Here is a 115,343-nt window from a genome sequence, read left to right as displayed (position 1 = left end):
CTTCTCGTTTGAGTCCTCGACTCCGTCACCGTTAACGTCCCAGCTCCTTGAACTGGCATTCTGTGAAAGATCGGTAAAGAAAACTGCAAGAGGATAGTAACCGCTGGTGACATTCGTGCTGAAAGCTGCTACGGGAAGAATTGCAGCTTCTTCTTCCAGCACAGTTATCACAGCAGTTTCGGTATCCGTACCATTTCCATTGATTGCGGTCAGTTTAGCTTTGTAAGTCCCTTTAGAAGTGTATGTATAAGCAAAATTTGCTTTATTTGAGTCTTCGATCCCGTCATTGTTTACATCCCAGCTCCTCCCTGTTGCGTTTCGCGAAGTGTCAGTAAACAGGACTGTAAGAGGGTAATAACCGCTGGTCTTGTTCACTGTGAAGCCTGCTACGGGAAGGATAGGAATTATTTCTTCCAGCACTGTTATCACAGCAGTATTTGAAGCCGTACCGTTTGAATTACTTACTGTCAGATTAACGGTATAGGACCCTGGAACATCATACACATAAACAGGATTCTGGATGGCAGAGTCGGGCTGTCCGTTGTTGTCAAAGTCCCAGCTCCATGAAACCGCATTCTCCGAAAGGTCGGTAAAAAAAACCGAAAGAGGGGCATGCCCGCGGGTCGTATTTGCCCTGAAATTTGAGACAGGAAGAACCGGTTCGGGTTCGGTCCGGGGGGTTACCAGAGGCAGGTAGTCGATATTTACCTCATTCATATAATATGGTTCCTCGGCTATACCGTCTCCATTAGCGTCAGAATGAGTCTGGGAAAAACCATCTCCTGCAGGTGTTGCCCAATAATTTCCACCAATATAAGGGCCTCCAATAATGTTTTTTTCGAATGTTTTCGTGGCATTCCAGGTACTTGTATCCGTAAATTGTACATTTAGATTGTTGTTAAAATTATTGTTATAAATAAGAGTGCCGTAGGAATCTACCATGCTTAGTCCGCTTTCACAGTTTGAAATTCGGTTCCCACTTATCCCATTATCATTACTGGACCAGAGTAAAATGCCTTCACTACAATCAAAAATATCGTTATTAATTATTGAGCCGCCTCCCCCTTCATTACCATTGTAAACTCCAATGCCAGTATTAAAATTAGAAATTTTATTATTCTGAATAGTACAGAAGAACGAAGAGTCGACAATGCCTGAGTAGCCTGATGAGCTGCCTGAACCTATTATATCGAAGCCCTTAATTGTAATGTTATTCGCATTTAAATAAAAAGCATCTTTGGTAGCTCTGATTATAGCATTATATGGACTACTTGATACAAGAACCAGATCTGGCACTGTAATAGTAACGTTTCCAGGATAAGTTCCGGGATTCACTATTATAGTATCTCCCGAAACCGCGTCATTTAACGCAGCCTGAATTGTCGTGTAATTTCCGGATCCGTCATCATCAACATAAATCGTTGCAGCTGCTGCACTTCCGGCAATAACCTGAAGTACAAGGATCAGCATAAATAAAACAGATAATTCTCTTTTCATTTTCTGCATAAGAATAACCCCTGCAAACTACTTTAGCATCTCAATATCAATAGTTACCGCAAATCCCCATTTTAAGCCGTATAAGATGTATTCTATGGTTGCGACACTCGATTTAAAAGATAAAAGTATCTTGAACCAGACTTCTTGATTTTTAAGAGTGATTTATATTACGAAATTGGCAATTTGATATAAAATTAACTAAATTGTCCCGTATTTTATTGAGAAGTTGTAATTTTTTATGTTTTCAACAGAGAAGGAATTAAGATTTTCTAATAACATTCACATAAGTTATTCAGAAAAGTTTCGAACCTGTTGAGCCTCAGTTTTCAGTATACGGAAGAGATGAAAATAGAAATTCCCAGAGGTATTCAAAAAAAGATCTGGCTAGCTATGAGCATGATCCGGTTGTGACCTGCATATGGTACATAACACTATAAAATAAAGAAATAATTAAGGATTTATATAATATTTGATATATAATAGATAGTAAAGATTACCCTTCCTACTTGGGGGTAAGGAAGAGTAAGGAAACTTCGAGCTTACGTTCGGACAAAAATCTGGACCTAAGCCAGACAGAATTTCGGGTTTCAGTTATACAAAATTTCGGAATTAAGCCGGACAGGATTCCGTAATCAAGCTGGAAATATCTCACTAAGCTGGAGATATCTTTTCGATACCTGTAATTTTTTTATCGGGTAGCCGACAGCATCAGATTTGAGATTCAAAATGACTCTGGAGGTAAGTATAATGGAAGATGCAGCTACAGAATACAGTGTTGTGGAGTATGAGGTACTGTCGGTCCCCTGGTGGCTGGTTGTGCTGGAAGGAATTATTACCGTCGTCATCGGCTTATTTCTGTTGTTCTCACCTGTATCGACAACCATAACGCTGGTTCAGATACTCGGGATCTTCTGGTTTCTGGGAGGAGTAATTTCAATCATTTCATTGCTGGTAGACAGGGAGAACATGGGCTGGAAACTGCTCTCCGGTGTGATTGGTATTCTTATCGGGGTAATGGTATTTGTGTACCCATACAGCCCTTTCGTGATTCTGGCACTTTTCGTAATCATACTGGGGATCTGGAGTATTATATATGGGGCAGTCAGATTTGTCTGGGCACTCAAAGGAGGCGGACTGGGAACGGCGATTCTCGGGATCCTGACAATTTTCCTCGGGGTACTCCTGCTGGTAAACCCCCTGGCAGGTGCCGTTGTCCTGCCCTGGATATACGGGATTTTACTTGTTATAGGCGGGATTGCAGCACTTATTGGCGGGTTTAGAATGAAGTCAGGGAAAAAAACTTCGTATCCGGGATAAGATTTCCAGAAACAGAAAACTTGAAGGCTGGGAAGTATTCCCGGAAATGGCAGTACAGCGCAGGATACAATCCAGGATTAAATTCAGGATGAAATTCAGGATGAAATTCAGGATGAAATGCGAGGTGAAATGCCATATTCAGTGCCATATGCAGTGCCGGGCCCGCAACCAGTCCGTAAGAATTGGCGGGCCTTTAAATATCCCACATCAATAAATATCTTAAAAACGTAGAGAATTTACATGCGCAAAGCCATATTCGCAACAGCAGGACTTGTCCTTCTTTCCTTCATCCTTTCAATTTATTTTTACCCGCAGGTCCCGGAGCAGATGGCAACCCACTGGAACTCTCAGGGGGAAGTAGACGGTTATATGTCGAAGCTCTGGGGGCTCTTTTTCATGCCGGTAGTGATAACGGGGCTTGTAATTATGTTCCTGGTAATTCCGAGGATCGACCCCAGGAAAGAAAATATAGAAAAATTCAGGAAGTATTATGACGGGTTTATAGTGATACTGGTTTTGTTTCTGGTCGTGGTCCATCTCCAGATACTGCTCTGGAACACAGGAGTTCGGATCAGCCCCAATGCCGTGCTTCCTCTGGGGATAGGGCTCCTGTTTTATTATATAGGGATTCTTACGGAAAATGCGGAGCGAAACTGGTTTATTGGCATCAGGACTCCCTGGACTCTCAGCAGTGAAAGAGTCTGGAAAAGGACTAATCGGCTTGGAGGGAAACTCTTCAGGATAGCAGGGATAACTGCAGCCTTCGGGGCTTTTTTCCCGAAGCTTGCAATCTATTTTATCCTCGTACCCGTAATTTCGGTAGCCGGGTTTACTGTTGTTTACTCATATCTCGAATACCAGAAGGAACTTAAAGAAAATGAAAAGGAGCAAATTAGTGGGTGAAGAAAGGGAAAAAGCTGAAAAAGAGAGCTTGGAGAAATTGAAATTCGGAATCAAAACTTAAAAAATAAGGTCTGAAGATTCCCTTGTTTTCCATTGCCGGGAATCAACTTAACCGGTTTCTGACGCTCTTTTTATCAGTACGTTTATCTAACATGCTCTCATTTTGTCATATTGATCGTTATGACTGAAGAGACAATTAAAAACTCAGACAAAATAGTCGAAAACGGAGATACTATTTCCGTTGATTATGTTGGGAAACTGGAAGATGGTACAGTTTTCGACACATCGGAAAAAGAAGCAGCTATTGAGGCAGAAATATACAACGAAATGAGGGACTACAAACCCCTGACATTCACTGTGGGAGCGGGGCAGATGATTAAAGGCTTTGACGAGGGCGTAGTCGGGATGAAAGCAGGGGAAGAAAAAACCGTAACTATCCCCTCTGAAGAAGCATACGGAGAATACATGGAAGAGTATGTAAGGGAACTCCCTCTAAATGCTGTCAATTTTACTCCTGAAGTCGGGATGCAGCTTGCTACGGAAAACGGGCTCCGGGGCAAGGTCACTGAAGTAGGCGAGGAAAATTTCTTAGTGGACTTCAACCATGAACTTGCTGGCAAGACTCTGATATTCAAAATAAAAGTCGTATCATTGGAGGCATAAGAAATGAGGGCCGGGAGGGGGGAAACTTTAATAGTATGCATTCTGCTCTTTGGGATTATCCTTTTCGGAAGCGGGTGCACGGATAGTGGAGAAGGAAACGTTGTGAAAACCGGAAACATCGTTCAGGTGGACTACACAGGAAAGCTTGAAAACGGTACTGTTTTCGATACTTCTGAAGAAGAAATCGCAAAAGAGGCGGGCATATACACAGAACAGAAAAACTATGTCCCCATATCCTTTACAGTAGGTGCGGGTCAGATGATCGAGGGTTTTGATAATGCAGTAATCGGGATGAAAGTAGGGGAAGAAAAAACCGTAACTATCCCCCCTGAAGAAGCTTACGGAGAATATGATGAGGCAAAAATTCAGGCTGTACCCCTTGAGGATCTGAACCTCTCAGTGAAACCTGAAGTAGGACAGATATTCAGCAACGTATACGGGGGGCAGTTCAAAGTCATTGCTGTAAATGAAACCCATGTCACTTTTGACTCTAACCACCAACTGGCAGGCAAGACTCTTGTATTCGATATAAAAATTGTCTCAATACAGTGAAGTTTGAGGAAGTTAAACCGGCTTAAAACCCGGTTTATATTCCATTAAAAAGAAGCAGTCTTCCGGCAACCGGGAAAAGACTCGGGGCTGCCGGAAGATCTGTAAAGAAAAAAAATAACAGGAGAATGAACGATGGAGAACTCTCGTACCGTGAAAAAGGGAGATTATCTCCTTATTGATTACACCGGAAAGCTTGAGGATGGAACAATCTTTGATACCACCTTAAAAGAAAAAGCTCGCGAAGCCGGAATCTACAGCGAGGAAAAGGAATACAGGCCTTTATTTTTCAGGGCGGATGCCCGGCAGGTGGTAAAAGGCATTGATGCCGGGGTTCTTGGTATGCGCGAAGGAGAAGAAAAAACCCTTAAAATCGCGCCTGAAGATGCTTACGGAGAATATAAGGATTATATGGTTCAGAAAATTCCTCTTGCAAGGCTTGAGCTCGAGGAGCCTCCAGAGGCAGGAAAAAAAATAATAACTCCTGGGGGAAGGGAAGTCAAAGTGCTCGATTCCACAGAAACCTATGCGACCCTCGACTTCAACCATGAGCTTGCAGGCAAAACCCTGATCCTGGAAATAAAACTTGTCTCTATTATTGCCCAACCTTCAAACTTAACCTGATCCTTCAAACAACCTGATCCTTCAAATTTAACCTGATCCTTCAAATTTAACCTGATCCTTCAAATTTAACCTGAGATAAATTAATCTTAAAGTAAATTCATTAAAAGTTAAGTTTGGAAACCACAAATTGGAAGGAATTGGGGATGGAAAAGGAAGAGAAAGTCGTGGTAGTGCTGCTTGTCATGGCATTGTTCTCGCTTTCGACGGCATACCTGTTCTTCGGACAGGCACCTGCATGGGCTGGACAGACTTCAGGAGGAAAAGCCCCGCAGTACACCCACGGATCCGAAGTCGGGGAAAAAGTGTCTTTTGACGCCGAGGTCCTGAGTAAACGATTTACTTATACCGGAGATCACCTGCTTCTGGAAGTGGACTTTGACTCCGAAGTCCTGAGCGTGTTTATTCCGAATACAGCAGGGGCTGAAGCCCTTAACAGCCTGATCAATGAAGGGGACGTTATCAGTATAACAGGCACAGTCTCCGAATATAAGGGGGAGAAAGAGATAAGGGTGGAAAGAAAAGAAGATGTTACCCTGAAATAACAGTAGAAAGGCGAGAGGATATTAACCTGAAACAACTGTAGAAGACAGGAAGATATTATTCAGGAATAACCGTTATCAATAAGCTTTGAAAGCGGAAGAACAGATCGTTAACCATATATCTATAGAATAACATTTGAGAAAATATGAAAGCATGTATCATGTGCGGAGGCGCAGGGACAAGGCTCAGGCCGCTGACCTTCAAGCACCCGAAACCGAGCATACCGATTCTCAATAAACCATCAGTCCGGCACCTGATAGAGCACCTTTCAAGGGAAGGGTTCAATGAGATAGTCATGACCCTCGGATACATGGGAGAACGCATAGAGGAACAGCTCGGAGACGGGCATATGTTCGGGGTACACATAGACTACGTGTACGAAAAAGAGAAGCTGGGGACAGCAGGCGGGGTAAAAAATGCTGAAGAATACCTGAAAAATGAGCCTTTTATCGTGCTTGGGGGAGACCACGTCCTTAACCTCGACCTGAGGGAGATGTACCGCTTCCATGAAGTAAACGATGCCCTGATAACTATAGGACTCCTTTCCATTGACGACCCGAGGGAATTCGGGATTGCAGATATGGATATAAATAACCGGATCCACCGCTTCCTGGAAAAACCCAAATCCGGCCAGATTTTCAGCAACCTTGCAAGCACAGGTATTTACATCTGTGATCCTGAAATCTTTGACTGGATCCCTGAAAATAAAAAGTATGATTTTGCAAAAGACCTTTTCCCTGCCCTGCTTGCGGCAGATAAGAGAATTAATGGCATGCTTGTCCGGGGAAAATGGACTGATGTAGGGAGTTCGGCGGCTTACAGGCAGGCCCAGCGCTGGATGCTTGACGCCCTTCCCGGAACCACAATCGAAGGAAACTTCACAACGAGAAACGCAAGAATACGAGGCCCCCTATCCATAGGAAACAACGTATCGATAGGTTCGAATTCTTCACTCGTCGGACCCATTGTCATAGGGGAAAACACCGTCATTGGTGATAGCGTCCTTATCGGGCCTTACAGTGTGATAGGGGCAAACTGCACTATCGATAATAATGCAAAGATTCTTTCTTCTTACCTTTTTGATGGGGTATCCATAGGTAAAAACTCCAACATCTCCGGAGCTGTAGTTGCAGATGAAACAGCTGTAGGAGAAGAGTGCAACCTTGAGAATGGGACGGTAATCGGGCACGAAGTCCTGATAAAGAACAATTCGACCATACATTCGGGAGTAAAGATCTGGCCCGAAGTTGTGATCGAAAAAGGCTCAAACATAAAGGATACAGTAGTCAACCCTGCCTATGATACTGCATATGAAGGCTCCTGAAAGGGCTAAAAAAGATTGAACTGTATGAAAATAGCAAAGAGCTAAAAATCTGCAATGGAAAAACTGAATCGAAACCCTTATTCCAGGTCAAGAGCATAACTCCCGGTCAAAATTGATATTCCGGGTTTCTCCGGACTCGAATGAAAGAATTCACGGCCTGGAAATTACGGGTTTCCTACAAAAATTGAGTTTTCAACGCTGATCCAAATTTTCAATAAGGTCTGAATTTTTGTCAGTAAGGATCCGAATTTTTGTCAGTGAAAACCCGAATTTTTCTGTGCGGATCCGAATTTTTGTCCGGGTATTAGTATTAAAACCGTTTAATTGACACATATCTGTTACGAATAAGTAAAGATCCTGGAAGGACAGGACAACTCTTGAAAAAATTGACCCGAAATCCAAAAAAACAGTTTAATCCGGCCTATTAAACTTTTCTTGTGCCGTTCATTATATATTGGATAAAGGGGTTTCCTTAAATAGAGTAAGCATACTTAATAAATAAAAAAATTAAGAGATTTAAATGACCAGGTATAAAAAATGGCTCATCGGGTCACTGGCAATCAGCGCGGTATCAATTGCCTTGGTTACATGCCTGACTTTTGACTCGGAGACCATTGAAGCCCTGAGAAGGATCAGGCTGGAGTACATTCTGGCAGCCGCCCTCCTTCACATGTTTTCATACTTAATCTGGGGACTGCGGACCCGGACTCTCTGCAAAGCCCTGGGACACAATATAAGCGTCCTGAAGGTGACAGAGATAGTTATCTCAAGCAGTTTTGTGGCGGGAATTACGCCTTCTTCTGCAGGTGGAGAGTTTTTGAGAGTCCACAGCCTGAACCGGAACAAAATTCCTCTGGGCAGAGCTACTGCAATCGTTGTAGGAGAACGCCTGCTTGATGCCATATTCATCTTTTCCTGCCTGCCTTTTGCCTTTTACATTCTTGGAGACATCGTTTCGAATTATGAATTTGATGCAGCTTTTTTAGCAGCAAATTCCCTGGTCTTTGTACTTCTCTTCTGTTTTGTTTACGGGGTCTGGAAGCCCGAAAAAGTCAAACACGTAACTCGTAAGCTGACAGACAGGCTTGCCCCTTATATAGGTAAAAAGACCGATGCTGCAGTTTTACATCTCGTGGAACAGGTCGACATGGAAATAGACCATTTTCATGACAGTGTCCGGGTCTTCTTTTCGGAAGGGAAAAAAGGGCTGCTCTGGGGAATTGCCTATACCTTTATTTTCTGGATCGTAGACTTTTCACTACTCGTTCTGATCCTGATGGGCCTTTCGCGGACACCTTCGATCATCACTACCTTTGCATCCCAGGTACTCCTGGCTGTTATAATGATAATACCCGCAACTCCCGGAGCAAGCGGAGTTGCCGAACTGGGAGCGGCTTCCATCTTCTCTATTTTTGTAGACTCGTCCGTCCTGGGAATTACCGTGCTTGCCTGGAGAGCCCTGACCTACCACCTGAACCTTTTAATAGGCGGGCTCATGAGCCTGAAAGTGATCAAGGACGCAGAAATTGTAAAAAAATGGATCGGAGACACGGCCGAACCCCGGCACAGCGCCTGAAAAGCTTCTGAACAGGGCAAAATAACCGTATATCAGAGGAAACACCCGGTACAATAGAAGAAACACCTGGTACATAGAAGGAACACCTGGAGAAAACCCACAAACCAGTATAAATTTATATTTAATTCTCACAAAAACTTATACTATGCCCTCCAGAGACGTCATCTTTGAGGTCCTCAGAAAAAGTGTACATCTGGTTTCAGTCCTGATAGTACTCATTTACGAATTTTACGGGAAAGAGGCGGTCCTCTGGGTACTGATGCTTTTCCTGGTAACCGTCCTTATCCTTGAATATTTCCGGCTCGAGCAGGATATGAAGATTCCTTTTTTCTATATGATGTACAGGGAACATGAAGCCGATAGCTGCGGAGGGCACATCTACTTCGCCCTGGGTGCAATTGCAGCAATTTCCCTCTTCAGCAAAGAAATCGCTTATGCCGCAGTCCTTATGACCACCTTCGGAGATTTGGCTGCAGCTCTCATAGGTAAATTCTACGGAAAAAAAAGGATTTTCAAAAAAATCTTTAAAAATGATAAGTCGCTTGAAGGTTCAGCCTCCGAATTTATAATTGACCTGCTGATCGGACTCGTAATAGTCGGAGATCCCTTGGTGGCCCTTGTCATGGCTTTTTTTGCAACTCTTACGGAAACCGCAGTAAACCAGATAGACGATAACCTCGTGATCCCGATTTTTTCCGGCTTTTTCGGGCAGATGACCCTGTTTCTATTGGCGTATTTATAATGCAAATAGAAAAAGGTTCCCTATCAATCGGTTTATCCGTTCCGGGTATCAAAAAAGGATCTTTCAATATTTTCTTCTGCGCCACAAAATTTGTAGCCAGCTGCCAGTATGAGAAATACCCGCATCAACTCAGGAAGCCGTATTTGAGTTCACGGGTAAATATCGGACATAACCGCCAGCTTGTCCGGCGGCCGTTTCCAAAACGAAGATGAAAAGAAAGGCAAAAAAACAGAAGAAACTTGTGAAAGATGAGAGTTTGAAAGGTTATTTTTCAGGTAAAGCAATTCCATTTTGTTCATCATTATGGCAGTTCCAGCTAATTTCCCTACTTTTTTCTGGCGCTTTTATTCGGTGAGCTCATCCCAAAACTATTTTATCCCTGCACCGGTCAAAATTTCAGAATTATTTTCATTATCCGCGATTCGATTGACTATTTCAGATTCAAGATTCGGAGAGCCGATTTTGAATTTTGGGAGAAGTTCGGTATTTTTTCTTCATTTTCGTGGGCAAGGCCGCTCTCCCACATCGAGCGGAAAAAGAACGACTCAGTATAGCGAATAAAGTTGTATAGGTTACAAACCAGAGCTAGGAGCCGGCCCTAGATTTGAACTAAAAACATTAACAGACTGAAGATGGGCGATCAGAAAAGAGGCAATCAAGTAGAGGCAATCAAGAGAGACAATCAAGTAGAGACAATGAAGTTGAAAAAGCAGTAGCAAAAAAGAATAAAGGAATAAAAGGATAAGCAAAAACGCAGTAAAAGAAGCAAGTGAATAACTAAAGAGAAAAAAGGTGATAGCTTAATTAAGCTGCCTCTTCTGCTCCGGTTTCACCCTGGGCCTGCTTAAGCCTTCTCATCTCCCTTATGCGCCTGACCAGCACTTCTCCGAGGTAAAGGGCGAGGGCTGCAAGAAGCACATAAATTTTCAGGCTCACAGGCTCGGTTGCTTCCCTTTCGGAATTCTGCCTTGCATCCTTCAGGAGAAAGGCTCTTGCCTCCTTTTCAGTGTAAATTTCTCCTCCGGTTGAAAGGATAAGGGGTTTGATATCATTATTGAGCCCGACGTCACGGTATTCAAGCGGGTAGTTTACAGCCAGCGGGTAGCCGGAAATATCGTGAATCCCTATTTCATCCGGGTTTACACTTGCTTCATAAGTATTCCTGCCTGTAAGGGCAAGGTCGAGCTGGGCTCCGTCCAGTTTCAGCTGCGGAACTCCTTCGTCGTACATTATCAGGGTGAGGTCGGAAGGGGTGCCAAGCCACGTATCCAGCGCTTCAACGACAGCTCCCTCTTCAGCCTGAGGATTTCCTATTGCCCAGTTAGTCATACCTGAGATGAGTCTGCTGTTTGAGCCGTTGTAAAGAGCCGAAGCCCAGCGAGTCCCTTCGCCCTCCCCATTATCCGTGGTAAAGGTCACAACGCGCCCGAGTCCGAAGCGCCAGGTGGTGAGCACAGGCTGCCCCGTAACCGTAATGACCAGACGTTCAGCTCCGGCTTTTGGTGTGACCTGGTTATATCCTGTGATACTTCCAGTAAGGTTCACACTCTTCGTAATGAAGTGGTCCGGAGAGTACTCAAGAAGCTGATAGGAGCCCAGGTCCTCAGTTTCTTCTTCTTCCTCAGAAGGCTCAACCGTGTCTTCAAACTCGATGTTTGCCCTCTCTCCCATATTGATATGCAGATAGTTATTTTGAAGTCCCAGTTCCTGCATCAGCTCCTCAGCATAGAGAGTTCTGGTCTGATCGGCCTGAGAGGGAGCAGAAGAGCGGATATGGACAAAGTACAGGTTTACACCCAGATCCTGCAGTTCCTTTGCAGCTTCAAGACTTGCATCATAAGAGTCTTCAATTCCTCCGTCCGAGATAATAATAGCATCCAGCTCACCGTCCTCTCCTTCCAGCATCTCTTTTGCGACATCGAGCCCCTGGTCCAGAGAAGTTTCGGCCTCTTCGCTGGGGGTCAGCTGCGAGATTTTATCCTCCAGAAGGGCAAGGTTCTGCGGAAGCCCCATAAATAAAAACCCGCCGGATACGTCATATCCCACGCTTCCGAATGCGATTACTCCAACGTTTGCATCTTTCAGGTTATCATTCCTGAGGATAAAGATGGCATTTGACAGGATATCTCCCAGAGTACCGTGAGCAGCCGTGCTTGGAGAGATATCAAGGATCAGAACCAGGTTTCTTCCTCCCTTAAATTCTGAGGGTTTTGAAACTACAGGCAGAACTTCTTCCAGGGAAGAATTAAGGTATTTCCCATAATTAAAGGCCTTATCTCCTCCGACTACGATAAGCCCGCCCCCGTTGCTGACATAATTTTTGATTTCCTTAATCTCAGCCTCGGAAAAGCTGTCTATGATCCGGTTGTCAAGCACCAGAACCTTACTATCCGTAATATTCCCTGCTCCTGAATAGTCGTTTACAACAGAAACTTCGTAAAGGTTGCTCAGGATATTGGCAAGAGGAGAACCGGTCTCCCCGGTAACAAGCGTGATTTTTGGCTTGGGGATCACATAAAGAGACTTATAAAACTCATTATTCGAATTATTGAAGTCCTCGCCTGACGGAGTTATCTTTACACTAAGATTATGGGCACCGAGCGTGGTAAAGGCTTGATTGATCGGAATGGTATTATTCCGGGTATCCTGAGAAAACTGCCTGCTCTGGGAAATTTTCCCGTCCACGTAAACTTCAAGGAAATAGCTGACACTCTGCTCCGAAGCCTGGCGGACGACTATATCAAATTCGTTCTGGTTGTCCACGACCACCGTCTTGTCTCCGAGCATCTCAACGCTGAGGTCATTTGTCTCAAGCTCGGGCTGGACAAGGTAGACAGGAGTATCAGCATCCCTTGCAAACCTCAGGGCTTCCGTAAGGTCCTTTCCTGCATTACTGTTTCCATCGGTAACAAGCACAATCTGGTTGCCAAGTCCGGAGTACTGGACCACGGCGTCCCCGAGCGAGGTCTTCTCCCCGGTCAGCTGCACGAGGGTGGTAGGAGTATCCGCAGCAAGAGCTTCATACAGGCCGGTCCCCGTGTCTTCGGGGAAAAGGCCCATACTTGTAGTCCTATCCTGGATAAGTACAAGCGAAGGGTCTTCCTCATTGACTGTCTGGGTAACCGTTGTATAGGGGGCAGCCAGGGCAAGGACAAGGAGGAAAGCAACAAGCATTCTCCACTCCACAAGTTTTGTTTTTGTCTTCCGCAGGAGATAAAAACCCGCAATAATCACAGGAATAATGAGGAGGAGCATCTCAGGGCTCTCAAGGGCTACGTTCACAGTTCACCCCTCCCGCGGACAATCAGAATTTCAAGCAGCATAAGCAAAAACATGATTCCTATGAGGTAGTTGGTAATATCGTTTTTTGCGATATAGGTGTCAGCTCGGACAAGCCTTGACCCGTCTTTTTCAACTGCCCGGCTGATAAGTTCCGAGGCGTCTACCGTAGTGTTCGATTCCCGGTCATCATAGAGGTTGACTGCAATCTCCTTGTCCGAAATCTCGTATATCCCTACCTCATCAAAGAGCAAACGGTTTGTTGTCAGGGTCTTTGAAGGCGTGCGAACCTCTTCGGTCTTTGCCAGGGAAGTCAGGGCTCCGGTTTCAAGGTTGTATTCCGAAATATCCCCTATGCCTCCGAGCCATTCGACGAGTTTTATCCAGAACACCGGGTACTCAGGCAGATTGTGGAAATTGTTCCAGGCCTCGTCCCCTAGCTCGTCGTTAAGCCCCATATAGAAGATGGTGCCTTTCCCTACCTGCCAGTAACTCAGCATGGGAATGCCGTCTTCAGTGGCCACGAGGGTTGTGGAACCTGTCCTCTCAGTTGCGTTCAGGTATTTGCGGACCGAGATTTCATCGGTTTTCACGTCCTCCGTAATGCTACTCTGAAGGACTTCTTCAACCTCAAGCCCGTCTTCTGCCACCTCAACTCCGACAGGTTTTACGGGCAGGATTTTAACGAGGCCTACCTCGGTCTTATTGGGTTCAAGGGCTTCGCTTGCAATGAAAACCGCATTTCCTCCGTTCCGTACGTAATTTTCGATTCTTTCCACCGAGCCGTTGACAATCGGGGTCTCTTTCTGGGCAAGCACTACAAGAGTATAATTGTCAAGAGAAGCCGGTACGGAATCCCTGAGTTCCAGATCGCTATTGGGGAGCAGGGAGAGTGCTGTTTTTGAAGGCAGTTTTCCATTATCGGTGACGTAGAGGACCTGCTGTCCGGAGGTATCCGGGATGGAGATGTAAGCCTTATTGTCAACAGACAGGTCGTCTTTAACGTTGAGACTGATCGTGGTAATTCCCGGGTTCAGGTTTTCCAGTGTGAACTGGTTTGTACTCCCTGCTGGAACAGAAAGGGTAAAAGACTTTGAAGCATTTCCCGATATTCCCCTTCCGGTCCCTATTTCAACGTTTGCGCTTTCACCTTTGTAGTTTTTGACCACACCGGTGTAGCTGTATTCTCCGTCCGTGGCTTCAATCCAGCCATTAATGATTCCTATATTATCCGCAGGCTTTCCGACCTTTACGAAATTTACCTCAAGCCCGTAAGATTCAGCCAGGTTCTTGGAAGCTACGGGGTCATCGCCGTTCCAGTTTGTAAAGTCCGAAATAACAATTACCCTGCCCCCTTCATCCGAGAGTAGGCGCATACCCGTAGTAATAGCTGCGGAAAGGTCGGCAGTGCCGGCTCCGGGCTTAACTATGCCAAAGATTTCCTCGGCCTCCGAAGCGCTTCCGCCTTCAAGAGCAAGCAGGGGAGTGCTGGAAGCAAGGACTATGCTGTTCTTCTTGCTCACATAGCCGTCGGCAATTTCGACCGCGTCTTCAAAACGGGACTCTACCTGCATGCTTGCCGAAGTATCAAGGATGAGCACCGTATGCTCTCCGCTAAGGGGCTCATTTGAGGTGTAATAATAGCCCGCAGCCCCTATAGAGAGCAGGATCAGCATGAGGAGCTGGATCAGGAAAAGAGGGTCCTGCACGATTTTCGTAAGCGAAGCGTAAACCCTTTTTCGTTCCCTTTCAAGTTTGAGGACAAACATCAGGGAGGGAATCGAAAACACCGCTGGTTTCGGGCGGAGCATGTAAATGATTATAAGCGGGATGATACTCAGGAGGGCAGCAAGAGCGAGGGGGTTTTGAAAAGGCATTTATTAGCGTCTCCTTCTCCTGATCGTATGGTAAAAAGCATCAAAGATAGGGGTGTCGGTTGTGAAGGTGTAAAACTCGGCTCCGACCTTCATGCAGGTTTTTTTAATACTTGCAGTGTGGTCGTCCAGCTTCTGAGTATAGCGTTCCTTGAATTTTTCGCTGATATATGTCCTTATATCTTCCCCTGTTTCAAGGTCCACAAGCTTGCTGTTTCCCTGAAGGGGAAGTACTTTTTCCGTGGGGTCAAGCACCTGGATAACAATGAGGTCGTGGTCCGAGAGCCTGTACAGGGCTGTTTCTATTGCCTTTGGGTCCTGCATGAAGTCGGAAATAAGGATTACAAGGGACCTTGACTTGATCACTTGGCTGTACTTCATGACGGCTTCACTGATGGAAGTGCCCCCGGAGAGTTCAAGTGCGCTGAGCCTGTCGATTGTCCGCATAAGGTTCTTCCTGCCTCTGCGGGGTCTATTGATATCAATTTCTTCCGTAAAAGTGGATATGGCAAACCTGTCGTTATACTTGGTTACCATGTAAGCAAAACCTGCAGCAAGCATGGCAGAATACTCAAATTTCGAGGTTCCCTTTTCGGGGTAGTCCATGCTTTTGCTGGCGTCCAGAAGGATGTGGGTTGTAAGGGTCTTTTCTTCCTCAAACTGCCTCACATAGAGCTTTTCAGTCCTCGCATAAGCCTTCCAATCAATATCTTTCAAGGCGTCGCTTGAGTCATACTCCCTGAACCCGATGGTATCGATGCCGTGTCCGCTTCGGGTTGATGGACGGTTCCCGGCATAGACCGTCGATACCCTCTTCCGGACCGAAAAGGTAAAGCGGTCAAGCTGCCTGAAAAAATCCGTTTCGATTTTTTGTTTTGTGCGAGTCATTCCTGATCTTCAACTGAAAAGCCCGGTTCTGCCGGACCTGAAAATCCCGGGAGGGTTTTAACCTCGGGAGGATTTTAATCTCATATTACATTTCACACAACTCAGTCCTCAGGACCTGCCCAGTTACAGGCCTTTCGGATTCTATTTACCGAATCTATTTACCGAATCTATTTACCGAATCTATTTATCGAATCGATACCCGTTTTATTTGACCTTCTTTAGAATTTCCTCAATAGCTTCATCAGGGGTCATCCCGCTTCTTTCGGCTTCGAAGGTCAGGATCAGCCTGTGGCGGAGAACCGGGTAAGCCATGTAATCAATGTCCTCTTTGCTCACGAAGTTCCTGCCCTGGATCAGGGCTCTTGCCTTTGCTGCGAGGATAAGGCCGATAGATGCGCGGGGAGATGCCCCGTACTCGATGTGTTCCTTATCTTTGCGGGTCATTGACACAATAGAAAGGACACGCTGCTTGAGTTCTTCGGAGATAGGAACCTGTCGGGTGAGCTTCTGTAAATCGAGAAGTGTGGACTTGTCCAGGCCCCTGGTGATCTCAGGGGTTTCGGACTTCGTATACCGGTTTATAATTTCCATCTCCTCTTCAAAGGAGGGATAGTCTATAAGGATCTTTAAGAGGAAGCGGTCTAACTGGGCTTCGGGAAGGGGGTATGTGCCTTCCATTTCTATTGGATTCTGGGTAGCAAGAATGAAAAAGGGGCGGTCAAGAAGAAAAGTGTCGTTTCCGACTGTTACCTGTTTTTCCTGCATGGCTTCGAGCAGGGCGGACTGTGTTTTGGGGGATGCACGGTTGACCTCATCTGCAAGCACGATGTTTGCAAAGACAGGCCCGGGTTCAAACCTGAATTCTTTTTTGTCACCCTTCTCCTCAATCACGTTGGTCCCTGTGATGTCAGAGGGCATCAGGTCGGGAGTACACTGAATTCTGCTGAACTTCAGGTTCATCGCCTTTGAGATAGTGGAGATCATAAGGGTCTTTCCAAGCCCCGGATTGCTTTCCACGAGGGCATGCCCTTCACAGAGAATTGAGATTATGATCTGTTCCACTGCCCTGTTCTGGCCCACTATGACATTCCCTATCTCTTCAAAGAAACTTTTAAAAATCCGGCCTGCGTTCTGGTAGGTCGTGCCTGCCTGCCCTGAATCGATATTATCCTCACTCATATTTGCTACATCCTTTAAATTGCTGTTTTTCACGGGACCCGATGCCCATTCCTGCTGAACCTTATCCGCTTCTGCAACAGAATGCCATTCAAAAACAGCCTGTTGTTCCAAATATAGCCTGTTAGTCTATACGGTCGAATTAAAGCCTGTGATATTACGACCAGTAATTTCAAAAACTGCTTTCAATAATTTTCGATTAACGAATAGTTAAGTCCGACTTAATATAAATTTTTCATGATATTAATATAAAATATTCACATTATTCACATTATTCTTCTGCAAGTTGTTCAAAGTAAGTCTGGATAACACTCCTGTACCCTTCGGGAAGGTTTTCATAATAAGACTGAGAAGCAATGGCTTCAGGGTTGTAGATATCCGACTGAATGAATGATTCGTTGTTTCTCTCTTCTCCTTCTTCCTGGCTCGTAAAACCCTGCCCTGCGCCCGGCGGGATTTTTAAGTCCACTTCCGTGCCCTCAACTATGATAACGGCCGGCTCGCCAAAAAGTTCTTCATTGCTCTGCTGGTCTCCAGACGTTCCGCCGTTTTCCTCCAGGGAAACGAGATCCGAACCCGAACCCGGCAAAGTAATGGTTTCGATCACTTCATCCAGGTCGAGAGGAGTGACAGTTGTCTGATACCCGGTCAGGGCAATATATGCCAGAACCGCAACGGCAAACACGGTTATCAGGACATCCTTTGCAAGCTTTTTTCGGTTAAGGAAGACAGACGACTTCACAGGCTTGGAATCGATTACGACGCTGCCTATAAGGTCGCGGACAATAACGTTATCCATATCCCTATTGTCATAGGCTGTCCTCATCCTCTCCCTGAGTACAGGATACTTTTCTTCAATCAGGGAAATCGCATCTTTCTTTTCAGCCCTGTAATACCTGACTGCCGTGAGGATAAGCGAGAGGGCAAAGGCAAGAATAATCAGCCCAAGAGTTTCAAAGACAATTTCAGAACCAAGAATACCGTATTTTGAACCGGTATAGGGCTCGAAGGTGCTAAACATTAGAAATATATCTCTCATGTTGAGGAGCACAAAAAGGGCGTAGAGAACCAGAAACGTTGCAAGAAGGTCTGCGAAAACATAGAGTCCTCTATATTTTTTCAGAACCGATTCGTGTTTGTTTATGATGTTTTCAAGCTCCAGAGCCATCCTGCTCCCTTCTGCAACCGGAGATCCCGGTTTTATTATTCTTAAGAATATTATATAAAGATGCACAACGACTGATAAAGATACTATAGGAAGATATTACAGAAAGATACTATATAAAGATACTATATAAATGTACACGTTCCAGTTGCAAATTCCTTCTGTACGCTTCTTCTGTGCCTCCCTTCCGCAAGTTTCTTCCGCATGCTCCCCGGAAATACATCCATACCAGAATTCCATTCTGAACCCAGAGGCTCTTTTCTGAACCAGAGGCTCTTTTCTGAACCAGGGGTTCTTTTCTGAACCAGGAGTTCTTTTCTGACCCGGAAAACCCTTTTCCGAACCTGAAGACCTCTGTTTATACGGAATTCTTGAAAGCCGGATAGGAACCCAGTACTTTTAAAGTATTGGCTTTTGACTTTGTACCGGCTTTTGATTTTATGTCTTCTAAGGCATCTTTTATAAGTGCATCGCTTGTATGCCCCTCAAAGTCGATGTAGAAGTAGTAATCTCCAAGTTCCTTTTTGGACGGCCTCGACTCTATTTTTGTGAGGTTGATTCCTCTTTTTGCAAAAGCCCCCAGAAGTTCATATAGTGCTCCGGGGCGGTCTTTTTCCAGGTATACGATAAGAGATGTTTTGCAGCCCGAATGGATAGCTTTTTCCTTCCCGGTTTCGGGACGGAACTCAGACTCTGCACTCAGGCAGGGTTCCGGGCCCGATTCCCCTTCAACGCCTGTCGCACCCATAGTCTGCTCCACGGGAGCCTTTTTTCCGGCCCGGACAATAATAAAACGGGTATGGTTTTCCTTTCTGTCCTGGATATTTGAGAGCAGGATTTTGAGCCCGTAACGCTCTGCCGCCTCAGGGGATGCTATTGCTGCCATTTCCTCAAATTCCCCTGCCAGCCTGGCCGCATGGGAAGTGCTGCCCGTGCTCCTGAGTTCCGCTTCAGGAAAATGCCCTTTCAGGAAATGCCTGCACTGGGCAAGCCCCTGGGGATGGGAAAGGATGACCCGGATCTTCTCAGGTCCGCCTTTAGAGAGCAGGCAGTGCTCGATTTTGACAACAATTTCCCCGATTATAACAGCCTTGTTTTCAAGGAGGAGGTCGAGAGTAACTCCAACGGAACCTTCTATTGAGTTTTCTACGGGGATTACGGAGATGTCTGCTTTCCCTTTAACTGCAGCCAGGAAAGCATCCTCTATGTCTGCAAAATACCGAAACTCCGCATCCTTCAAGCTATTTTTCCGAGCCCACAGCTTTGCAGCCCTTTCCGAATACGAGCCTTCCGGCCCCATTACACCTATAATCATCTGAAGGTTAATTGGAGGGAAGGTAATAAAAAGTTTTGATGGCATAGATGGGCCAGCAGAGTTGCGGCTCTGCAGTGCGCTGTCCTTCCCGAATTGCGCCTCGGGAGTACGCGGTCTGTTTCGGCAGAGTTGCGGCTCTGCAATACGCTGTCCTTCCCGAATTGCGCCTCGGGAGTACGCGGTCTGTTTCGCTTCGCTCAAGCAGACTAATTTGCAGGTTAAAATCGGAAGCTTCGCTCAAGAGGGCCAATTTTAGGATATAGTAGTGAGCTGCGCTCAAGCGGACTAATTTAGGGTTTTAACAATTAGTTTCGCTAAAGAGGGCTAATTTGAGCAATTTAAGTTAATTTATTTCAAAAGGGCTTTTCCTGTGATGTAAATTTCCCGGGTTTTCTGTTCATTCCAGTTCTTCATGAAGGTCAAATTTCTCTCCTGTGTTCCATAGGAGTTCAAATTCTTCCTTCAGGTTTTTTGCAAGCCCGCTGTCACGGATTTTTACGACTGAGAGGACTCTGTCCCTGTCTGTGGGGTGGGGCTGGAAAAGGACAACGATGGTGTCATCTACGATCCCGAAGCAGGAGTGGAAATTCTGGACCAGCCTGATATCAAGGTCTTTTTTCAGTTTTTCAAGAACTTCACCCTCTTGATTGGAGAGAATGGAGGCGAGGGGTTTGAAACGCGGGGAAGCCAGCAACCGGATCTGGACTCCCCGATCAATAGCCTTTGTTATTTCCGGAAGCAGGTAGAAAACAATGGGGATTCCGAAAACGGGAGGGATGATGCAGACAGATTTTTTAACTTCGCTATAAATGGATACAGCAAATTTTCTAATTTCGGATTCGGTGATAGCGGTTGTCCAGAAGATCTCATCCTTTCGTTTTTGATTGGGGACGGCTTTCAGAAGCTGTTTTGCTTCTTCGATAGATCCCTTCAAAACCGCCATTTCCCTTTCGACTTCGGCTTTTCTCCGTTCGAAAATAGTATCGAGAGAGATCTCTGGATCTATCGCACGGTACTTTTTGGGCCTTGAAGCCTGGACTTCCACAAACCCTTTCCCGGCCAGGGACTCAAGGACGGAGTAGATTTTTCCATAGGGCACCTCCGCATCCCTATAGATGGCGCTTGCCTCGGAAATGCCCAGTTTCAACAGAGAAAGATAGACAGCTGCTTCATAGGCATTAAGACCGACATCCTGCAGGAACCGTTCATTCGGCATGCCGAAATTTGGGCTTTAATATCTTAAAGCAGTTTCGAAAATCTGCAGGGTGATACCCGCAAAATACCGATATCCAATGCAAAAAATGTTTCTGGTATTGGAAAGTACCAGAAAAAATATTCGTGACCTGAAAAATTTACCTGAATTTCAATTTTATTTGAGCAATTTAAGGGCTTCTCTGCAGGCTGCTACGGCAGGCGCGCCTGAGGTTATGAATATGACATCCATAACTTCCATTATTTCCTCTTTGGTAGCGCCGTTCTTGAGGGCACTCTGCATCTGTACTACAGTACACCTTTCACACTGCTTGGATGCAACGACTGCAAGAGCTATCAGGATTTTGACCTTTGCAGGCAAGGCTCCGTCTGACAGCAGTTTTTGGTCACATCTTTTATATTTGCGCAGGAACTCCGGGTCCAATTCCTCCAGGGTTTCCAGAATCTGCGGGGTAAACCCCAGCTTTTCACTCATTTTTTCAATTAACTCTTCATGTTCTCCCATATAGCTAACCCCAATTTTTGTATAATTATCGTTTATTAAATTGCATATTATTAATATTAAGGTTTGCTAAACTCAAAATTTATTCTCCCTGACTAGTTTATGGGATTGTATTTTTCCAATAACTTTCTCAAAAATCGCCTACTTCATAAACTTTAGTAGATATTGAATCAAATTTTTGCATATACAGTACAACATATCCTATTTTGTAAAAAGGTTAAAACGCAACAAAAATTGAGCCAGTTTCATAAACTATCCTATGAAGCCAAAATATTACTCCGTACTTGCAGCGGGGTGTACCAATACAACTTTGATTACTAATTTTGAATTTCTGCCTCCACCGAGTTTGTGAAGGAACCCTTTTGAATTTTCATCGAAGGATTTTGCATAAAATAGATCCATAATACCAATCCGACCAAACAAGCCAAAATTTATGACAAAATTTATGATACTGATAGTGACCGTATAACACCTTTCAGACCGCAAAAGATATGGCCAGCGACCACGATTGGAATCAAGAATAAAACCCATGCTTCTGACATTATTGTGTCTTCTTTTCCTCTTCCAATCCTTGAAAACCTCCTGTGAACGGTCCTGATAAAAGGTAAATAGAGAAGAAATCAACATTGCCATAAGAATATAAGTTCCAACATTAATGACTTGAATATCCGTAGTAAATGACTGGAAAAACTGTGTACGGAAAATCAGTACTGTGATGGAAATTGATATAACCAAAACGTGTCGTTATGCTTCCACTCTGGGATGAAGCTCGCCAGCGAGGTGTTACGGACGTCGGATGCAACCACGAATTCCATGCAACCACGAATTCCATGCAACCACGAATTCCATGCAACCGATGAAATTGGTCTTTTGTAGCGGCATTTGATCTTGAAGTTATGGCTACTGGAAACACAATATCATTACCTTTTGTTCAATTAATGCGAATTCGAGACGATCATATTGCAAAAGTGTGTGAATATTTCAGCCCGTCAGGAAGACAAGAGGCAATGGACCACCACTGACGGGTTATTCTAAGAAGACCAATTTGTCTCATTCCGATACGTCAGCTGGAAAAAACTCTTATCCATAGTAGACTTACAAGTACTGAAAAAAGTTAGTTTCTTATACGATTTACATGATTTATATGATTTACATGAAAATATGATTTACATGAAATCAAGCAGGTGAATTAGATGGAAAATTCAGCAAAAGATAAGGGCCACAATATATTCGACCATCACATGTTTGGTACTGTCAAGGTTGGAGAAAGAGGGCAGATCGTCATACCCAAGGAAGCAAGAGAATTTTTCGGGATAAAGCCTGGGGATTTGCTGCTGGTTTTTGGAATTGAATCGCGAGGAATTGCTATTGTAAAAGCGGATGAAATGACAGAAATAGCCCGCAAAATTCTCGAGAATGTGAACAAAATAGAGGAAGAGTAAATTCAAAATAAAGGGCGCAGATTAGCTCTATTTTATGTCAGCCATTTCTTTTTCATGTCATTCATTTCTTTTTATGTCAGCGTTTATCGCTTCATAGAACCCACGGCTACGTACAGGAAAGACTCGTTTTGTGATTGTTGATATATCTGAGTCTGTGAAGTGACAAGGACGATTCTCTCCCTTTTGAGAGAAAAAAACCTTTCCTTTGATAAATTTGACCCAGTTAACTTTCGCAGCCTGGATGAAGATACTACTGACAAATCGTGCAGCCTGCTTTCCGCAGATGTCCTTACAATTTTCACAATTTTTCAGTTATTATTTTCCAAATAATTGAATCTGTTACTTGGGATAACTATTTTTAAAATATCCCCCTATTTTCTATCTCTTTCCTTCAATGAAAATTTTCAACTCCATTTCCCACAGTTTCAGTTGAGACAATAACCGGAGATTTTAAAAGTAATTCTTCAAAACCTATAGCAAGAAAAATGTTTTTTCAGAAACTCTGAGGAATGTCGGTTGAAGTTCACAGCCTTCCCGTCCTGAAAGAAAAATAACTTTTCGTGATTACGAACAATGTACTATCTTAAGAACTTTGACATCACTGAAGCATGAAATTAAGAAAAGGGATTTACCCCTTTCTTTTCTCTATTTATTCATATCTAAGTGCATCTACTGGCTTTAATTTAGAGGCTCTGTATGCAGGGATAACTCCGGAGGTCACTCCTGTTAAAACTGCAAGGGCAAGTCCTTCAACTATTAGGTAAGGGCTTACTCCACCTCCTGATGTCATATCTCCCATCATCGACTGAAGACCACCTGAAACAATAGATCCCAGCAAAACACCAAGGAAACCGCCAACAAGACCTACCATTGCGGAGTTAAAAAGGAAAATCATAAGAATATCCCTGTTTTTCGCTCCTATGGCTTTCATCGTGCCTATTTCTTTTGTCTTTTCAAGGACAGAAGTAAACATAGTGTTGGCGATACCGACAGATCCTACAAGAATTGACACGGCTGCAATGGCCCCGAGGAAAAGAGTCATCGAACTTATCATTTCTGTTATAGAGTCAGCCATAGACTTTGAAGCTGATAAGGAAAAATCCCTGTCATCCTCCTGGATAATATGTCTTGAAACCATGAGCTTGTCTACGATATCATCCATCAGTCCGTCCACCTGATCTTCACTCTCGGCTTTTACCGTGATAGTGTCATAAACATCTTCCTGTGCACCATCAATAAGGTCTACTGCTCCATCTATTGGCATGTAGATTTTTGAGTCATCCCCCATACCTTCTTCTTCGAGGACCCCGACAACCCGGACTGATTTATTGTTTATTGTTATTACCTGATTAACTCCAATATCATGGTCATAAGTATCAGAAGCGAGGTCGTTTCCTATGACAGCGACATACTTATCCGAGGGTTCAAGTAATCTTCCAGACTGTGCCTTGAGTGTCGTCATATACTTCCAGACCTGGGGATCCACACCTACAATTGAGAGGGTTGCGGTTTCTCCTGCATATTTCACCTCTTCACTGCCCGAAATTTCGCCGGAGATGTACTGTATACCATCCAGGCCTTGAAGTGCGTCAATGTCATCATCTGTCAATTCAGCATCTGTTGTCGCAGCACTCCCACTCTCTCCGGGGTGTGTTCCAGGATCTCCATCCATAGCACCCATGTTCGACGAAGCCCTGGTATACCCCGGACTTATGGTTATTTTTGTAAGATCCATCTCGGCTAGCTGGCTCTGAACACTTGCCTGCATGGCATCCCCTAAAGAAACGATACCAATTACGGATCCGACTCCTATTACTATCCCGATAATTGTCAGCCAGCTTCTTAGCTTGCTATGAACAAGCATGTTCAGACCCATCTTCAAGTAGGTTGAGTTTCTCATCCTGACCCTCCGTTCCTTAGCCATTCCAGTTTTTCAAGCCTGCTGGTCTCCAGATTTTTTGTTACCGGACTTTTTCTCTTTCCTTTCCTGAACTTTTTCCTGAACTTTCTTCCGGTAAACAAATAAACCTCCTGCAAGCAATACTACCACGATATAGAAGAGAGAGGAACTGATAACGGAGCTTTTACCTGAATTTCTTGCTCCGGTTACATTTCCAGAGATCATATTGATTTTTACTTCTTTATCTACCGTTATTCTTTCTCCTTTTGCATCCGTATACTCAATCTGGACTTTTAGTGGATTTGAACCCATGACAGCAGAACTCATGTTTTCTCCTTCGCTACCTTCTTTAGTTCCTGCAGTATCCTGTGCGCCGGTTACGTCAAAGGAAGCGATTGTATAGTCTCCTTTCTCAAGGTTTCCCACAATCGTAGAGGAGCTTCCCGATACCCTGTACCCATCCTGGTCCGGGATCGATACTTTCACCGAATATGCAATGTTATTGCCCACGTTTGCTACTGAGAGGGAAATTTCTCCTGCATCACTTTCCGAGAAGGAAACGTCAAAATCGGTTTCACCGCCTACGAAAACTCCTGCTGTAGTATTGATAGTTTGTTCATTTGAATCGTAGTCTTCAAGGGTAAGGGTTATGTCAAGAGTATAAAGTCCCGGATCCGCATTTACGTCTGCCATTACGGAATAAGTAATGGTTACGGATTCGCCTGCATCCAGGTACTTGATATACTTGGTATTGTCCGAGTATACAGGGAGAATCACGCCTTTGGGATCTTTCCAGGAAACGACCATATTCTTCAGAGGAGAAGTTCCGGTATTCGTTACGATGAATTCAAGAGTTTCTTCTTTTGCGATGTCGATATTCGCCTTGTCTATGGTCACAATCTGAGCGTATTCTTTCCCTCTTACATCGAGGTAGATGGTTTTTGTAGTTGTGTATGTAGTTGCCGAAGATCCGGACCCGGCTTTATAGGTAGTAACGATATCCAGATTATACGTACCGGCAGATGCATTGGAGTCTGTCAGAAACTTGAATTTGAGGACGCCTCCTTCATCATCATCTTGCCGTGCATTCAGGTAAGATATTGATTTTTCAAGGGATTCGCCGGAAATTGCACTAAAAGGATATTCAGGATTTACCTTGACAGAAATATCTTTTACATCATCATTTCCCACATTCTGCACGCTGACAGTGAGTTCAACAGGCTCTCCGGGGCGAGCAGTATCAGGGTTCTGATTGGTCAAGCTCACCTGTAAAGACGAAGAAGTTATGTATTCGTTTGACCCCAGTACCGTGCCAGCGCCCAGGCACACAAATGCAGAAAACAGCAGAAAAATTGTTAATAAAGAAAATTTTTTCATTTTTATTCCTCAATTCAGGTTTGGTTCGTTTCACCTGGTTCATTTTTCGTACTTCGTACGTGTTTCAATTTTTTCGATTTCACCGTCTCTAATGTACACGACTCTTGTTGCATACTTTACAAGGTCGAGGTCATGGGTAACAATGATAATCGTCTTTCTTTCCTTTTCGTGCAACCCATCAAGAAACTCCAGGATGTAGTTTCCGGTCTTTGTATCCAGATTACCTGTAGGCTCATCCGCCAGGATTATAGGCGGGTTAACAGCCAGGGAACGGGCTATTGCAACTCTCTGCTTTTGTCCGCCTGAGAGCTGAGAAGGAAGGTTCTTCTTCTTATGTGAGAGCCCGACAATCTCAAGCAGATATTCGGCCTTTTCCTTTGCCGTTTCAGGGTCTTCTTCCTGGAATTCCAGAGGCAGGAGTACATTTTCTTCCGTACTCAGCGTCGGGATCAGGTTAAAGCTCTGAAAAATGAATCCTATCATCTGCCCCCTGATGAGGGCAAGCTCGGACTCATCAAGCTCCGAGATATCCTTCGAATTCAGGAAAACAGTGCCTTTTGAGGGTATATCCAGACAGCCCAGCAGGTTCATCAGGGTACTCTTTCCACTTCCACTGGGACCCAGAATAACCAGGAACTCCCCTTCATAGATTTCCAGATTTATTCCTTTGAGGGCTGCAAATTCAACCTCTCCCATCTGGTAAATTTTCCAGACATCGGTTAATTTAATAATAGGATCTTCTTCATTACGAGAAATCTTCATTTTATTAGAAATCCCATCAGAATTATTTCCAGAATTACTGTATGGATCGGTTTTTAGCTCACCCTCTGAATCATTCTCTAATTTATCATAGAAACTCGCCGCTTCTTCAAGAGAGTCCATTAATTTAGAGGGGATCAATACCGTTTTAAAAGACTCTATTAGTCCAGTGAGCGTCATATACAGCCTCTAAAAAGTTAGTCATTGATCATTTGAATTTTTTAAGAAAATTGAGTTCAATATTCTCTATGTTGAAAACTTACCTCTTTTTTTAGCCTGATTTTATAAAATTTTCCAGAGATGTATTTTGAGAACGAGAACCTGGACTGTGTTTTCTTTCCACTTACACTGGTTGAAATTGCTGCAAATGCTGTCATAACAATCTTGCCTTCATCACCTGATTTCTAAAGAATTTACTCTTCCTCTATTTTATCCACATTCTCAAGAATATTAAGGGCCATTTCCTTCATTTCATCCGCTTTTACAATAGAAATGCCCCGCGATTCAATTCCAAAAACCAGCAGCAAATCCCCAGGCCTTATCCCGAAAATTTCTCTTGCTTCCTTGGGTATGACGATCTGGCCTCTCTCTCCAACCTTGACGGTGCCAAACATGTGATGGTCGAATATATTGCGGCCCTCATCTTTTGCTGAGTTTTCCACCTAATTCACCTGCATTTTTTCATGAAAATCATACAAGTCATTTTAATCATGTAAATCATACTAATATGAATTATCATATTTAGAGATTTCGATGTTCTATCAAGTTAGTGAAAATTTTTAGATTCAGGAGACCTACAAAATGAGTATTTATTAATTCAAAAAATAACCCTGCAGAAAACAGGAAGGAGACATGTAGTTCTGCACAGAAGGTATAAAACCAGAAGAGGCTACTTGCGAAGGTATAGAAAGATACTGGACTTTCAAAATGGGAAATTTTTGCTATGAAATTTATTGATTAGTTATTGAGGAAGGAATCTTTCGTGTCCATATTTCACTATATATTTGAGATGTTTTTTTATTTGACGAAAAAATGAATGGATTTGATTCAAAAAAGAGTAAAAACGGGAATAAAACAAATTATTATAGCATGTACTCACTTTTCGGATAGACACTGAATCAAAAGTAGCAGAATTATTTTCCTTCCCTCCCTTTCCTTCTTTACCTCTCAAGCAAAACCTCCACCGTCTCATAATCCCTTCCTTCCCTTCTTGCAATCTCAGCCTCTGTCTCAACAAGTTGACCGGAAAATGCCTTTGCAAGAATGGACTGCCTGAGTTTTTCTGTTCTTTTTCTCTTGCCACTTACATCTAAAATGTAATCTCATAAATATATCGTCTATACACGATAAAACTAATAAATTTTATCGATTATGCTAGATAAGTATATAAATAAGAAGTTCTTGATTATTCTTTGTGGATACAAAGGAGAAACTGAAAAGTGCCATTATCGAGTGGCAAGGAAGAGTATTACCACCATTGCAGAAGCGCAAGTATGAGGCGAACATCGATGTTCCGCATATAAATGACATAGTGGGTGTGAGGAGATGCGGCAAAACATACTATATGTATCAATTGATATCGGAATTGCTTGAGCGGGGCGTGCCAAAGAGCAATATATTGTACCTGAATCTTGATGATGACCGCTTGCAGCCGTTAAATGGGGATGAACTACAGCTGCTGGTAGAAACTTTCAGGGAAATTCAGGAGATATCCGAAGGAAACCGTTTGTATCTTTTCCTTGATGAAATCCAGAACTTCCCTTCATGGGAACGATGGGGCAAAGGCATCTACGATAGAAAACAGAATGTGAAGTTAATAATAAGCGGCTCGAATGCATCCCTGCTTTCACAGGAGATATCTACCTTATTAACAGGCAGGCATCTGAGCACCAGGATGTTCCCTTTCAGTTTTGCAGAATTCCTTGATTACCATTCAATAACCTTTGATATGAAAACACTCCCTTACTCGGAAGACAGACCAGTTGTCAAACGCAGATTCAACGAATACCTGGAAAAAGGAGGATTCCCCGAGACCATAGTCAATCCGTCGGTGCAGCATCGGGAAACATTGCAATCATACTTTGACGACATCATCTACCGGGATATCATTTCAAGGTACGGCATACGCAATCCTTTGATATTCAAGGATTTAGCGCTATTCTGCATATCGAATATTGCAAAACCGCATACCTACAACTCTCTCAGAAGGTTTTTTGCCAGTTATTCATCTCTCAGCACGGATGCGATAATTAATTATATTGCATACCTTGAAGACGCATTCCTGCTCTTCAGCGTCAACCATTACGATGAATCCCTAAAGCAACAAATAAACAAACCCAGGAAATTATATTGCATCGACACGGGCATGATCAATGCTGTTTCCTTCAAGCTATCTTCCGATACCGGAAGATTGTACGAAAACCTTGTTTTCATCCGGCTCTTACGCTCCGGAAATGAGATCTACTACTGGCAGGACCGGAAGGGTCTTGAGGTCGATTTTGTAACAAAGAAAGGACTTGAGCCCTCCCGTTTGATACAGGTTTGCTCGGATTTGTCCGACCCGAAAACAAAAGAACGCGAAGTGAACGGCCTGCTTGCCGGGATGAAGAACTTCAAAATGAAAGAAGGTACTATCATCACATCGGATGTCTTTGATGAGGAGCTTTTTGGTGTGAAGAGGATAAGGTATGTGCCTTTGTGGTACTGGCTGCTTGAGGAGAATGGCTGAGTCGTTTATCCACAAATATAAATAAAATTATAGAACAACCGGTTTAATGTCCTCTTGAGCGAGCAAAGCGAGCGAAAAGGACCGCATGCTCCCGAAACGCAACTCGGGTGCCGAAACGCAACTCGGGTGCCGAAACGCAACTCGGGTGCCAAAACACAAATCTGGTGTCGAAACGCAAATCGGGAAGGTTTAAATTTAAAAAAACAAGATATATCAGCATGCAAACTGTGAAAGAACGGGAAGAGCTCTTCCGCAAAATCTCTTCTTTTCTGAAAAAATACGGAGCAGTTAAAGTATCTGTTTTTGGGTCTTATGTTAGAGGTGAAGAGAAACCCGAAAGTGATATTGATGTTCTGGTTGAGTTTGCCGAGCGAAAAAGCCTGCTAACTCTCGTGAATATAGAACTGGAACTTTCGGATTACCTGGGAATAAAAGTTGATCTTCTAACTGAAAGGTCAATAAGCCCGTACTTGATAGAGGGAATTAAAAAAGAAGCTAGAGTGATCTCCGAATGAAAAAAGATGACAGGGTTTATCTCAGCCACATCCTTCAGTCCATCTCCTCTATTGAAAAGTATACAGGAAACCTTAGCGAAGAAGAATTCCTGTCAAATAGTCTTGTTCAGTACGGAACTATCAGGCAAATCCAGATAATTGGCGAAGCTACCAAAAACCTATCACAGGCTCTGCGAGAAAAATATCCTCAGGTCCGCTGGAGAGGAATAGCAGGTATGAGGGATAAACTAATCCATGATTATTTTGGTGTTGATACTAATGCTGTATGGGATACCGTACAAAAAGATCTTCCTATTCTCAAAAAAGTAGTCCAGAATATTCTCCGGGATCTGAATGAAAGTATTTAATCTGTTTTAACTCCTGAGGCGAGACCTCGAGTTTACGGGCGAGCTCATTTATGTTCACCGAAGCGGTAAGATGAGAACGAAACCATCCCAGGATTTTGTTTCCAACGAATTTACTGAATTCGTTGATCATTCAATATAATGAATGATTATTCGATGTATTGAATGACTATAGACATGAAATCTTCGGGTAGATCTATTATTATCTTTTCTTCCCACCCTTCCCCCTCTCCTCCTTTATCCTCTCAAGCAAAACCTCCGCCGTCTCATAATCACTTCCTTCTCTTCTTGCAATCTCAGCCTCTGTCTCTACAAGTTCTCCTGAAAATGCCTTTGCAAGAATGGACTGCCTTAGTTTTTCGGTTTTTTCCCTTGACGCTGCAACTTTTGCTTCAATTGAGTCTGCAAAGGCAAAAAGGGCATCAACACGACGGACAATTTCTTGCTGTTCGGGGAGTGGGGGAAGAGGGATTGGTAAATTACTCACTTTTGAAATACTTAGTGTATTTAGCCCCGATGTTGAACTAGATGATAAGGTTATATTTTCTCTTCCAATAGGCGATAAAAGCCAATAAAGTACATACTTGTTATAAACATCTTAAGAAAAACGTACTTTAATTATACGATTCTGATGAAGGGAAGGCAGCGAGTGCAGACCAAAAGGCTTTCCAGCCCGAATTGCGCCTCAGGATCGCAGGAAATTGGAGATTTTCTGGGAGTTGCGATGTAATTTCAACAGTACGCAGTCCTTTTCACTCGCTTCGTTCGTTCAAGGGGACGAATCTTTGGTAAAAGGCTTGACAATCAGCCGTGGATCAGTCTCGGCAAACAGCGAGTACAGATCCACAGGCTTTCCATTTTGTGCCTGAGGGGCATGAGGTAGTGGGTGTCTTCTCCGGCCCCGCATTCGAAGCAGCGGATTGAGATATCTTGCTTTTTCGGCTGGGCTTCGGCTTTTTCCCTGTTAAATTCGACTGTGTGCCTTTCTTCGATAGAGAGAGCACCTTCGGGGCAGACCCCTATACAGAAACCCATACCGTCGCAGAGTTCTTCGGATACGACTTTTGCCTTGCCGTTAATTATTTGAATAGCGCCTTCAGCGCAGGGTGCGACACATTTTCCGCAGCCTGTGCATTTTTCCTCATCAATTTTTATAATTGTTCGTTTTACCATGAAGATTAAGCCCCTTCCCTGTAGGTCTTATTCCTTTTCCGGAAAGATATTATTTTATTTGTCGAAGTATTTGGTCTGTCAGACTGGTTGATCTGGTGGACTGGCGTTGAACAGGTTAATCTGCCAGAGTGCCCGACCAGGAAGAGATCAGATGTCGGAGGACATAAACTGCCATTTGGAATCCGGCAAGAAACCTTCTCTGTAGAGCGTTATTTTATAATCGTCTATTAGCTTGCTCATTTTACAGGTATACTTTATGAAGTCCGTGCCTGCTTCCCCTTTGAACAGTACTCTTTCGGCTTTCTCAAGAAGTTCCGGATAGATAAATACCAGTTCTTCTTTAGTGTGCAAAAACAGCGCAGAAAAATCCCTGTGAATGCCCATGCTCCTTTTCAGGAGCTCCGTATTTAAGGTCTCATCAGAAATATAATTCTTGTATTTCAGGTACGCGTGAAAGTTCGCTATATTCTGATTTAAAGAGTTCAGAATCGAGTACAGCATATTATCGGTCTTAGGAAGGGGAAGATCCTGAAGCTCAGGATGTGCACCTTCATAGGTTTCGTTTTCTTCTGTCTTTCTATCCCGAGTTGTATCGTGGTCCATTTCTAACACCTGCCATATTTGCAAACCAAACGTTCCGAAAATTGAATTTTAGCCAGTGAAGTTGTAATCTGAAACCTTCCTTCAGATCTGGTACTTAATTGCCTGATTTCTATAATTGCCTGTTTTTTGAATCAGCATCGGGTTTTCAGTGGTGAGTACCTTCGACTACCTTTATTCCGGCGTCCCGAATCGTCTTTCGGATGGTATCCAGATGAGGGCATTTCGGATAGCTGTCCTCCATGAGCATGCAGGAACTGAGGTGTACTGCGTCAAGCTCATACTGTTTCAGAGCTTTTAGCAGCCTGTAAACCCTCCTGCCGGAGCAGCCGCCGCATGTGAAGAAAGCAATTATTTGCGCATCTTTATCGTATGCCTCAAAGTGGGACTTCCTCTCATTAAAGGCCTTGAAACAGCCGACTCCGGGACAGGTTTCAGAGACAATATCGCAGCGTACAACCGCAATTTTTGTGGGTTTAATTTCGTCAGTCAATGTTAGCACGGTCCTGCTGGCATACCTTCAGTCATAAATCCGCTTTACAGCAGACGGGTTTGCTCAGTCTGCCTCGGAGCTTTTACAACAAGCACCCTGAATATCCCGTCTCCGGCGGGGTTCATCAGGCGGTGAGGAACCTTTGCAGGGCTTTCGATAAGCATGTCCCTGCTGACTTCCTCCTGTTCGTCTCCGATCTCGACTACTCCTCTGCCCTCCAGGACATAAAAAAACACGTCCACAGGCGTTATGTGTTTTTTTAAGGTCTCTCCCGGCTTGAGTTCGATGTGCACTGCCTGGGCGTGTTCCGTGTCATAAAGCATCCGTACGCTCACATTGTGAGGGTTCGGTTTTTCCGGTGAGGATTTCATCTCAATAACTTTCATGTAGTTCTCTCCCCTTTCTGACCAGTTTTCTGCGTTTTTGCAACCTCATTTTGTAAGTCGCATTTAGCATTTTCAACCGGATGCCCGTTTTTATCGGTATTTTTTTCGAGATTTTTATCCGGAATTTTTTATCCGAGATTTTTGTACCGGTATAATTCATTCTGGCATCCGTTCCATAAATGCCTGATCGCTGCAAATTTGTTGGATACGTCTTTTTCCTGCGGGATCAGCCACATTCTGCGGGATCAGCCACATCAGTAGAGCTGTCAGGAGTTTCCCTTGTTTGTTTCCCTTGTTTTATCCGGAAGAAACCGAAAGGTTCAGAGGAAGAAAACTCCTGAAAGGTACCGGACTGGAGAGTGGTTTCGATTAAGCCACCGTTAGCGGTTAACTTTACAAGGCTAACTGTCAGGTAGCTGATGACTGAACAGCAGTCACCAGAACTCAGGCAAAAGCCTGGAAGTTACAGTCCGACCTGGGTTTTGAACTCTTCAAGGCCCACGTCTTCAACGAATTTTCCAAGCCTCTTCTTTGTGCCGGAGTTTTTATAGTAGGTAAGGATTCTCTCCACGGCATCAAGAACCTCATCTTCAGAAAGCCCCTTTGCCACGACATCGGCAAGCCTGGGTGTTGCAGCGGCAGAGCCTCCAACCATGAGATTATAGCCTTTTGCCGTGCCCATTATCCCTATATCCTTGATAGCAGGCTCGGCGCATGAGTTCGGGCAGCCACTAACCCCTATTTTAAGTTTGGAAGGCATCGGCATCCCGTGATATTTTTCGTCCAGTTTGAGGCCCAGGCCCAGCGAATCCTGCTTAGCCTGCTTGCAGAAAGTCGTTCCCGGGCAAATCTTAACGCTTCTTACGCAGAGTCCTATCGCTGCTCCGGGCTTAATCCCAAGGTCAGCCCAGATATTATCGAGATCTTCTTCTTTCAGACCCACGATTGCAATTCTCTGGGCAGAGGTCGCTTTCAGGGCAGCCGCCCCGTACTTCTTTGCAACCTCAGCGATTCTTATGAGAGTATCCGGGTCAACGACTCCACCCGGAAGGTGAGGGGCTATTGCGTATGTTTCACGGTCTCTCTGAACGATTGCGCCTTTTTCGGGTAAATTATCTTTCACGATTAATCCTTTCTCCTCAACTTTAATACTGGAATTTAAAACCTGTCCAAACTGCCAGACAGCTGCACAGCGAACAAGGTAAAGTTTTCCGATGCTTTTTTTCCAGCCAGACTTTCATCCAGCCTGGATTTTACGACACTCTGCCCGGGATGTACACTGTGCAAAGATCTCTCGTTTAGAAGTGTTTTTTATAAAATTGGACTATATAATAGTATCCTTTTGATACCAGTATATTAGAGATACTAATTTATATATCAGACAGTTTCTATGTTTATACTATGAAAGACTGCACCGTCTACAAGACGATGAACATCATCGGGAAAAGATGGACCATACATATCCTCCTTGAGCTGCACAAAGGAGAAAAGAAAGAAAAACGTTTCAATGAGCTGAAAAGAAAGCTTGGCTACATAACCCCAAAGATTCTTTCGGAAAGGCTTACAGAGCTTGAAAATGAAGGCTTGATCGCAAAAAAATTCGATGACTCCACAAATCCTCCCAAATCCGAATACTATCTCACCGAGAGCGGAACAGATTTTGTAAAGATAATACATGCAATAAAACGCTGGGGGCTAAAGTGGAAATTCCAGAATGAAGAATGCGAGAAAGCCATCTGTATGTACTGCGATCACTGAGTGCCCGGAGGAGGCTCAGAAAACTGGAAATTCGGCTGAAAACTCTGGTTTTCTGGAATTGAAATTGTTTTATACTAACGAGTCCTAGCTTATATAAAGCAGGGGGAAGGGCTTCAGGTAACAAAGTGTTACTCGAAGGCAGAGACTTCAGATGGAAACTGTGGGGATATACTCGCTGCCTTCCCGGGTAGATCCACGGCCGGTCGGTAAATCTCTTTACCAAAAATTAGTAACCCCGGAGGCACCAATGAATCCCGAAGAATGCATTGACTTTTTTTTCAAGCCTGAGAGCATAGCCCTGATAGGAGCATCTCCTAACCCTGAGAAACTTTCCCATACGGTTCTGGAAAGCCTCCGGAAAATGGGCTTTAAAGGAAAGCTCTATCCTGTAAACCCTGGCTACAAAGAGATTGAGGGGCTTAAATGTTATTCGGCGCCCGGGGAGATTGAAGACAGGATCGATATTGCTATTTTTGCAGTCCCGGCTAAAGCTGTCCTTGAAATTCTGAAAGGGCCTGTGGAAAACATAAGAGGAGCCATAATTGTAAGCTCCGGCTTTCGAGAAATGGGGCCCGGCGGAAAGAAAACGGAAGATGAGCTGAGGACTCTTTTGAAAGAGAAAGGTATCAGGGCTATGGGCCCCAACTGCCTCGGGATATACGATACAATCTCAAAAGTGGACACCTTTTTCATAGAAAGAGAAAAGATAGAAAGGCCTGCAAGAGGCGGAGTTTCCGTGCTTACGCAGAGCGGGTCTTTTGCCGCTGTGATAATGGATGAACTGGCAAATGAAGGGGCAGGAGTTGCAAGGGTCATAAGCTACGGAAACAAGGTTGATGTGGATGAAAGCGATTGTCTTGACGTCCTTGCACGGGACGAAGCCACAAAGGCAGTTGCCCTTTACATTGAGTCCGTGGGAAACGGGCGGAGGTTCCTTGAAGCTGCTTCAAACTGCGTAAAAAAGAAACCTGTAGTAGCGCTCAAGGTTGGAAAACGTGAACCTGGAGCAAGGGCAGCAAGTTCCCACACCGGGGCGATCAGCGGGAGGTATGAAGCCTATGAAGCCGCGTTCCGGAAAACGGGCATAATCGAGGTTGCAAGTTACGAAGAACTTAAGGACGCCTGCAAGGTCCTCAACAGGTATTCCCCTGTAGCAGGAAAAAGGGTCCTGATAATAACCGATGGGGGAGGAATAGGCATTTCAATTGCCGATTCCTGTGAGGAAGCAGGGCTCAAAGTCCCGGAACTTTCCGAAACTGCGGCAAGGAGGCTGAAGGAAAAGCTTCCGACTTTTGCTTCCGTAAGAAATCCGATAGACCTGACAGGCAGTGTGCGAGACGAACATTATGTTGCTGCCCTGGAAGAGGTCTCTGCGGGAGAATATGACCTTGCAATTGTTAGCCTGCTCTGGGGTCCGCCCCTTCTTACCGAGGAGGTTGCGGAAAAAGTCCGGAATTTTGCCGACAGCTGCGGAAAACCTGTCCTGATAAGCTCCCCTGGAGGAAAGTTCAGCCGGGAAATGGCTTCAGCATTTACAAATTCCGGAATGCCTGTCTTTTTTACTCCTGAGAGTGCGGTAAGGGCGGCAGCAGTGCTGTGCGGGGGAAATGGTCAGCTGAAATAAAATTTGAGCTGCAAAAAAGCTAAAATAAAATTTGAGCCACAAAAGAGCTAAAATAAAATTTGAGCCACAAAAAAGCTAAAATTGCCAGACGTTTGAAAAAATAAAGGATCGGATCGGGAAAACGGTCAGAGGTTACACAAATCCCGGTGCGGAGGAAAAGATTGACCAGCGCCTGTACCTCATAGCTCTTTTAACTCTTTTTGCGGCAAGTTCAACGGCAGCTTCCCTTGGCAGGATTCCTTTTGTTTTTGCAGCTTCCAGGACCTGGGCTGTATTGCTTCTAACCTTTTCTTCAATTGAATCAAAAGCCATGCATCTGGTAGCTCCCTGGTATTCCGAAGCCGCACAGATCACTCCCCCTGCGTTTGCGATAAAGTCCGGCACGTAAAGGATCCCCATTTCAGAGAGGATTTTTTCCGCTCCCTCGGTAACAGGGATATTTGCTCCCTCGACCACCAGTTTTGTATCAAGAAGATAGACGTTGTTTTCGTTAATCACATCCGGGCGAGCTGCCGGAATCCAGATGTCACAGGGAACGGAAAGAATTGCATCACAGCCAAGCTTTTCCCCTCGGGGGTAGTCAAGCACACTTTTTCCCTCTTTCTTAAGCCTGATCAGGATGTCCACGTCAAGCCCTTCCGGGTCATGGACCGTACCCTGTGAATCGGCAGCTCCGACGAGGACAGCTCCTTTCCGGGTAAGGAAACGAGCAGCATGTTTCCCGACTGCCCCGAAGCCCTGAACAGCTATTCGAGCTCCTTTCAGCTCGAAATCACAGTATTGCAGCGCAACTTCAGTCGCATGGAGAAGCCCCCAGCCCGTAGCTCCTACCTCATCAAGAGGAATACCACCTACCTCGCAGGGTAGACCTACCACCCTTCCGATCTCATCTTTTATGCAGGCCATGCATACCTCATCCGTCCCCATATCCGGGGCGAAGATGTATTCCTCCGTATACCGGAGGGCACTGGCAAGAGCCCGAAGCATCTGGCTTTTCTTTTCCAGAGGCATTTTAGAGTCACCGTACATGACAACCTTCCCACCCCCATAAGGCAAATCCGCAGCCGCATTCTTGAGCGTCATGGCCCTTGCCAGCCTGAAACATTCCTCGGTACTCACGTCAGAAGCTATCCTTACCCCGCCAATGGCAGGCCCCCGTGCAACATTGTCTACCACAAGCACTGCTTTCAGGCCAACCGACGGTTCGTAGACATGGATTATCTTAAACGGCCCGAGTTCATCGGCAAATCGGAACATGTCCTCCATAACTATCTCCCCTCTGGGCTGTCATCTGAGGTTCATATGCACCTGAATCTCAGATTATTCGGACTATGATATTTAAGGAATATATTGCTGCAGGACTTTATTATAGTTTCTTCCAAGTTAATTGCACTTTTTTGTTAATGGAGCATTTCCATCGTTTCTTTGCAAATGATAAGACGGAAGAATCTGGAACTGGGGATAAGACAGCGGGATTGAGAAGGATACGAGCCCGGTCGAGCGAACATGATTATTATTCAGAACATTTATTTCAAAATCTTTATAATAATTAATTAAATTATTATTATAAAATACATTATTCCTTAATAAACTTCAGAAAAATGAATCGTTTGTAATTATTTCTAACTTTGATCTCACCTTCTGTTTTCTCTCCAGAAATGGGAATGGTAGTAAAGAACAGGATGGTCGGCGTGGGAACAGTGTTTAAAAAATCAAAATTCTCCTGGGAAGATTATTTTTCAGATAAAAAGAAAGGCGGGCACAGGTTTTCAACTGAAGAGTTCCTTGCTAAAGAAGCAAAAGAGAAGCTATTCCACCTTAACGGAGGGAAAACTCTTCTCGACTTCGGGTGTGGGGCAGGGGAGCTCCTCATATATTACGCCCCATATTATGAAAAAGTCGTAGGGGTTGATTTCTCCAGCTCCATGCTCCTTGAAGCCGAAAAAAAAATCCTGCATCATAAATATAAAAATGTGGACCTGATCCTTGCGGATGACAGAACCGTATGGGAAAAGCTAGACATAAAATTTGACCAGATAACTGCAACCGGGGTGGTGCAGTATCTGGACCCGAAACAGATTGACGGTTTCATCCTTAATGCGTCCGCATATCTGAATGAGGGCGGGAAAATATCTTTCTTTGACATAATTGATCCAAAGCTATATTCTTTATGGAAAATAGGATGGTTCTCACAGAACTTCATACACCGGGATATATTGCTCAGAGCATGTACCGGCTGCGTAAAAAGGGTCTCAGCCTTTCTGGAAAACAGACCGTCTGACATAATCGGGAATTCATACAACCCTCATCGGATTGAAAAAATCGCCCGAAAAAACGGCTTCCAGATGGAGTATGCGAAATCAATGTACTATGAATACAGGTACCATGCCATACTTACCAAAACCTGACCCCATTTCAATTTGCAGACCGATCTAAAAAGTGAAGGGTTCCTGTCAAATCAATTGCATATGTTATCGGTCAGGCATTAAAATTCTCTTTTCTGCATACTTAATGTTAAGGCCCGAGGCTTTCTGTGTTCATCGTGTTTCGTTCAGGATGTTCGGATTCAGACAGCACAATTTTGTTAGGATTCACCCTCTCCTCAACAGCCATGACCTATTCTTCCTGTTGATCTTTCCCGTTGATCAGGGCTTTTTCTTAAGGATCAAATGTTTGAAAGAGTTGAGGAAGAAGAGGGATGAGCGAAAAGCAGCACATATATATAACAAACATTCAGAATATATTAAAACCCCTAAAAATGTTTTGAATGCAAAAGGCACTGAAAATTATATGGGACTAGGTGGGACATAGAACTGCATCCTGGGAGTTGAAAAGCAAATATTTTCGGGACACTCTTGAAACGAAAAATGTGCAGACGATTAAGCTCTGGTCCGGACAGCAGTGTTGACGCTAAATGATAATCGAAACGTTAGCATCCTGAAAACCGGCAGTTTAACATGAAAAAATGGTTCGACATACACGGTTATGTTGGAGTACGATATTTGCGAGAACACGTAAGATCTGTCATAGTAATCCTTAATAGGCGCGGATTTCAAAGAATTTTTGAAACAATAGTGCAAATATGAAGTAAAACATTGTGAAGTAAAACATTGTGAAATAAAACATTGTGAGATAAACATTGTGCGATAAACATTGTGAAGTAAAACATTGTGAAGTAAAGCATTGCGAAATAAAATATTGTGAAATAAAGCATTATGAAATAAAGGCATTGGACCCACACGTAGAAAGAGAAAAAAATTAAAGATGAAGGGTTTGGATAAGAAATAAATGAATAAGATCCCTTCTCACTTGAGTTTTTGAGGGAATCGAAATGCAAACCGATCCTGCAGAGACACTAACAATGACATTAAATTCCACTTTTCAGGAAGCCTCTTTTGAAATTGAAGACCGCCCTGATGCTTACGACATTACTGCCGGGTCAGGGAAAACGCCCTTAATCAAGTTAACAAATGTCTGGAAAATCTACCGGATGGGAGAGATTGATTTTGCAGCCCTCAGCGGGATCGACCTTGAGATCTACAGGGGGGAATTTGTAGTAGTCCTTGGCCCAAGCGGAAGCGGAAAAAGTACACTTATGAATCTGCTGGGCTGCCTGGACCTGCCTTCAAAGGGGACGGTTTTTCTGGACTCAAGGGACATTTCCAGTCTTGACGAATCCGAACTTGCCCGCATCCGGGGACAGATGATAGGGTTCATTTTTCAGAGCTTTAACCTGATCCCGACGCTGAATACACTGGAAAACGTCCTTTTGCCCCTGGAATTCCAGGAAGAAGACCCTGTACAGGCAAGAGAAAGAGGAGAATACCTGCTTGAGATTGTAGGGCTTTCGGATAAGAAACGAAACCTCCCCTCACAGCTCTCAGGCGGACAGAGGCAGAGAGTTGCAATTGCTCGCTCCCTTGCCGTAAACCCCCCTATAATCCTTGCCGATGAGCCGACCGGAAACCTGGACAGCAAGACCGGGGATTATATCCTGGAATTTCTGGCAAAATTACATGAAAAGGAAGGCAAGACAATTATCATTGTCACCCATGACCTGGACCTTGTAAAACATGCGACAAGAGTCGTGTACATCAGAGACGGAAAGATAGAAAAAATCGAAGACGTCAATAGAAAAAAAACATGAAGGGGAAATGAAATGAAAAAAGTTTCCATATTAATGCTCCTGATTCTATTTTTATCAATCATACCTCTAAACGCCGGGACAGCTCTCGCCAGCGGGTTGATAGACTCCTCCTCAGTACAGGTAAGCCTTACCAACCAGAACCCTGATGCAGCAAGGCCAGGCGAGCCTGTGGAACTCACGGTAAGCATAAAAAACGTGGGGAATAAAGACCTTAAAGACATAACTGTCGAGATCACCCCCGAGTACCCGTTCGGCAAAGTATCGGGAGAAACGCTAAAAAAAGAGATAGCTTACCTGAATGCAAGACAGGATGAAGACAGTGCAGGCGTCCTTAAGTTCAAGCTCATGACCGATTCCAATGCTTCCGAGGGCACATACGAAATAGACATAACCACAACTGCAAAATCGGGAGATGGATCATCTTCAAGCACCATCACAACCACAAAAACCGTTTATCTTGAGTTAAGGGGGAAAGAATACGCCCAGATAGTAACCATTAACAAGGCAAATATCGACGTGGCAAAAGAAGAACCCCTTGAGTTCATTGTAACAAACACCGGAAACTCCCCCCTCAAGAACATGGTCATCTCCTGGAAAGACCCCGAAGGCGTGATCCTCCCGGTATATTCTGACAACACCAAATACATTAAGTACCTCGAACCCGGAGACTCCATAACCATTTATTACTCGGTAATGGCAGATGTAAACGCAGACCCCGGGCTTTACACTCTGGACATAAACCTTACTTTTGAAGACTACGAGTCAAACGCAAAGAACATCAGGACAACGGCAGGGATCTTTGTGGGAGGGGAAACGGACTTTGATGTCTCTTTTTCCGAAAGTGATGCCGGAGAAATCTCCCTTTCGGTTGCAAACGTGGGCAATAACATTGCATATTCGGTGAAAGTATCGATCCCGGACCAGGATGGATACAGGGTATCGGGAAGTTCCTCAACGATTGTCGGGAACCTTGAAAAAGGGGACTACACTATCGCTACTTTTAATGTAATGGGCGCCCAGGCGGCAAACCAGAATGAAGAAAGCTCAGAGGGAAGAGCCACGGCTGCCCCTGAGAATGAGTCTTCCGCTTTCAGGGCTGAGCCGGCACTGAAAGTCAGGATCGAATATACGGATGCCAGGGGAGAAAGAATAACAGTAGATAAAGATGTTCCAATTGAGATGACCGCAACTGCAGGAACTACAGCAACCGGGGGCAGACCTGGAGCAAGAGGTTCCAGCAGCAGCCTGAGCTCGTATCTGACCTATATAGTGGTAATAGTAGCTGCAGGAGCAGGAGTTATCCTGTACCGCAGGAAAAAGCTGGAAAAAATAGGAAAAGGATCGGGAGATAAAAAGCAGGAAGAAGGGAAACACATCCTCTGAAAGTAAAAATACTAAAAAACAAAAACCGAAGGATATTTCATGAGAAATTCTACCTATATGAAAATGGCCCTGAATATGCTCCTGCACAGCAAACTCCGGAGCTGGCTGACAATCATAGGGATCGTCATAGGGGTTGGGGCAGTGGTGGGCATCATCTCCCTCGGGGATGCTATGGAGGCAAACGTGCAGAGCAGGCTTGCTGATATGGACCTGACTAAAATCACCATCTCGCCAGGATACTCAAGAGCCCAGTCGAATATGCCGGGCCCCGGACGAGGTTGGGGAGGAGGAGGTTCTACGACCGATGCCGAGCTGACCGATGACGACGTTTCAGCCCTTCAGGGCATAGAGGGCATAGCGTACATCTCAGGCGAGATTTCCGGCAGAGAGGAGGTAACGTATACGGGGGAAACCGCAACCCTTTCTATCACGGGGGTGGACCCTCAGGTCTGGCAGTACATGACCACCCTCGAAACCGAATCAGGAAGAATGCTCAAGCCCTCGGATAAGTACGTCGCAGTCATCGGGAGTGGAGTTGCCAGTGGAATTTATGACCAGGACGTGGGGATAAACCAGGTGATAACGATCAACGGCAAATCCGTGCGCATTGTAGGAATCCTAGCGGAGGAAGGGGGAAGTGAGGACAGGCAGATCTACATGCCAATCGATGCCGCAGTATACGTGATCGAGGATGCAGAAGAAGACGTCTTTGATTCTATCACAGTAAAAGCCCAGAGCGAAGAGATGGTAGACAGTGTGGTCACGGAGATCGAAGACAAGCTCATGATCTCCCGCCATATTGTGAGGGAAGACGACAGGGACTTTTCCGTAACCGCTTCAAAGTCTATGGCCGAGTCCGTTACCGAGATGACGGATTCCATCACCCTTTTCCTGGGGGCAATTGCAGCCGTGTCCTTGCTGGTAGGGGCAGTAGGCATTGCAAACACCATGTTTACTTCTGTCCTTGAAAAGACAAAGGAAATAGGCACGATGAAAGCCATAGGAGCGAAAAACAGAGATATTCTTATGATTTTTGTATATAACTCCGCAATGGTAGGCTTTGTAGGAGGGATCTTTGGAGTTATGCTGGGAGGGCTGGTTTCGGCTCTCTTCCCTTACCTTGGAGTGACTCTGATGCGGGGAGGAAGCGGGACAAGCATCTCTCTTTCCCCTGGCCTGATGGTCTTTGGGCTGACTCTTGCGGTCCTGATCGGGGTAATTTCGGGAGCAGTCCCGGCATACAGAGCTTCAAAACTGAAACCTGTGGATGCCCTCAGGTACGAGTAACCGCAAGCTCCGGAGAAAAGACACGGGACCTGCCGGCAGACCACAGGATCTGCAGACAACATGGCCGGGGAATCTTTCCCCGGCATTGAGAGCTTATTTCCAGCGCTGCGAATTCAAAACGAAAAGTATTGCAGTCAGCCTTTTTCCTTGTTCAGATTCTTCAATTCAGAGCCTTTACTTTTCAGGTTCTTATTGTCGTCCACCCAATCATCTATGAGTGCCCATAGCTCAGGGGAATTGTTGTCTATCAACAGGCTGCCGTGTCCCTGGTCATTCCAGCTTATAGTGGTAACCCGACTGTTTGTATTTCCGACCTCGTTCTCATACCACCATGCGCCATAGTCGCCAAAGCCTCCCCCAAGTCCGACATAAAGTACCGGAGAGTCTATTCGGGAAGAATTAATTTCATAACCCTCAACATTGCCCATCAGGCCAGCCATATACTGGTCCAGATACTTTGGCGTATAAGGTACAGTACCCCCGGTCAAAGTCAAATTAAGCAGCCGGTCTTCGTCAACGTAATAAAGGCCGCTAAGATTCCCGCTCCAGTAGTGATAGTCCGGAGTATAAGGATACGCGGAGAAACTATACGTCTGGCTTGCCGTGAGCCTGAAAAACTGCCTGTTCGTAAGTTCGGGCTGCAAATAGAACTCAGCATCAGGTTCTGTAGAAGCCAGGTAGGCTATGTACATCATTCCTGCCATACTACTATCTCTATAAACTCCGTTTTCGATACTTTCGTTAATGGAAGCAAATTCCTGCGCCTGATTCTGTATTAATTCGGAATTTTCGGGATTATATGTGATAACAATGTCAACCGGCACTGCTCTGTCAACAGAGCCTGCAGGGAGATCGTCATACTCACTTGCCTCATAAGCCGTAAGAAGCATTGCCCCGTGACTGTGGCCGATTGCCGTAACCTCTATGTTTTCTGCAGATTTACCGCTTAAGAGAGCTGTATGGCTTCTTGAGGCATTGATACCTTTGTACGTGTCCTGAAGGTATTCCTCGAAAGTCCAGTCCTGCATAAAACCGAAATCAGTTTCATCTGCCGGAACATTTGTTTCTCTCCTATCCAGGATATATGCGCTGTACCCCTGTTGAGCATAGTATATCGCCATGTCGGAATAGAATTTCTCGGTCAAAGCATGCCCGGGTAGAATCACCAGATTCTTATCTGCTTTTGTAGTCCAGGGTCTTTTCTCCCGCACATAGTTTGTAAGAGTTATATTGTCATATTCTCCGGGCCCGACGTTTACCTTAATTTTATACTCTGCCACATTCCCGGAAACAGGTCCTATTCTACTGCTTTCAGTAAAAGGCAGACAAGATTGTGAAACAGCAAACGGAGCAGGGGTATACGAAATTCCCGGCTGGACAAGCCTGGTATGAATATTCCCGATCTGCAAATCCGGAACTGCAGCCGAAACCGGAGAAGAAACCGATAACAGAATAAAGAAAGCAGCAATTAAATTTATTCGCATTTTCATGTTTTCACCTATCAATATTTTAAACTGGATGGACTCGAGAAACCATACGTTTTAAAAGAAGCCCTATTATTCCCCGTTTTAACGTCAAAAGTAGTAGTGCAAAACAAAAGAAACAAGCCCAAATAGCTAAAGACCGACAGCGTAAAAGGAGCCCTTGAAAGGATTCCCCGGGAAAACAAATGGGAATGAGCTTACGGATAAGGCTCCTGAGCTCCCTATACCCTCAAAACACTACCTTTCAATCAAACAGGATTTGTACAGATAAGAATTGTGATTTTAACTTTCGTTTCTATTTTTTTCTGAAGAATGACTATTAAGGTGAGGACTAAACCTAACCGGATAGGGAGTTTTGGTGTTAAAGGTCGGGTCGTTCTATTATTTTTTGCTCAAAAGGACTATTCCCCGGATATCAATTCTGTTTTCGGCAGGCTTTTTTGGTTCATGTTCAGGAAAGGAGAGCCTCAAAGACCGCCCTACAGAGGGTCCATTGCATTGTGGTTACTTCGGGGATAAAAACAAGTACTTCAGCTGCTAATAATCAAAAGGGAGGATGGGGACTCCAAACATGACAACGCTGAAAGATTCCGTGGTAATAAACCGACCACCGGAAGTTGTTTTTGAATGGTTTGCACATTTTACGGAAAACTACAGAACCTGGCACAAAGACCACGTACTTGCCAGGTGGGTCAAAGGAAAGAATTTTGAAAAAGGCTCCGTGCTCTATGCCGAGGAATACCTCGGGGGTAAACTGGAAAAGTTGAGCTTTGAAATTACAAATTGTGTACCGAACGAACTGATTGAGTACAAGGTGTCGTTTCCGGCTTCAATTGTCTGTTCGGGAGGTTCTTTTTCCATAAAACCTTCCAATGGCGGGAGTGTCTTTACTGCCACGCTTTCGTTCCGGTTTGGCGGGGTTATTTCGAAGGTTACCGGGAAGAGAGCTGAAGCTATCCGGCTGCATATGAAAGAAGAAGGGGAGAATCTGAAGGCGTTGCTGGAGAAATGAGGAAATTAAGGTTAGTTCCTCAATAAAGATATATGTTCAAAAAACCTGAATTCATAAAGAGGGGGAATAGGATAGTTGATCATACTTGACGAGCCATACGTTTCTCAAATTCTGCGGGACACCATTATAGAAATGAACCTGCCTGTCCTGAAAAACAAAACCTCCGAACGCCTGGGCTTAAGCAAGGAAATAAACCTCCTGGAAGACGCCGAATTTATTGAACTTTTCGAAAGAGAGGACTCCCACAAAATCTACAGCAATTCCGAAAACTCCCTCGTCTGGATAACAAACAACCTCGGGTTTACAGGCATCCCGGAAAAGATCGGGCTTTTTAAGGATAAGCTCAGATTCAGGGAACTGATGGAGCATATCTATCCTGATTTTTCCTATCAGGGAGTGGATTTTGCCAGCCTGGAAGAGCTGGATATCGAAACCGTCAGAAAACCGTTTATAATCAAACCTGCAATCGGCTTCTTCAGTGCAGGGATATACAGGGTCGATACCGCAGAAGAATGGGAAAAGGTCCTGCCAGCCTTAAAACAGGAAATGGAAGCTGTAAAAGATCTTTTCCCGCCTCAGATCTTTAACTCCGGGCAATTTGTCCTCGAAGACTACATTGAAGGGCCGGAGCTGGCAGTAGATGCTTATTACAATAGCGAAGGAAGGCCGGTTGTCCTGAATATCATGGAGCATTTGTTTCCGTCGGAAGATGATGTTGAAGATAAGGTCTACACGACTTCAAAAAAGACTATTGAGAACTACCTGAAAGCAGTGACTGAATTGCTGTGCGAGATAAATGAAGTTGCAAAACTTTGGGATTTCGAGTTGCAGGATTCCAAGTTGGGGGGTTTTGAGTTATGGGACCCGGAGCTAAAGGATTCTGATATAAGGGATTTTGAGGTACAGGATTCCGCGTCCCCCGATGTACAAAGGCAGGGATTGAAGGATTTTCCGCTTCATATCGAACTGCGGGTTGATAAAATAGGCAGGTTGGTACCCATAGAAGTAAACCCGATCAGGTTTGCAGGGTGGTGCACAACCGATATTGCATATTACGCATACGGGATCAATGTCCACAGGTATTTTTGCGAGGGACTGGAACCCGACTGGGAAGAAATCTTAAAGGATAAGAATAGGGATAAAAGGGCTTACTGCCTCTTGATTTCAAAAAAACCTGACGACATTAAAACGGAAGAAATCGAAGCATTCGACTATGAAGGTCTTCTTTCTCGTTTTGAAAAGCCCCTGGAACTCAGGAAGCTTGACTACAGGCAGTATCCGGTTTTTGCGTTCCTCTTTACTGAAACAGAGGATAATAACTGGGAGGAGATTGAGAGATATTTGATATCGGATTTAAAAGAGTTTATCCGGATTCGCACAGAACAGGGAAGACTGCCAGAAGAATAAAACGGTTAGCTGGAAACGGCTAGCTGAACTCCAGACTTTTCATGGGAATTTCTCAACCCTGGTTCAAACCAGATAGGTGCTGCCCGTCAATCCTGTCATACAGCTCTTTCAAAGCCCTGTGCAGCCTACAGACTTCCTTTTCCCAGTCTTTTTTACCGGATTCCGGGCAGGAACCCATCTTTAAAGCTGCCAGCCGCGAATAGTTGCGGGAAATTTTTCGGTTACTCCAGGAGAGGTCGAACGCCTGATCGGCTTTTTTGATGCTGTATTTTTCGTGGATCAAAAACTCATAGACCTCAGAAACCCTGTCCGGCTTTTCTCCGGGGTTTTCAGGAAAGTCCGGGGAAAGATAGGAAAGAGCCGCCAGATTCCTGAGGCGAGACCTGACCCCGCAGCTTTCGGGGCAGAGTTTTCCAGAGTTTGCAAACTCAAGCATCTCACGGTATTCGAGGAAAATATCCGTCTGCCCGAAACCGGAGGGCAGAGTTTTCCCCAGGGAGATAAGTACGTGGATGCATTCATGAAAGAGGATTTTTGCTATCAGAAACTCGATTCTTTCCTGAAGGTTCCACAACCTTTCAACCAGTTCTTCATCCCACAGTTCATGAGGATTTACCAGGATGAGGGACCTGTAGGTTATTTTCTTATCTCTTCTGGAAACTATCTTCTTCGGCTCAAAAGCCAGCCCCTGCAACTTTCCGAAAAACTGTACCCGGACTGCAAGCTCCAGGCAGTGTTCCCATTCTCCGGAATGCACACTTTTTACCCTGTAATATTTCCCGTCAAAGTGCACCTTTTTTATCAGTCGGTAAAGGTCCTCACTCTGTTCTTTGATAAGGGCTTTTATCATGGGCTCCCGGTAAATGTTCAGGTCAAGTTGCATAAGCCCGGGAGAAAAATACAGGTACTCAGGAGCAGGAAACGAAACAGGAGCAAATGCCGGGACCAGATATGGAAAGGGGGAAGCTGCAGAGGAAAAATTCCCCTTCATCCCGGGTACATGCAAAGCGGTTTTTTTCTTTGGCGAAGACTTTTTTGTTCCTGTTTCCCGAATTTCTTGCATCATAAATTAACCCCTCACAATTGACCCTTTTTCCCCATATTACTAATATAACATAGTAATACGATAATTAATTTTTATGTTATTTTTTAATATTGAAACTTATTAGATATATACTTTTTCATACAAAAAATGAAGTAAATAATAATACATCATAGTGTAAAAGATGATATTCTTAGAAAAACTGATACTTTTAACAAAAAGGACAAAGTCGAATGGAAGTGAGCGCCGTGGTATGGCTCTGTCACATATTCTTTTTTCCCAATACTACAGAAACAGACCACAATTCAGTTACTAAATCTTCCACCACTGTTCCTTTTAATAAGCCTGCCTTCACCATCCGACTTCTCTCAAATAGATGACTTTTATAAAGCTCATCCAAAAAAAAGTTTAAAATAATCTTAGAATCTTAAATTATTAACATTTTTTATATGAGAAATAAAAGACAGATGTGGGTGTAGGCTAAATGAAAGTTCACAGGAAATTGCATTCTGTATCGTTAATATCAGTAACTATGATTTTGTTTTTAATTTTTGTTTCATCTACGGCATCGGCAGTTACAACAATTTCTCAGTCTCCAAAGACTAATCAATCAAATCTTGAGCTTTAGATTTTAGACCGATATATATTATATTTTTTCAAACCAAATTCAGAACCAGAGCCAGAAAAAGAATAGAAAAAAATAAAAGAACTGGAGTTGAAGTATTTTTTAATTGCACACTTCCGGACAAACTGTGGGATACCCTTCAGCCTTCCAGGCGGCGATGCCACCCATCATATTGTAAACATTCCTGTATCCGGAATCTACAAGCAAATCTCTTGCAGCATCGCTTCTTGCGCCACTTTTGCAATAAACAAGGATTGGTTTATCCCCTGGGACTTCCCAAAGACGGTTTTCCAGGAACTCTTCAGGGAGCAATCCATCTGGATCCGGATCAGGTACATTTTTCAGTGGAATAAGCGTTGCCCCTTCTATATGCTCCGCATTGAATTCGGCCGGAGTACGGACATCCAGAAGGAAGAAAGTCCCGGTATTGAGCAGTGAGTTAGCTATACTGGCATTCACATCTACAGTGTACCCTTCACTTATCCAGGCATCGATGCCTACCTCCATGTTATAGACATATCTGTAACCGGAATCTACAAGCAAATCTCTTGCAGCATCGCTTCTGGCACCACTCTTACAATAAACAAGAATCGGTTTATCTTTCTGAACTTCACAAAGCCGTTGGGCTAAGAGCTGCTCAGAGGGTAATACGATAGAGTCTTGAGCCGGTACATTTTTAAAAGGTATCAGGGTCGCCTCTTCAATGTGTGTTTTATTGAATTCGGCCGGGGTGCGGACGTCCAGAAGGAAGATGTTCAAGGTTCTGAGGATCTCGTTAGCTTTACTGGCATTCGTATCAACAGTACACCCCCTGGCTAACCAGACGTCGATACCGCCTTCCATGTTATAAACTTTCTTGTAGCCGGCATTGACCAGCAGACTACATGCAGTGGCACTTCTGCCACCGGTTTTGCAATAAACAAGTATCTTTTTGTCGACTGGAACTTCACTTATTCTTGCCGGCAATAACTTTTCAGAGGGCAATTCAACAGAATCAAGCGAGGTTACATTTTTTAAAGGTATCAGGGTTGCCCCTTCAATGTGTGTTTTATTGAACTCAGCCGGAGTTCGAACATCCAGAAGAAAGACATCTTTCTGTTCGATCATTTTTTCAGCTTTACAAACATTAACATTTTTGTATCCATCCAGATAGGTATCTGCTGCTGCAATACCTGGTGTGATTACAAAAAACGCTAAAAGAATTGCAGCAAAAAATAACATGAATTGTTTATTCAATTACATCCCTCCATATTCGCAAATTTGTCCCTGCTAAAACCCCAGAATTTTTGAGCTAATTCGTTCAAATTTGCTAACTATTATTAAAATCCGTATTTAGAAGCAGTACCCAGAAGTGACAGTTCTTTGCGTTGTAAAGATATTTGCCAACATACATTAGCTGCAATCTGTCATATTGTATAATAAATTGGTACAAAAAAGCAAGAACCCAAAATCTGGATTTTAATAAATACATAATGTACTAACTTCAAATATATATGCTATTAGGAATAATTGACTCACATAATAATATTATATTATATATTATTCGGTTTATTTTCAGATTTAATGATCTCCCTATAAATAGGCAGCTTAAATGAATTCTTTTCTGGGAACCATACGTTTGCTATTAAATTCGGGGCTGAGAGAACAGGATTTAGCTCTTTTGCCTGAACGTATCTTATTTAAACAGAAAAATTTCCGCTCAGGTATTGGAAAGATCAAAAGAGATGGTAAAAGAAGAAAACGTTAAAGGCTTAAGAGACCGAAAAAGAATAGGATAAAACATATGATAGAATAAAAACATGCGAGTCCAAAAACGGCGGGAAAAAAATAGCATGGAAACGGCAGAAGAAAAAGGGAATATGGAAGAGAAAAAAGAAGAAAGTATGGATGAGAAGGAAAAAACAGGAATCATTCCCCCTCAAAAAGTTACGGAAGGTGTGGGGGTACTTCTCGGGGATCCAAAAAAAGCCGTTGTCAAGCTCTCGATTCCTATTATAGTTGCAATGTCCGTACAGACCATCTACAGCCTGACCGATACCTTCTGGGTTGCGGGGCTGGGGGCAGACGCTCTGGCTGCTATAGGTTTCTCTTTTCCTTTTTTCGTAATCCAGATGGCGCTTACGAGCGGGCTTGGAGTAGGGGGAGGGGCTGCAATTTCCAGGCGGATAGGAGCCAGGGATAAAGCAGGCGTGGATAACGTTGCAGTGCACACCTTTGTGCTCATGATAATCCTCACGGTTGCCCTTACGGTTCTCGGACTTGCCTTTGTAAGAGACCTTTTTATGTACAGCGGAGCCGGGGATACAACGGCGTTGGGGGTTTCATATGCCAGGGTCATCTTTGCAGGCAGTTTTGTTTTCTTTTTTGCAAACGTTGCAAACTCCATCCTGAGAAGTGAAGGAGATGCGAACAGAGCAATGCAGTCCATGATCCTGGGCTCCGCCCTGAACATAGGGCTCGACCCGATTTTCATATACGTTCTTGGTCTGGGGGTTGCAGGGGCAGCCCTGGCAACGGTAGTCTCTTTTGCATTTTCGGGACTGCTGATGTTTTACTGGTTCTTTATCAAAAAGGACACCTATGTGTCTTTTGATTTCCATTCATTCAAATTCAACAAAGCAATTGCAAGCGACATCTTCAGAGTCGGAATACCCTCTTCGGTTGAACAGATTGCCCTGGCAATGACTGCCCTTCTCATGAATCTTATCATTGTCAATGTCAGCAACACCGATGGAGTTGCAGTCTATGCCACAGGCTGGCGAGTTGCAAGCATTGCAGTTGCTCCCTTGATAGGAGTTTCAATTTCCGTCGTTTCAATTAGCGGCGCCGCATTCGGAGAAAATAACTTTAAAAAAGCCCGGCATGCCCTCATTTACGCAACGGAAATAGGTTTTCTTGCCGAAGCCCTGATAGGCATCGCCGTATACGTATTTGCCCCGCAGATTGCAGCTGTGTTCACCCAGGCTGAAACTGCCGCCCGTATCGCTCCGGAACTGACAAGGCTCCTGAAAATCATGACCGTCTTTTACCCGGCGGTTACCTTCGGAATGCTCTCTGCCTCTCTCTTCCAGGGAGCAGGAAAGGGAACAAGCGCCCTTATTGCCACCCTCCTGAGGAGTCTGGTTTTGACCCCCCTCTTTGCTCTCCTCCTTGCCTACGAATTCGGCTGGGGGCTGCTTGGGGTCTGGTGGGGGCTGGTTACGGGTACGGTGAGCGGTTCACTGATTACTTTTGCATGGGCTCAGGTATATTTGAGGCGTATGATAAAAGCGAAGGAAGCGAATGAGAAGTGATGAAGGAGGAAAAAACCATCTTTCTTGGAGCTTCATAGTCCATCAACAGTAATTAGTCCGCCAATAGCTGCCTGATTTCGCCAGTGTACCCACAAAAATGAAAGATCAGTTATTCTTGAGAAGGCTGTCTACGATAATAGCCACAGAAATCGAGAAAATCGTATAATGCGCCCATTACTGTTGCTGTGGTGAATAAAAAATTAACATCGGTTACGACTTCACACTTTTCACGATCCGAACCAGCCCACGGTTCCAGAACCTGCGGATCCGGAACTCTGAGTATGGGTTTTGAAGACCAGCTCCCATCTTCATTCTGGTTCTCAATTAGCCAGATAACCGAATCTTTGACTTCTCTTGATTGGGCATTGTTCTCGCATAAAAGGAGCGAAGATAAGGAAAGAGCTGTGTAAAATGGATAAGGAGTAGACTCGTAACCATTTCCCCATCCTTTTGACGGAACAAATATGCTTTCTAACCAGGAGATAGCCTTCTTAACCGGATCGGTTTCTCCAAGTTGCTTTAAAAAACCGCAGGCTAAACTCGTTCCGTAGATCCTGCAATCCCACCAGTAAGAATCCCAGTATCCGGCAGGATTCTGTCTGCTTATTAAAAATTCCCTGGCATTCGATATTTCCTGCTCAAACCATTCCGGACCTGCTTTCAGAAAAGCATTTCCTGCCATTGCTGTTATTGAAGGCTCGGAAATACACCAGGCACTGTCTGGCATTGTATGATATTTCCCGTTTGAACCTGGAAAATAAGTTAAAAAACCGCCTGTGTTTTTATCCTGATAAGATGCAAGCAGGCCAGCGAATTCGTGCAGATAAAAAGCAAAATTTTCCTGAGTTAGAAGATTTTCTTTTTTGAAATAATATGCAAGAAGGCGTACCACGTTCGCTGTAGAATCCGCATCAGGAAGGCAGTTCTGGTGGTATCCCCAGCCTCCAGAAGAAGATTTTGTGTGAAGAAGCCAGACTATTGCCTTTTGAACAGATTCATCCGTATCCGGAAGCCTTGAAAGGTTGTATGCGATGTAAGCAGTTACCCACTGAGAACTTTTCCCCATTCCCGGGATGTAAAAATCCAGCCAGTAACCTTCACCGGACTGATTCGAAATGATGAAATTACTTGACTTCCGTATCGCCAGTTCAACATCCTTTAACATCTGGTTGTTAAAGATCTGGTTGTCTGAGATCCTGTCGTTAAATATCTGGTTACCGGAGATCTTGTCATTTAATATCCGGTTACCTGAGATCTTGTCATTTAATATCCGGTTACCTGAGATCTTGTCGTTTAATATCCGGTTACTCAAAATCCGGCCATTTAATACCTGTTCATTTGTCAAGGTTGAAAACCCTCTTGTTCAGATATGTAATGAGATCTAAGGGCGGGTAACGACTATCCCAGGATTCCTCATTGCATCGGAGATAAAGGGTTATTTCCAGGCCTGCTTTTTCAGTATAACCTATGCCTAACCAGTGCAAATATGCGTTATCATTCTTTTCAAACCATGTGAAAAAGTCTTCCGAGCCGGGACTCAGGGCCGAAACCAGATGAAAAATAGATTTTTCCAGGGATTTCAGGCAAATTTTGGAGCCTGTGGATATATGGTAACCGAGAACAAGTCCCGAGGAATTTCTGGTACTGACCTGATTCCAGTCATCCGGAGGGATAAGTTTCATTATTTCATCAAATATACGGGGAGATGGAATCAGTTTTTTTAGATCCTCAATCACACGGGCATAATTGTCAGGAGTGACAAGAGAATAGGTTTTCAGGACCCAGTTACCATTTGAATCAAATTCATAGCCGTATCCTTCGTTTGCCTCGTGAAAGTAAATTCTTTTAGCATTCATATCGAAATTTATGCCCGCAATTATCCGAACATTTTCATTGTGCCTGTTTTTTATCATACCATATAGCTCTTCGGGGGCAGCCATCAAATCGAGTAACTTTTCTTTTTTTTGCCATATTTCAGCGCCATTTATTCCAAAAATTGGGATGGAGTACCTGTTATAACTGATTGAACCGGAACTTATCTTAACGGAACTTTCAACCATAGGAAAGTCGGAAATTCCCCAGCAAGCATACATTTCTTCAATCGAAGAATAAAAGTCCAGAACTTTTCCAACGGTACTTTCATTTGATCCGCTTTTGATCAGATTGATATGCTCATTCATAGGACCACAATTTAACTGTTATCAAAATTAAACTGTTATCAAAAATTAGCTAATTGTTTAAAGTTGGGAAGATACTTTATCAAATTTCTCTAACAGGCAGTTTTGCCTGAACAGGACATTCCGGTTGTGCATCGTAAATTGTGCCATATGAAGAAAGTACATCTCTGTAACAGTATCCTTTAATTCGATGGCAAGCTTCGAATTCCAAACAGTCATAACATACGGAATTTTTGAATTTTTCGCGGGGTGGGTATATAAAATCAGTAATTCTTTCAGAGTTCCATATTCCCATAATTCCTTCATCAAACACATTGCCCACAATGAACTCTGCCCTGTGAGGAATCTGTTCGCATAAAGTAACATCCCCATTGGGCTGGATAATCATATTCGAACGGCCCCCGGAGCATACTGCCCGATCTTTCCATTTCTCAGGAGAAAGGTTTCGGTTTCCTCCGGCGGTCAAATTTTTTTCAATGCTTATATTAAGGAGAGGATAATTTTGATTTACGGACTCTGCAAAGTCAGAGATGAACTCTTTATGCCGGATGGATAAAAATAAATCATCATCATGTCGGTATCTACTTCTACTGTACTGAACAAACTGAAAATCCCTGACTCCAAGGCTCGCAAACTCGTCAAGAATAGCTGACATTTCAAGATAATTAAAAGGAGTGAGAACGCATTTTATTTTGGGACAGATCCCTACTTTCAATAAATTCTTAACCGATTGAATTGTTTTTTCGTAATGGTCTTTCTTTTTGACCATATAACCCGCAGTTGGTGCGTCAACACTATCTATACTTAGCTGGACGTATCGGAACAGGTGTTCAGGTGCATCCCCGATACCGATATGCATTGATGCCAGGCTCTTAGCCGTGTTTTCATCAATAAAGGATTTTGTCGAAAGCAGAAAAACAAAATCTCGGTCTACCATCGCCTGCAATATCTCAAGTGCATCCGGGCGCGCAAAGATGTCGGTTCCGCCGATATCTACAAGGAAAATTTCATTTTCCTGAAGTTCGTCAAAAATTTTGATCCACTGGCTGAGCTCTTTTTCCTCGCACTTTTTCCTCTCTGCATAACAGTATATACAGTCATAATGGCAACGGTTTGTAAACGATATGCTCACAGACAGAGGTCGGGATAATCTCACTATGGGGAATTGATACCCTTCAATATCAGGAATCAATTTTTCAAGAGTTTCGAGTGAAGGACTGCTTTCACCCTCAAGTGCCAGTATATCTAAGCAGAAGATTGACGAAACTGTTTGATCAACTATCTCAGACAAGTTTTTACTACTGGTTCCCTGACCTTCCGAACAAACTTTTTCATAAAGACTGGAAAAAATTTCCAGGGCATTTTTTTTGATATCTGAGAGACTATTGGTGCCGTCAAACAAAGGAAGGATCAGAGCTATATTGAGAGGTAAAACTAAATACTTATTTTTTTCAACAGTACTTTCGTAAGCGACAATATATCCCCCATCGCTTCGTAAGATCTGGTTTCCTGCCAGATATGGTTTATCCTGTTCACAAAATTGCATACGCGACCAACTACCATTAAAAAAATATTAAAGTGCATTAGAAAGTAATGCACATAATAGTTCGGCTTACCAGCGCATGCCATTCGAACACTGGTCGCAACCTACTTTTTCCTGAGCCGTAAGCAGCGAACTTTCAAGATCCTGTTCTGAAACATTGATGTTCTTCTTTTGCAATTCTTCTTTGACCAGTTTTACAAATTCAGGCACTTTACCTTTAGCATCTTCTGATAATGTGGGTTTCTCCATACTATACCTCCAATTCATTTGATTTGGGCCTTCTCACCATCTTTCTAGAAAATTGCCTGCAGGACATATTTCAAGTAAAAGATTTCAAGTGATGAATTAAATATACAATGTATTTTCTGCTATAAGACACTTCCCAACAGTATAAATTTAGAAAAAAATTACATTTGTTTTTGTGAGAAAAATCTCCAACCCATTTTATAACGGGTAGACCTTACCTGCTCCATTTCATTCAGTATCATTTTTCAGAATCCCTGTTTCCAAAATTATATGCTATTTTGAACGCATCAGAATTATAATAAAGCCCTCAAAAACACGAAGCCATTGATTCTTAAATCTGAATCATCTTTTGCTGGCAGGCTGGGGATATAGGGCTGGGAATACAGAGTTCAAAAATGAATCCTGCTCAAACTCCTATCAGGGCTTTCGCTTAAACATACCAAAAGAAATAAGAGTCAAGGTTGGATTATGAGAGCCTCAAAAATTTGTATTCAGCTTGTCCTGTTAATTTCTCTGGTTCTTCTGCTCCTGAGCGCTTCAGTTTACTCTCAGCAGGGAGATCAGGACAGGGAACAGGATAGGGACAAAAATTACACGCAACTTCAGCTGCATTCAGAGCTTTCGGCTCAGAAGGACACTGTCGCTTTAAAGGTACGCGAAGCTGCAAGCCTTGTGGAAGAAAAAGGAGAAGAAACCTTTCCCGAATTCAGAGAAAATGGCAGCAAATGGTTTCATGATGATTTCTACATCTATGTCTGGAAACTTAATGGAACAAGGGCTATCAGGGTTGTCTATCCTCCGGACATTCAAGGAGAAGGACAGGATGTAAGTGAGATTACGGATATTAACGGCAAGCCCATAGGAAAGCTTTTCATCGAGACCGCCCTGAGCGAAAGTGGAGAAGGCTGGGTACCCTACGAATGGCCAAAACCCGGGGAAGCAAGACCTTCAACCAAATACGGTTTCATAAAAAGAGCTACTTTCGGGGGGGAAACGTATCTTGTTGGTTCGGGCTTCTATGTAGAAGATTACCTATTTACACAAGATACCGAAAATTGCGAATTCATTAATGCAACAGGGATTTCCCTGTGTGAACTGATTCACCCGAGAAGAATGGAAAACAACCCCGGAATCAACTACAGCATTGCATATGAGGTAGTGGACCCCGGAGAAAAGAGCCTCCCACACAGGCTTTCAAACCCAGAAACCTATTACACTCTTGAAGGAAACGGAACACTATACATCGACGATGTGCCAGTCACCCTTCATAAAGGAAAACTCGTCTTTGTTCCTGCACATGAAGTTCAGTATATGGAAAATACGGAAAACTCTTCTCTTCTCCTTCTTGTGATAGATCAGCCAGCCTGGAAAGCTGAAAATGAAGAAATCATAGGCTAAGCAGGAAAAATAAGGAGAATGGAAGGGGATAAAGGAGAATCCTGAAAGTAAGGTTTCTATTTGTTCCTTTTTAACTCTTTTTTTGGAAATTTCACAATAGAATTGAAAACTAAAGAATGCGAACTCGGGAAAAATGCAGTTAGGAAAGGGTACCTGATAAGGTCGACTGTTGAGGACACCTGATGCGGACCCGATAAAGAGTCCCTGATAAGAATGCTTAATAAGGGCGTTTGATAAGTATTCCCGATACTTAAATAAATCTCTAATTATCAAATCATAAAATATAAATAAAACCTGCTCCTTTTTTAGTTTGAAATCGAACAGTAAGAAAAGAAAATAGTAAGATTCAAGACAGTCATGATTCGGATGATACGATAGAAAATAAAAACCCAGTCAAACCCAAAATATTCGATACCCAGGAAAAACAGTTAAATCGGATAAAATCAGTAAGATCCGGTAGAATCCGATAGAACCAATAAAAAACCATCCAGAAACCCGTCAGAAGAATTGAATCAAGCACGCCTCACAAACAGACCTACAAGATCAAAAACGCCTCCGAAAAACTTCTGATGGCTACTGACCCTGGCATTATCATCCGGATCAGGACTGGGAAAAAGCGCCTCACTGTGATAACCGATGAAAGAAGAAAGAGTAAAAGAAACTATAAAACTCCAGATTGAGATGCTCCATCTTCTCCACAAAAATTTTTCCAAAGCATTTCATCAGACAGGTAACAGCCCATATAACCTGAACAAAAATCAGAATAAAGCTATCCTGATTATAGGGGGGGTGGGCGAGATTATGCCTACAAATCTTGGAAAATGCCTGGACCTTCAGAAAGGGAGCCTGACCAGCATGATCGATGCCCTGGAAAAAGAAGAGCTTGTCTGCAGAAGAGGAGACCCCAGGGATCGGAGAAAAATCCTGATTTCACTCACGGAAAAAGGGAAAGCTTATCGGGAATGGTTTACAGAGGAGCTTGAAAAGAATTATTCTGAAGTTCTGAACAGGCTTGCTGAAGAAGATATTGCAGCCTACCAGAAAAGCCTGAAGACAATACTCGACACACTGAAGAAACTGGATGGAACTGCCTGAAAGGAAAAAAACTGGCCTCGAAAACAATACTGAGGTCTTAAATGTACCCGGATCTCGTAGGCAAACTTAAGAAGCTCGAATTCATAGAAAACGAAGTGAAGACCTGTGTGGAGCTTCTTATCACAGGCGATGCGACAGCAAGAGAAATCAATGAATTTACACACGTTCCAGGGCTAAAGATTTATGCTACGCTGGATAGAATGTCAAAAAAGAAATATATGGAAGTCATAGAAGGAACTCCAGTATATTTCAGGTGCATTGATCCGGAAAAGTTGACCGAAAAGTTAAAGACGAATTCCTTTTCTCCCTGCAGGAAACATTGAAGGAACTTAATTCTGCAGGCTACGGCACAAAAAACAGGTGCCGTTAATCCCGGTCTGAGTCCCCTGAGCTCCAGAAAAAGATCAAGCCCTCTTGAAGAGTAAAAGGGAAAAAGACGTATTAAAAGGAAGATAACTAAATGAAACCCAGGACTGCCGTGAATTCAAATCCCTTCGATTCTGAAAAAGGACCGGAAAAAAGTGGCGTAAAGATCCTTGCGGGAGACCCGAAAAAAGCCATCATCAAACTTTCAGTCCCGATGATTGTTGCGATGTCTGTCCAGACTATTTACCAGCTTGTAGATACCTACTGGGTTTCCGGGCTAGGGGCTGATGCACTTGCGGCAATGGGCTTTGTATTTCCTTTCTTTTTTATCAGCATGGCTCTGTCCAACGGGCTGGGAATAGGGGGAGGGTCTGCAATTTCCAGGCGGATCGGCGCCCGGGATAAAACAGGAGCAGACAACGTAGCCGTACATACGATTATAATGATGCTGCTGCTCGTGTTGATATTCACCATACCCTTCTATATTTTTGCTCCCCAGATCTTCTCTCTGGTAGGGGCAGGAAGAACAACCGATCTTGCAGTAGCTTATGCGAGAGTAATATTCCTCGGGAGCCTGGTAGTTTTCTTTACGAATGTAGCTAACGCCATCCTCAGGGCCGAAGGGGATTCAAAGCGGGCAATGCAGGCAATGGTCCTCGGCGCAGCCCTGAATATTGTCCTTGACCCTATTTTCATATACACCTTTAACATGGGAATTGCAGGCGCGGCATGGGCAACCCTTCTTTCATTAGCAGTCTCTTCACTGATGATGCTGAACTGGCTATTTTTCAGAAAGGATACTTTCGTCTCCTTCGATTTTGAAGGCTTCAGCTTTGAAAGGGATATTGTAAATGATATCTTCAGGATAACGATCCCTGCCTCTGCCCAGCAGCTTTCGATGTCGCTGTCCATGCTTATCCTCAACCTTATCATTGTAAACGTAAGCAATACCGACGGAGTTGCTGTCTACTCAACCGGCTGGCGGGTCGCTACAATTGCAATTGCTCCCCTTGTAGGGATTGCAACAGCTGTTGTTTCAGTCTCAGGAGCCGCCTTCGGAGCGAGGGAATTCGAAAAAGCCGAAACAGCCCACACTTATGCAATAAAACTCGGGCTCTTAATCGAAAGCCTGGTTGCTGCATTTACTTTTATTTTTGCCCCGCAGATTGCAGCCGTATTCACACAGACTGAAGAAGCCGCCCATATCGCACCGGACCTCATCCATTTCCTGCGTGTGATCTGCATTTTCTACCCCTCAGTCTCTTTAGGGATGCTCTCGACCTCTTTCTTCCAGGGCGCAGGAAAAGGCATGAGTGCCCTTACTGCAAACCTCCTGAGAACCTTAGTATTTACCCCGCTCTTTGCGGCTTTTTTCGCCTTCACCCTGGATATGGGTCAGGTCGGGGCCTGGTGGGGAATTGTCGTAGGGAATGGAATGGGAGCTGGAGTAACATTTGTCTGGGCAAGGTTATACCTCAGCACAATCCTGAAAACAGGATCCTTTAACATGCCTCTCGAACAGGGAGTTTGAAAAGAATTTTCACATAGTTGTTTGCAAGAACAGTTTATCTTTCCCGATGCAAATATTTATATAGAAAGAATAGGTAATAAGTTACCGTCTGCCGGCAAAAATTAAATATTCAAAAGGTGAGCCAGAATGAAAGAAACAGTTCCACAAAAGCCGCTGGAACCAGTTTTGCACGGGTTCCTGCTCCGTGACCGTACATTCGTCCCAGCCTCAAAGATAAAAATCCTGAAGCTCTTAGGGTTTATTCCAACACGTTAAGCATAAACCTGAAAAACGTCCCTGAAATGCAGGAAGGGCTAACCTTCCCGGTCAAAGGCAAAACAAAAAAACTAATTCGGAAGGCGGATACATTTACAGACAAAGCTAAAATTTCCTCCACCGAAAAACGGCGAACCACCCAACCAATTAACAGAACAAAAGTCCATCAGAACAAAAGCCCATAAACCTTAAAATTGCCCAGAGTCAACCTTTGACAATTGAAAAATTTCCGGGAAACACTTCCAATAAATACGCTGAAATAAAAATGACCTGGTAAAGATCTCAAAAAAACGAACGGAATCTAAAAAACGAAAACGAACGGATTCTAAAAACGAACGGAATCTAAAAACGAACGGAATCTAAAAACGGATTCCAAAAAAAAGATTCTAAAAATGGATTCCAAAAAAAGATTCTAAAAATGGATTCCAAAAAAAGATTCTAAAAATGGATTCCAGAAAAAGATTCTAAAAATGGATTCCAGAAAAAGATTCTAAAAATGGATTCCAAAAAAAGATTCTAAAAATGGATTCCAAAAAAAGATTCTAAAAATGGATTCCAAAAAAAGATTCTAAAAATGGATTCCAAAAAAAAGATTCTAAAAATGGATTCCAAAAAAAGATTCTAAAAATGGATTCTAGAAAAGAGAAAGTCCAGGAAATTTAAGATAAACAAGTACAAGTCTTCCCAAAAAAGTCTTCAAATCTGCCTTCAAAAATATATTTCAACGCGACACCCAACAAATGAAGCCAGAACAATTTGAAGAAAAAATGCGAGACACCAACAGCTCCATCCCTGGAGTAATAACCAACATATAAAAAACGGAAAGTGTAAAAGTTAAACCCTGCCCAAAAAACGTTCAATAATCGGGAAAGGGAAAGGAGAGAACTGGAAATAAAAATTCCAGTTCTTTTCTAAAAAACGTAACCACTTCGAATTCTGTTCTAATCAATTTGTTCTAATCAATTCTGTTCTAATCAATTCTGTTCTAATCAATTCTGTTCTAATCAATTCTGTTCTAATCAATTCTGTTCTAATCAATTCTGTTCTAATCTATTCTGTTCTAATCTATTCTGTTCTACTCTTCTGTTCTAATCAATATCAATCTATTTGTTAAGAAAAATGGTATCTACATCTCTTTTCACTTTTTTTCTATTTGCCTTTTTGAGAAAGACCGCTCTCCTGCGTCTCTTTATTTTACACCGTTGTTTTTAGTTAGTCCTCTTGAGCGCAGCGAAAAGGACAGCGTACTCCCGAGGCGCAACTCGGGTGACGCAACTCAGGCGGGACGACCAGGAACCTGTATATAAGGAAAAAGAACGAGATATAAACGGATGTAAACCTGAAAAACGGAAAAAATCCGGAAAATTCAGGCAAAAAATACAGCCGAGCGTATAGAATTTGGAGGGCAAGCCTTGAAACTCAATATTAAAACTTCAAAGCGTATAGAGCTGATAGACATTACCTCGGAAGTCCAGGAAGAGGTCAGGATAAGCGGAATACAGGAAGGCATATGCATCATCAGTACCAGGCATACGACTGCTGGCATTATAATTAATGAGAATGAAAGCGGGCTCAGGGAAGATATCCTGAACCTGCTGGAAAGGCTTGTACCGCCGGGAACCGGGTACAGGCACGACCGCATAGACAATAATGCTGATGCCCACCTCAAAGCCGTACTGCTCGGAGCAAGCGAAACCCTGCCAATTTCACAGGGAAAGCTGGAACTCGGCACCTGGCAGAGTATCTTTTTTGCCGAGATGGACGGCCCGAGGCACAGGACAGTAGATCTGACGATATTAAAGATAGCCTGAGGGCCAGGACAAGAAGAGTTTAAGCATGGCATGGATAGAATTGTGAGATCACGTAAATACGAATAGAACCAAAAAATAGCGTACAAAGACCAGAAAAAACAGACGAGAACAGAAGAATAAGAAAAGTAAAAGATAAAAGTCTCTTAAGGGGTACCTGAAGAGACTGGCTTTGAGGTACTTCCGGCCTTGCTGAAATCATCCAGACGGGTCTGTTTTTTCCTGCATTTCTCGCCAGGGATTTCTACAGGATACTCGCCTGTAAGGCAGCCGATACACATGTCGTTCTTATCGCACTCAAGAGCCCTCATGAGCCCGTCAATGCTGAGATAACCGAGAGAGTCGGCGTTTATAAGCCCTTCAACCTCTTTTATAGTCTTGTACGAGGCGATAAGTTCCTGCCTGGTTGCCATATCGATCCCGAGATAGCAGGGGGCAATAATTGCCGGACTTCCGACCCTTGCATGGACTTCTGAAGCGCCTGCTTTCCTGACCATATCTATGATACGTCTGGAGGTCGTGCCGCGGACAATGCTGTCATCGACCAGAACTACACGTTTGCCTTTGACGTTATCCTGAATGGCGTTCATCTTGAGCCGAACTGCAGTTTCGCGCAGGTCCTGTCCCGGAAGAATAAATGTGCGCCCGATGTAGCGGTTTTTCATAAGACCTTCCAGATACATGATTTCGGATTCCCTTGCATAGCCGATCGCTGAAGTGATTCCCGAGTCAGGGACAGGAGAAACGACATCCGCCTCAACATGATGCTCCCGGGCAAGCTCCCTTCCGATTCTTTCACGGACCTTGTAGACGAGTTTGCCGTCTATGACGGAATCGGGTCTTGCAAAGTAAATGAACTCAAAAACACAGTGTGCCGGATGGGGTTCGTTTGCGAGCTGGTGGCTCTCAAAGCCTGACTCCGTGAAGACCATAACCTCGCCAGGCTTTACATCCCGGATAAGGGTGCCGTTAAGAGTGTCGATCGCAACGCTTTCGGAAAAGACTCCGTATCCGCCGTCAACTTCTCCAAAGCAGAGGGGCTTGAAGCCAAAGGGATCCCTGACAGCGTACACAGCGCCGTTAATAAAGATAACAAGAGAATAAGAGCCAACAAGCTTGCGCATTACGTTCCTTATAGACTCGATCGGGTCGTGCCTGATCAGTTCTTTCACAAGCAGATGACCGATAACCTCGGTATCGGAATCACTGATAAAAATTCGGCCTTCGTTTTCCAGCTCGTCTTTGAGCGCTCTGGCATTTACCAGATTCCCGTTATGGGCAATGGCAACTGTTCCACCCTTGAAGTTAAGGATAAAAGGCTGACAGTTTTCAATTTTTGACCCGCCAGTCGTGGAGTAGCGGACGTGTCCGACTCCTGCGTTTCCTATAAGACGCCCCAGAGAATCCTTGGTGTACACGTCCGGCACAAGCCCCATACCCTTGATGGAGAGCGGCGATGTCCCATCATGCACCATAATACCAGTAGATTCCTGTCCCCTATGCTGGAGGGCATAAAGGGCGTAGTAAAGCTTGAATGCGACAGCATTTGACTGAAGCCTGTCGCCAGGGAGGATTATGCCTGCAACCCCGCATTCTTCTTTCAATCTTGACCTCCGGTGCAGGTAAAAAATAGAGAAAATTGAGCAGGCAGGTTTAATACTTGCACTTTGCCTGCCACTTGTAAGTTCTCATGCGGGATGTCTTTCCAAAGCCGCATGAAGTACATTGTTTTGTATGCACGTTTAATGAAACGCTGCCGCATCTTCTACATTTGGCATGAGTGCGCTTCTGTCTCTTTCCCATTGATGAAGTACCTTTACTCATTACTAAATCTCCTGATAAAAATCAACTTATTAGTGTGTAAATTCGATAATTCGAAGCGATTTTTTTTCCGAATAGGCCCTCAGTCATACAGATTCTGCTGCTCACCGAGGTTTAACGTTAATAGATGAAGTGCTTGATATAGATTACGGAGATACGTATACCACGTTGTCACCGCGAATAACAACACTGCTGAATTTACTTACGACTTCTCCTTCTCTTAATTCTTCAGCATTGTCAAGCACGAGGTTCATGTGAATATCGTATCCTTTCAGCTCGCCCCTAAACTCACGTGCGCCTTTCAATCTAACGATTACAGGTGTGTCCAGTGCGTTGTTCAAAATATCCAGAGGTCGGTTTGCCATCCTTACAATCCCCTTAAAACATTGTGAATCAAGTCATTATCTATATCAATATAAATAGTTAATCCAGACTTAAAATGATCGCCGCGCTTAAGTAGTTGATTATTTGCATCAAAGTCGCAAATACAATATATAAATGTATCGAAGCAATATACTCATTTCAGTTTCTAACATATAAACGAACCCGGAGATAAGAAAAAAAAATCTTTTCGAGGGAAATTGAGGGGAAAAATACAATATCACTAAAACACCTTCAATCAACGTTCTCAGAAATGATTTTATAAATTTTCAGAAATTTAAACCTGCAAAAGGCAGTTCTCTAGCAAGCCTGTAGAAATCCTATATGAACCAGTTTTTAAAAGCCGGTTTCTTCAAAAGCCAGTCGCTCGGAAGGTTCTGCAGCATTTACGGATCACCCATAAACTAAAATAGAAATTCCTTTTCCCGGGGGCAGAAGAGAAAACCTCGGAAAAGTCAGCATATACAAGTATTTTAAATATATTAAAAAATGCGTAAAAAAGAGAAGGCCGGAGGATATAATGACAGGGAAAACCTTATCAAAAACCCCTATTGTGATGACTATCGCAGGCTCGGATTCAGGAGGAGGAGCCGGAATTGCTGCTGACCTGAAGACCTTTGCCGCATTCGGAGTGCACGGGACCTGCGCCATAACTTCCGTAACCGCTCAAAATACCACAGGGGTTCTTGAGGCGTTTGACCTTGCCCCTGAAGCTGTTGCAAGCCAGATCGAAGCGGTCTGCACGGATATGGAGATTAAATGGGCAAAGACCGGGATGCTTGCCTCGGCTGAAATCGTAAAGGAGGTTGCAAATCAGGTAAAAAAGCACGGACTTTCCCTGGTAATCGACCCTGTCATGGCTGCTGAAGCCGGAGGAGATCTCCTGCGAAGAGAGGCTTTTTCAGTCCTTATCAAAGAACTGCTGCCCCTCTGTAAGGTTACGACTCCAAACGCCTCTGAGGCAGGCGCACTTGCCGGAATCCCTGTCAAAACCCCTGAGGATGCAAAACTGGCGGCAAGAAAAATTGCAGACCTCGGAGTTGAAGCCGTTATTGTAACAGGAGGGCACCTTGATGCAACCGACCTTATCTACGAATCCGCATCCGATGCCTTTACCCGCGTCCCAGGAACCTTTGTAGGCGGAGGAACCCACGGCTCGGGCTGCACCTACTCGGCAGCAATGACCGCATGCCTTGCCTGCGAGGACAGCCTGGAAACCGCTGCCAGGAAGGCAAAGAACTTCGTAGTGCAGGCAATCAAGAGGAGCAAGCCTATAGGCAGGGGAGTAGGACCTGTGAACCCTCTAGGAAAGACCCTTGAGGAAAAAGAGCGTTATCTTGCCCTGAAGGATGTAAAAAAAGCGGTTTTGATCCTTGCCAACAGCCCTGAGTTTGCAAAGCTCATACCTGAGGTTGGCTGCAATATAGGAATGGCAATTCCGGACGCCAGAGGTTATGAGGACGTTGCGGCTGTGGAAGGCAGGATAGTGAGGTACAGAGGAAGGGCAAACCCTGTGGGATGTATTGACTTTGGAGCCAGCAGGCATGTGGCAAGGGTCATCTTTGCAGCCCTTTGCGAGAAACCCGGGATCAGAGCTGCCATGAATGTAAAATATTCGGAAGAAATCCTTACAGCCTGCAGGGAAATGGGGCTTGGAATCTCCTCATTTGACAGGGAAAAAGAACCTGAAGGAGTAAGCACCATGGACTGGGGCAGTTCCGAGGCGATAAAAGAATATGGAAGAGTGCCTGAAGTAATCTATGATGAAGGTGGAGTGGGAAAAGAACCTATGATCAGGCTCCTCGGCACGGAGGCTTCAGAGCTTGCAAAACTTGCAGTAGATCTTGCCAGAAAAATTGAGTGATAAACATTGACTAACGCCGGAGAAAAGCCGGCACATGCTCCTTTTTTCATGATCCCATCTCCGACTGCAGCCAGTATTCGATTGTTCAGAAAGTATATTGATGAACTCTGTAAACCAAAACAGTGAGACAGACAACACTTAAATACGTCAAAGTTCGATTTTGTACAGAAACGATGTGAAGGAGATTTCATGGAACAGACAAAGATTATCCTTGACGAAAATGAGATGCCGAAGAAATGGTACAACGTCCTCGCCGACCTCCCTTCTCCAATTGACCCTCCTCTTGACCCAAGAACCTGGCAGCCCATAAGCCCGGATGCCCTTGAGCCCATTTTCCCAAAAGCCCTGATCATGCAGGAAATGAGTAGTGATCGATATATTGATATTCCCGAAGAAGTGCTTGATGTTTACAGGCTCTGGAGGCCAAGCCCGCTGTTCAGGGCCCACCAGCTTGAAAAAGTCCTCAAGACCCCTGCAAAGATCTACTACAAATACGAAGGAGTTAGCCCTGCAGGCAGTCACAAAACAAATACCTCGATTGCCCAGGCTTACTATAACATGAAAGAGGGGACCGAGAGGCTTACAACCGAGACGGGGGCAGGCCAGTGGGGAAGTGCACTTTCTCTTGCCTGCAATTATTTCGACCTGGAATGCAAGGTCTATATGGTCCGTTCCAGTTTTTACCAGAAGCCTTACCGAAAATCCCTTATGACCCTCTGGGGAGGGCACGTCGTGCCTTCCCCAAGCCCGGATACGGAGTTCGGAAGAAAGATCCTGCAGGAGCAGCCTGACACTCCCGGAAGCCTCGGGATTGCAATCAGTGAGGCTGTCGAGGATGCAGTAGCCCATGAGAACACAAAGTATTCCCTCGGAAGTGTGCTTAACCACGTTGTGCTCCACCAGACTGTAATAGGTGCAGAGTGCAAACAGCAGCTTGCACAGGTTGAAGAATACCCTGATGTGGTTATCGGGTGTTGCGGAGGCGGAAGCAATCTCGGAGGAATCGGACTTGAGTTCATAAAAGACAGGCTTGAAGGAAAACACAGTGCAAGAGTGGTCGCAGTCGAACCCTCAGCCTGCCCGTCCCTGACAAAAGGAGAGTACAGGTATGACTTCGGAGACACTGCCGAGATGACACCCCTCCTTAAGATGTACACCCTCGGCCACAAGCATGTACCGCCTGCTATTCATGCCGGAGGACTCCGCTACCACGGCGACTCTCCGATCATAAGTAAACTCTGCGCCGAAGGGCTTATGGAAGCTGTTTCATATGATCAGCAGGAAGTTTTTGATGCAGCTGTACAGTTTGCCAGAACCGAAGGAATAGTGCCTGCACCTGAATCTTCCCATGCTATCCGCTGTGCGATTGATGAAGCCCTCGCAGCCAAACAGACCGGGGAAGAAAAGACCATTCTCTTCAACCTGAGCGGGCACGGGCACTTTGACATGGCCTCCTATGACAAGTACTTCAGCGGCGAACTTGTCTGAAGAATATAGAACAGGATAAGGATGCCTTTCTGGCGTCCTCTATTTTTTGGAGAAACTGTTTTTCAGAAAATTTGTTTTTAATTTTCCGGAAAATTCTTTTTTAAAAATTATTTTGTACGGAATTTCCCTGTACCACTACCCGGTATGCTTGCACTCTTTAAGCTGATACTTTTTGAGCCGGTACTTTTTATGCTGATGCTATTCTTATTCAAATTTGCTGTTGTTCATATACTGTTCTTATTCAGCTGCCGTTATCCATACGCCTCGGATGCAATTTATACATCCCGGATGTACTTTAAAAGGGACCTGTTACTCAAGCGGTTTTCTGTTAAGGATATAAAGAACCATCTTCGGGCTGAGCTTGCTTTCTTTAGCCATTTTTTCGGCAATATTTTCACTTGGAATTCCTTCTGCTTTCATATTCCTTATTTTTGTAATTACCGAATCAGGGACGGTGTAATACTCGTTTATGTCCTTTCTGTGGCCCCATACGTCTCCTTCAAGCAGCTGGATTTTTTGCATTTCCAGAAACATCTCCATAGACTTTGAAATAGTCTTTTGATATGATTTAGGAAGCTGGACTATTTCGAGCTTAGGACATGTTTCAACAAGCAGAAAAATGTCTTTATTTGACGGCCTGAACGCGAGGTGAATTACCTTCTCGTTCGGGTTTAAGGAGAGAATTTCATCTCTTGAACTGACAACTCTTATTTTCATACCATTCCCCAGACCCTAATTTAGTTAAAGAATCAATAAAACCCATTATACGACAATATTTAAATATTTTTCTATGTTATGCCAAAAAAATTCGTCATTCTAAAAAAAACATATTTGAAAAAAAGGCATATAGAAAAGCAAAAATAAAAATTAACAAACGAAAATACGGAACTTAAATGCCAAAAATTTACTCAAATTTTTTACATTGTTAGATAAATATAAAAGAGAAGTTTTGTAAAAATTAATCATTTTTCCATGGGAGAAAATAGGGATGAAACTCTTTGACTGTCGAGTCCGTTAGTTAAAATGAATAAAAAAGAATGAAAATAGCTAACAGGAAATTATTTTCAAGAGGAAAAATAAAAAAACGATTTTCAAGTGGAAAAAATTGAAAAAAACGGAGAAACTGGAGAGAAACTGGAGAGAAATTAGAGAGAAATTAGAGAGAAATTAGAGAGAAACTAAAGAGAAATTAGAGAGAAATTAGAGAGAAATTAGAGAGAAACTGGAGAGAAACTGGAGAGAAAATAGAGAAAAGTTTATTAAAGGTCAGAGATTGATCCCGGAAACTCTTTATGAAAATAAAATCCGGAAATATATGGAAAACTTTTTAAGACAGAGTCTTAAAAAGTTGCCTTCCACCTCCAGTTAAGTTATCTTTCACGGGTACGGAATTAATACCTATTTACCCCGAAAATTATAGTTTGAAAGGACAGGTGAATCCATACTTCAGGACAGTTCCAGGCTCTTCTTGCTGAGGATGTAAAGAATCATGTCCGAATTCAATTTACTTTCCCTTGAAAGCTTATCGGCAATCATCTCATTTGAGAACCTGTCGGCTTTTAATTCCTGAATTTTCTCCAGAACATTCTGAGAAACGTTGTAATATTCGTTTATGTCCTTCCGGTGTCCCCACACATCTCCTTCAAGGAGATTGATCTTCTGCATTTCCAGAAACATCTCTATTGACTTGGAAACAGTCCTTCTGTAAGATTTAGGAAGCTGTATAGCTTCAATTTTAGGACATGTTTCGGCAAGCATGAATACATCCCTGTTAGACGGCCTGAAAGCAAGGTGGATAACCTTCTCATTCGGATTTAGGGTAGGAATTTCCTCCCGTGAACTAACCACTCTGATTTTCATATTAATCCCCACTCTTATTTAAGAATCAAACTTTTATTTATTTAAAAATCAAATTTTGGTTACGCATTTACATTTTATATACATATCGAATAGCGGAAATATTATTTAGAGGGTCTGTACCCAAAGCGAGTCTTAATAGCGTCAGCATGTGCTTGCAGACCTTCTTCCTCGGCCAATGCGATTACAGTTTCTTTCAGACTTTCAAGCCCACTCTTACTGATTTTCTGGATACTGGAGTATTTGAGGAAGTGATTGATATTCAGCCCCGAATAAATCCTGGCATATCCTGCCGTGGGAAGCACGTGATTGGTACCGGAGGCATAATCCCCAACCGGGACAGGAGCATAGTTCCCTACAAAAATCGATCCGGCATTTTTAATCCTGTCAAGTACGGAATCGGAGTCTTCCACCATAATTTCCAGATGTTCGGGAGCGAATTTATTGCTGAAGTCAATGCTCTGCTCAAGCGAGTCTGAAATCAGGACTGCTGCATTCTCAAGCGAAGTTTTTACAATTTCACTTCTTGCAGTGTTTTCAGCCTGTATAAGCACTTCCTGCCTTACAGCTCCTGCAAGAGTTTCTGAAGTTGTCACAAGCACCGACACCGCACTCGGGTCGTGTTCGGCCTGGGCTATAATATCCGAGGCAGCCATTGCAGCATCCGCAGAATCGTCTGCTATGATAAGAACCTCACTCGGACCTGCCGGAAAATCAATCTCGGCAACATCCCTCACCTGCATCTTGGCAGAGGTCACAAAAACGTTTCCCGGGCCTACGATTTTGTCCACCTTCGGGACTGTTCCGGTCCCGTAAGCCATTGCCCCGACCGCCTGCACGCCCCCGAGCTTGAAGACCTTATCTGCTCCTGCAACCTTCGCTGCAGCAAGCGTAAGTGGGTGGACGGACCCGTCAGCCCTCGGAGGAGTGCACACGATAACCTCCCCAACCCCTGCAACCCTGGCAGGGATTACTGTCATCAGCACCGTTGAAGGATAGGATGCCCGGCCTCCCGGAGCATAGGCTCCCACACTTTCAAGAGGTGTTGCCTTCTGCCCCAGAACGACCCCGGGTTGAACTTCCATAAACCAGGTAGGCTCAGGCATCTGAGCTTCGTGAAAGGCCCTGATGTTTGCAGCTGCGACTTTAAGGTGTTCGAGCAATTCCGGACCGACCCCTGCCAGAGCTTCTTCAAACTCTGCCTCGCTTACCTCAAAATCGGCAAGCTCAACTTTATCAAACTTCTTTGTATACTCCCTGAGTGCTGCATCCCCCCTCCTGCGCACATCAGAAAGTACTGAAGAAACGGTTTCTCCGACATCTGCAAGCCCGGAACCCCGGGAAATTAATTTCTGCATTTCAGCTTCCGAAACATCAGACAACTTTTTGAATAACATTGTGACCATCTCTGAGATTACCTGGTAAACATGATCCGAATTGATCCGATAAGTTTGGTGTGAATCCTGTATAAACGATATAGCCGGATATAATCTGCTCTCATTAAATCCCTGATCTCATTTAATATTTTACCCCGACCTGAGCCTGAAAGAGCAAAAAATAAGAATTCTGTCCTGTACAGCCATATTGTCTATATCAGGTCGTTCACCCGAATTGTGCCTCGGCAGAGTTGCGCCACCCGAATTGCGATTCGGGAGCCGCCGCCTGTTTCACTCGCTTTCGCTCGCTCAAGCGGACTATTTGGGGTTAAAAAAGATCCGAGCTCAAGCGGGATAAAGTATGAGTTCTCCAATCTGCAACCATATTCGCTGCACTGTGTCATTTTTGTCCCGCTCGACGCAGGAGCGCGGCCTTTTCCAAGAAGAAAGGAACGAAGAAGGATGAAGAGAAAAAAGACTGCGAGTAAAAACAACTGGTAAAACCCGCAAGAGCCTGCATGTAAAGTGACAGGGGAAAACAATAATTCGGATTTCTTTTGATTTTCCTGCTTTTTTGAAGGACCGCCAGACAAACTGACGGAGGCGCTGATATTTACCCTGTGAATCGGAACCCGGTTTGTTGGTAAGAATAGTATATTTTCAGCCGCGAAGAGCACTCCTCAAGTGCACTGTTTCTCTAACTGCGGCACCATTTTGCAGGTCGCCGATTTCTGGCAGACAGGCCTATCCAGCCCCCTACGACGCAGGAAGAGAAAACTGAAAGCTTACAGCTCCGAATTTCGGAAGAGACAAAACGATTAAAAAGAACCCGAGGAATTGAAAAATGAAAGAGGAAAGATCAATGATCATAAGAAAAAAAATAAAGATCAAAAATCGCTGATCGTCTTCTGCCCGTCAGGAGAACCTTTTTCAAGGGACTCCGTATCAGGGACTTCAGGCAATGGCTCTCTTCTCCCGATCTGCCTGAAGATCCTCTCAGCAATCTTAGGGCCGACAAGGGCAGCTACCTTTTCAGGAGAAGCCCCTGCGAGGTCGGCTGTGGATTTAAAGCCTGCTCCATAAAGTTTCCTTGCCCTTACACGGCCAATGCCCCTGATATCGAGCAGATCCATCAGTTCCGGACCTGCCCCGTAATGGATACGCTTTTCAAGTTCTGCAGCTTCTTTTGCTCCTTTCAGGTCAAGGAGCCGGGCAAGCTGGGTAGTCACATGCATGATCCACTCGGCAATATCCGCAGTTGTATGGATGTCTCCTTCCCCTGTACCGAATTTTAAACATATCTCATTCTCAGGTTTCTCATGGATCCAGTCCATCAGCAGGAGAGAGGTCTTTACCTCGCTCAGGAACCACTCATACTCAACAATATTGAAGGGGCTCGGCACCTTTGAGAACTCGTCTGCGTGCGCCATTACGTAATCATTGATATCCTGGTAGTCCTGGCTCCGCATATACATCAGGCGCATATCGGGCGTACTGCAGACAAGGTGCAGCAGAGTGAGTTCGGTAAGGGTTCCGGTTTCCCTCAAGCCCTTTGCAATAAGGGCTGCGGAGAGGGGGTCAATATAGAGTCTGGAGACGAGTTTTCCGAAAACCGTGGAAATAAGGGCATCGGAATCCTGTTCAAGCATTCCTTCCTGCCTTAAAAAGTCCAGGCATTCGTCCACAACCGTGGAGAGCCCGAAATTAGAATACTGGTACGCAAAAAAAGTCGCTTCCAGAAAATCCATAAGCTCTTCCTTTGTCCGGGCAAATCCGTTCGAGACCGTTGAAAGCACGTGTGTCCTGAGAGCGTTTTCCGTCCCTAGCTTGGACCAGATATCTTCGGCTCCGGCTTCAATATATTTCTCAAAGAGGAACACCAGTTCCTCATAAGACTTTGCAAGCAGTACAGCCTCTCCATAAGGGTCAAGCCTCGGCCTTCCGGCTCTTCCTGCCATCTGCTTGTATTCGAGCACCGGGATAGGCTGCATACCGGATTCAGAAGAATATCGCCGGTAACTCCGTATAATTACACGCCTTGCAGGCAGGTTCAGCCCTGCTGCAAGGGTTGGAGTGCTTGAGATAAGCTTTATGCGCCCTTCCCGAAAGCCGGCTTCTACGAGTTCTCTCAGAGGCGAGGTGAGGCCTGCATGGTGAAAAGCTGTCCCTGCACGGACGCAGGATGCAAGAACCGAGGCAGTATCGGTTTCACTATTTTCCAGAATCTCGTCTGCAATCCCCGCAAGCTTTTCTCTGTCTTCGGCAGAAAGAGTCTTTTTAACTGCGGAAGTTGCTTTCTTTGCAAAACCCATGCAGTTTTTCCGGCTGCTTTCGAAAACAAGGCACTGCCCTCCCTCCCTGAGGGTATCAAGCACAAGGTTTATGGCTTCGTCTTTTGTGGGCTGTTCAACAGGCTTTTCTTTATCCTTGCAGAAAAAGGTCCCGTTAAAAAATACCCCTTCCATAAGGTCGGTAGGCCTCCATTCACTTAGCACAAGTTCGGCATCAAGCCAGGCTGCAAGTTCATCGGCGTTTCCTACCGTTGCCGAAAGGGCAAGTATCTGACAGGACGGGTTCATTTTCCGGAGCTTTGCAAGAGTGACCTCAAGGGTGGGCCCCCTGTCCGCAGAATCAATAAGATGTACTTCATCGGCCACAACAACCGAGATCTCCTGCATCCAGGCAGTCTCGTTCCTGAGCAGGGAATCGGTTTTTTCCGACGTGGCTACGATTATGTCGTTTATCCCGAGCCCTTCGTCCCGGCGGTCATAGTCCCCTGTTGAGATCCCGACCCTGATACCCAGTTCGGAAAACTCCTGAAACCGCCTGAACTTCTCGGAAGCCAGAGCTCGCAGGGGCACGATATAGAGGGCTTTTCCTCCTGCAAGCACGGATTTCAGCATTGCAAACTCTGCAAGCAGAGTCTTTCCAGAAGCCGTTGGGATTGCAGCAAGCAGGTTTTTCCCTTCAAGCAATCCCTTCTCAACAGCCTCTGCCTGGGGAGGATAAAGTTCGGGAATCCCGGAGTTTTCATAAAAGCGCTTTACTTCATCGGGCAGGTCGAGACTTTCTATCTTCATTGAAAACCAGAAACTCCCGCATAAGATAAAAAACTATTTTGAAAACGAAATACGGTGCCAAAAAACTGTTTCCCTGAAAAAAGATCGAAGCTCCCCTTCAGGAAACCCCGGAGTTTTTCAGGAGGTTTAAGGAAAAAAGAAGGGAAAGAAGGAAAAAAATGGTGGAGAATCTGGAAAAACTCTGGCTTTTGCAAATCAACTTTTTGCAGAATGATATCAGTCTTTACAGAATAATATCAGTCTTTACAGAATAATATCAGCCTTTACAGAATAATATCAGCCTTTACAGAATAATATCAGTCTTTTGCAGAGTAATAGTAGTTTCCGCTTTCCTTCTGCTCTCTGTCAAGCCTTGAGCCGAGGTTGTTTACACGGGGACGCCTCGTTTCTTCATCCCTGCGGAAGGTGATGCCGAGGTTTTTCAGGAACCTGTTCATGCCGCTTTCCATGCTGAAAGGCTCGTGGGCTTCACCGTATATCGAGGGCTTGCCTTCAAAAACAAGGAGGCGCTGGCTGAGCATATCGATCATGTAGATATCGTGGTCGACGACCATAGCTGTCTTCTGGTTGTTTTCGGCAAAGCGGTTGATGACTTTGGTGACCATGGAACGCTGCTCCACATCAAGGTGAGCACTCGGCTCGTCCAGGATATAGAGGTCGGCTTCCTGGGACAGGCAAGCAGCAATCGCTACCCTCTGCAGTTCTCCGCCACTGAGGTCGGTAAGCAGGCTTTCATAGATCCTTTCGAGCTGGAGAGGGTTTGAGATTTCAACCTCATAGTAGCTGGTCCCGAAACGCTTTGTAATGCCTCGCAGAAAGTCCTGGACACTCACAGGAGTATCGGCTTTAATGTACTGGGGTTTGTAGGAAATTTTAACCTCGATTCCCGGATCCCCTTCATCAGGCTTGATTTCCCCTGCCAGGACTTTTACGAAAGTTGACTTACCTATCCCGTTAGGCCCGACTATCCCGAGCACTTCCCCTTCCCGCAGGCTTCCGCCTGTTGCCTTGAGGGAGAAGCCGTCCCCATACTGCTTTGAAAAGCTGTTAAAGGAGACCATAGACTGAAACTGGGCGTCCTCTCTTGGGGGATGGACCTCGAACCTGATGGCTTCCGGCCGGATCCGGATGTTTTCTTCAGGGAGGTAGCCTTTAAGGTACTGGTTGATCCCTACTCTCACGCTTTTCGGGAGAGTGACCACACCGAACCCTGCAGGTTCACCATAGGCTATGTGAACGACATCCGTAAGCATGTCCAGGATTGCAAGGTCGTGCTCGACCACAAGCACTGCCCTATCCTTTGAGATTTCCTGAATCAGGCGGGCAACGTTAATCCTCTGGTAAATGTCGAGGTAAGGGCTTATTTCGTCAAAGAAGTAGAACTGAGCATCCCTTGCCGCACAGGCTGCAATCGCTACCCTCTGAAGTTCCCCACCGCTCAATTCCGAGATTTTTCGCTCGACTACCCCTCTCAGATCAAGACGATCTATAAGCTCGTCCAGAACCCCTCTTTCGTCCGTTTTTTCAAGCAGCTCAGAGGTCTTGCCTTTGAAAGCTTTGGGGATCAGGTCAACGTACTGGGGCTTCTGGGAGACTTTTACCTTTCCGTCCACTACATCTTCGAAATAATCGTGAAGTGCGGTCCCGGCATAGTGTTCGAGTACCGTATCCCAATCCCCTTTCCCCTGCCCGAAATTGGGGATGAGGGTTCCGGAAAGGATCTGGACAGAGGTACTCTTCCCTATTCCGTTCGGGCCCAGAATACCGGTCACCTTTCCTATCCTTGGCACGGGAAGCCCGAAAAGGGCAAAACCGTTTGGTCCGTACCTGTGCGTGGGTTCCTGCAGGGCTTCAGGAAGCCCTATGATCATAATGGCATCAAAAGGACATTTGTTAATGCATATCCCGCAGCCCACACAGAGTTCCTCGGAGATGACCGGCTTTCCGTCTTCCTCAAAAACAATGGTTTCGTCTCCTGTCCTGACTCTCGGACAGTACTTTTCACACTCCTTGCTGCACCTTCTGGGCTGGCACCTGTCTTTGTTAAGTATAGCTATTCTCATAATAGTCCCCGAAAATTACGTTTTTTGATTGGTTAAAGCATAAAATGAATTCAGTAAGATGGATTCATTTGTGTAATTGGATTCATTTGTGTAATTGGATTCATTTGTGTAAAATTGGATTCATTTGTGCAAGTTTTATGAGATAAGTAACGTGTTAATGAATTCGTTAACGTGTTATAATCTAATATTGTATGAATTTATAATGTGGTATAGTTATCTGATTCCAGTCCCACGAGTTTCTTTTCTACTCAATAAAGATAATTATGATCGAGCTTATGCCGCATATAAAGCAGTCAGGCTTATACAGCAATTGTCGGTTATGAAATGCCTGCTCTGGTATATGAACCGTTGGAATGTTACAGGCAGGAAATATCTCCGTGGTGAAGAGCACGATTAAAAATGAAGGTAAAAACCGATAACAAAAGAGCCCGGGCAAAAAGGCCTTCTTTTTGGGAAAAGCCTTTTTTGAAACCCAGGAAAAGAATTTTTTTCAATTCAGGAGCAACGTCCAGGTCACAAGGAAGAAGTCTATAACTATGAACTCGACAAAAAGCCAGTCCTTAAGCTTGAATTCTTTGGTATCGATTTTGAGAGGGATATAGACCAGCTTCTGGACATAATAAGTGATTCCGATAACGATCATAAGTATGGCATACCAGATCCGGTCTTCACCTGTCCCATACTGGCTGAACATTACAACCCCGAAGATTATTCCGAGTACTGCAGCAAAAATTGTTTTTATAATTCCGTCTCTGTGAGCTTTCTGCTTTTCTTCGGGGGTTTTTTGATTGGGAAGACTCTTTTTTTCGGGAGCCTCAACACTTGCTGTGGCAATTTCTACGGGAGCCTCTTTAGCACTTGCGGGTTCCTTTCTAGACTTTGACTTTGGGGATTGTTTACTCAACCTATATTCTCTCCTGAACGACAATTCTCTTTCCTGGGAATGTAGTATTAATTAAAAAATTGAAAAGATTGAAAATGGGATTATGGATTTCAAGAATCATATTTGATTTGGTGATACTGGTTAAACAGGGTTTGGTTAAATTAGGGCTAGATTTGATTCGGTGATACCGGTTAAACAGGATTTGGTTAAATAAGAGCTAGATTTGATTCGGTGATGCTGGTTAATATTAAAGTTTGAATAAATTAGAGTATGGTTGAATTAGAGTTAAATTGGACCTTGAAGCCTTAAATTACTAGCCTGGAATTTAAATCATTTGACCGGATTCTGAAACCGCAGTTTAAATTTGAATTGAAACCTACGGGATCCGGGCCATCAAATTAAGTACCAGATTTAAATTATCATATTTAAATTTTTAGAGTTAAATTATTAGGACTGAATCTAAGGGATTTAAATAAATTCATTGCTTAAAACATTACCGATCTGATCTATGGATATCGAATCGATCCCTATTGAATTTAAATGTTTTGAAAATTTGGAAGGTCTGTGTCCCCCGGGATGGTAAACAAGCGTGACTTCAGGGTTGAGTTTTCTGACCATGGCCTCGAGCCCGCAAGCATCAAGGTGGTCGCTTATCTTGATAATGGGATACGGATAATCCGCACGGCAGCTCAATACATACTTTTTCACATTCCACGGGAGCTTATCAAGGTCCCAGGGAGCCACCACGAAAACCTCGTCCTCTCCCCGTGAGTCAAGCCCTGCAAGTTCTCCCGCGTCCTCAAGCATGCTCCGCGTAAGTGCCCTTGTCCGGGCTTCCATACGGATGGCGCCTTCGTACCCGAAGCCTCTCATTAATTCAACGGCACGCTGGGCTTTTCCGAACTCATACGCCCCGAAGGCGACAGGGCCGCTCTCAAAAAGGGCACATTTCATGCTTTCGAGGTCGTCAGCAAAATGGCAGGAAGGGTCTTCAGGGTCCCCGTAGTTAGCTTCAGTAATAAGGACATCGCAGGGAGGAAGCTTGCTGGCATCCTTGACGTCCCCTGTAACCAGAATCCTTGTCCCCACATCGTTTTCCCAGTAAAAAGCCGTGGCGCCGGCAGTGTGTTCCGTGGGGTAAGTCCTTACCCTGACCCCCTCGATTTCAATCTCATCCCCGAGCCTGCAAGTGCTGCCCACGTACTTTTTATCATGCCTGATTTCAAGGGCAGTTGCGGTTTTATCCGTACAAACTGCCCGCGGAGAGAGCATAGCCGATTTTCCATGATGATCGGAATGGGCATGAGTGATCAGGTATGCATCTGGTTGGGGGTGCTTTCCCGGACTCCGGGTAGTATCAATGGAAAAAGTACGGAAATCTCCCGCGTTGTCCCTGAAGCGGATTGAGACATGGGGCTTGAAGTTTCCTCGTGAGTTGCGCTGCCTGAGCGCCAGCACACCAAGATCAATTAGTTTTTTAGAAATCACGCCAATCTCTGAGGAGATTACACTTAACATATTTAAGTTTAGGGAAACCTCGTAAATTCCTGATATGTTACATTAGAAACTATATTAGAAACTATATTAGAAACTATATTATAAACTATATTAGAAACAGCTTTGCCATCCTGAGCAGCGTAAATAAGAAAGCAAATTGGAGTTCGCGTAGAAATTTTCATTAAATACTCTACTTGCAAATGATCTCAGATGATCTTAATTATTAAACAGGCAGTCCTGAGATAATAAGCCCAATAACCTTTAAAATTCCCATAGCCGTCGGCAATTCGCTTAAACTGATCTTCTGTAGCTTCGGGGCCGTAGAATCTTCCAAAGCAATTGAAAAGAGTTTTGTCGTGCTCTGAAAGTTCTTCCATTCTTCCGAGACCTCTTATAAGCTCCAGATTAGCTGACCACTCCCCAATACCCCTTATATTCATGAGCCATTCTTTTACGTCCTTTATACTGCCTTTTCTTAGAAAATTTTCATCCACTCCGTCAAAAGCCTCTGCAACTGCTATTAAATAATCTGATTTTCTTTCGTTTTTTATAATGGAAGCCAGATTTTCCGCACCCAGATTTTTTATTTGCCGGGCTGAAGGAAACGTCCTGTACTCAATTCCTTCAATTTGAACACTATTCCCTACAGCCTCGGTGAGCTTGCTTTTTATTTTATGGGCTACTTTCATGGATATTCTCTGGCTCAACACCGCCCAGGCTGCGGCTTCAAAAGGAGTTAAGAATTTTACCTGATGCAGGCCGTAAAGCTGATCCAGCACAGGAGCAAATTCAGGATCTTTGCTTCCCAGAGCATAAAATGGTTTCAGATCGTCATCGAGGCTCAAAAAGAATCTTATTCTATCCAGAAGTGCAGATTTTATTTCTTCGCTTATTTCTTCGTAAGAATAAAGAATGCAAGATAAAACCGGTTCCGAAACAGTGCCTTCGCCTTTCAGTTTGAAGGCTAAAGTCCTATTTTCCAGATAAACTGCCTTTGTAAATGAAAATCCAGTGACGGTCTGTTCCCCTCCTGCAGGGACAAACATATCCACAAAATTAAGAGATTTTGAAAAATAAAAAGGAGTTTCCGGAAAAAGTTTTCCCTGGATACTGTGAAGTCTCATTTTCCTCCCTCACTTCAAAGGATTTCAATTAATAGCTCAAAAAACCGGATTTTAATCCGCATAAATCCAGAGATCGCTGACCTGGCAGGTCGATGACAGTCCCGATTGAAATTTCCTGGCAATGAGTGAAAAGCTGATCCAACATTGATCATTCAATATCCAACACTGATCATTCAATAATTAGATACGATTCGGTTTAAAAGCTTCCTTCTGGAAGGCTTTAATTGTTGCTCACTAATAAAAGAGAAAAAGAATGAGCTTTTTTATTCGGGCTTTTTTTCACTTCGTTTTCTACTTTTGAGATTCTTTTTTTCACTTCGTTTTCTACTTTTTTTACAGGACAACCAGAAAAGCTGGCGGAGCTCTCCTATGAAAAATCGGATTAAAACGAGGTTTCCGGAGTCGAGGAAAACGTGTTCTTCTGATATGCAGACATTTTCTACATTCGATTTCTTTCAATACCCGTATGAGTTAACCTGCTACTGTTTTTCTTACAGGAATAAACGAAACGACTTCAGTCCTCATCCGATACAGTTTACTATGTCCGATAGACACCCTTAATGACATGCTGTGCGTAAATATAAGTCAGTTTTTACATGACCCGGATGTGATCTGGAAATGAGTATGAAAAAACCTGATCAGCAAAACATTATACTGGACAAAATCCTTGTGGAACGGAGGTCTCACAGGCAGTTTAAGCAGGAATTCCCGTCAGAAGAAGATATAAGAGGTATCATTCACGCCGGGCTTCACGCGCCCTTTGCTGCTGCAGCTGTGGGCGGTATAGAGGATTATTTCCGAAGATTTTTTGTCCTGAAAAAGGGCTCAAAAAGTATGACAGCGGCAGCTTCCCTTATCTTCGAAGAAGCCGCTGTAATGGCTTCAAATCTCGAAAGTGCTATGGAGAATGATCCGGAACTCCGCACACAGGCAAGAGGGTTTGCAAACCGGCTGGCGATGATCAAAAAAATGGGACAGGTGCCCGGAGTCGGTACGGCTCCCTACTTCATAGTAGTCGCTGAGCGGAAAGGCTTCCCTCCGGTAGAACAACAATCACTTGCTCACTGTCTGGAGAACATGTGGTTGAAGGCAACCGCGCTTGGCATCGGATTCCAGCTAGTCTCCATTACAGCTCAAATGGCGGACAACCCGGCATTCTGCACACTCCTTGGGATTCCTCCAGGGGGATGGGCTCTTATGGGATGTGCGGCAGGCTACCCGGTTAAAGAACTGCCTCCTTCGAACCGCCCTCCGATTGATGAGGTAACACGCTGGCTGGAATGAAAAAAGTGGAAATTCCGAATAAATAACAAAAAAGCGAAAAACTTCAGAACCGTGATCTTATTCCCTGATAATAGAACTCTGATAATTGATCTTATTCCCTGATAATAGAACTCTGATAATAATAGAAGAGTGAAAACTTCAGAATCGTAATCCGGTCAGGTGAGGAATGACTCGTTCCTGATGTTAAAAATTCCAAAAAAACTACTTTCTTCCCCCGAAGCGGAAGATTTTGAACTGGAGACCTGAACTGGAGATCAGATAATAAATGTGGAATCGATGAGCTGTACGATCCGATCTCCAGCAAAGTCTTAAGGGCACCCACTGAAAAAAATCAGACAGAAGCTTCCTTATTCAGGATATAAGCGACCATTTCAGGGTTCAGCTTGCTCTCCCTTGCAATCTTTTTCTCAATCTCCTCAGTCGGTTTACCTTCGGTCTTCATGACCTTAATCTTTTCAATCACCGAGGATGGAATGCTGTAGTACTCGTTGATATCTTTTCTGTGCCCCCAGACGTCTCCTTCGAGAAGCTGTACTCTCTGCATCTGCAGGAACATTTCTATGGACTTGGAGACCGTGCGCATGTAAGATTTGGGTAACTGAATAACCTCAATCTTCGGGCAGGTTTCAACCAATCCAAAGATGTCCTTATTTGAAGGCCTGAAAGCCAGGTGTACGATACGCTCATTCGGATTAAGTGTAAAGATTTCTTCTCTTGAACTGACCACTCTTATTCTCATGTTTTTCCCCCACTATTTGTTTATGTTTAATTTGTTTTATGTTTTGAGTTATTTTATTTTTACTATATTAGAAAGTACATGCACTTATTATAAATAGTTATCTCATTAAGCTAATGTTATTTAGATAGTATAACGAGTAATACATGTTTATCAGGCACTAAAAGAGAGCCTTAAAAAGCCTTAAAAAAGATTAAAGTCGTTATTTAAAGACAGATTTTTCAATTTCGGACTCTTTTTAGCCGGATTTCATACTAAAAATCTTTTCATGCACTACTTGAATAATTCTGATCTTTAATCCCTGAATTTTATATTTCCAGCCTGAATTTCAACTGAGATTTTCCTGAAAGAAAGGAAAATAAAGCTGCAATCAGAGTTGGAAAATATATAGTATTTAGTGAGTCAAACAAAAAGAAATTAAGGATGAATTTTGGGAGGTGATTAAAAAGGGATATCAGAAAAAGTGACCGAAGGAAATAGAAGGATAGAATTAAGGAGAAAATAGCAAGAGGAATGGCAGGAATAAAAACCTTCGGCTGGGAGGAAAACTATGGCAGAAAGTTTCTAAAAAGAAATCGGTTAAAAAGTTGTGCGCCCTCAGGTTCGCTGAACCCGGGCGGTTTTTTAAAGAAGAAGACAGGGTCAGAGAAGTTTATCAAGTTCAGCTGCCAGTACACTGCCCTGGGTTACACCCATAAAGCGCTTTACTTCAGTCCCATCCTTCTGAATGATCAGGGTCGGAACAGCGTGTATGCCGTACTTTGAGGCAAGCTCCTGGTTTTCATCTACATCGACAACCTTGAACTCAACCTTATCCCCATACTTTTTTTCGAGCTCTTCAAGAATAGGTTTTTGCATCCTGCAAGGTCCACACCATGTTGCGGAAAAGTCCAATAACATCGGTTTCATAAAATCACCTGCAATACTTGAAACGTCTGAGACTTTTGCTGTTTTAGTTTATAACTACTCCGGTCAGCGTGCAGAGGAATCGTATATGTGCGTCCGTACGGCACGGCTGCTGGCACCCCAATCCTGAATGATAGACGACCTGAAGATGGAATTACCAGATACAGGGTCGGGACTCAACTTATTGTATATATTCTTCGATGATATGAAATAATTTCCCCACTATCCGATTATTCTTCCTGCTTCGTACGTTTCCCGCTGAGAATAAGTCCGCAGGCTTTATCCTGCCATAGTAAGGTGAATTATTTCCATATCGAAGTGCAATACTCTTTATATTGATCGCAGCATTTATATCTCTATCGCGTCTGCTCTCACACAGAGCAAATCCAATCTCTATTCCGTTAAAACCGGATAAGAGTTGAGATAGTCGCAAGCATTGCATAACTTAAAAAACGGCTCAAAAATACCGATCCATAAGAGTATCTTGCCATAACATGAGAGCCCTATATTCCAATCCGGAAATGAGATTACTCCATAAAGTATCACTTATTGATCGCACGAGTCTATGGTTTCTCCGTTTTCGGCCAGATTATCTTCTCTCTCACCCACTATCTGACATAGACTTTTATCTCATATCTTTAATCTCGTATGCCAGATGTCGGATTTGATTTCGATTGGAAACAAAGATAAGAATAATCCGCAGTTTCATACTGGTTGAAACCTCCAGAAGTTGCAAGCAGACTATTGATGTATAGAAAGGAGTATATCGAAAGCTCCGAAGCATCCGAACTTCAACAAAGTTCGGAACGTGAAATCGCTACCGTTAGTGCCGGCCTTTCTGATGCGTTCTTTTGTAAGTTCATACCTCACCAGGAAGGTAGGAAAAAATCATTATCTTTTAATGATGTCCGGTTCCAGATGAATTGAAGCCATTACTGGTACTTCTGCAAGGGCGTGTATAGGAATAGCTTAAGGCAGATAGGTGGTTTAAACCTTCTACATTTGGCTTCATATGAAGAAGTGCAAAGTCCGGGATCTTTAGTCATGAATATAAGTGCCCTCCCATCATTGATCTCACATACAACAATTTGCTACTTTTCTGTTAATGTTTCCGATAAAAAAGACAACATATCCTTCATCTGTCTGACTAGACTTAATGATAAAGTAACAAAGGTTAAATAGCCAAATCTTCCAATTTTTCGTATTCGTTTTTATTTTTTACAGTTCAGGATTATTTAAGTAAGATAGACAAACAGGACCTTTATGGAACCTTTGAGCTTTCGGTTTAGCCTTTTCCCACAGATGGTTCTTATCTGAGGGAAAGAAATCTGGATAAAAAGGCAAAAGTCCTGATTTATTCTAATCATTGTTGAGTATCTTTAATTCTATTATTATTAAATAATATTTATATATATTATTGAATTGATAGGAACTCCAGTAGCTCAATTTATTTTTAACTGTATGAGCGAGATTAACTGTCAGAATCAAACATTATTTGTTGAGTGCCGGAACCATGAAGGTTGGTTCGTAAAGATGTAACAGATGATCAAAATTTCAGACGAACCATTGATCCGTTTATGATATTTTCAGATTCAGGCAGTTATGTGAATAGATAGTCAGGTCCAGATAGTCAGATCCATCAAAATGTGACCAATTCAGGATGCCATCGAAATGTATCTAATTAATCATCGTATCTGGAGTTCTGAATAAATGTTACGAATAAATGTTACGAATAAATGTTCCAAACAGATGTTCCAAACAGATGTTCCAAACAGATGTTCCGAACAAATAGAAGAGTGGGGGATATTACATGGCAGAAAAATTTGAAAGTAGGGACATAGAAGAAGTGTCACCTGAAGTACCGACTAAACGTAAATGCGGAGTAATGGATGTTCATCGCAGGTTGCTAACGGAATCCGAGTCATATGCACGAGAACGCAATCAAATTGAAAATCTGACTCTCGCATATAAAACAGGCTTACGAGCAGTATCTCGTACGGGAATCGTCCGGATTCCTGTGGTAGTTCACGTTGTATGGAATAAAGAAGTGCAGAATATATCTGATGCCCAGGTCCAGAGCCAGATAGACGTTCTTAACGAAGATTTCCGTAAGTCGAATCCAGATATATCCCAGGTGCCTGGCATCTGGAAAAATCTTACGGCAGACTTCGGAATTGAGTTTTTCCTTGCAACAAAAGGTCCGGATGGAAATTCGACTTCAGGAATAACTCGTACTCAGACCTCAGAAGGCTCTTTTGGTACAGATGACAGAGTGAAGTCCACATCAGCTGGTGGTAAGGACCCATGGCCGACAGACCGTTATCTAAACATTTGGGTGTGTCAGCTCAGAGGGGGTCTGCTGGGTTATGCACAGTTCCCAGGCGGGCCCGCTGGAACAGATGGTGTTGTTATTACTCACACAGGATTTGGCACCACCGGAACTGCCAGGCCGCCATTTGAAAAAGGGAGAACGGCAACCCATGAAATAGGCCACTGGTTGAACCTATATCATATCTGGGGGGATGACGGGACTGGATGCGCAGGTACTGACGAGGTTGATGACACTCCAAATCAAGGAGGATCTAACAACGGCTGTCCGGAATACCCGCATATCAGCTGCAACAATGGACCACATGGTGACATGTTCATGAATTACATGGACTACGTAAACGACAGTTGTATGGTAATGTTCACGGAAGGCCAGGCGATCCGTATAAATGCATGCCTTGAAGGACCAAGGTTGTCGTTCCTTACTGCGGCGGAAAGCGCAGAGATGGAAAAGGCACCGTCTAAGGGTAAAGTGCCTATGCCAAGGTGAAGTAACTCTGGAAAAGATAGAAGTGTCATCGCCTGAGGGCGGAATGCCTTGACGTTTCGTCCTCGGTACCGGTTCTGCCCTGTATCATAAATACTGGATAACTCAAAATGGAGCCAGTCAGTAACCGACCATAAATACAAGGGATGGATAACTGACGACTTCTGTTTTGGTAAGGACAAATATAAAGGACAAACTATGACCGAATTACCTGACGAGATCTTCCGGGAATGGATGCACTCCTTTGAGGAAGATACGAATGGAATAACCGTATACAGGCCAGTTGAGTACGAGTTTCCGCGAGCTCGCGGTCGGGGGGGGATTGAGTTCAGGCCAGATGGGGTGTTCATCGATTGGGAAATTGGCCCTACTGATGCTTCTCGTGGAATTAACGGACACTGGGAGATGGAGGGTCCCGGGCGAGTGCGCGTATCTTTTGAAGGGAATGTTCGGCCGCCTCGAATCCTGGAAATCCTTCAGATTAATGCGGAGATTCTGAAGGTGAGGCAGTTGCCAGCATCTTCCTGACCTGTACTTGGAGGTGAGATTCTGGGGAGGTATATAGTAATCTCGGACTCCGGCGAAAAACACAGTGCTGAGGAATCGGCGAGAAGTTTCGGAGCGCACTGGGTTCGTCTTGGGGACCAGACTGTAGTATGGACAGATTCTGAAGAATGGAATGCTTTTACCAGTAAAGCCGGGCAGGCAGGCATAAGTCTCGACCGGGCAGAAGGTCGCGAGCTGGAAGGCCGGCTTTACCTTGTCATTCAGACCGGGAGGGCATTCCAGGATACATATCCCGAAGCCAGGGTAGTCATAGAAAAAGGCCGTTATTTGGTGGTCGAATTGCTTCCCGAGGAAGTCAGCCGTTTCACTGAAGGCAAGGATGACTGGTGGACGGTACGTCCGCTGGCATTGGACAGCGTGGTTATGGATATAATCAAACCTGAAGCCAGGGAAGCCTTTCCGAGAATGCGGGCAAACATCGAAGCTGTGTCACAATCCACATACAATTTTTATCTGAGTTCGCTGGTGAATTTCCTGACTCGTCACTCCTTAAGCTCTCAATTTACCAGCGCGGCAACCTGGGCGGCAGACCAGTTGCAAAACCTTGGTTACCAGGTGGAATTGCTTCCAATAAATGTTGGAAATGGCGAAAGCTACAATGTCATTGCAGATCGTTCGGGTAACGAAAGTGGAGCCCGTAAACTGGTACTTGTTACTGCTCACCTGGACTCGGTTAACCTCACTGGGGGAAGGGAGGCACCCGCCCCGGGTGCGGATGACAATGCAAGCGGTGCTGCAGGGGTTCTGGAGATCGCACGCGTGCTTGCTGAGCATTCTGCAAAACATGACCTGCGTCTCATTCTTTTCGGAGGGGAGGAGCAGGGACTTCACGGGAGCAAACAATACGTCAGCGGATTGGCGGGCAGTGAACGCACCCGTATCAGTGCGGTCATCAACATGGACATGGTTGCGACCTTAAATACTGCATCGCCAACGGTCTTGCTCGAAGGAGCTCCAGTTTCCAAGACCCTAATGGAAGAACTCGCCGAAGCAGCTGCGACATACACATCACTGGTTGTCCAGACATCAGAGAACCCCTTCGCAAGCGACCACGTACCTTTCATCAATGAACTTATCCCTGCGGTTCTCACGATTGAGGGGACTGATAGCTCAAACACCAACGTACACACCGCTAATGATACGCTTGATCACATCAACTACGGGCTGGCGATGGATATTGTTCGGATGAATCTCGCTGTTACTTTCAGGCTGCTTGGTGTTGACGAGTCGCAGACACCTTAAATGCCTTTTCCAAACCGGTCATTTTTCAGGTTTAATTGGTACAGGAACAGAGACGTATACAGAGCAGAAAATCGGAAGCGAGATGAGAACATACAATTGGAAATGATTAATTAACAATCAAAGTAAACGGATTATTTTGTGGGATACAAAAAGCAGTAGAGCAAAATGAGTGGGGTAATGAAATGATTGGAATAGTAGCTGCCTTCGAAAAGGTGAAAATTCCGGAAATGGGAAAAAGTTTTGGAACCGGCTGGCTCCCTCCGTTACCGTCCCTAAAAGATTACACAGAAGAAAGCGCTCAGATTCCCGAGATGGCAGAAAAACTCGGAATTCCGACTTCCAGAAAGGAAACAAAAACTCTGGAATTGCCTGTTTCCATAGACCTCAGGAACTGGTGTTCGCCGATTGAAGATCAAATGGATCTGGGTTCCTGTACCGCCAACGCAGGTGTAGGAGTGATTGAGTACTTTGAGCGACGAGCCTTTGGGAAACATATTGACGGGTCAAGACTTTTTGTCTACAAGACGACCAGAAACCTGATGGGAGTCAAGGGAGACACCGGAGCCTGGCTTCGGAATGCCATGGGAGCACTGGCTCTTTGCGGGGTCCCGCCTGAAAAGTATTTTCCTTACACCAACAGGAAAACTCCGGGACCGGACGGAGAACCGACATTTGACGACGAACCTTCAAGCTTTGTATATTCGCTTGCCGACAACTTCGAAGCCCTTAACTACTTCTGCCATGACCCGCAGGGCATGAATTTACCACCTGAAGACGTCATCCTCAGCGTGAAGAAGTACCTTGCGGCAGGAATTCCCTCAATGTTCGGTTTTTACGGGTTTCCCTCCTTTAAGGACACAGATGTTAAAGGTGGAATTCCTTTCCCGTGTTCCGATGAGAGGTCAATATGGGGCCACGCGGTCGTTGCAGTCGGTTATGATGATAACATGAAGATCAGAAATACCCTCAGCAACAAAGAAACCACCGGTGCCTTTTTGATCCGCAATTCCTGGGGCACAGCCTGGGGTGATAATGGGTATGGATGGCTGCCCTATGAATATGTCCTGAACAAATTTGCACTGGACTTCTGGTCTTTGATTTCGATGAACTGGATTGAAACAGGGAATTTCGGGCTTGAACTCGAGAGCTCCAGGAGTAGAGCTCGCGAAACTCTCAGTCGAGAAATGCCTCTGCCCCATGCATAAAATAGAAAAAGGTTAGATCACCCGGAACAGAGATATCTGTCCAATATATCCTTTTATTCAGGAGACTTCCGGTGGTCTCCTGATAAAACAGTATAACATGCCGGTAAAGACAAAAGCAGACAAACATTGACTTTAGCCATGGTACGAAAACGTTTTCCTACATGCAGCCTGTTGTAAGAAGACATAAAGCTAAAGTATATGAACTCATTCCGAAACCATTTTCGACTGTTTGAAACCAGAATATCATTATTCTTCAGATTCAGACTTACCGGAACCACATCCGGAGTAATTGCCGTTGGAATTCATCAGTTCAGGTATGATCCATGAGACGTATACCTGATATAGATGGGCAGCATCTCGATGGAAGACGTGAACTTTGAGGAGGAAACTGAAAATATAGCTTCCCTGCCGTGATTATTCTTGGAAATGGAAGCTAACCTTTATTGGAGGAGTTTGCGGTGATATTGAGTGACCAGGATAAGGGCCGTACCTTAGAGGTAGAGGCTCAAAGCCTCATAACTGTACGCTTAAATGAGAATCCCACCACCGGCTACCGATGGGAAGTTGAAACTGCCGGAGGACTGGAAATGGTAGGTGACAGCTTCGAGAAAACGGGAGATGCAATTGGTGCAGCAGGCGTGCGAGTGTTCCAGTTTCGTGCATCGGAAGCGGGATCTCACAAGCTTAGCATTAGAAACTGGCGTGATTGGGAAGGAGAAGGTTCGATCATAGACCGTTTTTACGCTACTATTCTGGTGAAGTAAATTATATATTGTCAGGGAAAAGAAAAAGCTATATTCGTAACTATTCATATTTTTTGTAACTATACAATTTTTCTCCCTTTGAAGAAATTGTATATAAAATAATTTTAAGACAAAAACGAATTTTCGTTAAAGACCAGAATATTGCATAATTTTTATTATTGAGCTTATCCCACCGCCCCTTGTCCTTTATTTTCAATCATTAACGGTTTTCAGAATTGCCTTTCAATCTGATACGTACTTTCAATTACATATCATTCAGATAAACAATAGTTCTAGTTAAAGTATCTTAAATCAGCTCTGAAACTCAGTTCTTTTATCTGAGAGTTACTACGGAAACATTTGAGAATACTTCAAAAACAAACTTTAACCTGAACCGGTATGCGAAAAGGCTCACTAAAGAAAGCCCGGAAAAAAGAATACAAACGGAGCCGCTCAGTACACAGAAGATTTTTAATTTGTATGAAACTGATTGCTTCACTTGGGTCCCAAACATTGAAACTTTAGCTTTCTGGTTAGTAAAACAAATGTACCGGGACCTGAAATATTCTTGAAATATTCTTGAAATATTCTTGAAATATTCTTGAAATATTCCTGAAATATTCCTGAAATATTTGAAGAACTCAAAAGAAAGAGCACAATGAAAAAGAAATTAAGACAAGCTTTTTACTGCTTCTATTTCTCCGTATCCTCTTTCCGGCTTTTAATAATGTTGCCGAAATACATGCACCCTTCCATTGAGATCGTTGGCATCTCCGGGGATTCGTCGACCATTTGTATCGGAGCACCCCGAATAAGCACGCAGGGAACTCTTTCTCCGGCTTCTCCCATAAGGAGTTCAGCCGCAGAAACAAGGTTATCGGCTGCCGCTTTGTAAGTCAGGCGGAGGGGCTTTCCGTAAATATCAAAGGTGCCCCTTGCATCCTCCACAGGCACAAAACCCGAAATCCCGAGCGCAAGGCCTGTGCAACCCAGGCGCAGGGGCTGAGTCCTGCTATCCCCTATAATCACACCCAGCCTGCAGGAGTAACGCTGCTCAAGCCTTTTCCGGATGGTCTCGGAACTTTTTCTCGGATCTTCAGGAAGCAGGACTACGTGACCGTCAGGCGCGTTTGAAGCATCAATTCCAGCATTAGGAGAGAGAATGCCCTTTGTAATCGTAAGTGCGGCTCCGGGGACACCCCCGAAAAGTTCGTCACATTCCTGAAGCACAAGCTCCATTTCCCTCGGGTCTATCCCGTATTTTTCCCCAAGAGATAAGGCCTTTTCCCCGGGCTCGATGCTGGCGAGCTCAACGATTCGATTTTCCGCCGTAGCAACCGCGGATTCAGCCAGCACAAAAACATCCCCATCAACTGGAATAATGCCTGTGTCCTGTAGCGAAACTTCAAGGATCTGCACGATGTCGTCCCCTGCTCTGATGATAGGGGTCTTAATCCCGAACATCTGGATGGAAGTGATTTCTGGATTCATTTTGATGCCTTTAAAATGTAATTAATCTCGATTTTAGGAAACGTAAAATCAATATACACAGAATCAGACCGTAAAATACCGGAGGGTATTTATAAATGTATCCAAAGGCTCCGATAAATTTTTGTCGTAAATGAAAAGTTCAAGAAGAAGAAGAAGAAGAAGAAGAAGAAGAAGAAGAAGAAGAAGAAATATACGCGCAAAAATCCCGGATATAAGTTTCAGAAAAAGAGAGGAGAAGAGGAACTATGAACAATCGGATCGTAAAATTCCAGGAAAAAACACTGCAGCTACATGAAATCTCTTATCACGATATAAAAGTCTTTTATCATGATAAAAAAATCATGATAAAAAAATCATGATAAAAATCATTTTTCAGAGATTCCTGCCATTGAAAGTAATTTCGGAGTGTTTTTGTGAGATCCGATTGGCATAATGTGAACTCCGCGTGAGAGTTTTGTGAGCTCCCTTATAGTTTCGGAAGCTATCGAAAGACCTTCTTCAAGAGGAGAAGATGCGTCTTTCATTCGAAGCATGATTTCTTCAGGCACATGGATTCCTGAGATGTTTTTATTCATATACTCAGCCATACCCAGGGATTTGAGAGGAATCAAGCCTGCAATTATAGGCACCTCAAGATGGTTTACTGCTTCCATAAACTCCTCGAACATGCCCACATCATACACAGCCTGCGTCTGGATAAAATCGGCTCCGCCTCTGACCTTCTTTTCAAGCTTTATCAGCTGAATTATCTTTTCGGGGTCTATGCTTGAGACTGCACCTGCACAGAAAGAAGTCCCTCCATCCAGCCTGTTTCCTGCTAAATCAACGCCTGAATCGAGCTTTCTGACAAGTTCAATGAGCTGTACGGAGTCAAGGTCATAAACGGGTTTTGAGCCGGGGTGGTCTCCACAGGAGGGGAAATCTCCGGTCATCAAGCAGATATTCCGAATTCCAAGAGCATATGCTCCAAGCAGGTCGGACTGGAGCCCGATTCGGTTTCGATCCCGGCAGGTAAGCTGCATAATAGGTTCGTGCCCCGCATCAAGCAGAAGTTTGCTGAAAGCCAGTGAACTCATGTGCATAATTGAACACTGGTTATCGGTGACGTTCAGGGCATCTGCAAGGCCTTTGAGATGGCTGGCATCTTCCAGGGGAACTGAATACCTTGTTCCCTTGGGAGGGGAGACTTCAGCAGTAACCAGAAATTTCCTGGAGTTCAGTTTTTCACGAAAATTAAAAAGCATTAAGCGAGAATATTAGAAATGAAATTATTTAAAACCATGCTCCTGGGGGGCATGGGTAACGTAGAGAAGGTCAAGCCTTTTGATCTTTTTGAGGCGTTCATAAATAAGGGTCCAGACACAATTCTTCTCCCTGTTGACCTCGCACATCCCGCCCACTGCCCCTCCGCAGGGCCCGTTGAGAAGGGATTTCGGGCACTGGGATTTCGGGCAGAGCCCACCGTATTCGCTTATGGTACAGTCCCCGCACATAATACACTGGTCAGAAAGAAGCTTTCCTCCACTGGAACCACCGAGTGAGAGGGTGTTGTTCGAACCGTAGATAGGCAAATCCACAACAGTGGCAACAGCAGAAACTCCACTGCCACACCCCATGACCAGAACGCAATGCGCTTCATTTATTTTCTCGTTTTTCTCAACCAGGGATTCATAAGACCGGATACTGCAGGCTGCAGTTGGAAGAGCCCAGCCAACAACATGCTTTCCGCTTTCTTCAAGCCGTCTGCACATCTCAAGGATCTCGGGTTCTCCTCCTGTCTTCAGTTTTGCAGCGCATACGTTGCATCCGATAACAAATATATCGTCTTCGTCTTTTAACAGATCCAGGATTTCTTCAAAGGGTTTTGCTGAAGTTATGATCATAATTACCTCAAATATCGGTATTCCAGATTAGTCCGATTTGCAATACATTCACGGATCATTTCTGCAATCAGTGGGAGGGAACGAGCCTGTCCTTCCAGTTTTCGGGCGAGGCGTTCAAATTGCAGCAGAGTGCCTATCACAAGCACATCGGTTGATTCCGTTTCATGGGAAACTGCATCTCTTGCAAGGGCCGCGTCTCCTCCCCTTGCAAGCATCTCCTGTTTTATTATCAGAGCTTCAGTGGTTGTAAGGTTTCTGATCTTTAACGTAAGATGGATGCTTTTTCCCTGCATGACCTGCGAACCGACCCGTGTAGCCCCAAGATTCCTCATTGCAAGGCCTGCGTCCTGAGGAGTTTTTACCTCAAGTACCGAGACCTCATACCTGCCCTCCTTTACAACGCTTGTCCGGCTCCTCAGAGCTCCTGAGAGCTTAACAACGTCAGAAGTCTCGGGGACATCATGGGTACGGATAATATGTGCGCCCTTGTGAACAGCGATTGCTGCTGCAGCCAGACTGCCGTAGAGCCTTTCATTTGCAGGTTTTCCAAGGACTTCTCCTATGAAGGACTTCCTTGAAAGGGCTGCAAGCAGAGGTTTTTCAAAAATCTTCAGGCGCTCGAAATCGTCCAGGGTTTCAAAATCATAAATGGGCAGCTTTTCATCAGTCCACCTGCCAATTGCAGGGTCAAGAATGAGGCTGCCGGGTTCTATACCTCCAGCCCCGGCAGCCTGGATAATAGAGTCAAGGGCTTCGATGATGGCGTCCATGCCCAGAGGGTCTCCGGGAATTTTGTTAGAAGCCATAACCACAGCCGGGCAACCATGGTCTGCCATCACCTCTATCATTCTGGAGTCTGCCGTAAAACCGGAAACATCGTTTATGATATCTGCCCCTCTCTTAAGAGCTTCTTCTGCAATTTCGGAAAACATCGTATCAACGGAAATTACCGCATCAACATTGCCTTCCAGCGCCTCAAGCACGGGCAGTAATCGATCGAGTTCTTCTTTTTTGCTTATGGGTTCGGAAAAACGCCATGTTGACCGGGCTCCAAGGTCCAGGAAAGTTGCTCCGCCTTCAACCATTTTCCGGGCAACATCAAGCGCGGATTCCGGGCTTGCGATCGAACCTTCATAAAAAGATTCAGGGCTCAGGTTAATAATACCCATTACGTGTGCAGGATATTGATCTCCCACTTTCAGACCACAGATATCAGTATCAACTACCATTTTTGACAACCAGGCTATTATAGCTTTTAACTCAGTTGGCGCAACTGCGCTTGATAAACATAAGTGAGCAAACGATGTACGTAAGCAATTACATGCGTAAACAAACAATACGTGAGTAAACAATTATAATGTTCTATAGGGTTCTTAAACAATAATGAAATTTGAAGCCGGATCTGTAGATACCTTTTTTTCGTTATGAAATCCCCATAGAGGCATTTCGTAGAATCACAGCAACAGACGCTGTTAATTCAGTCAACTGCTAACATTCCCTGAAAAAGCCCTTTCTGTCCCGTCACCCGAAAGATTTCCTGCAGGCTTCGAGGGTAAGGTCTCCTGGAGACCTTATATATGAGCGTGAATAGAGTTTAAGGTTATGGGAAATACATTTCTAACTGTAATGGTATTTTCTGCCGCAATTCTTGATAACGGATATCGATCAGGATTCCGGATAAGATGTAAACCGGCATATTATTCCTGGATGCAGGGCCAAAGATATACCAGATATAATTCAAGGTTATTAACGTATATCAGGTATATTTGATTAGAGTTTACAAAAAACTCATTTTAGCGCCCGAACATTTTATGAGAGCCTGGCAATTTAATTAAGATTCTATGGACCATTTCTATTATTTATTGAGAGCAGACAGGATTCATAATAAAATAGGCTTCAATGATACATAAAAATATTGATGTGTAAAATTATTTTATCACAATTCGGAAAACTACACTTCAGATTACTATCAAGTATATATAAAAACTCAAGTACGATTACCTTAATTGGCATATCCAGAAAAACAGAGTAAAATCCTCAAGTATAATACTATCAAAAAACAAATTTACTTGTCTTGGTGCAAAAAGCTTGAGAAGACTATTTTTGTGCTTTAACCAAGGTTAAAAAGACCTCGGAATTTCTGACATATGCAACCGTATTCACTATACTGAGTCGTTCTTGCCCCGCTCGACGCAGGAGAGCGGGCTTTCTCAAAAAGAAGAACAAAAAACACACGAATTCTTTGAATAACAGGTAGAAAGGAATTAAAGTACCTGTCGAATCACAGTACTTTTATGCCAAGACTAAAAAAGAAGAGAAGTTGCCAGGATAAAATCCAGAAGATAAAATTAACCTAGGAAACTCATAAGAATCAGTTTTTGACAGATTGGAAGGTAAACTGGCAAAAGCATCCTGTATTCTGTGATTTAAAAAATGTCATCCGGCGCTAAAAAACTATTTCTCTGGCTGGCAGATCGGCGCAGGCCCAGCTCGGCGCAGGAAGAGAAAACTGAAAAATTCACTCCTGAATCCCTGAATAGATCAAACATAGACCAATAAATCAGGGATCAAAAAAGGCTAAAAATGCCTTAAATAAAAAAAAAATGAGAAAAAGCCTTAAAATAGGGATTAAAGGCTTTTCTCCGCACACATCAGAACATGCTTCATAAGCATTGCAATTGTCATGGGACCTACACCACCCGGGACAGGAGTTATAAGAGAAGCTTTCTGGATTACGTTTTCAAAGTCAACATCTCCGAATACTCCGCCTTCTTCCGGGGTGATTCCCGCATCAAAGATTACAGCTCCTTCTTTAACCATATCTGCTTTAATAAGGTGCTTAACCCCTGTCGCAACCACAATGATATCGGCACCGAGGGTGTACTTCTTCAGGTCATCGGTGAAGATGTGACAGACCGAAACGGTTGCGTTTCTGTTCAGGAGCATTGCAGCCATTGGCTTTCCCACGACATTGCTGTGCCCGACAATAACCGCATTTTTCCCCTGAACCTCCACACCGTACTCCTCAAGGGCTCTGATTACCCCGTGAGGGGTGCAGGGGACAAGGCCTTCGTCCCCGATCATGAGTTTTCCCATGTTATAGGGATGAAAACCGTCTGCGTCCTTTGCAGGAGATATGGCTTCCATTGCTTCCTGCGGAGAGAAGTGCTTCGGCAGCGGAAGCTGGAGCAGGATTGCATGCACATCTTTGTTTTTGTTAAGGGAATCGATCAGGGAAAGCAGTTCTTCCTGAGTAGCTTCTGCCGGAAGAAGGTAGTCTTCTGCTTTGATACCCACACGTTCGCAGGCCCTGTGCTTCAGGCGGACATACATCTTTGAGGCAGGGTCGTCCCCTACAAGGATGGTAGCAAGCCCGGGGGTGATCCCCCTGTTGCTTTCAAGGTCCTCAACTCCTGCCCTTACTTCTTCTTCGACCTGCCGTGCAAGCACTTTTCCATCTATTATTCGTGACTCATAGCTTTCATCTGACAACTGGTAAACCTCCCCGATTAGCTGTAAACAGGGAACCTTGAACAGAGGTCCCTTACCTTAGCATTGACTTCCGACAGCAGAGCATCGTTTCCTGCATTCTTGATTGCAATCTCGATGTAGTCGGCAATCAGTTCCATTTCTTTTTCTTTCATACCCCTTGTGGTACAGGCAGGAGTCCCGAGCCTTACCCCGCTGGTTATAAAGGGGCTGCGGGTCTCGAAAGGCACCGTGTTTTTGTTGGCAATAATTCCGGCTTTGCTCATTGCAGCTTCCGCATCCTTGCCTGTAATATTCATATTATTAAGGTTCACAAGCATCAGGTGGTTGTCAGTGCCGCCGGAAACAATATCAAAACCTTTCTCCTTCAGACATGCACAGAGAACTTTTGCATTCTTTATGGTCTGAGCCTGATCCTGCCCGAACTGCTCACTCATGGCTTCCTTGAAGGCGACTGCCTTTGCAGCTATGACATGCATGAGGGGCCCACCCTGAATGCCCGGGAAAACTGCCTTGTTTACCCCCATTGCAAGCTCTTCGGTCTTTGAGATAATCATTCCGCCCCTGGGACCCCGAAGAGTCTTGTGGGTAGTGGTGGTGACAAAATCCGCATAAGGCACAGGGCTTGGGTGTACGCCTGCAACCACAAGACCTGCAATGTGGGCAATGTCCGCAAGGAGGTAAGCCCCTACTTCATCGGCAATCTCCCTGAACCTCTTGAAATCTATCACGCGGGGATAGGCTGAAGCTCCGCAGACGATCATTTTCGGTTTGCATTCCTTTGCCATCTTCAGGAGTTCGTCATAGTCCAGTGCTTCGGTCTCTTTGCTGACCCCATAAGGCACGATGTTATACAGCTTCCCGGAAAAACTTACAGGGCTGCCGTGAGAAAGGTGTCCGCCGTGAGAGAGGTCCATGGACATGATTGTATCCCCGGGCTGCAGTACTGAGAAATAGACAGCCATATTGGCACCTGAACCGGAGTGGGGCTGGACATTTACGTACTTTGCCCCGAAGATTTCCTTTGCCCTGGCAATCGCGAGGTTTTCGGCAACATCAACGAAATCACAGCCACCGTAATAGCGCTTGCCGGAATATCCCTCGGCATACTTATTGGTCATGATTGAGCCCTGGGCTTCCATAACAGCCCTGCTCGCATAATTTTCTGACGCAATCAGGTTCAGTTTGTGTTCCTGACGATCGGCTTCCTTTTCGATAGCCTCAAACAATTCTGGATCGATTTTTTCAATGTAAGACACTGCTGTCACCTAATCCAACATTTAAAATTTATTTGAAATCAAGGGTTTCTTGCTAGCGTGAGTTGATTATTGATTGACTGATTGAATAATTGAATAATTGATTGACTGATTAAATGATTAAATGTAAGTATGCTTGCGATTCTGGTATTTACTTATATTAATGTGTTGTAATCCCGTAAGAACTGCCTTAAAGCCGGAAAGCAGGAGGGACGAAAGTTTTCAACGCCCTGAAGCTTCTCATGAACGGGAATTATCAAAGACTCAGGAGATTCCTGAATATGGAAAATCTTTTGCTGCCCAGAACACTGATGAGTAATATAATTCATATACTTATAACTGTCAGGTATTAGTGAGGCGACTAATTAATGAAAGCTATTCCGGTTTTGGAACATTTTCCACTTTTTGAACAGATTCTCGAAACCTATTCAGCCGGGAATTACCCGATTTTAATATACCTATTTTGATCTGGATTTCTGTCTTCCTGATTCAGATCTTTATCGATCAAAACTTTCTCAACTCGGCCCTGCATGATAAAATTAACGCAAATCCAGAGCTTCTACAGAGTTCAGGCTCATTTAAAGACTATTTTAAGAGTTATTTCAAGGGTAATTCTAAGGGATATTTAAGGGTAATTTTAAGAGTTACTTCAAGGGTAATTTTAAGGGATATTTAAAGGCCATCACTTAAGGGCCATTACGTTTCTGCCCTTGACTTTAAGCTTACCCTCGACAAAGAGCCTGACGGCTTCGGAATAGATAATATGCTCCTGTTCGAGAATCCTGGCAGTGAGAGTTTCTTCGGTATCTTCCGGGAGCACAGGCACACATTTCTGGATGATAATTGGCCCGGAGTCGAGTCCCTCATCAACAAAATGTACGGTGCAGCCAGCAACCTTTACTCCATACTCAAAAGCCTGTTTCTGGGCATGAAGTCCTTTGAAAGCCGGAAGAAGGGAAGGGTGTATGTTCAGGATCCTGTGCCTGTATGCCTCAATGATCTCGTTTCCAAGGAGCCTGAAATAGCCCGCAAGCAGAAGGAGGTCCGTATCATACTGTTTAAGCACCTTCAGGATTTCTCTATCGTACCCGGCTCTGTCACGCCCTTCAGGGTCGAGAAAAACAGCACTTATTCCATGTTTTTCTGCACGTTCGAGCGCATAAGCATCGGCTTTGTTGGAGATAACCACATTGACTGCCGCGTTTTTTATGTAGCCCTTTTCAATGCTGTCTATAATCGCCTGGAGATTTGAGCCCCGTCCTGAGACCAGAACTGCAATCTTTACCGTCATCGAAGCTTTTAGATTGAAACAGTGATATATTAGGGTTTTGCATCTTTATGATGTTCGGGGCAAAACGAGAGTAGAAGCTCTAAATATAGTAATAGAGTTGTAGGAAAGAAAATTATCAGCCATTCATGACCGATAAAACCGTATTCTCCATATTGAGTCGTTCCTATCCCGGCAAAGTTGCGGCTCTGCAGCCCGAATTGCGACTCGGGAGTACGTGGTCTGTTTCGGCAAAGTTGCGGCTCTACAGCCCGAATTGCGACTCGGGAGTACGCGGTCTGTTTCGGCAGAGTTGCGGCTCTGCAGTACGCTGTCCTTTTCGCTGCGCTCAAGAGGACTAAACAAAAACAATGGTAAAATAAAGAGACGCAGGAGAGCGGTTTTTCCCATAAGAAAAAGAAGAAAGAAAAAAGCAACAGAAAAATACAACTTGTGACACTTGCAAGAACCTAAAAAAGAAAAGTAACCAGAGGGAACGATAACTCTTTGCTTCTTTTGCCGTTTCTGCTTTCCTCCTTTTGTGAAGGGCCGCAAGACAGGCTGGTAGAGGCTTTTGTATTTATCTGTGGATTGAAAAACGGTTTCCGAGCTGAAGTAAGTATTCTCTCAGTTCGAGGAACTTCTCTTCAATACATCGTCTCTCTTAATTGCATTGCTGGCTTGAAATTTGCTTTTTATCTGACTTCAAACCCACCCAAATTTTCGAGCGGCGCAGAGAGAGAGAGAACAAAAATATTTCCTTCAGGGTTTCGGAATAAATAAAGCAAATAATCGAAAATCACAACCGGAGAACAAAAAGAAAAAAGAAAATGAAAATGAAAATGAAAATAGAAAAGAGCTGTTAAGCGCCACTGTGTGTTTCCTTGCGTTCCTCTATGAACTCAAGGAGTTCCTGCGAATCGCTGATCTTGTCGAGTTCTTTCTTTTCGATCAGTACCGTATTCTCAACGGACTTCAGCTTGGAACGCCCGTTAATGATGAATACGGACTGAGTTTCCGTAATGCAGGAAATGCTGCTCATCAGATGGGCTCTTTTGACTACGGTTGTGTTGAACTCGCTGACCCCCGTGAGGATGACTGAAGACTTGTCCCGGGAGATTGCTTTGAAGGGAGCCTGAGCCGTAGGGAGAACATCGTATCCGAGCATCGAAATCGTATTGAGGATCAGGTCTTCAGGCAAAAGAGTGTTATGTTTTACCTGAGATTCTTCCTTTTCAGGCTCTGCTTTCTTCCTGGGCTTCCTGCTCCCGCAGGACTTCAGGATATCTATAGGTCTTGCCAGTTCAACCCCGAAAATGTCCTCAAGCTGGAGCACGACATCTATGGATGCGTCCATGCCTTCTTCTTCATATTTGCTGATGGTCCTTCTTGAGACCCCTACCATGGAAGCCAGGGTCCCGAGAGACATGGACTGACCCGTCCTTGCCTTCTTAAGGAGATCTCCTTCTATTGAGATATAAAGCCCGCCGGGAGCTGCTGAAACCAGAGGCTTGATATTTTCAACGAAATAGTCATATAGGGTCTGAACATTCAGAGCAAGGATATCATAGCGCATGTATACGACACTATCTTCGAGCATCTGGTCCCTTGTCTTGGCTCCAACAACGATAGCGGAACCTCCGAGATACTCAGCAAGATATTTCATCTCCCTGGCTGTTTCCTCGTTCAGGCCGTCAATGTTAAATAAAACCTTGCAAAGTAGTAGTGTTTCATCTTTCCGTGCGGCAACATCAAAGCTCCTGGGACGTATATTACATCGGTCAGAGAGTGCAAAACCCGCACGCGACAATACATCAATAATTTGATGTATGAGAACCTCTTTTGTCATTCCGGTATCAATCTCTGTTTGAACATCTATATATATATTTCTCCGACATTGGCAATGTTTACAGAGGAAAAACAAGCCGGAGAATCCCGAAAATCCCGGCATCCCCATACCGGAATTACAGAAATATTAAGGGAGAAAACTGGATACGGAAAAATGATCATCGGAATTGACGATACGGACTCTAACGAAGGCATGTGCACAACATACCTGGGAGCCCTGCTGCTCGAAGAACTGCAGGAGTACGGGACTATGGAAGCCCTACCCCTCCTTGTGCGCCTGAACCCGACCATTCCCTATAAAACAAGAGGGAACGCAGCAGTAGCCCTGAAGCTCAAAACTGACTGGCCTGAAAAGGTAATCGCCCACGTGACATCCAGAATAGAAGAACTTGCGCGTATGGAGTGCGAAAAAACCAATCCCGGGGCCGTATTTATCCAGGAAAAAGATTACGAGAGCCTCAAGCTTGTCCTCCTGAGTTTTCTGGAAAAAGCTGTAAAGGACGTGGTTGAAATAGAAACGGCAAAGCACCTTATCTCGGAGCTCGGGATCAGCTCAAAAAGCTTCAAAAACGGAAGGGGACTGATAGGCGCACTTGCAGCCTGCGGGGCTATGCTGAACCCTGAGAAGTGGGACTGCACTTTTGAGCACCTGGCATACCGGCGGAAGGAAAATTGGGGAAGTCTCCGGGATGTTAATAAGGAGAGTTTTTTTGAAGCTGACAGGCAGACCTACCCCGGAACCTGGGATACGGTAGATCTTGCAAACAGGCTCGTAGTCTGCGTGCCCCATTCGGCAGACCCGGTATTATTCGGGATAAGAGGAGAAAGCCCCGAACTCGTTGATAAAGCTGCAGCTCTGATCCAGGCCGAACCTGTCGAGCGCTCTGCTGTATACAGGACAAACCAGGGGACGGACATGCATCTCCTGCCAGCAGCATGCATCTCTGAAATCAGGGACATGCATTCCTACAGGCTTGAGGGAACGGTCTCGGCAGCTCCTAAAACCATTGAAGGAGGACACGTTATCTTTGCAGTCCGGGACAGGAAAGGAGACGAAATCGACTGTGCAGCTTTCGAACCGACCAAGAACTTCAGGGTGCTTGTCCGAAAACTGGTGCCCGGAGATCAGATTATCCTTTCGGGAAGTGTAACTTCAGGGACTCTGAACATTGAAAAAATACAGATTACAGCGCTTGCTCCCCTTTACGGGGAAGAGAACCCGAAATGCCCGGAGTGCGGAAAACACATGAAATCCGCAGGGCAGGGGCAGGGTTTCCGCTGCAAAAAATGCGGAACACAGGCACTCTCAAAAGTCCGTTGTGAAGCCGAAAGAGACCTCGAACCCGGAATCTATGAGGTCCCACCCTGTGCCAGGAGACACCTTGCAAAGCCGCTTGCAAGGGAAAGATGCCAGAACATAAGGATTTATCCTTCCCGGTGAACGGGAAAGGCTAAAAACCTAAATTCCCGGAGCTCTACACCCGTGCCTGCCTTTCCACCAAGCCGGGAAGCTCAGTACAGTTCCGGCACGGGCGGAGCTTTTCTTTTATGCTCGTTTCTCTCAATGCGCCTGGTAACGGAGTTGAGCTGCTCAATGGAAATCCCGGTAGCATTCAGAATCTTTTCCTGTTCTGCCCCTCCTTCAATCATCCTGAGCACATCATCAACCTTCAAGTAAGAAATTCCAAGTTCGGCTTCATCGGTTTGCCCTGTCCACAGACCTGCGGACGGCTTTTTGGTAATAAGGGGGTCCGGGATTCCGAGCCTGCGGGAAAGTTCCCATACCTCGGTCTTGTAAATCCCGCCAATAGGCTCAAGGTCGACGCCTCCGTCCCCATACTTCGTGTAATAGCCAAGGAGGATCTCGGTTTTGTTTCCCGTCCCGATGACCATGCGGTTTAGCCGGTTTGCGTGGAAATAAAGAAGAGACATCCGGGTTCTTGCCTTCAGGTTGCCCCTGGTGAGCCGGTCCGCAGATTCGCTCTCGGGAATAGCAGCCATGAAAGCCGAGACGATGCCTGAGATGTCAATTGTCCGATATTCAATCCCGAGCCAGTCGGCAAGAATTTTCGCATCTTCGCTATCAACAGCCGGGGTCAGGCTGCTTTCGGGCATATGGAGGCCAAGAACCCTCTCTTTCCCCAGAGCTTTTACAGTAAGTGTTGCGGTAAGGGCAGAGTCAATTCCTCCGCTGATGCCTACAACTGCCCCGTCCACACCTGCTTTATCGGTCTCATTCCGGATAAACTCAATAATCCTATTCTGTGCATTTTCAAGGTCCATGCTTTCAAATTCCTGGAGTTTTGTGAATAATTGAAATCCGGTAATCTCGAAGTTCAAATCCTGATTTAAACTCTAGTTCATCGGAAGACCGGAATAATTCAGCCGTATAAATAATCCAGCCGTATAAATAATCCAGCCATATGAATAATCCAGCCGTATAAATAATCCAGCCATATGAATAATCCAGCCATATGAATAATCAGGTCATATGAATAATCAGGTCATATACATCTTAAAGGCTGATTCAGGTTGTATTAAACAGTTTTATACACAGGAGCTGTAGATATATTAACCTACCAGGGAAAATGGGACTAAGGGTAAACTTATTTAATAAATGGGAGATATAGGAGACTTATCTTCCGGACATAATAATATAAATACCCGAGTATTAAATATATTCAGCAACTGTCCATTACCTGAGTATCCCGGTGCCGGGGTGCTAAAGGTGCCTTAAGCTGGCGAAAATGCATATTCCGGGAGTGTAAAAAACAAAAAATATCTGGATCTCGCCAGGCTGAGGACTTTCGGATACAGATTCGATACCCGGAACAGCCCAAAGAAATGCGCATGTGGAATAAATTTCCCGGATGACAGGCATTAAAATAAAAAGAGCATCTAATAAGAGTATATTCCAGAATTACACGATCCGGAAAATTCGGGAAAAATCCAGTATCCTTTCATTTTACTTCGTTACCAGATAAAATTACAATCAAAAAGACAACTATTTTCGGGATGATCCATGGAAGAAATACAGTTGAAGGTTGAAAAGGCATACCCTATCGACCTTGGAAGAGGAATTATCCGGCTTGACCCTACAGCGCTACTGAAACTTCAGCTCTCTCCCGGCGACATTGTAGAGATTAGGGGGAAGAAAAAGACCACAGCAAAGGTATGGAGAGCAGACCGGCAGGATTGGGAACAGGGAATAGTGCGCATTGATAATTTCATCCGGCAGAACGCCGGAGTTTCCATCGGGGAGAAGGTGACCATTAAAAAGGTCGAAGCCCCGGAAGCAAAAAAGCTCGTTCTGGCACTTCCGGAAAGCATGACCCAGGGAGGACCTGAACTGCAATTTGGGGAGCATGCGAATGAGATTATAAAGCGGCATATCCTGAAAAGGCCTGTATTCAAGGGAGACATAATTCCGATTATTAATTCGATGTCTCAGCCAATGACCGAGTCCCTGACAACAAGCCAGGTAATCCCGCTGGTGGCTGTTGAGACGGACCCTGCAAACACCATTGTCCTGATCACGGAAACCACTAATATCGAGCTCCGGAAAAAGCCGGTACAGGGCTACGAAAAAGCTACCAGAGGCGTCACCACCTACGAAGATATAGGCGGGCTTGGCCAGGAGATAATGCGTGTCCGGGAAATGATAGAGATGCCGATGAAGCACCCGGAACTCTTTGCCCACCTCAATATAGAGCCTCCGAAGGGAGTTATCCTCTACGGCCCTCCCGGAACGGGAAAGACCCTGATCGCAAAAGCCGTGGCAAACGAATCCGGGGCAAGCTTCCATTACATTGCAGGGCCCGAAATCGTCGGAAAGTTCTACGGGGAAAGCGAGGAAAGGCTGAGGAAGATCTTTGAAGAAGCAACCCAGGACGCTCCTTCGGTTATTTTCATTGATGAAATCGATTCCATTGCTCCCAAAAGGGAAAACGTAACCGGAGAAGTGGAAAGGCGAGTGGTTGCCCAGCTCCTTACCCTCCTTGACGGGATGGAGGAAAGAGGGCAGGTCGTGGTTATAGGGGCTACCAACCGTGTGGATGCAATCGACCCCGCACTCAGGAGACCGGGGCGCTTTGACAGGGAAATCCACATTGGAGTGCCGGATACCAAAGACAGGTATGAGATCCTGCAGATCCACACCCGGGGCATGCCAATCGAAAAAGATGACGAAATCATGCCAGCAGAGCCCGAAGTCGAAGTCGAAGTCGAACTTGAAGCAGCGACTGAAATCGAAGCTGGAATAGAAGTCGATGAAGCTGCCCTGGAGAGGGAAAAGAAAGAGAAGACAAACCGCTACCTCATGTATCTGGCTGAGAGGACGCAGGGCTTTGTGGGAGCAGACCTTCTGGCTCTCGTACAGGAAGCAGCAATGCGCTGCCTCAGGGAAAACCTGCCTGACCTCGACATTGAAAAAGAAACAATCCCTCCCGAACGGCTGGAAAAAATTGTTGTAACCAAGAAGAACTTCGAAGATGCCCTGATGGAAGCCGAACCCTCAGCCCTTAGAGAGATCTTTGTTGAGATGCCTTCGGTTGGCTGGGACGGCGTGGGAGGCCTGGATGAAGCAAAGAATGCGATCATCGAAGCAGTCGAGTGGCCCATTAAAAACCCGGAAAAATTTGTCAAAATGGGCATAAAAGCTCCGAAGGGAATCCTGCTTTACGGCCCACCCGGAACAGGAAAGACTCTGATAGCCCAGGCTGTAGCCAGAGAGTCAAACGCCAATTTCATAAGCGTCAAAGGGCCGGAGATGTTTTCGAAGTGGCTCGGGGAGTCGGAAAAAGCAATCAGAGAAACCTTCAAGAAAGCAAGGCAGGTTGCTCCCTGTGTTGTCTTCTTTGATGAGATCGACTCCATTGCTGCCATGCAGGGCATGGAATCTACGGACAGTCGGACTTCGGAAAGGGTGCTCAACCAGCTGCTGACCGAAATGGACGGGCTTGAGACCCTCAAGGACGTGGTAATAATTGCCGCAACCAACCGCCCTAACCTGCTTGACCCCGCAATCATGCGTCCGGGCCGCTTTGACAGGCTGGTTTACGTTGGTGCGCCTGACCGTAAAGGCAGAATGAAGATCTTTAAGATCCACACAAGGAATACCCCGCTTTCGGAGGACGTGGACCTTGAAAACCTTGCCAATATAACGGAAGGATACGTGGGTGCTGACATAGAAGCAGTATGCAGAGAGGCTGTAATGTTTGCCCTCAGAGAGAACTTCGATGTAGAAGCAATTGAGATGAGGCACTTCAGGGAAGCCCTCAAGAAAGTAAAACCCACAATCAACGAAAACATTGCACAGTTCTATGAGAAGATAGAGGAGCAGTTTAAGGGAGGCCAGAGACCGGCAGAGACAGCCGGATATGTGGGATACAGGTAAATGGTACACAGGTTAAGAGCTTAAATGAGTATGACTCAGAGCTTAAATGAGTATGACTCAAATGAGTAACTTTTAAAAGGAAAGAGTTTATAAAGATATAGCTTCAAATTGAATAAAATATCAAAAGTAAAAGTATTTAACCTGAAACGCCAGCATTACCCAAATTCCGCATAACACCGAGCACGGAGACCAGATAAGTATGTCTAAAATATTTGCAAGAAACCTCCTCTTCAACAAGCAGGTGATGGCTACTGACGGGACGGAGATCGGAACTCTGAGCAACATTGTAGTCGAAATCAAAGGAGGACATATCATTGACCTTATGGTCAGCCCAAACCCCACCTTTGATGTTTCAAGATACAAAAAAGAGGATAACTATATCCTGATTCCTTTTGACTCCGTAAGCGCCATCAAGGACTATGTTATAATAGACAAAATGAAAGCAAGGGCATAAATTGAAAAAATAAGGAAAGGAAAGAAATCTCCTTTCCTTTTTAGACCCTATTTTCACCTTTTTTGCTTTGTTTTCTTTTGGCCCGTAAATTTCAGAGGAACTCTTCTTTTTAGTTTTGACCCACCCTAATTGCACTTCCCGAGTTTAGCTTCCCGAGTTTAGCTTCGGGATCACAGGAAATCGGAGATTTTCTGGGAGTTGCACTGCAAGTGCAACAGCACGAGGTCCTTTTCGGTCGCTTCGCTCCCTCAAGAGGACTACTTGATGATTTTAGCAATGACTAAGCTCAAGTGGACTAAATTATAGATCTATTAAACCAGTAAAACCATATTCGCCTTATTACGTCGTTCTTGTCCCGCTCGACACAGGAGAGCGGTCTTTTCCGTAAAAAAGAGGAAAAAAAGCAAATTTAAAGACCAACTTCTATGGAATAACATGCGAGATAAACGAATTTCAATTATAGCTACTAAACTGTGAAATACCTCTTAAATTGAAACGCAGGTGGAAAATTGTAATGAAGCTGGAGGATTAATGATGAAAATCTATCAGGTAGACGCATTTACAGAGAAACCTTTTTAGGGAAATCCGGCAGGTGTTTGTGTTCTGAATGAGAAGCTGGACGAGAACCTGATGCAGAACATAGCCCGTGAGATGAACCTGTCCGAAACCGCGTTTCTTGTCAAAAATGATGATGGATACGACCTGAGGTGGTTTACGCCAGACGGAGAAATCGACCTTTGTGGACATGCGACCCTGGCAAGCGCCCATATCCTGTGGGAAAAAGGGCATTTGGGAAAAGACCGGGAGGTAAAATTCAGTACAAAAAGCGGTTTATTGACGGCAAAAATGAACAACGGCTGGATCGAATTAAATTTCCCGGCATTACCTGAAGAAAAAACAGAACTGGCTGCAGAGTTACTGGAAGCACTGGGCATTGAAGCAAGCTACGTCGGGAAGAATATATTTGACTACCTAGTAGAAGTTGAATCCGAAGAAACAGTAAAAACAATGAATAGCCGGATTTTACGAAACTTTTGAAAGTACCTGCAAGGGGAGTAATCGTTACAGCAAGAGCCGGAACCGGAGGATACGACTTTGTGTCAAGGTTTTTCGCGCCGGAAATAGGAGTATGGGAAGACCCGGTCACAGGGTCGGCTCACTGCTGCCTGGGACCTTACTGGCAAAAAAAGCTGAACAAAGACGAGTTCGTTGCATATCAGGCTTCGGAACGCGGCGGTGTCCTGAAAGTAAAAGTTACCGGGGAACGGGTTTTAATTTCAGGGAAAGCAGTGACAGTGATGGAAGGAGAATTGTTGATATAAAAAGAAGAGGCAGCAGCGCATTGATGCGAATAACAATAATAATATGTTCCCTTTCATAATATATTCCCTTTCCGGGTACGGACAGCAAGTTCATGGGAGGCGGGAATTATGACTATCGAAGCAATTGGCTGTTGTGGTGCATATTGCGGAACATGCAAGGAATTAAAGGCAGGAACCTGTAAAGGCTGTAAATTTGGCTATATAACTGGTGAAAGAGATATAGATAAAGCCAGATGCAAAATGAAAGCCTGCTGCATTAAAAAGCACTATAACACCTGTGCAGATTGTCAGGACTTTCTTTCATGTCCGGTTATCAGTGAATTTTACAGCAAAAATGGGTACAAATATAAAAAATACAAACAGGCTCTTGAATATATCAGAGATAACGGATATGCCAGTTTCCTGAAAATCGCTGACAGCTGGAATGGGGCTTACGGCAAATATAAATGACATTTATGAGGACGAACCGACCAATGCCCGGCTCTGAGCCAGAGCTAAGCTAAAGGGCTGAAAATCTCATAATAACACCGCCTTTCAGCTGTGGACGCGGAGGTCAGGGGGTTTGTAGTATTTTTCGGTTTGGATAGATGACTCGTATTTGGAAGGAATCTGCTGATTTATGAGAACGGATAGTATAAACCACTGGGATATTGTTGCTGAAAACTATAGTGAGGAAAACCATCAGGGAAAAAATTTTCACGCCCAGATATATTTGGCTGCCGTAAATGAATTATTAGGCGATGTAGCCGGAAAACATGTCCTTGATGCGGGATGTGGTGATGGTTTTTTTTCGCTAGAACTTGCACGAAAAGGAGCATTAGTTACAGCAATCGACGGTTCTGATGCGATGTTAAATATAGCAAAGCGCAGGCACTTCCATGGTAATCTTCAATATAATAAAATGGATTTGACTGGAGAGTTAACTTTTGAAAATAAATTATTCGACATTGTTGTGGCGAATATGCTACTAATGGATATTCCTGAAATTGAATTATTTATTTTTGAAGTAGCAAGGGTATTGAAAAGGCCTGGCGATTTTATTTTCTCAATAACACATCCCTGCTTCTTTTTAAGTGACTGGGAAGAGGATGAAAACAACACAAAAAGGTATAAAAAAATTGTGAATTATCTGGACGAAGGAGTAGAAGAATTAAATTTTTGGGGCAAAACCTTACACTATCACAGGCCTTTGTCAAGCTATATGGCTGCGCTTGAAAAAACCGGGATGTATGTGAGTTCATTTAGAGAACCGATTCCTCCAAGAGAATTAATAGAATTATACCCGGAACAGGAGTACCATTATAGAATTCCGTCATTTGTAGTAATCAAAGCAAAATCGATTTAAGAAAAAAATACTCCGGTATTCGTATAACAACGGCTTTCACGCAAGGTTTCAGGCTTTGAAGTATTATTGTTTTTGCATTTAGGAGAATAAGTATGGATGTGAAAATGAAAGGCATTGTAAGGGTTCTTCCATATGATCCAGAGTGGAAAACCGAATTTTTGAAAATAAAAGCAATGATTGTTGATTGTGCCGGTGACCTTATAACTGGTGTCGAGCATGTCGGAAGCACAGCGGTTGAAGGTCTTGCTTCAAAACCTATTATTGATATTGACGTAGTCATTGATTCTTACGGTATTTTTCCGGCTGTGAAAGACAGGCTTTCAAAAATTGGGTTTGAACATAAAGGAAATTTGGGTATTGAAGGCAGGGAAGCTTTTAAAAGAGCCTTCATAGATGATTTTATGCCATATCACATGTATGTATGCCCAAAGGACGGCAAGGGTTATCTTGAACATATAGCTTTTCGTGATTATTTAAGGAATCATCCGGAAGCCGTGAAAGCTTACGGAGAACTCAAAACAAAGCTAGCCAAACAGTTTAGAACCGATATTATAGGTTATATGGATGGAAAACATGAATTCTTACAAAACATTCTTAAAAACGTAAACAAAGAATAATTTTTGTTGGCTTTCGGGTATTATAAAAGGCAGGAATTAAGATAGAAATTGGGGTCCTCACCACAAAGGATCAGGGAATTGATGTTTCATATAGAGCTTGCCCCAAAGCCAATCTAATCTCTTATCATTAGAATTTGTCAGGATTGATTTTGTGATCCGAAACTTAATTGACCATTCGAAATACGAGATTCGGAGGAAAAATTTCGAGTTTCGGGAGCGTCTCAGCATAAATATTATTTTGATGATTTTTGCGGACACTACAACTACAGATTAAAATAATTAAATCAGTTTTTGAAAAAAATTATAGCATGATATAGGGTAAAATTAAAAGAAAAAATAAAAATATAATTTGCAAAAACCCTTTTTTACACCCTTTCTGGCTTTTTTATAGCAATTTAGTAAATCATATATAACAAATGTTCCCTGAATACTACATAAATAATATTAGTTTAATAAGATAACTTTATATAATAAGTATATGTAGTTAGTAGTACGTATAATTAAAAAAACTTAACAGTGGGGAAGGAAAACATGAAACTGACACCTGAATAAGAACGGTTAGTTTCAAGGAAAAAATCGGCACATAAAAATCTGAATGGACGCTCTGTTCGCCTAGCTTCATGCCTTCAAACAGGGATATTTTTGGACTGGTAGAAACCTGCCCGAAAATTAAGGCAATTCAGGTAGCTTATCCCAAATATCATTTTGTATAATTGATTAAAGTGTTAATTGCTAGAGACTTTGGTGATACAACTTATATTGATATTTAGGAGTTGTAAAGTTTGGAATTCAGTCGTGTGTAAAATTAACGATTGGAGTCAAAAATCCGGAAGCTCGATCAGTTACTTACAAAAGATATAGAGCAGTAATTCGAGTTTTGGGATCAGCTCAGGTACAAACCTTGAATGAATAAAGTAAAAACTAATTGAAAAAAAGTGGGTGAAGTTTTATGGAGTATGTAAGAAAAACATGTCCAATTTGTGGGAATGAGTTTATAGTCCAGAAAAAAGTGGAGGAAAAGGCAATTTACTGTACAATTAAATGCCTTTTAGCTGCTCAGGGAAGAGTGAAGAGGGAAAAAACTTCCTCATTCATGTCTGTATGAATTATTCCGTTTCACAGGAAACGGTATAATTTCTTCACTATTTCCTAAACCTAAAGCAATCGAAAAATGAAACCAAATTAAATCAAAAAAATAACTTAATAAAACCAGCTTAGAACATAAAATAACTTTACAGTGGGGGAAAAACATGAGAATAAGAGTGGTCAGTTCAAGAGAAGAAATCTTTACACTTAATCCGAATGAGCGCCTTGTACACCTGGCTTTCAGGCCTTCGAACAGGGATATTTTTGGATTGGTTGAAACCTGCCCGAAGATTGAGGTAATTCAGGTACCTAAATCCTACATAGCTACGGTCTCAAGGTCCATAGAAATGTTCCTGCAGATGCAGAGAATTCAGCTTGTAGAAGGGGATGTGTGGGGTCACAGGAAAGATATATGCGAATACTTCACAATCCCGTCCTCAGTGATTGAAAAGATTAAGGATATGAAAATAGAGGGTAAAACAGCTGAGGAGATTGAGAAGAAGGTTTCAAAGGAGAGCAAGCTGAACCCTGGAATGGTCGCTTATATCCTGACCAGGGAAACTCCTGTATAAATCAAAGAAATTCCCGAGAAATCCAAACAGGATAAAATACAACCCTTAAGAATTTGCTGGAGATTAACACGTAAAAAGATACCGAATCTTTCGAAACTTAATCTCCGGTTTATAATCTTCAGCTTAATTACTCCTATAAGGGAAAAATTCAATATCCTTCATCCGGTAACTTCATATCCTCTATTACTGAAGATATCGATGGCTACTTTTACGAAGGTGCAGACGGCAGCCAGATGGCTTTCTGAACCTGTTATTCTGACAGAGTTTCCAAAAAACATTTTCATGAGTTTGACGAATACATGGTTTGCGTTAGCAGGCAATATACAGCAGTATTGAATGATGAGGAGTTTGTTCTTAATCCCGGAGACGAATTATTCATCCCAAAGGGAACAGAACAGTGGGGGAGATGTATTGCCGGAACGAGAACTATTCATGCGTTCGGGGGAAAAAGGATTTGTAGAAGTGAAGAATAAGGAATTTTAGAAATGTGGGGTATAGAGGATCCTGTGAACCACCTTCTTTTATGTTACATCGAGCAGCCTTTACTATAAATTAGGAAAGATACCTGCGAAAATTTCGCATTAGCATCAAAACAATCACAACAAATCCTATAGTAAGCACGGCAGCTAAGCCAGGATGCTGTGAAAAGTGATTAACGAAGGATGTGAGTCCAAGTCCGATTAAAGTAACTGCAATTACATAGTAGTTTTTTCGCCTTGAAATATCGAGATATATTTTCAAGTTATTACTTATCAGTTCATTACCCTCTCTATATCCTACCTTGTCGCCTCTTCTTACTAGCTTTCTGTGGTGAAAAATTGCCAGCACATTACCAATTGAGATAAAAAAAGCTATGAATAAACAAAAAAGAGCAAAAGCGATATGATAAGAACGAAGAGCTTCCTGGTAGCTAGAAATTCCTCTGCCATAAACAAAACTGAGAGCTGCGATAGAGAAACCAAATACTGTAAATGTTAAGGTTATTAACGAAAAAAATCTATCCAGAATTTTATTTTGCTCCTCGAATAAATCTTTTTCAATACTTTTTTGCATAGCCTGATTTCCGTCCTCTACCATACTATTATCTCCACACCACGATTCTCTTTCCAATTTTAGAAAGATCTCAATATTGCATGTTTTATAGTCCCAATACTGTATGTTTTATGATTTCATTATTACATGTCTTATAATCCCAATGTCGTATGTTTTATATATAGGTCAATAAAAGATCAATAAAAACATAATTCCACATCATTTTTAATTCGTAAAAGATTTTGTAGTATTTACCGACAGGCGAGTAAGGTAAGTAAGATGCACACTCAAAGCAACAATATTCAAGACTACCTTAAAAAAAGTGAAGTCATAGATTATGATCATAAGCTGATTGTTGACAAGTGTCGTGAACTTGAGAAAGATATTGGAGAGATAGAAGAAAAAGACGAAATCGGCTTGATTAAGAAAATTTATGAATTTGTCCGGGACGAAATTCATCATTCAGGGGACATAGACGCACGGGAGGTTACCTGTAAGGCATCGGAAGTTCTTGAATTTGGGCACGGGATCTGCTGTGCAAAATCTCACCTGCTTGCAGCCATGCTGAGATATTTCGGGATACCGGCAGGGTTCTGTTATCAGAAACTGTCTTCGAGTCGTGACGTAAACAAAAAATTCGTGCACGGCTTAAACGCCGTATATTTAAAAGACCTGAACAGGTGGATAAGGCTGGATGCAAGGGGCAATAAGCCGGGTATAGATGCTCAGTTTTCCATATACGAAGAAAGAGTTGCAAAGCCGATTCGCAAAGAGCTTGGAGAAGAAGACAATCCCGCAATATCCATAGAGCCGAATTCGGTTGTTGTTGAGATATTGAAGAAAAGCAACAACATGGAAGAACTATGGGCGCAGTGGGACCTCGGGCTGAAAGATCTGTTTCGTGCTTAAAAGTTAATTCGTGGTCGGGATGCCCTCCGTCAGGACACTCACAGGAGAAGGGCTCTGGATAATTCAATTTTAATAAGAAAAATGATAAAGATGAAGTATGGAACTTGAAATTCAATTTGACCAGCTAAATGAAAAATATGTGGATGCAGCCGCTGATTTAATTATGTCTGCATACATCGAAGAAAAGACAGCGATTCCATTTTTACCTTACGAAAAAGACCACTTATACAATCTCAGGAAGTCAATTAAGAACTTATTTGACAACGGAACAGGCATCGCTGCTGTAAGGGATGGAGAATTAATCGGATTTATCGCCGGATTTGAGGTTAAAGAACTATTTGGGAAATGTAAAGGTATTTACAGTCCTCTATATGGGCACGGCGGGAAAAAAGAATATAGAAGTGTATTGTATCAGGAGTTATATACGCACGTAGCTGAAATATGGGTAAGAAATGCCTGTTTTACTCATGCGTTAACATTTTTCGCACATGACACTGAAACTACTGATTTATGGTTTTGGCAGGGGTTCGGTCTGCGCTGTGTAGATTCTATTTGCGAATCAAAAAAGATTCCTGCAAATGATCATCCTGATATCATAATTAGAAAAGTCCACTTGCCTGATATACCCACTTTAGCAAATATTCACAGACAACATAATATGTACTACAGAAACTCACCTGTCTTCATGCCCAGAAGAAACGAAGATCCGGTTAAGGATTTAACTTTTTGGCTTAAACAAGATAATCATCATTTATGGGCAGCTTATCAGGATGGAAAAACACTGGGATATATGAAAATTCAACCAGACGCTGAAACTTTTATTTCGGAACACAGGGACATAATGAACATAACCGGTGCATATGTTCTGGAAAATGAAAGAAAAGCAGGCATAGGAACTATGTTATTGGGAACAATACAGGAATGGCTTTTAAAAAACGGGTATACTCTTTGCGGAGTGGATTTTGAATCCATAAATACTACGGGAAGTAGATTCTGGAATAAGTATTTTGTTCCGTATGCATATAGCATGGTCAGACGGATTGATGAGAGAATTTCAACATGAGTTAATTAACTTTAAAAATAAGGTAACTATTCAGGTAGCCCTGTGAAGGCTACGCAATTTTTACTCGAAACGAGTAAAAATTGCATATAATTTGAATCTTATTTTGTTTCGTTATTTTTGTTTCGTTATTATGCTTACACGTGAAGAGATTCTTGTTATCTATGAAGCTGGTCCTGAAGCTGTAATTTCTGTAATCCATAGACTCGAGAGTATCATAGAAGAGCAATTCATTCTTATTGCTGAACTCGAAGAACGTGTAAAGGTTTTGGAAGCTCGCTTAAATCAAAATAGCCGTAACAGCAGTAGACCTCCTTCTACTGATTTTGTTGTCAAGGAGAAGCCTAACCCCAAGAGTCTCCGGAAAAAGAATGGTAGAAAACCTGGAGGTCAAGAAGGACATCAAGGGACAACTCTTGAAATGACTGATGATCCTGAGTAGATAATAGAACATTCTTTGAGTTGCTGCGAAGAACGTGGACATACTCTTGAGAATGTTGAAGCTGAATCTTATGAGAGAAGACAGGTCTTTGATATCCCTCCTGTAAATCTAATTGTCACGGAACATCGATGTCAGATAAAGACCTGAACAGGTAGATAAGGCTGGATGCAAGGGACAATAAGCCGGGTATAGATGCGCTTTCCATATACGAAGAAAGGATTGCAAAGCCGATTCGCAAAGAGCCTGGGGAAGAAGACAATCCCGTAATATTCATGGAACCGAATTCGGTTGTTGTTGAGATATTGAAGAAAAGCAATAACAGGGAAGAAATGTGGGCTCAGTGGGACTTCGGGCTGAAAAGGCTGTTTCGTGCTTAAAAGTTAATTCGGGAAGCTGCCAGTGGAAAGCATTACCAGGGTCTCATGGAGAGCAAAATTACTGAAAGCTCAGCTATGGTATAAAATTTAATGTCCTCCACAAGCTCCTAATATACATAAGTTTAAATTACATTTATGCAGGGGGCAAAGTTGCAGGGCGTAAAGTTAGAAGGCACGGAGATACTTAAAATCGTGAAAAACAAGCTGGCAACTGTTATTCTG

At 43.9% G+C, this 115,343-nt stretch carries 106 protein-coding genes and 1 pseudogene (2 of these 107 cut by a window edge); 53 read left to right on the top strand and 54 right to left on the bottom strand.

Going from position 1 to position 115,343, the window contains the following annotated elements; genetic code table 11:
- Nucleotides 1-1,506 carry the 5' portion of a PGF-pre-PGF domain-containing protein gene (locus tag ACSAZL_RS04390; RefSeq protein WP_440947518.1) on the bottom strand. It extends 1,095 nt beyond the left edge of the window, so the window shows 1,506 of its 2,601 coding nt (coding positions 1-1,506); the start codon lies at nucleotides 1,504-1,506; its stop codon lies off the left edge, out of view.
- Between the two features lie 738 nt (nucleotides 1,507-2,244).
- On the opposite strand from ACSAZL_RS04390, the gene ACSAZL_RS04385 reads away from it, so the two are divergent.
- The 9 genes from ACSAZL_RS04385 to ACSAZL_RS04345 all read left to right on the top strand — a co-directional run bounded on the left by ACSAZL_RS04385 (nucleotide 2,245) and on the right by ACSAZL_RS04345 (nucleotide 9,735).
- A complete protein-coding gene (locus ACSAZL_RS04385; protein ID WP_440947517.1) occupies nucleotides 2,245-2,814 on the top strand; it encodes an HdeD family acid-resistance protein in 570 nt (189 codons plus the stop codon).
- Between the two features lie 240 nt (nucleotides 2,815-3,054).
- Entirely contained in the window at nucleotides 3,055-3,717 is a 663-nt protein-coding gene (locus ACSAZL_RS04380; RefSeq protein ID WP_440947516.1) for an SdpI family protein, read from the top strand.
- 180 nt (nucleotides 3,718-3,897) lie between these two features.
- Nucleotides 3,898-4,380, top strand: coding sequence for an FKBP-type peptidyl-prolyl cis-trans isomerase (locus ACSAZL_RS04375; protein ID WP_440947515.1), 483 nt, complete (start codon nucleotides 3,898-3,900; stop codon nucleotides 4,378-4,380).
- 3 nt (nucleotides 4,381-4,383) lie between these two features.
- Nucleotides 4,384-4,932, top strand: coding sequence for an FKBP-type peptidyl-prolyl cis-trans isomerase (locus ACSAZL_RS04370; protein ID WP_440947514.1), 549 nt, complete (start codon nucleotides 4,384-4,386; stop codon nucleotides 4,930-4,932).
- A 132-nt stretch (nucleotides 4,933-5,064) separates the two neighbouring features.
- Complete coding sequence (locus ACSAZL_RS04365; RefSeq protein ID WP_440947513.1) at nucleotides 5,065-5,553, top strand: FKBP-type peptidyl-prolyl cis-trans isomerase; 489 nt, start codon at nucleotides 5,065-5,067, stop codon at nucleotides 5,551-5,553.
- A gap of 143 nt (nucleotides 5,554-5,696) precedes the next feature.
- Nucleotides 5,697-6,095 (top strand): OB-fold nucleic acid binding domain-containing protein, encoded by a 399-nt coding sequence (locus tag ACSAZL_RS04360; protein WP_440947512.1) that lies wholly within the window; start codon nucleotides 5,697-5,699, stop codon nucleotides 6,093-6,095.
- 143 nt (nucleotides 6,096-6,238) lie between these two features.
- The gene (locus ACSAZL_RS04355; protein WP_440947511.1) at nucleotides 6,239-7,417 is read left to right on the top strand and encodes a sugar phosphate nucleotidyltransferase; all 1,179 of its coding nucleotides are present in this window, start codon (nucleotides 6,239-6,241) and stop codon (nucleotides 7,415-7,417) included.
- 520 nt (nucleotides 7,418-7,937) lie between these two features.
- A complete protein-coding gene (locus tag ACSAZL_RS04350) occupies nucleotides 7,938-8,993 on the top strand; it encodes a lysylphosphatidylglycerol synthase transmembrane domain-containing protein (protein WP_440947510.1) in 1,056 nt (351 codons plus the stop codon).
- A 145-nt stretch (nucleotides 8,994-9,138) separates the two neighbouring features.
- Nucleotides 9,139-9,735, top strand: a complete 597-nt coding sequence (locus ACSAZL_RS04345) for a diacylglycerol/polyprenol kinase family protein (RefSeq protein WP_440947509.1) — start codon at nucleotides 9,139-9,141, stop codon at nucleotides 9,733-9,735.
- Nucleotides 9,736-10,539: 804 nt separating this feature from the next.
- On the opposite strand, the gene ACSAZL_RS04340 is transcribed toward ACSAZL_RS04345, so the two are convergent.
- From ACSAZL_RS04340 to ACSAZL_RS04300, 9 genes are all read right to left on the bottom strand, one after another.
- Nucleotides 10,540-13,017 carry a hypothetical protein gene (locus tag ACSAZL_RS04340; RefSeq protein WP_440947508.1) on the bottom strand — a complete coding sequence of 826 codons (2,478 nt, stop codon included), beginning with the start codon at nucleotides 13,015-13,017 and terminating at the stop codon, nucleotides 10,540-10,542.
- Nucleotides 13,014-14,891: a DUF7408 domain-containing protein gene (locus tag ACSAZL_RS04335; protein WP_440947507.1), complete on the bottom strand. Its 1,878-nt coding sequence runs from the start codon at nucleotides 14,889-14,891 to the stop codon at nucleotides 13,014-13,016. Before ACSAZL_RS04335 ends, ACSAZL_RS04340 begins: the two co-directional genes overlap by 4 nt.
- Nucleotides 14,892-14,894: 3 nt before the next feature.
- Entirely contained in the window at nucleotides 14,895-15,776 is an 882-nt protein-coding gene (locus ACSAZL_RS04330; protein ID WP_440947506.1) for a DUF58 domain-containing protein, read from the bottom strand.
- A 204-nt stretch (nucleotides 15,777-15,980) separates the two neighbouring features.
- The gene (locus ACSAZL_RS04325; RefSeq protein WP_440948782.1) at nucleotides 15,981-16,955 is read right to left on the bottom strand and encodes an AAA family ATPase; all 975 of its coding nucleotides are present in this window, start codon (nucleotides 16,953-16,955) and stop codon (nucleotides 15,981-15,983) included.
- Nucleotides 16,956-17,223: 268 nt separating this feature from the next.
- Complete coding sequence (locus tag ACSAZL_RS04320; protein WP_440947505.1) at nucleotides 17,224-18,120, bottom strand: DUF7502 family protein; 897 nt, start codon at nucleotides 18,118-18,120, stop codon at nucleotides 17,224-17,226.
- A gap of 355 nt (nucleotides 18,121-18,475) precedes the next feature.
- Nucleotides 18,476-19,432 (bottom strand): prephenate dehydratase, encoded by a 957-nt coding sequence (gene pheA / locus ACSAZL_RS04315; protein WP_440947504.1) that lies wholly within the window; start codon nucleotides 19,430-19,432, stop codon nucleotides 18,476-18,478.
- Nucleotides 19,433-19,439: 7 nt separating this feature from the next.
- Nucleotides 19,440-19,673 carry a hypothetical protein gene (locus ACSAZL_RS04310; protein WP_440947503.1) on the bottom strand — a complete coding sequence of 78 codons (234 nt, stop codon included), beginning with the start codon at nucleotides 19,671-19,673 and terminating at the stop codon, nucleotides 19,440-19,442.
- Nucleotides 19,674-19,829: 156 nt separating this feature from the next.
- Nucleotides 19,830-20,648 carry a TrmB family transcriptional regulator gene (locus ACSAZL_RS04305; RefSeq protein ID WP_440947502.1) on the bottom strand — a complete coding sequence of 273 codons (819 nt, stop codon included), beginning with the start codon at nucleotides 20,646-20,648 and terminating at the stop codon, nucleotides 19,830-19,832.
- Between the two features lie 153 nt (nucleotides 20,649-20,801).
- Nucleotides 20,802-21,149 (bottom strand): carboxymuconolactone decarboxylase family protein, encoded by a 348-nt coding sequence (locus tag ACSAZL_RS04300; RefSeq protein ID WP_440947501.1) that lies wholly within the window; start codon nucleotides 21,147-21,149, stop codon nucleotides 20,802-20,804.
- A gap of 1,190 nt (nucleotides 21,150-22,339) precedes the next feature.
- Here ACSAZL_RS04300 and ACSAZL_RS04295 point away from each other — a divergent pair.
- Complete coding sequence (locus tag ACSAZL_RS04295; protein ID WP_440947500.1) at nucleotides 22,340-22,588, top strand: AbrB/MazE/SpoVT family DNA-binding domain-containing protein; 249 nt, start codon at nucleotides 22,340-22,342, stop codon at nucleotides 22,586-22,588.
- Nucleotides 22,589-23,237: 649 nt separating this feature from the next.
- On the opposite strand, the gene ACSAZL_RS04290 is transcribed toward ACSAZL_RS04295, so the two are convergent.
- Genes ACSAZL_RS04290 through ACSAZL_RS04270 form a run of 5 tightly spaced genes read right to left on the bottom strand, consistent with a single transcriptional unit; the run spans nucleotide 23,238 to nucleotide 27,286 of the window.
- The gene (locus tag ACSAZL_RS04290) at nucleotides 23,238-24,488 is read right to left on the bottom strand and encodes an ABC transporter permease (protein WP_440948781.1); all 1,251 of its coding nucleotides are present in this window, start codon (nucleotides 24,486-24,488) and stop codon (nucleotides 23,238-23,240) included.
- Nucleotides 24,489-24,521: 33 nt separating this feature from the next.
- The gene (locus tag ACSAZL_RS04285) at nucleotides 24,522-25,865 is read right to left on the bottom strand and encodes a COG1361 S-layer family protein (RefSeq protein ID WP_440947499.1); all 1,344 of its coding nucleotides are present in this window, start codon (nucleotides 25,863-25,865) and stop codon (nucleotides 24,522-24,524) included.
- A gap of 39 nt (nucleotides 25,866-25,904) precedes the next feature.
- Nucleotides 25,905-26,804 carry an ABC transporter ATP-binding protein gene (locus ACSAZL_RS04280; protein WP_440947498.1) on the bottom strand — a complete coding sequence of 300 codons (900 nt, stop codon included), beginning with the start codon at nucleotides 26,802-26,804 and terminating at the stop codon, nucleotides 25,905-25,907.
- A 56-nt stretch (nucleotides 26,805-26,860) separates the two neighbouring features.
- A complete protein-coding gene (locus ACSAZL_RS04275; protein ID WP_440947497.1) occupies nucleotides 26,861-27,001 on the bottom strand; it encodes a hypothetical protein in 141 nt (46 codons plus the stop codon).
- Between the two features lie 36 nt (nucleotides 27,002-27,037).
- Nucleotides 27,038-27,286, bottom strand: a complete 249-nt coding sequence (locus ACSAZL_RS04270) for an AbrB/MazE/SpoVT family DNA-binding domain-containing protein (protein WP_440947496.1) — start codon at nucleotides 27,284-27,286, stop codon at nucleotides 27,038-27,040.
- 752 nt (nucleotides 27,287-28,038) lie between these two features.
- On the opposite strand from ACSAZL_RS04270, the gene ACSAZL_RS04265 reads away from it, so the two are divergent.
- The 3 genes from ACSAZL_RS04265 (at nucleotide 28,039) to ACSAZL_RS04255 (ending at nucleotide 30,214) form a co-directional block, all read left to right on the top strand.
- Nucleotides 28,039-29,352 (top strand): ATP-binding protein, encoded by a 1,314-nt coding sequence (locus tag ACSAZL_RS04265; protein ID WP_440947495.1) that lies wholly within the window; start codon nucleotides 28,039-28,041, stop codon nucleotides 29,350-29,352.
- A gap of 218 nt (nucleotides 29,353-29,570) precedes the next feature.
- Nucleotides 29,571-29,867 carry a nucleotidyltransferase family protein gene (locus ACSAZL_RS04260; protein ID WP_440947494.1) on the top strand — a complete coding sequence of 99 codons (297 nt, stop codon included), beginning with the start codon at nucleotides 29,571-29,573 and terminating at the stop codon, nucleotides 29,865-29,867.
- Nucleotides 29,864-30,214 (top strand): HepT-like ribonuclease domain-containing protein, encoded by a 351-nt coding sequence (locus ACSAZL_RS04255; protein WP_440947493.1) that lies wholly within the window; start codon nucleotides 29,864-29,866, stop codon nucleotides 30,212-30,214. The genes ACSAZL_RS04260 and ACSAZL_RS04255 overlap by 4 nt, the downstream gene beginning before the upstream one ends.
- Before the next feature lie 199 nt (nucleotides 30,215-30,413).
- Here the strand turns inward: ACSAZL_RS04255 and ACSAZL_RS04250 are convergent, their stop codons facing one another.
- The 6 genes from ACSAZL_RS04250 to ACSAZL_RS04225 form a co-directional block, all read right to left on the bottom strand.
- Nucleotides 30,414-30,698 carry a restriction endonuclease subunit S gene (locus ACSAZL_RS04250; RefSeq protein ID WP_440947492.1) on the bottom strand — a complete coding sequence of 95 codons (285 nt, stop codon included), beginning with the start codon at nucleotides 30,696-30,698 and terminating at the stop codon, nucleotides 30,414-30,416.
- A gap of 317 nt (nucleotides 30,699-31,015) precedes the next feature.
- Nucleotides 31,016-31,384, bottom strand: coding sequence for an ATP-binding protein (locus ACSAZL_RS04245; protein ID WP_440947491.1), 369 nt, complete (start codon nucleotides 31,382-31,384; stop codon nucleotides 31,016-31,018).
- A 147-nt stretch (nucleotides 31,385-31,531) separates the two neighbouring features.
- Nucleotides 31,532-31,987 carry a hypothetical protein gene (locus ACSAZL_RS04240; protein ID WP_440947490.1) on the bottom strand — a complete coding sequence of 152 codons (456 nt, stop codon included), beginning with the start codon at nucleotides 31,985-31,987 and terminating at the stop codon, nucleotides 31,532-31,534.
- A gap of 145 nt (nucleotides 31,988-32,132) precedes the next feature.
- Entirely contained in the window at nucleotides 32,133-32,477 is a 345-nt protein-coding gene (locus ACSAZL_RS04235; RefSeq protein ID WP_440947489.1) for a CGGC domain-containing protein, read from the bottom strand.
- Nucleotides 32,478-32,521: 44 nt separating this feature from the next.
- On the bottom strand, nucleotides 32,522-32,863 hold the full coding sequence (locus ACSAZL_RS04230; protein ID WP_440947488.1) for a cupin domain-containing protein: 342 nt from the start codon (nucleotides 32,861-32,863) through the stop codon (nucleotides 32,522-32,524).
- 463 nt (nucleotides 32,864-33,326) lie between these two features.
- On the bottom strand, nucleotides 33,327-33,986 hold the full coding sequence (locus ACSAZL_RS04225; protein ID WP_440947487.1) for an NAD(P)/FAD-dependent oxidoreductase: 660 nt from the start codon (nucleotides 33,984-33,986) through the stop codon (nucleotides 33,327-33,329).
- Between the two features lie 278 nt (nucleotides 33,987-34,264).
- Here ACSAZL_RS04225 and ACSAZL_RS04220 point away from each other — a divergent pair, with 278 nt between their 5' ends.
- Nucleotides 34,265-34,621, top strand: a complete 357-nt coding sequence (locus ACSAZL_RS04220; RefSeq protein ID WP_440947486.1) for a winged helix-turn-helix transcriptional regulator — start codon at nucleotides 34,265-34,267, stop codon at nucleotides 34,619-34,621.
- Between the two features lie 247 nt (nucleotides 34,622-34,868).
- Nucleotides 34,869-36,245, top strand: a complete 1,377-nt coding sequence (locus ACSAZL_RS04215; RefSeq protein WP_440947485.1) for an acetate--CoA ligase family protein — start codon at nucleotides 34,869-34,871, stop codon at nucleotides 36,243-36,245.
- 132 nt (nucleotides 36,246-36,377) lie between these two features.
- Here the strand turns inward: ACSAZL_RS04215 and ACSAZL_RS04210 are convergent, their stop codons facing one another.
- A complete protein-coding gene (locus ACSAZL_RS04210; protein ID WP_440947484.1) occupies nucleotides 36,378-37,511 on the bottom strand; it encodes a Glu/Leu/Phe/Val family dehydrogenase in 1,134 nt (377 codons plus the stop codon).
- A gap of 392 nt (nucleotides 37,512-37,903) precedes the next feature.
- On the opposite strand from ACSAZL_RS04210, the gene ACSAZL_RS04205 reads away from it, so the two are divergent.
- The 5 genes from ACSAZL_RS04205 (at nucleotide 37,904) to ACSAZL_RS04185 (ending at nucleotide 43,062) form a co-directional block, all read left to right on the top strand.
- Entirely contained in the window at nucleotides 37,904-38,653 is a 750-nt protein-coding gene (locus ACSAZL_RS04205; RefSeq protein WP_440947483.1) for a class I SAM-dependent methyltransferase, read from the top strand.
- Between the two features lie 265 nt (nucleotides 38,654-38,918).
- Nucleotides 38,919-39,056 carry a hypothetical protein gene (locus tag ACSAZL_RS04200; protein WP_440947482.1) on the top strand — a complete coding sequence of 46 codons (138 nt, stop codon included), beginning with the start codon at nucleotides 38,919-38,921 and terminating at the stop codon, nucleotides 39,054-39,056.
- A 679-nt stretch (nucleotides 39,057-39,735) separates the two neighbouring features.
- Entirely contained in the window at nucleotides 39,736-40,392 is a 657-nt protein-coding gene (locus tag ACSAZL_RS04195) for an ABC transporter ATP-binding protein (RefSeq protein ID WP_440948780.1), read from the top strand.
- Between the two features lie 12 nt (nucleotides 40,393-40,404).
- Nucleotides 40,405-41,775, top strand: coding sequence for a COG1361 S-layer family protein (locus ACSAZL_RS04190; RefSeq protein WP_440947481.1), 1,371 nt, complete (start codon nucleotides 40,405-40,407; stop codon nucleotides 41,773-41,775).
- A 39-nt stretch (nucleotides 41,776-41,814) separates the two neighbouring features.
- Nucleotides 41,815-43,062, top strand: a complete 1,248-nt coding sequence (locus ACSAZL_RS04185; protein ID WP_440947480.1) for an ABC transporter permease — start codon at nucleotides 41,815-41,817, stop codon at nucleotides 43,060-43,062.
- A 134-nt stretch (nucleotides 43,063-43,196) separates the two neighbouring features.
- Here ACSAZL_RS04185 and ACSAZL_RS04180 read toward each other — a convergent pair whose 3' ends face one another.
- Complete coding sequence (locus tag ACSAZL_RS04180) at nucleotides 43,197-44,546, bottom strand: hypothetical protein (RefSeq protein ID WP_440947479.1); 1,350 nt, start codon at nucleotides 44,544-44,546, stop codon at nucleotides 43,197-43,199.
- Nucleotides 44,547-45,117: 571 nt separating this feature from the next.
- On the opposite strand from ACSAZL_RS04180, the gene ACSAZL_RS04175 reads away from it, so the two are divergent.
- Nucleotides 45,118-45,558, top strand: a complete 441-nt coding sequence (locus ACSAZL_RS04175; protein ID WP_440947478.1) for an SRPBCC family protein — start codon at nucleotides 45,118-45,120, stop codon at nucleotides 45,556-45,558.
- Nucleotides 45,559-45,633: 75 nt separating this feature from the next.
- Nucleotides 45,634-46,965, top strand: coding sequence for an ATP-grasp domain-containing protein (locus ACSAZL_RS04170; RefSeq protein WP_440947477.1), 1,332 nt, complete (start codon nucleotides 45,634-45,636; stop codon nucleotides 46,963-46,965).
- 52 nt (nucleotides 46,966-47,017) lie between these two features.
- On the opposite strand, the gene ACSAZL_RS04165 is transcribed toward ACSAZL_RS04170, so the two are convergent.
- Nucleotides 47,018-48,031 carry a hypothetical protein gene (locus ACSAZL_RS04165; protein ID WP_440947476.1) on the bottom strand — a complete coding sequence of 338 codons (1,014 nt, stop codon included), beginning with the start codon at nucleotides 48,029-48,031 and terminating at the stop codon, nucleotides 47,018-47,020.
- A 703-nt stretch (nucleotides 48,032-48,734) separates the two neighbouring features.
- Nucleotides 48,735-49,868: a rhodanese-like domain-containing protein gene (locus ACSAZL_RS04160; RefSeq protein WP_440947475.1), complete on the bottom strand. Its 1,134-nt coding sequence runs from the start codon at nucleotides 49,866-49,868 to the stop codon at nucleotides 48,735-48,737.
- A 596-nt stretch (nucleotides 49,869-50,464) separates the two neighbouring features.
- Here ACSAZL_RS04160 and ACSAZL_RS04155 point away from each other — a divergent pair.
- Nucleotides 50,465-51,925, top strand: a complete 1,461-nt coding sequence (locus tag ACSAZL_RS04155; protein ID WP_440947474.1) for an MATE family efflux transporter — start codon at nucleotides 50,465-50,467, stop codon at nucleotides 51,923-51,925.
- 109 nt (nucleotides 51,926-52,034) lie between these two features.
- Here the strand turns inward: ACSAZL_RS04155 and ACSAZL_RS04150 are convergent, their stop codons facing one another.
- The 4 genes from ACSAZL_RS04150 to ACSAZL_RS04135 all read right to left on the bottom strand — a co-directional run bounded on the left by ACSAZL_RS04150 (nucleotide 52,035) and on the right by ACSAZL_RS04135 (nucleotide 55,894).
- Nucleotides 52,035-53,270 carry a hypothetical protein gene (locus ACSAZL_RS04150; protein WP_440947473.1) on the bottom strand — a complete coding sequence of 412 codons (1,236 nt, stop codon included), beginning with the start codon at nucleotides 53,268-53,270 and terminating at the stop codon, nucleotides 52,035-52,037.
- On the bottom strand, nucleotides 53,260-54,105 hold the full coding sequence (locus ACSAZL_RS04145; RefSeq protein WP_440947472.1) for a hypothetical protein: 846 nt from the start codon (nucleotides 54,103-54,105) through the stop codon (nucleotides 53,260-53,262). The genes ACSAZL_RS04150 and ACSAZL_RS04145 overlap by 11 nt, the downstream gene beginning before the upstream one ends.
- A 79-nt stretch (nucleotides 54,106-54,184) precedes the next feature.
- Nucleotides 54,185-55,393: a radical SAM protein gene (locus tag ACSAZL_RS04140; protein WP_440947471.1), complete on the bottom strand. Its 1,209-nt coding sequence runs from the start codon at nucleotides 55,391-55,393 to the stop codon at nucleotides 54,185-54,187.
- A 321-nt stretch (nucleotides 55,394-55,714) separates the two neighbouring features.
- Nucleotides 55,715-55,894, bottom strand: a complete 180-nt coding sequence (locus ACSAZL_RS04135) for a hypothetical protein (RefSeq protein WP_440947470.1) — start codon at nucleotides 55,892-55,894, stop codon at nucleotides 55,715-55,717.
- A 465-nt stretch (nucleotides 55,895-56,359) separates the two neighbouring features.
- Here ACSAZL_RS04135 and ACSAZL_RS04130 point away from each other — a divergent pair, with 465 nt between their 5' ends.
- From ACSAZL_RS04130 to ACSAZL_RS04110, 5 genes are all read left to right on the top strand, one after another.
- Nucleotides 56,360-57,289, top strand: a complete 930-nt coding sequence (locus tag ACSAZL_RS04130) for a cupin domain-containing protein (protein WP_440947469.1) — start codon at nucleotides 56,360-56,362, stop codon at nucleotides 57,287-57,289.
- Between the two features lie 636 nt (nucleotides 57,290-57,925).
- On the top strand, nucleotides 57,926-58,384 hold the full coding sequence (locus ACSAZL_RS04125) for a MarR family winged helix-turn-helix transcriptional regulator (RefSeq protein ID WP_440947468.1): 459 nt from the start codon (nucleotides 57,926-57,928) through the stop codon (nucleotides 58,382-58,384).
- 41 nt (nucleotides 58,385-58,425) lie between these two features.
- Complete coding sequence (locus tag ACSAZL_RS04120) at nucleotides 58,426-58,707, top strand: helix-turn-helix domain-containing protein (RefSeq protein WP_440947467.1); 282 nt, start codon at nucleotides 58,426-58,428, stop codon at nucleotides 58,705-58,707.
- Between the two features lie 137 nt (nucleotides 58,708-58,844).
- The gene (locus ACSAZL_RS04115; RefSeq protein WP_440947466.1) at nucleotides 58,845-60,281 is read left to right on the top strand and encodes an MATE family efflux transporter; all 1,437 of its coding nucleotides are present in this window, start codon (nucleotides 58,845-58,847) and stop codon (nucleotides 60,279-60,281) included.
- Between the two features lie 1,667 nt (nucleotides 60,282-61,948).
- Entirely contained in the window at nucleotides 61,949-62,347 is a 399-nt protein-coding gene (locus ACSAZL_RS04110; RefSeq protein WP_440947465.1) for a secondary thiamine-phosphate synthase enzyme YjbQ, read from the top strand.
- Nucleotides 62,348-62,490: 143 nt separating this feature from the next.
- On the opposite strand, the gene purF is transcribed toward ACSAZL_RS04110, so the two are convergent.
- The 3 genes from purF to ACSAZL_RS04095 form a co-directional block, all read right to left on the bottom strand.
- Complete coding sequence (purF, locus tag ACSAZL_RS04105) at nucleotides 62,491-63,948, bottom strand: amidophosphoribosyltransferase (RefSeq protein ID WP_440947464.1); 1,458 nt, start codon at nucleotides 63,946-63,948, stop codon at nucleotides 62,491-62,493.
- A gap of 49 nt (nucleotides 63,949-63,997) precedes the next feature.
- Nucleotides 63,998-64,168: a 50S ribosomal protein L37e gene (locus ACSAZL_RS04100; RefSeq protein ID WP_440947463.1), complete on the bottom strand. Its 171-nt coding sequence runs from the start codon at nucleotides 64,166-64,168 to the stop codon at nucleotides 63,998-64,000.
- 143 nt (nucleotides 64,169-64,311) lie between these two features.
- On the bottom strand, nucleotides 64,312-64,530 hold the full coding sequence (locus ACSAZL_RS04095) for an LSm family protein (RefSeq protein ID WP_011032293.1): 219 nt from the start codon (nucleotides 64,528-64,530) through the stop codon (nucleotides 64,312-64,314).
- 536 nt (nucleotides 64,531-65,066) lie between these two features.
- Here ACSAZL_RS04095 and thiD point away from each other — a divergent pair.
- Nucleotides 65,067-66,410, top strand: coding sequence for a bifunctional hydroxymethylpyrimidine kinase/phosphomethylpyrimidine kinase (gene thiD / locus ACSAZL_RS04090; protein WP_440947462.1), 1,344 nt, complete (start codon nucleotides 65,067-65,069; stop codon nucleotides 66,408-66,410).
- A 189-nt stretch (nucleotides 66,411-66,599) separates the two neighbouring features.
- Nucleotides 66,600-67,898, top strand: a complete 1,299-nt coding sequence (locus ACSAZL_RS04085; protein ID WP_440947461.1) for a TrpB-like pyridoxal phosphate-dependent enzyme — start codon at nucleotides 66,600-66,602, stop codon at nucleotides 67,896-67,898.
- 309 nt (nucleotides 67,899-68,207) lie between these two features.
- On the opposite strand, the gene ACSAZL_RS04080 is transcribed toward ACSAZL_RS04085, so the two are convergent.
- From ACSAZL_RS04080 to ACSAZL_RS04045, 8 genes are all read right to left on the bottom strand, one after another.
- Nucleotides 68,208-68,615, bottom strand: a complete 408-nt coding sequence (locus tag ACSAZL_RS04080) for a DUF1699 family protein (protein WP_440947460.1) — start codon at nucleotides 68,613-68,615, stop codon at nucleotides 68,208-68,210.
- A gap of 729 nt (nucleotides 68,616-69,344) precedes the next feature.
- Nucleotides 69,345-69,758 (bottom strand): DUF1699 family protein, encoded by a 414-nt coding sequence (locus ACSAZL_RS04075; protein ID WP_440947459.1) that lies wholly within the window; start codon nucleotides 69,756-69,758, stop codon nucleotides 69,345-69,347.
- 101 nt (nucleotides 69,759-69,859) lie between these two features.
- On the bottom strand, nucleotides 69,860-71,161 hold the full coding sequence (hisD, locus tag ACSAZL_RS04070; protein WP_440947458.1) for a histidinol dehydrogenase: 1,302 nt from the start codon (nucleotides 71,159-71,161) through the stop codon (nucleotides 69,860-69,862).
- Nucleotides 71,162-72,018: 857 nt separating this feature from the next.
- Complete coding sequence (locus ACSAZL_RS04065; RefSeq protein WP_440947457.1) at nucleotides 72,019-74,211, bottom strand: ATP-dependent DNA helicase; 2,193 nt, start codon at nucleotides 74,209-74,211, stop codon at nucleotides 72,019-72,021.
- 296 nt (nucleotides 74,212-74,507) lie between these two features.
- Nucleotides 74,508-76,274 (bottom strand): ribosome biogenesis/translation initiation ATPase RLI, encoded by a 1,767-nt coding sequence (locus tag ACSAZL_RS04060; RefSeq protein ID WP_440947456.1) that lies wholly within the window; start codon nucleotides 76,272-76,274, stop codon nucleotides 74,508-74,510.
- A 490-nt stretch (nucleotides 76,275-76,764) separates the two neighbouring features.
- Complete coding sequence (locus tag ACSAZL_RS04055; RefSeq protein ID WP_440947455.1) at nucleotides 76,765-77,178, bottom strand: hypothetical protein; 414 nt, start codon at nucleotides 77,176-77,178, stop codon at nucleotides 76,765-76,767.
- Between the two features lie 447 nt (nucleotides 77,179-77,625).
- The gene (locus tag ACSAZL_RS04050) at nucleotides 77,626-78,645 is read right to left on the bottom strand and encodes an MBL fold metallo-hydrolase (protein WP_440948779.1); all 1,020 of its coding nucleotides are present in this window, start codon (nucleotides 78,643-78,645) and stop codon (nucleotides 77,626-77,628) included.
- Between the two features lie 215 nt (nucleotides 78,646-78,860).
- Nucleotides 78,861-79,778, bottom strand: coding sequence for a DNA-3-methyladenine glycosylase family protein (locus ACSAZL_RS04045; protein ID WP_440947454.1), 918 nt, complete (start codon nucleotides 79,776-79,778; stop codon nucleotides 78,861-78,863).
- A 618-nt stretch (nucleotides 79,779-80,396) separates the two neighbouring features.
- On the opposite strand from ACSAZL_RS04045, the gene ACSAZL_RS04040 reads away from it, so the two are divergent.
- Entirely contained in the window at nucleotides 80,397-81,062 is a 666-nt protein-coding gene (locus ACSAZL_RS04040) for a nitroreductase family protein (protein WP_440947453.1), read from the top strand.
- A gap of 331 nt (nucleotides 81,063-81,393) precedes the next feature.
- Here the strand turns inward: ACSAZL_RS04040 and ACSAZL_RS04035 are convergent, their stop codons facing one another.
- Entirely contained in the window at nucleotides 81,394-81,801 is a 408-nt protein-coding gene (locus ACSAZL_RS04035; protein ID WP_440947452.1) for a DUF1699 family protein, read from the bottom strand.
- A gap of 639 nt (nucleotides 81,802-82,440) precedes the next feature.
- Complete coding sequence (gene trxA, locus ACSAZL_RS04030; protein WP_011032389.1) at nucleotides 82,441-82,707, bottom strand: thioredoxin; 267 nt, start codon at nucleotides 82,705-82,707, stop codon at nucleotides 82,441-82,443.
- 711 nt (nucleotides 82,708-83,418) lie between these two features.
- Here trxA and ACSAZL_RS04025 point away from each other — a divergent pair.
- The 6 genes from ACSAZL_RS04025 (at nucleotide 83,419) to ACSAZL_RS04000 (ending at nucleotide 89,297) form a co-directional block, all read left to right on the top strand.
- On the top strand, nucleotides 83,419-83,631 hold the full coding sequence (locus tag ACSAZL_RS04025) for a hypothetical protein (RefSeq protein WP_440947451.1): 213 nt from the start codon (nucleotides 83,419-83,421) through the stop codon (nucleotides 83,629-83,631).
- 919 nt (nucleotides 83,632-84,550) lie between these two features.
- On the top strand, nucleotides 84,551-85,522 hold the full coding sequence (locus ACSAZL_RS04020) for a zinc metalloprotease (RefSeq protein WP_440947450.1): 972 nt from the start codon (nucleotides 84,551-84,553) through the stop codon (nucleotides 85,520-85,522).
- A gap of 195 nt (nucleotides 85,523-85,717) precedes the next feature.
- The gene (locus ACSAZL_RS04015) at nucleotides 85,718-86,047 is read left to right on the top strand and encodes a hypothetical protein (RefSeq protein ID WP_440947449.1); all 330 of its coding nucleotides are present in this window, start codon (nucleotides 85,718-85,720) and stop codon (nucleotides 86,045-86,047) included.
- Nucleotides 86,048-86,356: 309 nt separating this feature from the next.
- Nucleotides 86,357-87,328 carry a M28 family metallopeptidase gene (locus ACSAZL_RS04010; protein ID WP_440947448.1) on the top strand — a complete coding sequence of 324 codons (972 nt, stop codon included), beginning with the start codon at nucleotides 86,357-86,359 and terminating at the stop codon, nucleotides 87,326-87,328.
- 182 nt (nucleotides 87,329-87,510) lie between these two features.
- Entirely contained in the window at nucleotides 87,511-88,533 is a 1,023-nt protein-coding gene (locus tag ACSAZL_RS04005) for a C1 family peptidase (protein WP_440947447.1), read from the top strand.
- Nucleotides 88,534-88,997: 464 nt separating this feature from the next.
- Nucleotides 88,998-89,297 (top strand): protease inhibitor I42 family protein, encoded by a 300-nt coding sequence (locus tag ACSAZL_RS04000; RefSeq protein WP_440947446.1) that lies wholly within the window; start codon nucleotides 88,998-89,000, stop codon nucleotides 89,295-89,297.
- Between the two features lie 672 nt (nucleotides 89,298-89,969).
- Here ACSAZL_RS04000 and cofE read toward each other — a convergent pair.
- Nucleotides 89,970-90,767: a coenzyme F420-0:L-glutamate ligase gene (cofE, locus tag ACSAZL_RS03995; protein WP_440947445.1), complete on the bottom strand. Its 798-nt coding sequence runs from the start codon at nucleotides 90,765-90,767 to the stop codon at nucleotides 89,970-89,972.
- 130 nt (nucleotides 90,768-90,897) lie between these two features.
- Between cofE and ACSAZL_RS03990 the strand changes: the two genes are divergently transcribed.
- On the top strand, nucleotides 90,898-91,062 hold the full coding sequence (locus ACSAZL_RS03990; RefSeq protein WP_440947444.1) for a hypothetical protein: 165 nt from the start codon (nucleotides 90,898-90,900) through the stop codon (nucleotides 91,060-91,062).
- Nucleotides 91,063-91,132: 70 nt separating this feature from the next.
- Here the strand turns inward: ACSAZL_RS03990 and ACSAZL_RS03985 are convergent, their stop codons facing one another.
- The 6 genes from ACSAZL_RS03985 to purN all read right to left on the bottom strand — a co-directional run bounded on the left by ACSAZL_RS03985 (nucleotide 91,133) and on the right by purN (nucleotide 98,686).
- On the bottom strand, nucleotides 91,133-92,011 hold the full coding sequence (locus ACSAZL_RS03985; protein WP_440947443.1) for a methylenetetrahydrofolate reductase: 879 nt from the start codon (nucleotides 92,009-92,011) through the stop codon (nucleotides 91,133-91,135).
- Nucleotides 92,012-92,035: 24 nt separating this feature from the next.
- Entirely contained in the window at nucleotides 92,036-92,650 is a 615-nt protein-coding gene (locus tag ACSAZL_RS03980; RefSeq protein ID WP_440947442.1) for a methylenetetrahydrofolate reductase C-terminal domain-containing protein, read from the bottom strand.
- A 2-nt stretch (nucleotides 92,651-92,652) separates the two neighbouring features.
- Complete coding sequence (folP, locus tag ACSAZL_RS03975) at nucleotides 92,653-93,879, bottom strand: dihydropteroate synthase (RefSeq protein WP_440947441.1); 1,227 nt, start codon at nucleotides 93,877-93,879, stop codon at nucleotides 92,653-92,655.
- Between the two features lie 1,399 nt (nucleotides 93,880-95,278).
- Nucleotides 95,279-96,142 carry a bifunctional methylenetetrahydrofolate dehydrogenase/methenyltetrahydrofolate cyclohydrolase gene (locus tag ACSAZL_RS03970; RefSeq protein ID WP_440947440.1) on the bottom strand — a complete coding sequence of 288 codons (864 nt, stop codon included), beginning with the start codon at nucleotides 96,140-96,142 and terminating at the stop codon, nucleotides 95,279-95,281.
- A 17-nt stretch (nucleotides 96,143-96,159) separates the two neighbouring features.
- Nucleotides 96,160-97,398, bottom strand: coding sequence for a bifunctional serine hydroxymethyltransferase/L-allo-threonine aldolase (gene glyA / locus ACSAZL_RS03965; RefSeq protein WP_440948778.1), 1,239 nt, complete (start codon nucleotides 97,396-97,398; stop codon nucleotides 96,160-96,162).
- A gap of 679 nt (nucleotides 97,399-98,077) precedes the next feature.
- On the bottom strand, nucleotides 98,078-98,686 hold the full coding sequence (gene purN / locus ACSAZL_RS03960; RefSeq protein WP_440947439.1) for a phosphoribosylglycinamide formyltransferase: 609 nt from the start codon (nucleotides 98,684-98,686) through the stop codon (nucleotides 98,078-98,080).
- 125 nt (nucleotides 98,687-98,811) lie between these two features.
- On the opposite strand from purN, the gene ACSAZL_RS03955 reads away from it, so the two are divergent.
- The gene (locus ACSAZL_RS03955) at nucleotides 98,812-99,024 is read left to right on the top strand and encodes a hypothetical protein (RefSeq protein ID WP_440947438.1); all 213 of its coding nucleotides are present in this window, start codon (nucleotides 98,812-98,814) and stop codon (nucleotides 99,022-99,024) included.
- A gap of 500 nt (nucleotides 99,025-99,524) precedes the next feature.
- Here ACSAZL_RS03955 and ACSAZL_RS03950 read toward each other — a convergent pair whose 3' ends face one another.
- Nucleotides 99,525-100,511 carry a transcriptional regulator gene (locus ACSAZL_RS03950; protein ID WP_440947437.1) on the bottom strand — a complete coding sequence of 329 codons (987 nt, stop codon included), beginning with the start codon at nucleotides 100,509-100,511 and terminating at the stop codon, nucleotides 99,525-99,527.
- 153 nt (nucleotides 100,512-100,664) lie between these two features.
- Here ACSAZL_RS03950 and ACSAZL_RS03945 point away from each other — a divergent pair, with 153 nt between their 5' ends.
- Nucleotides 100,665-101,951, top strand: coding sequence for a TiaS agmantine-binding domain-containing protein (locus tag ACSAZL_RS03945; protein ID WP_440947436.1), 1,287 nt, complete (start codon nucleotides 100,665-100,667; stop codon nucleotides 101,949-101,951).
- 71 nt (nucleotides 101,952-102,022) lie between these two features.
- On the opposite strand, the gene ACSAZL_RS03940 is transcribed toward ACSAZL_RS03945, so the two are convergent.
- Nucleotides 102,023-102,793: an NAD+ synthase gene (locus ACSAZL_RS03940; protein ID WP_440947435.1), complete on the bottom strand. Its 771-nt coding sequence runs from the start codon at nucleotides 102,791-102,793 to the stop codon at nucleotides 102,023-102,025.
- Between the two features lie 739 nt (nucleotides 102,794-103,532).
- Between ACSAZL_RS03940 and ACSAZL_RS03935 the strand changes: the two genes are divergently transcribed.
- From ACSAZL_RS03935 to ACSAZL_RS03895, 9 genes are all read left to right on the top strand, one after another.
- Nucleotides 103,533-105,905, top strand: a complete 2,373-nt coding sequence (locus tag ACSAZL_RS03935) for a CDC48 family AAA ATPase (protein WP_440947434.1) — start codon at nucleotides 103,533-103,535, stop codon at nucleotides 105,903-105,905.
- Between the two features lie 199 nt (nucleotides 105,906-106,104).
- Nucleotides 106,105-106,359 carry a PRC-barrel domain-containing protein gene (locus ACSAZL_RS03930; protein WP_440947433.1) on the top strand — a complete coding sequence of 85 codons (255 nt, stop codon included), beginning with the start codon at nucleotides 106,105-106,107 and terminating at the stop codon, nucleotides 106,357-106,359.
- A gap of 630 nt (nucleotides 106,360-106,989) precedes the next feature.
- Nucleotides 106,990-107,397, top strand: coding sequence for a PhzF family phenazine biosynthesis protein (locus ACSAZL_RS03925; protein ID WP_440947432.1), 408 nt, complete (start codon nucleotides 106,990-106,992; stop codon nucleotides 107,395-107,397).
- Nucleotides 107,394-107,681, top strand: coding sequence for a PhzF family phenazine biosynthesis protein (locus ACSAZL_RS03920; RefSeq protein WP_440947431.1), 288 nt, complete (start codon nucleotides 107,394-107,396; stop codon nucleotides 107,679-107,681). Before ACSAZL_RS03925 ends, ACSAZL_RS03920 begins: the two co-directional genes overlap by 4 nt.
- 108 nt (nucleotides 107,682-107,789) lie before the next feature.
- Nucleotides 107,790-108,131 (top strand): DUF3795 domain-containing protein, encoded by a 342-nt coding sequence (locus ACSAZL_RS03915; protein ID WP_440947430.1) that lies wholly within the window; start codon nucleotides 107,790-107,792, stop codon nucleotides 108,129-108,131.
- Between the two features lie 169 nt (nucleotides 108,132-108,300).
- Nucleotides 108,301-109,026: a class I SAM-dependent methyltransferase gene (locus ACSAZL_RS03910; protein WP_440947429.1), complete on the top strand. Its 726-nt coding sequence runs from the start codon at nucleotides 108,301-108,303 to the stop codon at nucleotides 109,024-109,026.
- Nucleotides 109,027-109,118: 92 nt separating this feature from the next.
- Entirely contained in the window at nucleotides 109,119-109,643 is a 525-nt protein-coding gene (locus tag ACSAZL_RS03905) for a GrpB family protein (RefSeq protein ID WP_440947428.1), read from the top strand.
- Nucleotides 109,644-110,592: 949 nt separating this feature from the next.
- Nucleotides 110,593-110,748 carry a hypothetical protein gene (locus ACSAZL_RS03900; protein WP_440947427.1) on the top strand — a complete coding sequence of 52 codons (156 nt, stop codon included), beginning with the start codon at nucleotides 110,593-110,595 and terminating at the stop codon, nucleotides 110,746-110,748.
- A 145-nt stretch (nucleotides 110,749-110,893) separates the two neighbouring features.
- Nucleotides 110,894-111,301 carry a DUF1699 family protein gene (locus ACSAZL_RS03895; protein ID WP_440947426.1) on the top strand — a complete coding sequence of 136 codons (408 nt, stop codon included), beginning with the start codon at nucleotides 110,894-110,896 and terminating at the stop codon, nucleotides 111,299-111,301.
- A gap of 158 nt (nucleotides 111,302-111,459) precedes the next feature.
- Here ACSAZL_RS03895 and ACSAZL_RS03890 read toward each other — a convergent pair whose 3' ends face one another.
- Together ACSAZL_RS03890 and ACSAZL_RS03885 are read right to left on the bottom strand one after the other, a co-directional pair.
- Nucleotides 111,460-111,621 (bottom strand): hypothetical protein, encoded by a 162-nt coding sequence (locus ACSAZL_RS03890; protein ID WP_440947425.1) that lies wholly within the window; start codon nucleotides 111,619-111,621, stop codon nucleotides 111,460-111,462.
- A gap of 232 nt (nucleotides 111,622-111,853) precedes the next feature.
- Nucleotides 111,854-112,378, bottom strand: a complete 525-nt coding sequence (locus tag ACSAZL_RS03885; RefSeq protein WP_440947424.1) for a hypothetical protein — start codon at nucleotides 112,376-112,378, stop codon at nucleotides 111,854-111,856.
- Nucleotides 112,379-112,612: 234 nt separating this feature from the next.
- Here ACSAZL_RS03885 and ACSAZL_RS03880 point away from each other — a divergent pair, with 234 nt between their 5' ends.
- The 3 genes and pseudogenes from ACSAZL_RS03880 to ACSAZL_RS03870 form a co-directional block, all read left to right on the top strand.
- Nucleotides 112,613-113,242, top strand: a complete 630-nt coding sequence (locus ACSAZL_RS03880) for a transglutaminase-like domain-containing protein (RefSeq protein ID WP_440947423.1) — start codon at nucleotides 112,613-112,615, stop codon at nucleotides 113,240-113,242.
- 97 nt (nucleotides 113,243-113,339) lie between these two features.
- The gene (locus tag ACSAZL_RS03875; protein ID WP_440947422.1) at nucleotides 113,340-114,305 is read left to right on the top strand and encodes a GNAT family N-acetyltransferase; all 966 of its coding nucleotides are present in this window, start codon (nucleotides 113,340-113,342) and stop codon (nucleotides 114,303-114,305) included.
- Nucleotides 114,306-114,435: 130 nt separating this feature from the next.
- A pseudogene (locus ACSAZL_RS03870) lies at nucleotides 114,436-114,888 on the top strand (DUF6444 domain-containing protein); the annotation flags it as partial.
- Here the strand turns inward: ACSAZL_RS03870 and ACSAZL_RS03865 are convergent.
- A complete protein-coding gene (locus tag ACSAZL_RS03865; protein WP_440948957.1) occupies nucleotides 114,860-115,003 on the bottom strand; it encodes a hypothetical protein in 144 nt (47 codons plus the stop codon). The pseudogene ACSAZL_RS03870 and the gene ACSAZL_RS03865 sit on opposite strands and share 29 nt — an antisense overlap.
- A gap of 253 nt (nucleotides 115,004-115,256) precedes the next feature.
- On the opposite strand from ACSAZL_RS03865, the gene ACSAZL_RS03860 reads away from it, so the two are divergent.
- On the top strand, nucleotides 115,257-115,343 hold the 5' end (the start) of the coding sequence (locus ACSAZL_RS03860) for a dienelactone hydrolase family protein (RefSeq protein ID WP_440947421.1). 657 nt of this gene lie beyond the right edge of the window; 87 of the gene's 744 nt are visible here — the first part of the coding sequence; it begins with the start codon at nucleotides 115,257-115,259; its stop codon lies beyond the right edge, outside the window.

The sequence above is a fragment of the Methanosarcina mangrovi genome (genome assembly GCF_052057765.1).
Classification (GTDB): domain Archaea; phylum Halobacteriota; class Methanosarcinia; order Methanosarcinales; family Methanosarcinaceae; genus Methanosarcina.
Note: the sequence above shows the minus strand (reverse complement) of the source record. Positions and strands in the feature narration are given on the sequence as shown.

Excerpts from the sequence above, each read along its gene's own strand:
- ACSAZL_RS04335 (WP_440947507.1), bottom strand. The coding sequence starts at position 14,891 with ATGCCTTTTCAAAACCCCCTCGCTCTTGCTGCCCTCCTGAGTATCATC.
- ACSAZL_RS04295 (WP_440947500.1), top strand. The coding sequence starts at position 22,340 with ATGGAAAATTCAGCAAAAGATAAGGGCCACAATATATTCGACCATCAC.
- ACSAZL_RS04290 (WP_440948781.1), bottom strand. The coding sequence starts at position 24,488 with ATGAGAAACTCAACCTACTTGAAGATGGGTCTGAACATGCTTGTTCAT.
- ACSAZL_RS04350 (WP_440947510.1), top strand. The coding sequence starts at position 7,938 with ATGACCAGGTATAAAAAATGGCTCATCGGGTCACTGGCAATCAGCGCG.
- ACSAZL_RS04210 (WP_440947484.1), bottom strand. The coding sequence starts at position 37,511 with ATGGAGGACATGTTCCGATTTGCCGATGAACTCGGGCCGTTTAAGATA.
- ACSAZL_RS04005 (WP_440947447.1), top strand. The coding sequence starts at position 87,511 with ATGATTGGAATAGTAGCTGCCTTCGAAAAGGTGAAAATTCCGGAAATG.
- ACSAZL_RS04085 (WP_440947461.1), top strand. The coding sequence starts at position 66,600 with ATGGAACAGACAAAGATTATCCTTGACGAAAATGAGATGCCGAAGAAA.
- ACSAZL_RS04365 (WP_440947513.1), top strand. The coding sequence starts at position 5,065 with ATGGAGAACTCTCGTACCGTGAAAAAGGGAGATTATCTCCTTATTGAT.
- ACSAZL_RS03955 (WP_440947438.1), top strand. The coding sequence starts at position 98,812 with ATGACCGATAAAACCGTATTCTCCATATTGAGTCGTTCCTATCCCGGC.
- ACSAZL_RS03915 (WP_440947430.1), top strand. The coding sequence starts at position 107,790 with ATGACTATCGAAGCAATTGGCTGTTGTGGTGCATATTGCGGAACATGC.
- ACSAZL_RS04080 (WP_440947460.1), bottom strand. The coding sequence starts at position 68,615 with ATGAAAATAAGAGTTGTCAGTTCAAGAGATGAAATTCTCTCCTTAAAC.
- ACSAZL_RS04035 (WP_440947452.1), bottom strand. The coding sequence starts at position 81,801 with ATGAGAATAAGAGTGGTCAGTTCAAGAGAAGAAATCTTTACACTTAAT.
- ACSAZL_RS04060 (WP_440947456.1), bottom strand. The coding sequence starts at position 76,274 with ATGAGAATAGCTATACTTAACAAAGACAGGTGCCAGCCCAGAAGGTGC.
- ACSAZL_RS03905 (WP_440947428.1), top strand. The coding sequence starts at position 109,119 with ATGGATGTGAAAATGAAAGGCATTGTAAGGGTTCTTCCATATGATCCA.
- ACSAZL_RS04275 (WP_440947497.1), bottom strand. The coding sequence starts at position 27,001 with ATGACAGCATTTGCAGCAATTTCAACCAGTGTAAGTGGAAAGAAAACA.
- hisD (WP_440947458.1), bottom strand. The coding sequence starts at position 71,161 with ATGGTCACAATGTTATTCAAAAAGTTGTCTGATGTTTCGGAAGCTGAA.
- ACSAZL_RS04045 (WP_440947454.1), bottom strand. The coding sequence starts at position 79,778 with ATGAGACTTCACAGTATCCAGGGAAAACTTTTTCCGGAAACTCCTTTT.
- pheA (WP_440947504.1), bottom strand. The coding sequence starts at position 19,432 with ATGATTATAGGTGTAATGGGGCCGGAAGGCTCGTATTCGGAAAGGGCT.
- ACSAZL_RS03940 (WP_440947435.1), bottom strand. The coding sequence starts at position 102,793 with ATGGACCTTGAAAATGCACAGAATAGGATTATTGAGTTTATCCGGAAT.
- ACSAZL_RS04305 (WP_440947502.1), bottom strand. The coding sequence starts at position 20,648 with ATGCCGAATGAACGGTTCCTGCAGGATGTCGGTCTTAATGCCTATGAA.
- purN (WP_440947439.1), bottom strand. The coding sequence starts at position 98,686 with ATGACGGTAAAGATTGCAGTTCTGGTCTCAGGACGGGGCTCAAATCTC.
- ACSAZL_RS04255 (WP_440947493.1), top strand. The coding sequence starts at position 29,864 with ATGAAAAAAGATGACAGGGTTTATCTCAGCCACATCCTTCAGTCCATC.
- ACSAZL_RS03935 (WP_440947434.1), top strand. The coding sequence starts at position 103,533 with ATGGAAGAAATACAGTTGAAGGTTGAAAAGGCATACCCTATCGACCTT.
- ACSAZL_RS04320 (WP_440947505.1), bottom strand. The coding sequence starts at position 18,120 with ATGGCTCTGGAGCTTGAAAACATCATAAACAAACACGAATCGGTTCTG.
- ACSAZL_RS04175 (WP_440947478.1), top strand. The coding sequence starts at position 45,118 with ATGACAACGCTGAAAGATTCCGTGGTAATAAACCGACCACCGGAAGTT.
- ACSAZL_RS04240 (WP_440947490.1), bottom strand. The coding sequence starts at position 31,987 with ATGGACCACGATACAACTCGGGATAGAAAGACAGAAGAAAACGAAACC.
- ACSAZL_RS04075 (WP_440947459.1), bottom strand. The coding sequence starts at position 69,758 with ATGAAAATCAGAGTGGTTAGTTCACGGGAGGAAATTCCTACCCTAAAT.
- ACSAZL_RS04115 (WP_440947466.1), top strand. The coding sequence starts at position 58,845 with ATGAAACCCAGGACTGCCGTGAATTCAAATCCCTTCGATTCTGAAAAA.
- folP (WP_440947441.1), bottom strand. The coding sequence starts at position 93,879 with ATGGTAGTTGATACTGATATCTGTGGTCTGAAAGTGGGAGATCAATAT.
- ACSAZL_RS03875 (WP_440947422.1), top strand. The coding sequence starts at position 113,340 with ATGGAACTTGAAATTCAATTTGACCAGCTAAATGAAAAATATGTGGAT.
- ACSAZL_RS04185 (WP_440947480.1), top strand. The coding sequence starts at position 41,815 with ATGAGAAATTCTACCTATATGAAAATGGCCCTGAATATGCTCCTGCAC.
- ACSAZL_RS04370 (WP_440947514.1), top strand. The coding sequence starts at position 4,384 with ATGAGGGCCGGGAGGGGGGAAACTTTAATAGTATGCATTCTGCTCTTT.
- ACSAZL_RS04205 (WP_440947483.1), top strand. The coding sequence starts at position 37,904 with ATGGGAATGGTAGTAAAGAACAGGATGGTCGGCGTGGGAACAGTGTTT.
- ACSAZL_RS04245 (WP_440947491.1), bottom strand. The coding sequence starts at position 31,384 with ATGGTAAAACGAACAATTATAAAAATTGATGAGGAAAAATGCACAGGC.
- ACSAZL_RS04120 (WP_440947467.1), top strand. The coding sequence starts at position 58,426 with ATGTACCCGGATCTCGTAGGCAAACTTAAGAAGCTCGAATTCATAGAA.
- ACSAZL_RS04015 (WP_440947449.1), top strand. The coding sequence starts at position 85,718 with ATGACCGAATTACCTGACGAGATCTTCCGGGAATGGATGCACTCCTTT.
- ACSAZL_RS03985 (WP_440947443.1), bottom strand. The coding sequence starts at position 92,011 with ATGCTTTTTAATTTTCGTGAAAAACTGAACTCCAGGAAATTTCTGGTT.
- trxA (WP_011032389.1), bottom strand. The coding sequence starts at position 82,707 with ATGAAACCGATGTTATTGGACTTTTCCGCAACATGGTGTGGACCTTGC.
- ACSAZL_RS03880 (WP_440947423.1), top strand. The coding sequence starts at position 112,613 with ATGCACACTCAAAGCAACAATATTCAAGACTACCTTAAAAAAAGTGAA.
- ACSAZL_RS04065 (WP_440947457.1), bottom strand. The coding sequence starts at position 74,211 with ATGAAGATAGAAAGTCTCGACCTGCCCGATGAAGTAAAGCGCTTTTAT.
- ACSAZL_RS04095 (WP_011032293.1), bottom strand. The coding sequence starts at position 64,530 with ATGGCAAACCGACCTCTGGATATTTTGAACAACGCACTGGACACACCT.
- ACSAZL_RS03885 (WP_440947424.1), bottom strand. The coding sequence starts at position 112,378 with ATGGTAGAGGACGGAAATCAGGCTATGCAAAAAAGTATTGAAAAAGAT.
- ACSAZL_RS04195 (WP_440948780.1), top strand. The coding sequence starts at position 39,736 with ATGGGAGAGATTGATTTTGCAGCCCTCAGCGGGATCGACCTTGAGATC.
- ACSAZL_RS04190 (WP_440947481.1), top strand. The coding sequence starts at position 40,405 with ATGAAAAAAGTTTCCATATTAATGCTCCTGATTCTATTTTTATCAATC.
- ACSAZL_RS03930 (WP_440947433.1), top strand. The coding sequence starts at position 106,105 with ATGTCTAAAATATTTGCAAGAAACCTCCTCTTCAACAAGCAGGTGATG.
- ACSAZL_RS04375 (WP_440947515.1), top strand. The coding sequence starts at position 3,898 with ATGACTGAAGAGACAATTAAAAACTCAGACAAAATAGTCGAAAACGGA.
- ACSAZL_RS04215 (WP_440947485.1), top strand. The coding sequence starts at position 34,869 with ATGAATCCCGAAGAATGCATTGACTTTTTTTTCAAGCCTGAGAGCATA.
- ACSAZL_RS04130 (WP_440947469.1), top strand. The coding sequence starts at position 56,360 with ATGAGAGCCTCAAAAATTTGTATTCAGCTTGTCCTGTTAATTTCTCTG.
- ACSAZL_RS04280 (WP_440947498.1), bottom strand. The coding sequence starts at position 26,804 with ATGACGCTCACTGGACTAATAGAGTCTTTTAAAACGGTATTGATCCCC.
- ACSAZL_RS04355 (WP_440947511.1), top strand. The coding sequence starts at position 6,239 with ATGAAAGCATGTATCATGTGCGGAGGCGCAGGGACAAGGCTCAGGCCG.
- ACSAZL_RS04155 (WP_440947474.1), top strand. The coding sequence starts at position 50,465 with ATGGAAACGGCAGAAGAAAAAGGGAATATGGAAGAGAAAAAAGAAGAA.
- ACSAZL_RS04360 (WP_440947512.1), top strand. The coding sequence starts at position 5,697 with ATGGAAAAGGAAGAGAAAGTCGTGGTAGTGCTGCTTGTCATGGCATTG.
- ACSAZL_RS04100 (WP_440947463.1), bottom strand. The coding sequence starts at position 64,168 with ATGAGTAAAGGTACTTCATCAATGGGAAAGAGACAGAAGCGCACTCAT.
- ACSAZL_RS04300 (WP_440947501.1), bottom strand. The coding sequence starts at position 21,149 with ATGGGAGAACATGAAGAGTTAATTGAAAAAATGAGTGAAAAGCTGGGG.
- ACSAZL_RS03910 (WP_440947429.1), top strand. The coding sequence starts at position 108,301 with ATGAGAACGGATAGTATAAACCACTGGGATATTGTTGCTGAAAACTAT.
- ACSAZL_RS04145 (WP_440947472.1), bottom strand. The coding sequence starts at position 54,105 with ATGAATGAGCATATCAATCTGATCAAAAGCGGATCAAATGAAAGTACC.
- cofE (WP_440947445.1), bottom strand. The coding sequence starts at position 90,767 with ATGAATCCAGAAATCACTTCCATCCAGATGTTCGGGATTAAGACCCCT.
- ACSAZL_RS04260 (WP_440947494.1), top strand. The coding sequence starts at position 29,571 with ATGCAAACTGTGAAAGAACGGGAAGAGCTCTTCCGCAAAATCTCTTCT.
- ACSAZL_RS04345 (WP_440947509.1), top strand. The coding sequence starts at position 9,139 with ATGCCCTCCAGAGACGTCATCTTTGAGGTCCTCAGAAAAAGTGTACAT.
- ACSAZL_RS04385 (WP_440947517.1), top strand. The coding sequence starts at position 2,245 with ATGGAAGATGCAGCTACAGAATACAGTGTTGTGGAGTATGAGGTACTG.
- ACSAZL_RS03925 (WP_440947432.1), top strand. The coding sequence starts at position 106,990 with ATGCAGAACATAGCCCGTGAGATGAACCTGTCCGAAACCGCGTTTCTT.
- ACSAZL_RS03945 (WP_440947436.1), top strand. The coding sequence starts at position 100,665 with ATGATCATCGGAATTGACGATACGGACTCTAACGAAGGCATGTGCACA.
- ACSAZL_RS04380 (WP_440947516.1), top strand. The coding sequence starts at position 3,055 with ATGCGCAAAGCCATATTCGCAACAGCAGGACTTGTCCTTCTTTCCTTC.
- ACSAZL_RS04325 (WP_440948782.1), bottom strand. The coding sequence starts at position 16,955 with ATGAGTGAGGATAATATCGATTCAGGGCAGGCAGGCACGACCTACCAG.
- ACSAZL_RS04330 (WP_440947506.1), bottom strand. The coding sequence starts at position 15,776 with ATGACTCGCACAAAACAAAAAATCGAAACGGATTTTTTCAGGCAGCTT.
- ACSAZL_RS04230 (WP_440947488.1), bottom strand. The coding sequence starts at position 32,863 with ATGAAAGTTATTGAGATGAAATCCTCACCGGAAAAACCGAACCCTCAC.
- thiD (WP_440947462.1), top strand. The coding sequence starts at position 65,067 with ATGACAGGGAAAACCTTATCAAAAACCCCTATTGTGATGACTATCGCA.
- ACSAZL_RS04040 (WP_440947453.1), top strand. The coding sequence starts at position 80,397 with ATGAGTATGAAAAAACCTGATCAGCAAAACATTATACTGGACAAAATC.
- ACSAZL_RS03900 (WP_440947427.1), top strand. The coding sequence starts at position 110,593 with ATGGAGTATGTAAGAAAAACATGTCCAATTTGTGGGAATGAGTTTATA.
- ACSAZL_RS03895 (WP_440947426.1), top strand. The coding sequence starts at position 110,894 with ATGAGAATAAGAGTGGTCAGTTCAAGAGAAGAAATCTTTACACTTAAT.
- ACSAZL_RS04180 (WP_440947479.1), bottom strand. The coding sequence starts at position 44,546 with ATGCGAATAAATTTAATTGCTGCTTTCTTTATTCTGTTATCGGTTTCT.
- ACSAZL_RS04125 (WP_440947468.1), top strand. The coding sequence starts at position 57,926 with ATGAAAGAAGAAAGAGTAAAAGAAACTATAAAACTCCAGATTGAGATG.
- ACSAZL_RS03990 (WP_440947444.1), top strand. The coding sequence starts at position 90,898 with ATGAAAAGTTCAAGAAGAAGAAGAAGAAGAAGAAGAAGAAGAAGAAGA.
- ACSAZL_RS04135 (WP_440947470.1), bottom strand. The coding sequence starts at position 55,894 with ATGGAGAAACCCACATTATCAGAAGATGCTAAAGGTAAAGTGCCTGAA.
- ACSAZL_RS04285 (WP_440947499.1), bottom strand. The coding sequence starts at position 25,865 with ATGAAAAAATTTTCTTTATTAACAATTTTTCTGCTGTTTTCTGCATTT.
- ACSAZL_RS04165 (WP_440947476.1), bottom strand. The coding sequence starts at position 48,031 with ATGATGCAAGAAATTCGGGAAACAGGAACAAAAAAGTCTTCGCCAAAG.
- ACSAZL_RS04220 (WP_440947486.1), top strand. The coding sequence starts at position 34,265 with ATGAAAGACTGCACCGTCTACAAGACGATGAACATCATCGGGAAAAGA.
- ACSAZL_RS03980 (WP_440947442.1), bottom strand. The coding sequence starts at position 92,650 with ATGATCATAACTTCAGCAAAACCCTTTGAAGAAATCCTGGATCTGTTA.
- ACSAZL_RS03950 (WP_440947437.1), bottom strand. The coding sequence starts at position 100,511 with ATGACAAAAGAGGTTCTCATACATCAAATTATTGATGTATTGTCGCGT.